The 114,080-nt window shown below is 60.2% G+C and carries 102 protein-coding genes, 7 tRNA genes and 1 pseudogene (2 of these 110 cut by a window edge); 43 read left to right on the forward strand and 67 right to left on the reverse strand.

The genetic code is table 11. The features are described 5' to 3' along the window. The 7 genes from ACSQ2Z_RS11995 to ACSQ2Z_RS12025 form a co-directional block, all read left to right on the forward strand. On the forward strand, positions 1-581 hold the 3' portion of the coding sequence (locus tag ACSQ2Z_RS11995) for a septal ring lytic transglycosylase RlpA family protein (protein ID WP_436081411.1). It extends 451 nt beyond the left edge of the window; 581 of the gene's 1,032 nt are visible here — the last part of the coding sequence; its start codon lies beyond the left edge, outside the window; its stop codon occupies positions 579-581. A gap of 66 nt (positions 582-647) precedes the next feature. Next, the gene (locus ACSQ2Z_RS12000) at positions 648-1,796 is read left to right on the forward strand and encodes a D-alanyl-D-alanine carboxypeptidase family protein (RefSeq protein ID WP_436081412.1); all 1,149 of its coding nucleotides are present in this window, start codon (positions 648-650) and stop codon (positions 1,794-1,796) included. 115 nt (positions 1,797-1,911) lie between these two features. Next, the gene (gene tmk / locus ACSQ2Z_RS12005) at positions 1,912-2,634 is read left to right on the forward strand and encodes a dTMP kinase (protein ID WP_436081413.1); all 723 of its coding nucleotides are present in this window, start codon (positions 1,912-1,914) and stop codon (positions 2,632-2,634) included. Beyond that, positions 2,631-3,674: a DNA polymerase III subunit delta' gene (locus tag ACSQ2Z_RS12010; RefSeq protein ID WP_436081414.1), complete on the forward strand. Its 1,044-nt coding sequence runs from the start codon at positions 2,631-2,633 to the stop codon at positions 3,672-3,674. The genes tmk and ACSQ2Z_RS12010 overlap by 4 nt, the downstream gene beginning before the upstream one ends. Before the next feature lie 119 nt (positions 3,675-3,793). Next, a complete protein-coding gene (gene metG / locus ACSQ2Z_RS12015) occupies positions 3,794-5,344 on the forward strand; it encodes a methionine--tRNA ligase (protein WP_436081415.1) in 1,551 nt (516 codons plus the stop codon). A 10-nt stretch (positions 5,345-5,354) separates the two neighbouring features. Further along, complete coding sequence (locus ACSQ2Z_RS12020) at positions 5,355-6,134, forward strand: TatD family hydrolase (protein ID WP_436081416.1); 780 nt, start codon at positions 5,355-5,357, stop codon at positions 6,132-6,134. Position 6,135: 1 nt separating this feature from the next. Further along, positions 6,136-6,972: an MBL fold metallo-hydrolase gene (locus ACSQ2Z_RS12025; protein ID WP_436081417.1), complete on the forward strand. Its 837-nt coding sequence runs from the start codon at positions 6,136-6,138 to the stop codon at positions 6,970-6,972. On the opposite strand, the gene ACSQ2Z_RS12030 is transcribed toward ACSQ2Z_RS12025, so the two are convergent. Together ACSQ2Z_RS12030 and ACSQ2Z_RS12035 are read right to left on the reverse strand one after the other, a co-directional pair. Further along, positions 6,965-7,918, reverse strand: a complete 954-nt coding sequence (locus tag ACSQ2Z_RS12030) for a phosphoribosylaminoimidazolesuccinocarboxamide synthase (RefSeq protein WP_436081418.1) — start codon at positions 7,916-7,918, stop codon at positions 6,965-6,967. The genes ACSQ2Z_RS12025 and ACSQ2Z_RS12030 overlap by 8 nt on opposite strands. A gap of 174 nt (positions 7,919-8,092) precedes the next feature. Next, a tRNA-Glu gene (locus ACSQ2Z_RS12035) sits at positions 8,093-8,167 on the reverse strand. 263 nt (positions 8,168-8,430) lie between these two features. On the opposite strand from ACSQ2Z_RS12035, the gene ACSQ2Z_RS12040 reads away from it, so the two are divergent. Further along, positions 8,431-9,858: an ISNCY family transposase gene (locus ACSQ2Z_RS12040; RefSeq protein WP_436081419.1), complete on the forward strand. Its 1,428-nt coding sequence runs from the start codon at positions 8,431-8,433 to the stop codon at positions 9,856-9,858. 288 nt (positions 9,859-10,146) lie between these two features. Next, positions 10,147-10,238: pseudogene (locus ACSQ2Z_RS12045) on the forward strand (integrase catalytic region); the annotation flags it as partial. Between the two features lie 195 nt (positions 10,239-10,433). Here ACSQ2Z_RS12045 and ACSQ2Z_RS12050 read toward each other — a convergent pair. Continuing rightward, positions 10,434-10,772, reverse strand: a complete 339-nt coding sequence (locus tag ACSQ2Z_RS12050) for an EF-hand domain-containing protein (RefSeq protein ID WP_436081420.1) — start codon at positions 10,770-10,772, stop codon at positions 10,434-10,436. Between the two features lie 326 nt (positions 10,773-11,098). Here ACSQ2Z_RS12050 and ACSQ2Z_RS12055 point away from each other — a divergent pair, with 326 nt between their 5' ends. Continuing rightward, positions 11,099-11,518 carry a DUF4864 domain-containing protein gene (locus ACSQ2Z_RS12055; RefSeq protein ID WP_436081421.1) on the forward strand — a complete coding sequence of 140 codons (420 nt, stop codon included), beginning with the start codon at positions 11,099-11,101 and terminating at the stop codon, positions 11,516-11,518. 6 nt (positions 11,519-11,524) lie between these two features. On the opposite strand, the gene tgt is transcribed toward ACSQ2Z_RS12055, so the two are convergent. From tgt to coaD, 5 genes are all read right to left on the reverse strand, one after another. Further along, positions 11,525-12,664 carry a tRNA guanosine(34) transglycosylase Tgt gene (gene tgt, locus ACSQ2Z_RS12060; protein ID WP_436081422.1) on the reverse strand — a complete coding sequence of 380 codons (1,140 nt, stop codon included), beginning with the start codon at positions 12,662-12,664 and terminating at the stop codon, positions 11,525-11,527. Then, positions 12,661-13,746, reverse strand: a complete 1,086-nt coding sequence (queA, locus tag ACSQ2Z_RS12065) for a tRNA preQ1(34) S-adenosylmethionine ribosyltransferase-isomerase QueA (protein WP_436081423.1) — start codon at positions 13,744-13,746, stop codon at positions 12,661-12,663. The genes tgt and queA overlap by 4 nt, the downstream gene beginning before the upstream one ends. Positions 13,747-13,824: 78 nt before the next feature. Continuing rightward, the gene (locus tag ACSQ2Z_RS12070) at positions 13,825-14,334 is read right to left on the reverse strand and encodes a peptidylprolyl isomerase (RefSeq protein WP_436081424.1); all 510 of its coding nucleotides are present in this window, start codon (positions 14,332-14,334) and stop codon (positions 13,825-13,827) included. 27 nt (positions 14,335-14,361) lie between these two features. Further along, the gene (locus ACSQ2Z_RS12075) at positions 14,362-14,931 is read right to left on the reverse strand and encodes a peptidylprolyl isomerase (RefSeq protein WP_436081425.1); all 570 of its coding nucleotides are present in this window, start codon (positions 14,929-14,931) and stop codon (positions 14,362-14,364) included. Between the two features lie 31 nt (positions 14,932-14,962). Further along, positions 14,963-15,457 (reverse strand): pantetheine-phosphate adenylyltransferase, encoded by a 495-nt coding sequence (gene coaD, locus ACSQ2Z_RS12080; protein WP_436081426.1) that lies wholly within the window; start codon positions 15,455-15,457, stop codon positions 14,963-14,965. A 353-nt stretch (positions 15,458-15,810) separates the two neighbouring features. Here coaD and ACSQ2Z_RS12085 point away from each other — a divergent pair, with 353 nt between their 5' ends. Further along, positions 15,811-15,951: a hypothetical protein gene (locus ACSQ2Z_RS12085; RefSeq protein ID WP_436081427.1), complete on the forward strand. Its 141-nt coding sequence runs from the start codon at positions 15,811-15,813 to the stop codon at positions 15,949-15,951. Positions 15,952-16,073: 122 nt separating this feature from the next. On the opposite strand, the gene ACSQ2Z_RS12090 is transcribed toward ACSQ2Z_RS12085, so the two are convergent. From ACSQ2Z_RS12090 to gyrA, 5 genes are all read right to left on the reverse strand, one after another. After that, positions 16,074-16,310, reverse strand: a complete 237-nt coding sequence (locus ACSQ2Z_RS12090; RefSeq protein WP_436081428.1) for a hypothetical protein — start codon at positions 16,308-16,310, stop codon at positions 16,074-16,076. A gap of 70 nt (positions 16,311-16,380) precedes the next feature. After that, positions 16,381-17,457: a hypothetical protein gene (locus tag ACSQ2Z_RS12095; RefSeq protein WP_436081429.1), complete on the reverse strand. Its 1,077-nt coding sequence runs from the start codon at positions 17,455-17,457 to the stop codon at positions 16,381-16,383. Continuing rightward, positions 17,457-17,867: a hypothetical protein gene (locus ACSQ2Z_RS12100; protein WP_436081430.1), complete on the reverse strand. Its 411-nt coding sequence runs from the start codon at positions 17,865-17,867 to the stop codon at positions 17,457-17,459. The genes ACSQ2Z_RS12095 and ACSQ2Z_RS12100 overlap by 1 nt, the downstream gene beginning before the upstream one ends. An 11-nt stretch (positions 17,868-17,878) precedes the next feature. Further along, positions 17,879-19,372, reverse strand: a complete 1,494-nt coding sequence (locus tag ACSQ2Z_RS12105) for an FAD-binding oxidoreductase (protein WP_436081431.1) — start codon at positions 19,370-19,372, stop codon at positions 17,879-17,881. Between the two features lie 153 nt (positions 19,373-19,525). Continuing rightward, positions 19,526-22,300: a DNA gyrase subunit A gene (gene gyrA / locus ACSQ2Z_RS12110; RefSeq protein ID WP_436081432.1), complete on the reverse strand. Its 2,775-nt coding sequence runs from the start codon at positions 22,298-22,300 to the stop codon at positions 19,526-19,528. 232 nt (positions 22,301-22,532) lie between these two features. Here gyrA and ACSQ2Z_RS12115 point away from each other — a divergent pair, with 232 nt between their 5' ends. Then, positions 22,533-23,162 carry a MarC family protein gene (locus ACSQ2Z_RS12115; protein ID WP_436081433.1) on the forward strand — a complete coding sequence of 210 codons (630 nt, stop codon included), beginning with the start codon at positions 22,533-22,535 and terminating at the stop codon, positions 23,160-23,162. Positions 23,163-23,171: 9 nt separating this feature from the next. On the opposite strand, the gene ACSQ2Z_RS12120 is transcribed toward ACSQ2Z_RS12115, so the two are convergent. Together ACSQ2Z_RS12120 and ACSQ2Z_RS12125 are read right to left on the reverse strand one after the other, a co-directional pair. Next, complete coding sequence (locus ACSQ2Z_RS12120; protein WP_436081434.1) at positions 23,172-23,429, reverse strand: hypothetical protein; 258 nt, start codon at positions 23,427-23,429, stop codon at positions 23,172-23,174. Positions 23,430-23,499: 70 nt separating this feature from the next. Next, positions 23,500-24,030 carry a single-stranded DNA-binding protein gene (locus ACSQ2Z_RS12125; protein ID WP_436081435.1) on the reverse strand — a complete coding sequence of 177 codons (531 nt, stop codon included), beginning with the start codon at positions 24,028-24,030 and terminating at the stop codon, positions 23,500-23,502. A 268-nt stretch (positions 24,031-24,298) separates the two neighbouring features. Here ACSQ2Z_RS12125 and uvrA point away from each other — a divergent pair, with 268 nt between their 5' ends. Both uvrA and ACSQ2Z_RS12135 read left to right on the forward strand, forming a co-directional pair. Then, complete coding sequence (gene uvrA, locus ACSQ2Z_RS12130; protein WP_436081436.1) at positions 24,299-27,220, forward strand: excinuclease ABC subunit UvrA; 2,922 nt, start codon at positions 24,299-24,301, stop codon at positions 27,218-27,220. A 23-nt stretch (positions 27,221-27,243) separates the two neighbouring features. Beyond that, the gene (locus ACSQ2Z_RS12135; RefSeq protein WP_436081437.1) at positions 27,244-28,047 is read left to right on the forward strand and encodes a DUF72 domain-containing protein; all 804 of its coding nucleotides are present in this window, start codon (positions 27,244-27,246) and stop codon (positions 28,045-28,047) included. Here the strand turns inward: ACSQ2Z_RS12135 and ACSQ2Z_RS12140 are convergent, their stop codons facing one another. Next, positions 28,048-29,526, reverse strand: a complete 1,479-nt coding sequence (locus ACSQ2Z_RS12140) for an NAD(P)H-hydrate dehydratase (protein ID WP_436081438.1) — start codon at positions 29,524-29,526, stop codon at positions 28,048-28,050. A 337-nt stretch (positions 29,527-29,863) separates the two neighbouring features. Between ACSQ2Z_RS12140 and ACSQ2Z_RS12145 the strand changes: the two genes are divergently transcribed. Together ACSQ2Z_RS12145 and glnA are read left to right on the forward strand one after the other, a co-directional pair. Next, positions 29,864-30,202 carry a P-II family nitrogen regulator gene (locus ACSQ2Z_RS12145; RefSeq protein ID WP_018324798.1) on the forward strand — a complete coding sequence of 113 codons (339 nt, stop codon included), beginning with the start codon at positions 29,864-29,866 and terminating at the stop codon, positions 30,200-30,202. A gap of 61 nt (positions 30,203-30,263) precedes the next feature. After that, the gene (glnA, locus tag ACSQ2Z_RS12150) at positions 30,264-31,673 is read left to right on the forward strand and encodes a type I glutamate--ammonia ligase (protein ID WP_436081439.1); all 1,410 of its coding nucleotides are present in this window, start codon (positions 30,264-30,266) and stop codon (positions 31,671-31,673) included. Between the two features lie 97 nt (positions 31,674-31,770). On the opposite strand, the gene ACSQ2Z_RS12155 is transcribed toward glnA, so the two are convergent. Both ACSQ2Z_RS12155 and ACSQ2Z_RS12160 read right to left on the reverse strand, forming a co-directional pair. Further along, positions 31,771-32,805 carry a TAXI family TRAP transporter solute-binding subunit gene (locus tag ACSQ2Z_RS12155; protein ID WP_436081440.1) on the reverse strand — a complete coding sequence of 345 codons (1,035 nt, stop codon included), beginning with the start codon at positions 32,803-32,805 and terminating at the stop codon, positions 31,771-31,773. Positions 32,806-32,854: 49 nt separating this feature from the next. After that, entirely contained in the window at positions 32,855-33,901 is a 1,047-nt protein-coding gene (locus tag ACSQ2Z_RS12160; RefSeq protein ID WP_436081441.1) for a hypothetical protein, read from the reverse strand. Positions 33,902-34,088: 187 nt separating this feature from the next. Between ACSQ2Z_RS12160 and hspQ the strand changes: the two genes are divergently transcribed. Next, positions 34,089-34,418, forward strand: a complete 330-nt coding sequence (gene hspQ, locus ACSQ2Z_RS12165) for a heat shock protein HspQ (RefSeq protein ID WP_436083062.1) — start codon at positions 34,089-34,091, stop codon at positions 34,416-34,418. Positions 34,419-34,498: 80 nt separating this feature from the next. Here the strand turns inward: hspQ and ACSQ2Z_RS12170 are convergent, their stop codons facing one another. Next, a complete protein-coding gene (locus tag ACSQ2Z_RS12170) occupies positions 34,499-35,131 on the reverse strand; it encodes an invasion associated locus B family protein (protein ID WP_436081442.1) in 633 nt (210 codons plus the stop codon). Positions 35,132-35,425: 294 nt separating this feature from the next. Between ACSQ2Z_RS12170 and ACSQ2Z_RS12175 the strand changes: the two genes are divergently transcribed. Next, positions 35,426-37,231, forward strand: coding sequence for an extracellular solute-binding protein (locus ACSQ2Z_RS12175; protein ID WP_436083063.1), 1,806 nt, complete (start codon positions 35,426-35,428; stop codon positions 37,229-37,231). 100 nt (positions 37,232-37,331) lie between these two features. Next, positions 37,332-37,997 (forward strand): DsbA family oxidoreductase, encoded by a 666-nt coding sequence (locus ACSQ2Z_RS12180; protein WP_436081443.1) that lies wholly within the window; start codon positions 37,332-37,334, stop codon positions 37,995-37,997. A 63-nt stretch (positions 37,998-38,060) separates the two neighbouring features. Here the strand turns inward: ACSQ2Z_RS12180 and mfd are convergent, their stop codons facing one another. Together mfd and ACSQ2Z_RS12190 are read right to left on the reverse strand one after the other, a co-directional pair. Further along, entirely contained in the window at positions 38,061-41,570 is a 3,510-nt protein-coding gene (gene mfd, locus ACSQ2Z_RS12185) for a transcription-repair coupling factor (protein ID WP_436081444.1), read from the reverse strand. Beyond that, entirely contained in the window at positions 41,567-41,884 is a 318-nt protein-coding gene (locus tag ACSQ2Z_RS12190; protein ID WP_436081445.1) for a succinate dehydrogenase assembly factor 2, read from the reverse strand. Before ACSQ2Z_RS12190 ends, mfd begins: the two co-directional genes overlap by 4 nt. A 118-nt stretch (positions 41,885-42,002) precedes the next feature. Between ACSQ2Z_RS12190 and recG the strand changes: the two genes are divergently transcribed. Next, a complete protein-coding gene (gene recG / locus ACSQ2Z_RS12195) occupies positions 42,003-44,105 on the forward strand; it encodes an ATP-dependent DNA helicase RecG (protein WP_436081446.1) in 2,103 nt (700 codons plus the stop codon). Here the strand turns inward: recG and ACSQ2Z_RS12200 are convergent. Continuing rightward, on the reverse strand, positions 44,092-44,808 hold the full coding sequence (locus tag ACSQ2Z_RS12200) for a DUF502 domain-containing protein (protein ID WP_436081447.1): 717 nt from the start codon (positions 44,806-44,808) through the stop codon (positions 44,092-44,094). The genes recG and ACSQ2Z_RS12200 overlap by 14 nt on opposite strands. Positions 44,809-45,064: 256 nt before the next feature. Here ACSQ2Z_RS12200 and ACSQ2Z_RS12205 point away from each other — a divergent pair, with 256 nt between their 5' ends. Then, positions 45,065-45,253: a hypothetical protein gene (locus ACSQ2Z_RS12205; RefSeq protein WP_436081448.1), complete on the forward strand. Its 189-nt coding sequence runs from the start codon at positions 45,065-45,067 to the stop codon at positions 45,251-45,253. Here ACSQ2Z_RS12205 and glmS read toward each other — a convergent pair. Together glmS and glmU are read right to left on the reverse strand one after the other, a co-directional pair. Next, positions 45,240-47,066 (reverse strand): glutamine--fructose-6-phosphate transaminase (isomerizing), encoded by a 1,827-nt coding sequence (glmS, locus tag ACSQ2Z_RS12210; RefSeq protein WP_436081449.1) that lies wholly within the window; start codon positions 47,064-47,066, stop codon positions 45,240-45,242. The two genes, ACSQ2Z_RS12205 and glmS, sit on opposite strands and share 14 nt — an antisense overlap. A 157-nt stretch (positions 47,067-47,223) precedes the next feature. Further along, complete coding sequence (gene glmU, locus ACSQ2Z_RS12215; RefSeq protein WP_436081450.1) at positions 47,224-48,579, reverse strand: bifunctional UDP-N-acetylglucosamine diphosphorylase/glucosamine-1-phosphate N-acetyltransferase GlmU; 1,356 nt, start codon at positions 48,577-48,579, stop codon at positions 47,224-47,226. Positions 48,580-48,769: 190 nt separating this feature from the next. Here glmU and ACSQ2Z_RS12220 point away from each other — a divergent pair, with 190 nt between their 5' ends. Further along, positions 48,770-50,518, forward strand: a complete 1,749-nt coding sequence (locus ACSQ2Z_RS12220; RefSeq protein ID WP_436081451.1) for a hypothetical protein — start codon at positions 48,770-48,772, stop codon at positions 50,516-50,518. Positions 50,519-50,521: 3 nt separating this feature from the next. On the opposite strand, the gene ACSQ2Z_RS12225 is transcribed toward ACSQ2Z_RS12220, so the two are convergent. Then, the gene (locus ACSQ2Z_RS12225; RefSeq protein WP_436081452.1) at positions 50,522-52,168 is read right to left on the reverse strand and encodes a Na/Pi cotransporter family protein; all 1,647 of its coding nucleotides are present in this window, start codon (positions 52,166-52,168) and stop codon (positions 50,522-50,524) included. A 382-nt stretch (positions 52,169-52,550) separates the two neighbouring features. On the opposite strand from ACSQ2Z_RS12225, the gene ACSQ2Z_RS12230 reads away from it, so the two are divergent. The 6 genes from ACSQ2Z_RS12230 (at position 52,551) to ACSQ2Z_RS12255 (ending at position 58,254) form a co-directional block, all read left to right on the forward strand. Continuing rightward, a complete protein-coding gene (locus ACSQ2Z_RS12230; protein ID WP_436081453.1) occupies positions 52,551-54,446 on the forward strand; it encodes a SurA N-terminal domain-containing protein in 1,896 nt (631 codons plus the stop codon). 17 nt (positions 54,447-54,463) lie between these two features. After that, complete coding sequence (gene trpD, locus ACSQ2Z_RS12235) at positions 54,464-55,477, forward strand: anthranilate phosphoribosyltransferase (RefSeq protein WP_436081454.1); 1,014 nt, start codon at positions 54,464-54,466, stop codon at positions 55,475-55,477. A gap of 11 nt (positions 55,478-55,488) precedes the next feature. Continuing rightward, positions 55,489-56,304 (forward strand): indole-3-glycerol phosphate synthase TrpC, encoded by an 816-nt coding sequence (gene trpC, locus ACSQ2Z_RS12240; protein ID WP_436081455.1) that lies wholly within the window; start codon positions 55,489-55,491, stop codon positions 56,302-56,304. After that, positions 56,304-56,792: a cyclic pyranopterin monophosphate synthase MoaC gene (moaC, locus tag ACSQ2Z_RS12245; RefSeq protein WP_436081456.1), complete on the forward strand. Its 489-nt coding sequence runs from the start codon at positions 56,304-56,306 to the stop codon at positions 56,790-56,792. Before trpC ends, moaC begins: the two co-directional genes overlap by 1 nt. Beyond that, positions 56,792-58,015 (forward strand): molybdopterin molybdotransferase MoeA, encoded by a 1,224-nt coding sequence (locus tag ACSQ2Z_RS12250; RefSeq protein WP_436081457.1) that lies wholly within the window; start codon positions 56,792-56,794, stop codon positions 58,013-58,015. Before moaC ends, ACSQ2Z_RS12250 begins: the two co-directional genes overlap by 1 nt. Positions 58,016-58,107: 92 nt before the next feature. After that, entirely contained in the window at positions 58,108-58,254 is a 147-nt protein-coding gene (locus ACSQ2Z_RS12255; protein ID WP_436081458.1) for a hypothetical protein, read from the forward strand. A gap of 173 nt (positions 58,255-58,427) precedes the next feature. Here the strand turns inward: ACSQ2Z_RS12255 and ACSQ2Z_RS12260 are convergent, their stop codons facing one another. The 11 genes from ACSQ2Z_RS12260 to pcsA all read right to left on the reverse strand — a co-directional run bounded on the left by ACSQ2Z_RS12260 (position 58,428) and on the right by pcsA (position 70,496). Then, positions 58,428-59,192 (reverse strand): FadR/GntR family transcriptional regulator, encoded by a 765-nt coding sequence (locus ACSQ2Z_RS12260; RefSeq protein ID WP_436081459.1) that lies wholly within the window; start codon positions 59,190-59,192, stop codon positions 58,428-58,430. Between the two features lie 18 nt (positions 59,193-59,210). After that, positions 59,211-60,173: a galactofuranose ABC transporter, permease protein YjfF gene (gene yjfF, locus ACSQ2Z_RS12265; protein ID WP_436081460.1), complete on the reverse strand. Its 963-nt coding sequence runs from the start codon at positions 60,171-60,173 to the stop codon at positions 59,211-59,213. Further along, entirely contained in the window at positions 60,170-61,168 is a 999-nt protein-coding gene (locus ACSQ2Z_RS12270; RefSeq protein WP_436081461.1) for an ABC transporter permease, read from the reverse strand. Before ACSQ2Z_RS12270 ends, yjfF begins: the two co-directional genes overlap by 4 nt. Then, a complete protein-coding gene (ytfR, locus tag ACSQ2Z_RS12275) occupies positions 61,165-62,688 on the reverse strand; it encodes a galactofuranose ABC transporter, ATP-binding protein YtfR (RefSeq protein WP_436081462.1) in 1,524 nt (507 codons plus the stop codon). The genes ACSQ2Z_RS12270 and ytfR overlap by 4 nt, the downstream gene beginning before the upstream one ends. A 218-nt stretch (positions 62,689-62,906) precedes the next feature. Next, complete coding sequence (gene ytfQ / locus ACSQ2Z_RS12280) at positions 62,907-63,869, reverse strand: galactofuranose ABC transporter, galactofuranose-binding protein YtfQ (RefSeq protein ID WP_436081463.1); 963 nt, start codon at positions 63,867-63,869, stop codon at positions 62,907-62,909. A 170-nt stretch (positions 63,870-64,039) separates the two neighbouring features. Next, the gene (locus tag ACSQ2Z_RS12285) at positions 64,040-65,110 is read right to left on the reverse strand and encodes a BMP family ABC transporter substrate-binding protein (RefSeq protein ID WP_436081464.1); all 1,071 of its coding nucleotides are present in this window, start codon (positions 65,108-65,110) and stop codon (positions 64,040-64,042) included. Positions 65,111-65,150: 40 nt separating this feature from the next. Beyond that, positions 65,151-66,071 (reverse strand): ABC transporter permease, encoded by a 921-nt coding sequence (locus tag ACSQ2Z_RS12290; RefSeq protein WP_436081465.1) that lies wholly within the window; start codon positions 66,069-66,071, stop codon positions 65,151-65,153. Further along, a complete protein-coding gene (locus ACSQ2Z_RS12295) occupies positions 66,071-67,165 on the reverse strand; it encodes an ABC transporter permease (RefSeq protein ID WP_436081466.1) in 1,095 nt (364 codons plus the stop codon). Before ACSQ2Z_RS12295 ends, ACSQ2Z_RS12290 begins: the two co-directional genes overlap by 1 nt. Then, positions 67,155-68,741 (reverse strand): ABC transporter ATP-binding protein, encoded by a 1,587-nt coding sequence (locus ACSQ2Z_RS12300; protein WP_436081467.1) that lies wholly within the window; start codon positions 68,739-68,741, stop codon positions 67,155-67,157. Before ACSQ2Z_RS12300 ends, ACSQ2Z_RS12295 begins: the two co-directional genes overlap by 11 nt. A gap of 42 nt (positions 68,742-68,783) precedes the next feature. Beyond that, a complete protein-coding gene (locus ACSQ2Z_RS12305) occupies positions 68,784-69,761 on the reverse strand; it encodes a quinone oxidoreductase family protein (RefSeq protein WP_436081468.1) in 978 nt (325 codons plus the stop codon). Positions 69,762-69,770: 9 nt separating this feature from the next. Continuing rightward, positions 69,771-70,496 carry a phosphatidylcholine synthase gene (gene pcsA / locus ACSQ2Z_RS12310; RefSeq protein ID WP_436081469.1) on the reverse strand — a complete coding sequence of 242 codons (726 nt, stop codon included), beginning with the start codon at positions 70,494-70,496 and terminating at the stop codon, positions 69,771-69,773. Between the two features lie 281 nt (positions 70,497-70,777). Between pcsA and ACSQ2Z_RS12315 the strand changes: the two genes are divergently transcribed. Next, positions 70,778-71,983, forward strand: a complete 1,206-nt coding sequence (locus ACSQ2Z_RS12315; RefSeq protein ID WP_436081470.1) for a UbiH/UbiF family hydroxylase — start codon at positions 70,778-70,780, stop codon at positions 71,981-71,983. Between the two features lie 11 nt (positions 71,984-71,994). On the opposite strand, the gene ACSQ2Z_RS12320 is transcribed toward ACSQ2Z_RS12315, so the two are convergent. Continuing rightward, complete coding sequence (locus tag ACSQ2Z_RS12320) at positions 71,995-72,744, reverse strand: cytochrome c biogenesis CcdA family protein (protein ID WP_436081471.1); 750 nt, start codon at positions 72,742-72,744, stop codon at positions 71,995-71,997. 196 nt (positions 72,745-72,940) lie between these two features. Between ACSQ2Z_RS12320 and ACSQ2Z_RS12325 the strand changes: the two genes are divergently transcribed. Then, positions 72,941-73,016, forward strand: a tRNA-Lys gene (locus ACSQ2Z_RS12325). A 116-nt stretch (positions 73,017-73,132) separates the two neighbouring features. Here ACSQ2Z_RS12325 and ACSQ2Z_RS12330 read toward each other — a convergent pair. The 7 genes from ACSQ2Z_RS12330 to ACSQ2Z_RS12360 all read right to left on the reverse strand — a co-directional run bounded on the left by ACSQ2Z_RS12330 (position 73,133) and on the right by ACSQ2Z_RS12360 (position 77,934). After that, positions 73,133-74,107: a GlxA family transcriptional regulator gene (locus tag ACSQ2Z_RS12330; protein ID WP_436081472.1), complete on the reverse strand. Its 975-nt coding sequence runs from the start codon at positions 74,105-74,107 to the stop codon at positions 73,133-73,135. A 513-nt stretch (positions 74,108-74,620) separates the two neighbouring features. Continuing rightward, positions 74,621-75,694, reverse strand: coding sequence for a D-alanine--D-alanine ligase family protein (locus ACSQ2Z_RS12335; RefSeq protein ID WP_436081473.1), 1,074 nt, complete (start codon positions 75,692-75,694; stop codon positions 74,621-74,623). A gap of 356 nt (positions 75,695-76,050) precedes the next feature. After that, a tRNA-Arg gene (locus ACSQ2Z_RS12340) sits at positions 76,051-76,127 on the reverse strand. A 42-nt stretch (positions 76,128-76,169) separates the two neighbouring features. Continuing rightward, positions 76,170-76,475, reverse strand: a complete 306-nt coding sequence (locus tag ACSQ2Z_RS12345; RefSeq protein WP_436081474.1) for an ETC complex I subunit — start codon at positions 76,473-76,475, stop codon at positions 76,170-76,172. A gap of 231 nt (positions 76,476-76,706) precedes the next feature. Then, positions 76,707-76,783, reverse strand: a tRNA-Pro gene (locus ACSQ2Z_RS12350). 87 nt (positions 76,784-76,870) lie between these two features. Next, the gene (locus ACSQ2Z_RS12355) at positions 76,871-77,356 is read right to left on the reverse strand and encodes a DUF192 domain-containing protein (protein WP_436081475.1); all 486 of its coding nucleotides are present in this window, start codon (positions 77,354-77,356) and stop codon (positions 76,871-76,873) included. After that, positions 77,356-77,934 (reverse strand): cold-shock protein, encoded by a 579-nt coding sequence (locus ACSQ2Z_RS12360; RefSeq protein WP_436081476.1) that lies wholly within the window; start codon positions 77,932-77,934, stop codon positions 77,356-77,358. The genes ACSQ2Z_RS12355 and ACSQ2Z_RS12360 overlap by 1 nt, the downstream gene beginning before the upstream one ends. A gap of 196 nt (positions 77,935-78,130) precedes the next feature. Between ACSQ2Z_RS12360 and ACSQ2Z_RS12365 the strand changes: the two genes are divergently transcribed. The 4 genes from ACSQ2Z_RS12365 to ACSQ2Z_RS12380 all read left to right on the forward strand — a co-directional run bounded on the left by ACSQ2Z_RS12365 (position 78,131) and on the right by ACSQ2Z_RS12380 (position 80,798). Then, positions 78,131-78,571, forward strand: a complete 441-nt coding sequence (locus ACSQ2Z_RS12365) for a VOC family protein (protein ID WP_436081477.1) — start codon at positions 78,131-78,133, stop codon at positions 78,569-78,571. A gap of 492 nt (positions 78,572-79,063) precedes the next feature. Then, positions 79,064-80,323: a D-Ala-D-Ala carboxypeptidase family metallohydrolase gene (locus ACSQ2Z_RS12370; protein ID WP_436081478.1), complete on the forward strand. Its 1,260-nt coding sequence runs from the start codon at positions 79,064-79,066 to the stop codon at positions 80,321-80,323. A gap of 137 nt (positions 80,324-80,460) precedes the next feature. Further along, a tRNA-Glu gene (locus ACSQ2Z_RS12375) sits at positions 80,461-80,535 on the forward strand. A gap of 188 nt (positions 80,536-80,723) precedes the next feature. Then, a tRNA-Glu gene (locus tag ACSQ2Z_RS12380) sits at positions 80,724-80,798 on the forward strand. 34 nt (positions 80,799-80,832) lie between these two features. Here ACSQ2Z_RS12380 and recJ read toward each other — a convergent pair. The 4 genes from recJ to ACSQ2Z_RS12400 form a co-directional block, all read right to left on the reverse strand. Next, complete coding sequence (recJ, locus tag ACSQ2Z_RS12385) at positions 80,833-82,635, reverse strand: single-stranded-DNA-specific exonuclease RecJ (protein ID WP_436081479.1); 1,803 nt, start codon at positions 82,633-82,635, stop codon at positions 80,833-80,835. 123 nt (positions 82,636-82,758) lie between these two features. Then, complete coding sequence (locus ACSQ2Z_RS12390; RefSeq protein ID WP_436081480.1) at positions 82,759-84,081, reverse strand: homoserine dehydrogenase; 1,323 nt, start codon at positions 84,079-84,081, stop codon at positions 82,759-82,761. 82 nt (positions 84,082-84,163) lie between these two features. After that, complete coding sequence (locus ACSQ2Z_RS12395) at positions 84,164-85,381, reverse strand: LL-diaminopimelate aminotransferase (protein WP_436081481.1); 1,218 nt, start codon at positions 85,379-85,381, stop codon at positions 84,164-84,166. A gap of 121 nt (positions 85,382-85,502) precedes the next feature. Next, positions 85,503-85,922: a hypothetical protein gene (locus ACSQ2Z_RS12400; protein ID WP_436081482.1), complete on the reverse strand. Its 420-nt coding sequence runs from the start codon at positions 85,920-85,922 to the stop codon at positions 85,503-85,505. A 90-nt stretch (positions 85,923-86,012) separates the two neighbouring features. On the opposite strand from ACSQ2Z_RS12400, the gene phaC reads away from it, so the two are divergent. Genes phaC through radC form a run of 4 tightly spaced genes read left to right on the forward strand, consistent with a single transcriptional unit; the run spans position 86,013 to position 90,248 of the window. Continuing rightward, positions 86,013-87,866 carry a poly(3-hydroxyalkanoate) polymerase subunit PhaC gene (phaC, locus tag ACSQ2Z_RS12405; RefSeq protein ID WP_436081483.1) on the forward strand — a complete coding sequence of 618 codons (1,854 nt, stop codon included), beginning with the start codon at positions 86,013-86,015 and terminating at the stop codon, positions 87,864-87,866. A 4-nt stretch (positions 87,867-87,870) separates the two neighbouring features. After that, positions 87,871-88,590, forward strand: coding sequence for a DNA/RNA nuclease SfsA (sfsA, locus tag ACSQ2Z_RS12410; RefSeq protein WP_436081484.1), 720 nt, complete (start codon positions 87,871-87,873; stop codon positions 88,588-88,590). Between the two features lie 30 nt (positions 88,591-88,620). After that, positions 88,621-89,460 carry a type I methionyl aminopeptidase gene (map, locus tag ACSQ2Z_RS12415; RefSeq protein ID WP_436081485.1) on the forward strand — a complete coding sequence of 280 codons (840 nt, stop codon included), beginning with the start codon at positions 88,621-88,623 and terminating at the stop codon, positions 89,458-89,460. Then, complete coding sequence (gene radC / locus ACSQ2Z_RS12420; protein WP_436081486.1) at positions 89,457-90,248, forward strand: RadC family protein; 792 nt, start codon at positions 89,457-89,459, stop codon at positions 90,246-90,248. Before map ends, radC begins: the two co-directional genes overlap by 4 nt. A gap of 128 nt (positions 90,249-90,376) precedes the next feature. Here radC and ACSQ2Z_RS12425 read toward each other — a convergent pair whose 3' ends face one another. Beyond that, entirely contained in the window at positions 90,377-91,444 is a 1,068-nt protein-coding gene (locus tag ACSQ2Z_RS12425; RefSeq protein ID WP_436081487.1) for a magnesium and cobalt transport protein CorA, read from the reverse strand. 265 nt (positions 91,445-91,709) lie between these two features. On the opposite strand from ACSQ2Z_RS12425, the gene sthA reads away from it, so the two are divergent. After that, on the forward strand, positions 91,710-93,116 hold the full coding sequence (gene sthA, locus ACSQ2Z_RS12430; RefSeq protein ID WP_436081488.1) for a Si-specific NAD(P)(+) transhydrogenase: 1,407 nt from the start codon (positions 91,710-91,712) through the stop codon (positions 93,114-93,116). 184 nt (positions 93,117-93,300) lie between these two features. On the opposite strand, the gene tig is transcribed toward sthA, so the two are convergent. The 4 genes from tig to ACSQ2Z_RS12450 all read right to left on the reverse strand — a co-directional run bounded on the left by tig (position 93,301) and on the right by ACSQ2Z_RS12450 (position 96,914). Continuing rightward, complete coding sequence (tig, locus tag ACSQ2Z_RS12435) at positions 93,301-94,776, reverse strand: trigger factor (protein WP_436081489.1); 1,476 nt, start codon at positions 94,774-94,776, stop codon at positions 93,301-93,303. 172 nt (positions 94,777-94,948) lie between these two features. Then, positions 94,949-95,033, reverse strand: a tRNA-Leu gene (locus tag ACSQ2Z_RS12440). A 190-nt stretch (positions 95,034-95,223) separates the two neighbouring features. Beyond that, a complete protein-coding gene (locus ACSQ2Z_RS12445) occupies positions 95,224-95,805 on the reverse strand; it encodes a GDYXXLXY domain-containing protein (protein WP_436081490.1) in 582 nt (193 codons plus the stop codon). Beyond that, positions 95,802-96,914, reverse strand: coding sequence for a DUF2157 domain-containing protein (locus ACSQ2Z_RS12450; RefSeq protein WP_436081491.1), 1,113 nt, complete (start codon positions 96,912-96,914; stop codon positions 95,802-95,804). The genes ACSQ2Z_RS12445 and ACSQ2Z_RS12450 overlap by 4 nt, the downstream gene beginning before the upstream one ends. Positions 96,915-97,895: 981 nt before the next feature. Between ACSQ2Z_RS12450 and ACSQ2Z_RS12455 the strand changes: the two genes are divergently transcribed. The 3 genes from ACSQ2Z_RS12455 (at position 97,896) to trmFO (ending at position 100,230) form a co-directional block, all read left to right on the forward strand. Beyond that, entirely contained in the window at positions 97,896-98,039 is a 144-nt protein-coding gene (locus ACSQ2Z_RS12455) for a DUF1127 domain-containing protein (protein ID WP_325465865.1), read from the forward strand. Positions 98,040-98,543: 504 nt separating this feature from the next. Then, positions 98,544-98,687: a DUF1127 domain-containing protein gene (locus ACSQ2Z_RS12460; RefSeq protein ID WP_436081492.1), complete on the forward strand. Its 144-nt coding sequence runs from the start codon at positions 98,544-98,546 to the stop codon at positions 98,685-98,687. A gap of 127 nt (positions 98,688-98,814) precedes the next feature. After that, entirely contained in the window at positions 98,815-100,230 is a 1,416-nt protein-coding gene (gene trmFO / locus ACSQ2Z_RS12465) for a methylenetetrahydrofolate--tRNA-(uracil(54)-C(5))-methyltransferase (FADH(2)-oxidizing) TrmFO (protein ID WP_436081493.1), read from the forward strand. Here the strand turns inward: trmFO and ACSQ2Z_RS12470 are convergent. The 5 genes from ACSQ2Z_RS12470 to yajC form a co-directional block, all read right to left on the reverse strand. Then, entirely contained in the window at positions 100,227-100,667 is a 441-nt protein-coding gene (locus tag ACSQ2Z_RS12470; RefSeq protein WP_436081494.1) for a hypothetical protein, read from the reverse strand. The two genes, trmFO and ACSQ2Z_RS12470, sit on opposite strands and share 4 nt — an antisense overlap. A gap of 126 nt (positions 100,668-100,793) precedes the next feature. Continuing rightward, entirely contained in the window at positions 100,794-101,615 is an 822-nt protein-coding gene (locus tag ACSQ2Z_RS12475; RefSeq protein ID WP_436081495.1) for a phytoene/squalene synthase family protein, read from the reverse strand. Positions 101,616-101,672: 57 nt separating this feature from the next. After that, positions 101,673-102,059: an Mth938-like domain-containing protein gene (locus tag ACSQ2Z_RS12480; protein ID WP_436081496.1), complete on the reverse strand. Its 387-nt coding sequence runs from the start codon at positions 102,057-102,059 to the stop codon at positions 101,673-101,675. A 2-nt stretch (positions 102,060-102,061) separates the two neighbouring features. Then, on the reverse strand, positions 102,062-104,623 hold the full coding sequence (gene secDF, locus ACSQ2Z_RS12485) for a protein translocase subunit SecDF (RefSeq protein ID WP_436081497.1): 2,562 nt from the start codon (positions 104,621-104,623) through the stop codon (positions 102,062-102,064). 59 nt (positions 104,624-104,682) lie between these two features. Beyond that, a complete protein-coding gene (gene yajC / locus ACSQ2Z_RS12490) occupies positions 104,683-105,015 on the reverse strand; it encodes a preprotein translocase subunit YajC (protein ID WP_436081498.1) in 333 nt (110 codons plus the stop codon). A 244-nt stretch (positions 105,016-105,259) separates the two neighbouring features. Here yajC and ACSQ2Z_RS12495 point away from each other — a divergent pair, with 244 nt between their 5' ends. Next, a complete protein-coding gene (locus ACSQ2Z_RS12495; RefSeq protein ID WP_436081499.1) occupies positions 105,260-106,132 on the forward strand; it encodes an ATP-binding protein in 873 nt (290 codons plus the stop codon). A gap of 61 nt (positions 106,133-106,193) precedes the next feature. Here the strand turns inward: ACSQ2Z_RS12495 and ACSQ2Z_RS12500 are convergent, their stop codons facing one another. The 9 genes from ACSQ2Z_RS12500 to scpB form a co-directional block, all read right to left on the reverse strand. Next, positions 106,194-107,738: a peptidoglycan DD-metalloendopeptidase family protein gene (locus ACSQ2Z_RS12500; protein WP_436081500.1), complete on the reverse strand. Its 1,545-nt coding sequence runs from the start codon at positions 107,736-107,738 to the stop codon at positions 106,194-106,196. Between the two features lie 166 nt (positions 107,739-107,904). Then, positions 107,905-108,561: a biotin biosynthesis protein BioC gene (locus tag ACSQ2Z_RS12505; protein WP_436081501.1), complete on the reverse strand. Its 657-nt coding sequence runs from the start codon at positions 108,559-108,561 to the stop codon at positions 107,905-107,907. A 341-nt stretch (positions 108,562-108,902) separates the two neighbouring features. Further along, positions 108,903-109,556: a protein-L-isoaspartate(D-aspartate) O-methyltransferase gene (locus tag ACSQ2Z_RS12510; protein ID WP_436081502.1), complete on the reverse strand. Its 654-nt coding sequence runs from the start codon at positions 109,554-109,556 to the stop codon at positions 108,903-108,905. Beyond that, positions 109,553-110,323, reverse strand: a complete 771-nt coding sequence (gene surE / locus ACSQ2Z_RS12515) for a 5'/3'-nucleotidase SurE (protein ID WP_436081503.1) — start codon at positions 110,321-110,323, stop codon at positions 109,553-109,555. Before surE ends, ACSQ2Z_RS12510 begins: the two co-directional genes overlap by 4 nt. A 25-nt stretch (positions 110,324-110,348) precedes the next feature. After that, complete coding sequence (gene serS / locus ACSQ2Z_RS12520; protein WP_436081504.1) at positions 110,349-111,632, reverse strand: serine--tRNA ligase; 1,284 nt, start codon at positions 111,630-111,632, stop codon at positions 110,349-110,351. A 70-nt stretch (positions 111,633-111,702) separates the two neighbouring features. Then, a complete protein-coding gene (tatC, locus tag ACSQ2Z_RS12525) occupies positions 111,703-112,521 on the reverse strand; it encodes a twin-arginine translocase subunit TatC (protein WP_436081505.1) in 819 nt (272 codons plus the stop codon). Continuing rightward, positions 112,518-113,117 (reverse strand): Sec-independent protein translocase protein TatB, encoded by a 600-nt coding sequence (tatB, locus tag ACSQ2Z_RS12530; protein ID WP_436081506.1) that lies wholly within the window; start codon positions 113,115-113,117, stop codon positions 112,518-112,520. The genes tatC and tatB overlap by 4 nt, the downstream gene beginning before the upstream one ends. Before the next feature lie 71 nt (positions 113,118-113,188). Further along, positions 113,189-113,395 (reverse strand): twin-arginine translocase TatA/TatE family subunit, encoded by a 207-nt coding sequence (locus ACSQ2Z_RS12535; RefSeq protein WP_436081507.1) that lies wholly within the window; start codon positions 113,393-113,395, stop codon positions 113,189-113,191. A 256-nt stretch (positions 113,396-113,651) separates the two neighbouring features. Continuing rightward, positions 113,652-114,080, reverse strand: partial view of an SMC-Scp complex subunit ScpB gene (gene scpB / locus ACSQ2Z_RS12540; protein WP_436081508.1) — the 3' portion only. Its footprint extends 306 nt past the window's final position; only the last 429 of its 735 coding nucleotides appear in the window; the start codon falls outside the window, past its right edge; it ends in the stop codon at positions 113,652-113,654.

The following is a 114,080-nucleotide window of genomic DNA, read 5'->3' on the forward strand; positions in this document are numbered from 1 at the left end:
ACGATCGCGGCCCCTATGAAATGGGCCGGATCATCGACGTGTCGTCCAAGACTGCCGAATTCCTCGACATGAAGCGCAAGGGCAGCGCCAAGGTGCGGGTCCAGTATATCGGCAAGGCGCCGCTCGAGGGCAACGACATGCCCTATCTGATGGCGTCTTATGTGAAGAAGGGTGATCGCACGCCGAGTGCGTTCCCCGAAGGACAGATCGCAACCGGCGTGATGGTCGCCTCGAACGAGCCGTTGCACAAGCAGGCCGGCAGTCTCGGCACGCTGGTAATTCCTTCGAAGTCGAACATCGAAATGGGCGTGCCGGTCACCGCGCTTGCCGAAACCGAAATGCCGCCTGCCTCGTCGCCAGCGCTCGACGCGTTTGTCATGCTGCCGGAAATCGGACCGATCCCGACCGAGCGACCGGAATTCATTCCCCTGCCTGATGGCAACATGGCCTATGCCGCGGCTTACGTCGAAGCACGGGTCAGCACGTCCGAAACGGCTTTCGATGCCATCCTGGTCGACCAGAACCCGCTGACGCCAAATTCCATCCTCGAATATGCAAAACGCCAGAGCGTCCTGCGCTAATCCGAGATGCGGCGATTGATCCCCGGTGGGCCGGCTGCTATGGCCGGAGAGGAACCGGAGTTTGGAATGCGCGCACGGCTGGTCTCAGTCTTCATTTTCGTTGCTCTCCTCATCTGCGCACCCGCGCAGGCCGAGACCTTTGAAACCAAAGCCAAGCAGGCCTATCTGATCGATGCCGAAACCGGTACGGTGCTTTTTGCCAAGGATGAAAATGCGCCGGTGCCGCCGGCATCGCTTGCAAAGCTGATGGCGGCAGAGGTCGTCTTCGATGCCATCCGCAAGAACGCGCTGACGCTCGATACTGAATTTCCAGTCTCGGAACACGCCTGGCGGACCGGTGGCGCACCATCCGGCACCTCGACGATGTTTGCCGCTTTGAAGTCGCGCATCCGCGTTGCCGATCTCCTCCAGGGCGTGACCGTCCAGTTCGCCAATGACGCCTGCATCATCCTGGCAGAAGGGATGATCGGCAGCGAGGACGCCTTTGCCAGTCGCATGACGGAACGGGCCCGTGAACTGGGACTGACCGCCTCGGTTTTCCACAATGCGACGGGACTTCCCGATCCACAGAATAAGGTGACAATGCGCGACATGGCGATGCTCGCCCGGCACATCCACGCTCGTTACCCGGAATTCTTCCACTATTATTCCCAGGCCGAATTCGAGTGGAACAAGATCCTCCAGCGGAACCGCAATCCGCTTGTCGCGGCCAATATCGGTGTCGACGGTTTCGTGACCGGGTTCGCCGAGGGGTTCGGTTACTCGATGGTGGCGACCATGCAGCGAAACGACCGACGTGTCTTTCTTTCCATCGGCGGGCTGGCAAGCGACAAGGAGCGGATCGAGGAGACGCGCCGGGTGCTCGACTGGTCGATGACCGCCTTTGAAAAGAAGCAATTGTTCGCGGCCGGCGAGGCCGTCGGCGAAGCCGCCGTCTATGGCGGAGTGCAATCGCACGTCACTTTGGTCACGCCGGATGCCGTCGATGTCCTCGTCCCCGTCAACAATCCTGAGCGCCTGTCGGCCAAGGTGATCTATCGCTGGCCGCTGCATGTCCCGCTGGAGGCCGGTCGCCACGCAGGCACGTTGAAGATCTGGAACGGCACGCGGCTGTTGCGCGAGGTTCCGGTCGAAACTGCGGCAGCCGTTGGGGAGGGCTCGCTGGCAAGCCGGGCGGCTGACGCGCTGCAGGAACTGTTGTTTTTCTGGCTATGAGGAAATGACGGAATCGACGGTTTCGCCGTCCAGGACAATCCGCTAAACAGAATTTTGCAAGCGCTGCACCCGCAAGGGCAGCCAGATTATAAACACGCCCGTCCTACGCCGGGCGATGGCAGTCATACGGGAATCGAGAGTGTCAGTTGGAAAAGGCCTGTTCGTTACATTCGAAGGCGGCGAGGGGGCTGGGAAGTCCACCCAGATTCGCCTTCTCGCCGATTCCTTGCGTGACCGCGGCTTAATGGTTCTGACCACGCGCGAGCCCGGCGGCTCGCCGGGGGCGGAGGCAGTGCGGCATGTGCTTCTTTCCGGTGCGGCGCAGGAGTTTGGCGTGCGCATGGAAGCGATCCTTTTTGCCGCCGCACGAAGCGATCATGTCGAAGAAATCATTCGGCCGGCGCTTCTGAATGGCACCGTCGTCCTGTGCGACCGATTCATGGACTCTTCGCGCGTCTATCAGGGCGTGACCGGCAACCTGGAACCGTCCTTCATCGAGGCTCTGGAGCGGGTCGCGATCAACGGCGTAACCCCGAATTGCACCATCATCTTCGACCTGCCCGCATCCGTCGGTCTTGACCGTGTAAGGCGCCGCGCCGCGGTGGCGGATGCGCCGGCCGGCGAGGAGGTCGAACTCGACCGGTTCGAGAAGGAAGAACTCGAAACGCATGAAAAGCGCCGTGAGGCCTTCCTTGATATCGCCAGAGCCGACCCCAGGCGCTGCCATGTGGTCGACGCGACAGCGAGCGCCAGCGACATTGCCGCAGCCGTGCTTGCGATTGTCGAGCCGTTGCTGTCCGCGGGCGGCGATGGACCGGAAACGGAAGCGGCGCAATGAGCAGCGATCGATTTGACGTTCTGGACGGCGCAGTACCGCCAGCCGAGAATACCAAGCTCTTCGGTCATGCCGAAGCGGAGCATTTTCTGGCGCAAAGCTACCGGTCGGGAAAGGGGCACCATGCCATCCTCATCGAAGGGCCAGCGGGTATCGGCAAGGCGACGCTTGCCTTCCGCTTCGCCAACCATGTGCTGACCTACCCCGATCCGTCTCTGGCGCCGGCGGAACTCACCGATCCTGATCCAACCTCGATCGTCAGCCGGCAGATCGCGTCAGGCGCGTCGCACAACCTTTTGCATCTGACGCGGCCGATTGATGACAAGACCGGCAAGGTCAAGAGCGCCATCACCGTCGACGAGGTGCGCCGGGCCGGCAAATTCTTCTCGCAGACATCCGGGACCGGCAACTGGCGCATCGTCATCGTCGATCCGGCCGACGACCTCAACCGAAACGCCGCCAATGCGATCCTGAAAATTCTCGAGGAACCGCCAAAGCGCTCGCTGTTCCTGGTGCTGGCGCATGCGCCCGGCAAGCTTTTGCCGACGATCCGTTCGCGCTGCCTGCCACTGCAACTGAAGCCGCTGGCGCCCGACGCTTTGCGCGACGCTATGACCAATCTCGGCCTTGACCTTTCCGGTCCGGACGCACAAAAGGTGCTTGCGGCGGCGGATGGCAGCGTCGCGGAAGCGTTGAAGCTGATCAATTATGGTGGTCTCGATATCATGACCGCCTTCGAGACGATCCTTGCCGGGCAGGGACCGGCGATCCGCAGGGATATGCACAGGCTCGCCGATGTTCTGTCGGCCAAGGATAACGAGACCATTTTCGATTTCTTTTCCGCGCTGGTCAGCGGACATATCATGCGGGTGGCGCGACAGGCGGCTGTTGCCGGCGACCTCGCCCGGGCCGAACGTTTCGCGCGGCTATCGGCGACCATCGCCGAGCGGCTGTCCCTGGCACAGGCCTATAATCTCGATCGCAAGCAGACCGTGCTTTCAATCCTCGACGACATCAAGGCAGAGTCCCTTCCGGCGGCCTGAACTGCCGCTGCGTGTGTGACAGCCGCGGACAGCTTTTCTGAGGGTGCACTGTTTCATCCCGGCATGGGATGCGCTAATAGCCAGACACCAAAAGATTAGACACAGGCCGAAACTCGATCATGACCGACACGTCCCCGTTTTACATCACCACCGCGATTTCCTATCCGAACGGCAAGCCGCATATCGGCCACGCCTACGAGTTGATTGCGACGGATGCGGTGGCCCGCTACCAGCGGCTGGACGGGCGCGACGTGTTTTTCCTGACCGGTACGGACGAACACGGCCAGAAGATGCAGCAGACGGCCCGCAGGCAAGGCATCTCGGCGCAGGAACTGGCCGACTGCAACTCCGCCGAATTCCAGAAAATGGCGGTACTCCTCAATGCCTCCAACGACGATTTCATTCGCACGACCGAGAAGCGTCACCACGAAGCCGTGAAGAACATCTGGATCCGCATGGGCGAGGCGGGCGACCTTTACAAAGACAGCTATTCCGGCTGGTATTCCGTGCGCGACGAGGCCTACTACCAGGAAGGCGAGACCGAACTGCGTGCTGACGGAGTCCGCTACGGGCCTCAAGGGTCGCCGGTCGAGTGGGTGGAAGAGGCGAGCTATTTCTTCAAGCTTTCCGCCTATCAGGAAAAGCTGCTCAAGCACTACGAGGAAAACCCGGACTTCATCGGCCCGGCCGAGCGTCGCAACGAGGTGATTTCCTTCGTGAAATCCGGCCTCAAGGATCTTTCCATGTCGCGCACGACGTTCGACTGGGGTATTCCGGTTCCGAACGATCCAGGCCATGTCATGTATGTCTGGGTCGACGCGCTGACCAACTACATCACTGCGACCGGCTACCTCACCGATCCGGAAGGGCCACGGGCGAAATACTGGCCGGCGGACATCCACATGATCGGCAAGGACATCATTCGCTTTCACGCGGTCTACTGGCCAGCCTTCCTGATGTCGGCCGGCCTGCCTTTGCCGAAGAAGGTCTTTGCGCATGGCTTCCTGCTAAACAAGGGCGAGAAGATGTCGAAGTCGCTCGGCAATGTCGTCGATCCCTTCAATCTGGTCGAGCATTTCGGCCTCGACCAGATCCGCTATTTCTTCCTGCGCGAAGTCTCCTTCGGCCAGGATGGCAGCTACAGCGAGGAGGGGATCGCGACCCGGATCAATTCCGACCTCGCCAACGGCATCGGCAACCTTGCCAGCCGTTCGCTGTCGATGATCGTCAAGAATTGCGACGGGCAGATCCCCGAATGCGGACAGCTGACCGAGGAGGACAAGGCGATGCTGTCATCGGCCGACGCGCTGCATGCCTCGACGCGCGACGACATGAATGCTCTGATGATCCATCGGGCGCTAACCTCGATCATCGCCGTGGTTTCCGAGGCCGACCGCTATTTCGCCGGCCAGGAGCCCTGGGCCCTGAAGAAAACCGATCCCGCGCGTATGGCGACCGTGCTTTACGTCACGGCCGATGTCGTGCGCCAGATTGCCATCCTGCTGCAGCCGTTCATGCCGGAATCGGCCGGGAAGCTGCTCGATCTCGTTGCCGTTCCGGCCGACAAGCGCGATTTCGCGTCTCTTGGCGAAGCGGGACGTCTCGTCGCAGGAACGGCACTGGAAGCGCCGAAGCCGGTATTCCCGCGTTACGTCGCGCCGGAAACGTAAGGACGAGAAAATGCTGATCGACACCCACTGCCATCTGGATTTCCCGGATTTCGAGGCCGAGCGCGACGCGATCGTCGAGCGCGCCCGCGCGGCCGGTGTCAGCCAGATGATCACCATTTCGACGCGGGTGAAGAGGTTCGAGACGATCCTCGGCATCGCGGAAAGCTATGCCAACGTCTTCTGCTCGGTCGGCACCCATCCGCACAATGCCGACGAGGAGTTGGACATCGAGACGGCCGATCTGGTGCGGCTTTCGGCGCATCCCAAGGTCGTGGCGATCGGCGAAGCGGGGCTCGATTATTTCTACGACAACGCGCCGCGCGACGCTCAAGTGACCGGCCTGCGCCGCCATATCGCCGCTGCGCGCGAAACCGGCCTGCCGCTGGTGATCCACAGCCGCTCGGCGGACGAGGACATGGCGGCAATCCTGACGCAGGAAACGGGGAAGGGGGCCTTCCCTTTCCTGTTGCACTGTTTCTCCTCCGGTCCCGATCTGGCCAAAGTCGGCGTTGAACTCGGTGGCTACATTTCCTTCTCCGGTATCCTGACCTTTCCGAAGTCCGAGGAACTGCGCGAGATCGCCAAGACCGTGCCGCACGACCGGATGATCGTCGAGACGGACGCGCCGTATCTGGCGCCGAAACCGTTCCGCGGCAAACGCAACGAACCGGCCTATGTTGCCCATACGGCGCGGGTCCTGGCCGAGACCATCGGCGTTTCACCGGAGGAAATCGCCGCGATTACCACCGAAAACGCCTTCCGCGTTTTCTCGAAGATGCCGAGGCTCTAAGGTGGCGGTGAGGCGGGTCTTCACCATTCTCGGCTGCGGCTCGTCTCCCGGCGTCCCGCGCATCAATGGCGACTGGGGCGCTTGCGACCCGGCCAATCCCAAAAACCGCCGCACACGGGCATCGTTACTTGTCGAGCAGATCGGTCCGGACGGCGGAACAACAACCGTCGTCATCGACACCGGACCGGATTTTCGCGCGCATATGATCGCGGCGAAAGTAAAGAACGTGGATGCTGTGCTCTACAGCCATGCGCATGCCGATCACATTCATGGTATCGATGATCTGCGCGGATACGTCCAATACACAGGCAAACAAATGCCGATCTGGGGCGACGCCGTAACGCTCGCACGCATTCGCGAGGCTTTTCGCTACTGCCTGGAAACGCCGCCCGGCAGCAGCTATCCGCCGATCGTCGAGGCTAGCATCATCGATCCGTCGTTGCCGGCGATCACGATCACCGGCGTCGGTGGCGCGATCGTCTTCCAGCCTCTGCTGCAGCACCACGGCGGCATCGTGTCCCTCGGTTTTCGCATCGGCGATTTTGCCTATTGCAGCGATGTCAGCAATTTCCCCGAGGACACGATCGGCAAGCTTTCGGGGCTCGACACGCTGGTGATCGATACGCTGCAATACAAGTTCCACCCAAGCCATCTGTCGGTCGAACAGTCGCTCGGCTGGATCGAACGCCTTGCGCCGAAACACGCCGTGCTGACCCATATGCATACGCCGCTCGACTACGAGACGCTTATGCGCGAGACGCCGGATCATGTGGAGCCGGCCTATGACGGGATGCGGCTGGAATTCGACGTAACCGATGAAGTCGGCCCGATCAGTTGAAATAGAGTTCCAGGTTACGGCGGATACGATCGAGAACGGTGGTGCCGGAAAGATCGGCTACGAAACGCTGGCCGGTGATCGTTTCGTAGGCTTCGATATAGACCTTCGAGGTCTGTTCGACGAGGTCGGCCGGAATTTCCGGGATCGGGTCCTTGTAGGGATCGCAACGTTCGGTGACCCAGGCGCGCACGAAATCCTTGTCGAAGCTCCTCGGCCGCGCGCCGGTGGCAAAGCTCTCTGCGTAGCTCCCGGCAATCCAGTAGCGGCTGCTGTCAGGCGTGTGGATCTCGTCGGCAAGAACGATACGGCCGTCCTTGTCGGTGCCGAATTCATATTTGGTATCGACGAGAATGAGGCCACGTTCGGCGGCGCGCTCCTGGCCGCGCTGAAACAGCGCCAGCGCGTAGCGGGATACGGTTTCCCATTGTTCCGGCGTCAGCAGTTTCTGCGACAGGATGTCAGCGGCGGAGAGTGGCTCGTCATGGCCGCCGTCAAAGGCCTTGCTGGTCGGCGTGATGATCGGCTGCGGAAGCTTCTCGTTGTCCTTCAGGCCGTCCGGCAGCCGGATGCCGTACATGTCGCGTTCGCCGTTGCGGTATTTGGTCAGGATCGACGTGCTGGTCGTGCCTGCCAGATAACCGCGTACGACAACCTCGACCGGCAGGATATCCAGCCGCGTGCCGATGACGACGTTGGGGTCCGGATAGTCGATGACGTGGTTCGGGCATATATCGGCCGTTTCCTCGAACCAGTAACGCGCCGTCTGCGTCAGCACTTGGCCTTTGAACGGGATCGAGGTCAGGATCACGTCGAAGGCGCTCAGCCGATCCGTTGCAATGATGATCCTGCGGCCATCCGGAAGATCGTAGTTCTCACGAACCTTGCCCTTGTAGCGTCCCGGCAATTCGGAAATGAAAGCGTCTGAAAGAATGCGCAAATCGCTCATCGGGTCCGGTCTTTCGCTGACGGTTGAGATTGCTGTCGCTTAAGCCTTGAGGGCGGCGATGGTCAAGCGGAAGGCCAGAACAATTCGGTATTCCAAATCAAATACCCGTAGGTTCGAAATAATGCCATTTGACGGCCGCGTTGATTAAGTGACTGGATCGTCAATCATTGCTTTTGGTACGCCCAACGGGACTCGAACCCGTGTTACCGCCGTGAGAGGGCGGCGTCCTAACCGCTAGACGATGGGCGCTCGGGGCCATTGGTAGCCGCGTGTTGTCGCACTGCAAGACATTCAGCAACATACAACAAATGAGAAGATTACAAAATGGCCGTCTTAGTTCCATAATGCTGATTATCTGATGCAAAAATGTAGCGGCAGTTTAGAGATGAGACATATGGGCCAGTTAGAGATGCGACAGTCGTCGCCTCTTGGGATACTGGTCAAATGTCAAGGTTTGGAAGGAAGACTGGCGACGTGAAGCGTGGTTGAGACCATGAGCGTTCGGAGTCGTCATGTCTTGTTTGATCACTATGTCGCAGAAAGAATTGCATCGTCTTGAACTGATCCAGCAGGTTCGCGGGCGGAGCCTGACTGTCGTCGAGGCAGCTGCGTTGCTCGGTCTCAGCCGCAGTCAGGTCCACCGGCTGTTGCAAGCCTATGACCTGGCCGGCGCCGATGGTCTCGTCTCGAAGAAGCGCGGCCGTACGAGCAACCGGCGTCACAGCGGGGACTTCCGCAACCTGGTGCTCGACTTGGTGCGTGAGCATTACGTGGATTTCGGACCGACCCTGGCCGCCGAGAAGCTGATCGAACGCCACCGGATTGCCGTCAGCAAGGAGACGCTGCGTCAGTGGATGATGGAAGCCGGCATCTGGGTGGCGCGACGCGAACGCAAGAAGCGGGTTTTCCAGCCGCGCGGCCGGCGCGATTGTTGCGGCGAACTGGTCCAGATCGATGGATCGCATCATTGGTGGTTCGAGAACCGCGGTCCCAAATGCGCCCTGCTCGTCTATATCGACGATGCCACCGGCAAGCTGTTGCAGCTGCGCTTTGCCGGCTCGGAGAACACCTTCGACTATCTGCACGCGACGAAGGCTTACTTGCAGCAATGGGGCAAGCCGATCGCGTTCTACAGCGACAAGCATGGCGTCTTTCGCTCGACTCACGCGTCGGAGAAAGACCGGACGAGCGGCCTGACGCAGTTCGGTCGGGCACTGTATGAGCTCAACATCGACATCATCTGCGCCAATACCCCGCAGGCCAAAGGCCGCGTAGAAAGGGCCAATCAGACGCTGCAGGATCGGCTGGTGAAGGAACTGCGGCTGCGCGGTATCGATACGATCGCGGCGGCCAACGCCTATGCGCCGGAGTTCATGGCGGATTTCAACTTTCGTTTCGGCAAGCCACCACGCAATCCCAAGGACATGCATCGGCCGCTGGCGGATCACGAGAACCTCGATGGCGCCATGTGCCGCAAGGAGGTTCGTAAGCTGTCGAATTCCTTGACGCTGCGCTATGACAAGGTGATGTTCATTCTCGATCCGACAGAGCGCGCAACGGCGCTGGCGGGCAAGAAGGTCGTCGTTTGCGACTATCCCGACGGACGCCTAGAGATCACGGACGGGGAAGCCTCCCTGCCCTACAGAACGTTCGACACCTTACGGTCCGTGCATCGCTCCGAGGTGGTCGAGAACAAACGGCTGGATGACATGCTCTCGATCGTCGCTGAGCTGCAGGCCGGGCGCCAACAACAACGCAGCAAAAGCGGACCGCGCCGCACCGGCCAGACGGACCATATGTTCGGCATTCCCGACGGCAGCCAAAGCAATGGCTACCAAAAGCGCGGCACCAAGCCTGGCAGGAAGACGGATTCTACCAATGATCCCGCCGTCATCGCCCGGCGCGAGCGTGCCCTTGCGCAGTTGAAAGCGGCGGAGTGATCGGGGTGTCAAAGCTAAAGTTTACTTTTTCAGCTGGAGCCATCCGCCACCGCCCGGGCTACGCAACCCCGACCAGCTCCACCCGGGCGGCGGCTCAGTTCTGTGTATCTACAAATATAGAATCTTGCAAAATCAGTAATAACGAATAGGATGAATGTCGCGTTTCTACATTGATTACTTTGTCTCATCTTTAAATAGCTGCCACAAAAAATGTTGCCGGGTGGGTTCAAGGATGAAGTGCGACCTGTGATAGATAACAATGATTTATCGCAAGGAACAGACAACTAAAAGCGCACCTACTCCCAATCGACATGGACGAACGCCGCAAGATCGCGCGTTGGCGGACGTCGGGCAAGAGCGTGACTGTCGTCGCCGCGAAGCAGACAGACTTTCCCCACAGCACAAGCACGCCAAAAGGCGCACGGACCATCTCCTGCACGCCACGACCCGGCTGGCTGCCAGGCTCCGGCTAGCCCGACAGCCGCTGGCTTCTCGTCCAGCAGCATCCGGACAAACTTCGGCGGAACGTGGCCAACGCCATTTTTTTCACGGCCCTCCGCACCTTTCCATGCCGCTCATTGACCTCGCATAAAGGCCTGCATTTCCTCGGTTGTCACCTTGCCGTCCTTGTTGGCGTCGACTTTATCGAATATCCGCTTGTGGATCGTCGTGACCTCCTCGAAGGAGAGTGCCCCGTCTCCATCGACATCCGCGATGGCGAACATGATTGTCATCATGTGACCCCGCATCGGCCCCCCGCGCATTCCGTCCCTCATACCGTGTCTCCCCCCCATCATCGCGCCAGGCATCATCTCAGAGGCGTCAGGCTGCGCATCTTGGCCCTCGGCCGGGGCCGTCTGTCCGAAGGTCACGGTCGTTGTGCTGGCTGAAAAAAGCGTGGCGGCAATGGCCATGCATGCCAATTTTCTCGACGTCATGTGCGTTCTCCTTCTCGGATGTGGGAACCGTTCGGCCCAACAGAGGCATTTGCTACTTTCGTTTTTCGCCGCAATGTCAATAATAGATCAATTGTCCCTGAAATGAACTGGCCGCTTTGCGCTACATCAATCCCCGACTCAAAGACGACGCCCTGAACCAGGGTTGTCACGAACAGTTTGATGTATTAATTTATATATTCTTGATATATCATTGATATATATCATGTATTTTGCATCGAGACTTGCTTGCTGATTTTCAATGGGCAGAAACCATTTCTGCTCATTTGCAAGGAGACGGGGCAATGATCCGGACGTTCAGAGCCTGCGCATGTGCAATCTTGATGATCTCGGTGTCGTTGGTGCGCGCGGCGGAACCGGTCGATACGGTCCAGTCGATCATCCAGAGCCAGATCGAGGCTTTTCTCAACGACGATGCGGAGACGGCCTATTCCTTCGCCTCGCCGCAGATCAAGGGCAAGTTTCCTGACAAGAACATCTTCTTTGACATGGTGAAGCGCGGTTACGCTCCGGTGTACCGACCGGGCAATTTCGCCTTCGGACGCAGCAAGGTCGAGGGCGATATGGTGGTGCAGGAAGTGCTGATCTCAGGTCCGGATGGCAAGGACTGGACGGCGCTGTATTTCCTCGTCAAGCAGCCGGATGGCAGTTACAAGATCAACGGAGTGCAGATATTGCAGCAGGCGCCCGGCCCCGAAATCTAACCAATCTCAGGCGGCCTGCTTGGCTTCCGCCTCGCCGCGTGCCCAGGCCTCCTTCGTCTCGGCCATGAAATCGGCGTAACGCCCCAGTTCGATCGCCTGGCGGATACCGGCCATGAGGTCCTGATAATAGGATAGGTTGTTCCAGGTCAAAAGCATGCCGCCGAGCGACTCGTTCGAGCGCACCAGATGATGCAGATAGGCGCGCGAATAGTCGCGCGACGCCGGGCAGGAAGACTGCTCATCCAGCGGCCGTCTATCTTCAGCGTGGCGGGCATTGCGCATGTTGATGCGGCCGTGACGGGTGAAGGCCAGGCCATGACGGCCGGAACGGGTCGGCATCACGCAATCGAACATGTCGATGCCTCGCGCGACCGATTTCAGAATATCGTCCGGCGTGCCGACGCCCATCAGGTAACGCGGTTTCTCCACCGGCAGGTAGGGGCAGGTCGTGTCGATCATGTCGAGCATCACCGCCTGCGGTTCGCCAACTGCAAGGCCGCCAATCGCATAGCCCTTGAGATCGAGCCCCGACAACGCGTCCGCGGAGCGTTCGCGCAGCGCGGGAATGTCTCCGCCCTGAACGATGCCGAACATCGCCTTGCCGGGCTGATCGCCAAAGGCGGCCTTGCAGCGTGCGGCCCAGCGGAACGACATTTCCATCGCCCGTTCGATATCCTTCGGCTCCGCCGGCAGACGGACGCATTCGTCGAGTTGCATCTGGATGTCGCTGCCCAGAAGGCCCTGAATCTCGATCGAGCGCTCCGGCGACATATGATGCACCGAGCCGTCGACATGGCTCTTGAAAGTCACGCCCTTCTCGTCGAGCTTGCGCAGGCCGGCCAGCGACATGACCTGGAAGCCGCCCGAATCGGTGAGGATCGGGTAAGGCCAGCGGATCAGCTCATGCAGGCCACCGAGCCTGGCGACACGCTCCGCCCCAGGCCGCAGCATCAGATGATAAGTGTTGCCGAGGATGATGTCGGCGCCGAGATCGCGTACCTGGTCGAGATACATCGCCTTGACCGTGCCGGCCGTGCCGACCGGCATGAAGGCCGGCGTGCGAATGTCGCCACGCGGCATCGATACCGTGCCGCGGCGAGCTTTGCCATCGGTGGCGAGCAGATTGAACTGAAATGTCTCGGTCATGGATTATCCCGGAAAAGCAGGCTGGCATCGCCATAGGAATAGAAGCGGTAGCCGTGGTCGATCGCGTGGGCATAGGCGCGCCGCATCGTCTCAAGGCCGCTGAATGCAGAGACGAGCATGAACAGCGTCGATTTCGGCAGGTGGAAATTGGTCATCAGCATATCGACGGCGCGGAAGCGGTAGCCGGGCGTGATGAAGATGCCGGTCGGGCCAGACCATGACCTGATCCCGCCATTCTCCTCGGCCGCGCTCTCAACCAAACGGAGGGAGGTTGTTCCGACGCAGACGATGCGCCCGCCCCTCGCCTTTACCGCATTCAGCCGCTCTGCCACGTCGGCACCGACATGTCCGATCTCCTCGTGCATGACGTGATCATCCGTGTCATCGACCTTCATCGGCAAAAACGTACCCGCGCCCACATGGAGCGTGACGAAGTGGCGCTCGATACCCATGGCATCCAAAGCGGCGAAAAGCCGGTCGGTGAAATGCAAACCTGCGGTTGGGGCTGCGACGGCGCCCTGCTCGCGCGCATAGACCGTCTGGTAATCGGTGCGGTCCTTTTCGTCCTCCGGGCGCTTGGAAGCAATATAGGGCGGCAATGGGATATGACCAACAGCCAGGATCGCTTCATCAAGCGCCGGTCCGCACAGGTCGAAACGCAGCATCACCTCGCCCGCCTCGCCTTTTTCCTCGACGGTTGCATCGAGCGAGCCCATCAGGCAAGTGCTCGAGCCGTGACCGAATTCGATGCGGTCGCCAGGCTTCAAGCGTTTGGCGGGCCTGGCAAAGGCTTTCCAGCAGTCGGGTGCCGCGCGCATGTGCAAGGTTAGCGACACTTCGGTTACGATGCCCCCGCCGCGCCGGCGCAGGCCTTCGAGCTGCGCCGGGATGACCTTCGTATCGTTGAACACCAGTGCGTCGCCGGGGCGCAGGAAGGACGGCAGATCCAAAACGCCGTGATCGGAAAGCGGCTCTTGCCGTTGCGGCCGGACGACGAGCATACGTGCGCTGTCGCGCGGGCTTGCAGGCCTCAGCGCAATGTTTTCCTCGGGGAGATCGAAATCGAACAGGTCGACGCGCATCAACAGTCTTCTTTAAACGGCAAACCCGCCCCGGCGCCCTGTTCGGGCGATCCGGGACGGGTTGTTGATTAGCCCAGATCAGGCGTTGGCGGCAAGTTTCATCGAAACAATGCTGTCGGGATCCTTGACCGGCTCGCCGCGCTTGATGTTGTCGATATTTTCCATGCCGGAGATCACCTGGCCCCAGACCGAATACTGCTTGTTGAGCCAGGGGCTGTCGGCAAAGCAGATGAAGAACTGCGAGTTGGCCGAGTTCGGCATCTGGCTGCGGGCCATGGAGCAGGTACCGCGGACATGGCTCGTATTGGAGAATTCAGCCTTCAGGTCCGGCTTGGAAGAGCCGCCCATGCCGGCGCGAGCCGGGTTGAACTGCTCGCCGCCCTTCTTGCCGAACTGCACGTCGCCGGTCTGCGCCATGAAGTCGTCGATGACGCGGTGGAATACTACGCCATCATAGGCACCTTCGGCGCACAGTTCCTTGATGCGGTTGACGTGGCCCGGCGCCAGGTCCGGCAGAAGCTGGATGACGACCTGCCCCTTGGTGGTTTCCATGATGATGGTGTTTTCCGGATCCTTGATCTCGGTCATGGCATTTCTCCTTGTTGGAACTTAAGTTTACTTGCCGACCTTGACGCTGATCATGCGGTCGGGATCGATGACGGAACCGTTGTTGGCTTCGTCGCCCATCTTGATCTTGTCGACGTTCGCCATGCCTTCGACGACCTGACCGACGACCGTGTACTGGCCGTTCAGGAAGGAGCCGGGTGCGAACATGATGAAGAACTGCGAATTGGCGGAGTTCGGATCCTGGCTGCGGGCCATGCCGACCGTGCCGCGCTCAAAGGGGACCTGCGAAAACTCGGCCTCGACATCCGGCTTGGAGGAACCGCCCATGCCGGCCATATCCGGCTTGAAGTCCTTGTCCATGTTGCCATACTGGACATCGCCGGTCTGGGCCATGAAGCCGGGGATCACGCGGTGGAAGGCGACATTATTGTATTCGCCGGCCTCCGCCAGTTCCTTGATGCGTGCAACGTGCTTTGGCGCGACATCGGGCAAAAGTTCGATCACGACCGGGCCGTCTTTCAGCTGGATCGTGATGTATTCCTTGGCCTGGGCAAGGGCATTGCCGGTCAAGGAAGCAAGAGCAACTGCGCCTGCGAAAGCGAGGTGGAGGATTTTCATGATAGCTCCCGTGAAAATTGATTGGACCGCGTCAGGACTTGCGCTTGGCGCCGAGCGCTTGGTAAACGGCCTTGGGCACAAAGGCGCTGACATCGCCACCCATCGCCGCGATTTGGCGGACCAATGTGGCAGTAATGGGCCGCGATGCCGTTCCGGCCGGTAGAAACAGGGTTTGGATGTCGGGCGCCATCTGCCGGTTCATGCCCGCCATCTGCATTTCATAGTCGAGATCGGTGCCGTCGCGCAGACCGCGAACCAGAAGCGAGGCGCCATGCTGTCGCGCCGCGTCGACCACCAGATTGTCGAAGGAGACGATCGAGATATCGCCGGCTCTCTCGGGAAGAAACTCGCTCAGCGACTGACGGATGAGTTCTGCCCGTTCCTCGAACGAAAACAGCGACGTCTTGCCGGGATGGATACCGATTGCGACGATCACCTTCGGTGCCACGTTCAGCGACTGGACCAACACGTCAAGATGGCCGTTGGTCATGGGATCGAAGGAGCCGGGATAAAAAGCAGTGGTCATCGCGTCTGTTTCCGTTTCGAAGCCTTTTGTCACGGACCGTGGGCAATCGCAAGGGAGCCCTTCGCTGCGGTTGCGTGTTCCCCCGGAAACAGCGGTCGGGCCGAATGAGTTCTAAATGAATGTAACGTTCAAGGCAGAGAGAAGTGAGTATTTGAAGAAACACGAATGGAACTTTTTTGGAGAAGCGCCGTTACTCAAGTGAAAGGATCACGTCCATGGCACTTATTCTACTTCTTTCGATGATCATGTTTTTCGCCATGCTTTTTGCAACTGCAAACGCAATCAGAAGCGAGGTGCGTAACGAACGCGCTGATTTCTTGCGCCACCGTCTCGTAAAATAAGAAAGTTTCGCCATGACGATCACAATGATGCTCCTATCCGCAATCGTCAGTCTTGTGTTCCTCGTCGATTTTGCCCGGACCATTCTCGATCTTCAGCGCGATCGGGTTGCGATGAAGGACAGCAGCCAGAATGCCGGCGGCTTCAGCGTTTGACGAGCCGCCAGACAGTCGAAAGTTTTATCCCCGATAACAGCAGCCACCTCCAGTGTCGCTGAATTGAAAACCGGACGGTTCCCCTGCCAGTCCGGTTTTTCTTTGCCCTGTTTGGGGTTGGATTAGTTCCACCCGCGATAGCTGAGGCAGCCGCTGCTTCTCGCTGGAAAAACCAAAGGAAAGCCTGCCGCGTAGAGGCTGCCGACATAACCCGCCCGGTCGCTGGCAAGGACGGCAAAATAGCTGTTCCATTTCAGGATGGTGATGCCCACCGGCAGCTGCCCGGCGGCAAGGTGGAGATCCGGAAACAGCACCAGCGCGCCAGGCGCTTGTTCGGTCACGCGAAACACTGCCGCCATCGCAACATACCAGAAAAGGACGATGGCAATCGCTGTGGCGACGAACCTGGCAGCCCTAGTAATCGCAGCCCTAATAATCAAAGACGTGTTCCACGCCCGGATCGGCCAAGGGGACGTTTCGCAGCAGGTTCGCCAGTTCGTTTACCTTGAGCGCCACCAACAATCGGCTGCCGTCAAAACCGTCCCGTCGGACGCGGGCAATGACCGTGCTCGGCAGGCCGGTCAGCGGCTGGTCAGGTTTTTCGGTGACGGAGACCATGATATCGTCGTTGCCGGCGATCTCGCGGATCGCGCCGCCTTTCTGCGCGATCGCGACCAGTATCTTGGTGAACAGATCGTAGCGCGGCGTTTGTATTTCGACATCGCCGCCGTTTTCACCGATCACTTTCAGCCCGGGGATATTCGTCAGCTCGCTTGGGTCCAAGCCGCTGACAACGCTGCGGATTTCAAGCTGCGCCGCGCCGGTGGTTCCGGCAACGGCATTGGCAATCATTCCAGCGTAGAGCGTCTTTGCCCACCACTCGGTTCCGAGCGCAAACCGGCGCTCCCAGCCCCGCACGGGATCGGTCTGCGGTGCCTCTTCGAGCTTCCTGATCTGGCTCTCGAACGGATATTTGTACCACGGGGTCTGACGCAAGAATTCGGCGTAGTCCACTGCCATTCCGGCAGCCACCTGATCCTGGGGGGTTTTCTTCTCACCGCGCAGCATCGCCGTCAGGCGGCCGATCGTTTCCTCGTAAGCCGCCTTGAGCGCCATTTCGAGCGTGAAGCTGACGCCGATCGTGTGGATCGTCATGCGCGTCGCGGAATCGGCGCCGCCGTGCGCATCGGCAACCTTCGTCAGAGCGCAAGCCGACGTCCAGAAGCCCTTGACGCTTGAGACATAGTCGAACGCGTATTCATCGCCGGTCTTCAGCGTTTGCGCCAACCCGTCATAGGCATAGACGATGTGCCATTCCGGATAGGTCAGGAAGGTATTGGCTTCGCGCCGGTAAAAGGCCGCATCCTTGATCAGCGGCGTGTAAGGCTCTTCCGTCCTGTCGTCATGACAGAAAGCCTCGATATAGGCGACGGGACTGAGAAGCAGCAGGATCACCAGCAGGACCGCCGCGAGGCTCCACTTGAGGAGGCTCCAAGCCGCACGCATCAGGCCGCCACCTCCTTGCCGAACGCAAGGGCAGAGAACACGGCGAACCCTCCCAGGGCCAGATGTGGCAGGTTGGCGAGAATCTTGAAGCCGAAGGGCAGATCCTGAATGCCATAGTTGATGATGCCGAGGTCAAGATAACCGGAGCCGGTGATCAGGCCGAGCAAGCCGTCGCCAAAGTAGAGAATACCGAAATAGAGAAGAAAGCTGCGCGCCGCCCGGCTTGAAAGCCACGCAGCGATTGCAGCCCAGGCGGCGGACGCGACATGCAGGCTATCATCAAAGATATCGAGAGCGAAAATGCCGAACGCCCTACCCTGATCGTCGGTCAATCCGGGGATGTAGTTTAGCGACGCGGCGCCGAGAAGCGCGATGGCGTAGAAGGCGGCGATGATACGCAGTTTCCCCACAAGGGATCCTTTCATAATCTGGCGAGATAGGCGTCCCACAAATGATTGCGGAAAAGAAGGCCCTTGTCGAATTCGCGCTTGCTCGCTGCAAAGGAAGCGGTGCGCGGATAGGCGCGAACGAACTGATCGACCGACGCATGCGGACGATAAGGCAGATAGTAGGTGCCGCCGATGGCGAGCACCCGTTCGATCAGTTCCTTCGTCATGCGGGCCATGTCCGCCTCCCCCCGCACGGTTTTCTCCTGCGAAAACAGCATGACGGCTGCGATACGTGGCTCGGTCGCGTAGGCCAGCACGCTGTCACGGTCGGTATCGACGTAGCGCAGCGTGACATTCAGCAATTGCTGGAAGGAGGCCGGGATGACCTCGCGACACAGCGCCACGAACTCGGCAAACCGGGACGGTGCCACGAAATACTCGTGGAGGATGTCGGAGCGTAGCGGGTCGAGATCGTCAAGGGTGACGACGGGCTCGTTCATCAAGCTGTTGCGCGTCGATGCCCCGGCAATCGCCGGGCCGAGCGAGGTCTCGGTCCACCAGCGCATATGTTTCATTCCGTCCGAACCGACCTGCCGGCGGAAGACTTCGCGGGAGACGCGGCTGACGAAGCCTGAACCGGTTGCGGCGGGCAGGTCTGACTGGTCAATACCCGGCCGGTAGGTAATCAGCAGGCCGTCCTCGAAGAACCGGTCGAGCGAAACATCCAGGCGACCGTAGGCCATCTGGATTGACGGGTCGGAAACCAGCACCTCGGCAAACCGCCTGCCAAGATCGGCGCCAAAAACGCGTTCGAAACGGGGTTCAAGGCGGCTGTTCGGTACCATGTCGAGTTCGAGCTCGGTGATCACGCCGAAAAGGCCGTAGCCGCCCATGGCATGCCGGAAGAGTTCGGCATTCTCGTTTCGAGAGCATGTCACATGCGTTCCGTCCGAGAGCAGCATCTTCAGCGAACGCACGGTAGAGCCGCAACCGCTGAAGCGCACGGGCCAGCCATGCGCATTGACGCTATAGGTGCTGGCAACGCCGAAATCGTTGTTCGACTGCATCACGGCCGGCGAAAAGCCGATCGCATCAAGCCTCGCAATGACGGTTGACCAGCGCGTACCGGCGGCAACCCGGTAGGTCTTGGATGCCGGGTCGGTTTCCAGCCATTGCTGATCCAAGGTCAACACCGAGCCGTTTTTTGCAAGGCTTTGGCCACCCATGGAATGGCGGGCGGCACTGGCAATGAACGGACGGCCGGCACTTTGCGCCTCGGCCATCAGCGCCCGGATGTTTTCGACCGCCTTACCCCTCGGGTCAGCGGTGACGATCATGTGCTTTGCAACCGGGGTCGGCGACAACTCACTGGCGTCGTTGAGGAGAATGGCCCCGTTATCGGCCTGCCCTTCCGCGGGAAAAACCGGACCTGTGGCGCTTATCGGAGCAAGAAGGGTGCGCCCGGCATAAAGCCCGATGCCCGCGGAGACCCCAGCCAACAGCGCGCGCCGCGTCAATCGCCCCATGAATTCCCCGCCCCTTGCACCGATTACCCATATGGGAATCACGTCGGTAACGGTGCGGCAACAGGATGAATTCGTGGACGAAGAAATGCAATGGCAAAGAAAAACCGGGCGACAGGATCGCCCGGTTTTCATCTTGGCAGTATCGAAGAACCGTTATTCGTTGGTTGCGGCTGGCGGCTCGGCCTCCGGCACCTGCGCGGCGATCTCGTCTTCCTCGTCGGATTCCGGTTCGCTGATGCGCTCGACCGAAACCACCTTCTCGTCCTTGGCCGTCGAGAAGATCGTCACACCCTTGGTTGCGCGGCTGGCGAGGCGGATGCCGCCCACCGGCACGCGGATCAGCTGGCCGCCATCCGACACCAGCATGATCTGGTCGTTGTCTTCGACCGGGAAGGCCGCAACGAGTTCGCCGATTTCGCCCGTTTTCGAGGTGTCCGTGGCGCGGATGCCTTTGCCACCGCGGCCGGAAGTTCGGAAGTCGTAAGTGGACGACCGCTTGCCGAAGCCCTTGACCGAGACCGTCAGCACGAACTGTTCGCGCGACTTCAGTTCCTCGTAACGGGCCTCGTCGAGCTGGCCGTCTTCGGCCACCTCTTCGCCGACCAGTGCGATTTCCTCATCCTCGCCTGTCACTGCCCGGCGTTCAGCCGCGGCGCGCTTCAGATAGGCAGCGCGTTCCCACGGCTCCGCATCGACATGGCCGACGACGGTCATCGAGATGATCCTGTCGTTTTCACCGAGCGAGATGCCTCGGACGCCGATCGAGTTGCGGCCCGTAAAGACACGCACGTCATCGACCGGGAAGCGGATGCACTGGCCGAGAGCCGTCGTCAGAAGGACGTCGTCCCGATCGGTGCAGGTCTCGACGGAGAGGATTTCATCGCCCTCTTCCTCGAGCTTCATGGCGATCTTGCCGTTGCGGTTGACCTGGACGAAATCCGACAGCTTGTTGCGCCGGACCGTTCCGCGGGTGGTCGAGAACATCACGTCGAGGTTTTCCCACGTGCTCTCGTCCTCGGGCAGCGGCATGATCGTCGTGATGCGTTCGCCGGCCTCGAGCGGCAGCATGTTGACCAGCGCCTTGCCGCGCGATTGCGGCGTGCCGATCGGCAGACGCCAGACCTTCTCCTTGTAGACGATGCCACGCGAGGAGAAGAACAGGATCGGTGTGTGCGTGTTGGCGACGAAAAGCCTCGTCACGAAATCCTCGTCGCGTGTCGCCATGCCGGAGCGGCCCTTGCCGCCGCGGCGCTGCGCCCGGTAGGTCGTCAGCGGCACCCGCTTGATATAGCCGAGATGGGACACGGTGATGACCATGTCTTCCTGGGCGATCAGGTCCTCGTCGTCCATGTCCGGACCGCCTTCGACGATCTCGGTGCGGCGCGGCGTGCCGAACTCGTCGCGCACGGCAGCGAGCTCGTCCTTGACGATGGTCATGATACGGATACGCGACGACAGGATGTCGAGATAATCGCTGATCTCAGTGCCGATCTTGTTGAGTTCATCGCCGATTTCGTCACGGCCAAGCGCCGTCAGTCGGGCGAGACGCAGTTCGAGGATCGCCCTCGCCTGCTCTTCCGACAGGTTGTAGGTGAGGTCCTCGTTGATGCGGTGACGCGGATCGTCGATCAACCGGATCAGGCTCTCGACATCGGCTGCCGGCCAGCGGCGCGTCATCAACTGTTCACGGGCCGTCTGCGGGTCCGGCGCCTCCCGGATCAGCTTGATGATCTCGTCGATGTTGGCGACCGCGATGGCGAGACCGACCAACACATGCGCCCGCTCGCGCGCCTTGCGCAGCAGGTACTTCGTGCGCCGGCTGATGACTTCCTCGCGGAAGGCGACGAAAGCGCGCAGCATGTCGAGCAGAGTCATCTGCTCCGGCTTGCCGCCGTTCAACGCCACCATGTTGCAGCCGAAGGAGGTCTGCAGCGGCGTGTAGCGATAGAGCTGGTTGAGGATGACCTCGGCATTGGCGTCGCGCTTCAGTTCGACAACAACGCGGTAGCCCTGACGGTCGGATTCGTCGCGCAGGTCGGAAATACCCTCGATGCGCTTGTCCTTGACCAGTTCGGCCATCTTCTCGATCATCGTCGCCTTGTTCACCTGGTAGGGAACTTCGGTGATGATGATCTGTTCGCGGTCGCCGCGCATCGGCTCGATCGTGGCGCGGCCGCGCATGATGACCGAGCCGCGCCCCGTCTCATAGGCCGAGCGGATGCCGGAACGGCCGAGGATGAAGGCAGCGGTCGGGAAGTCCGGTCCGGGAATGATCTCCATCAGCTGCGGCAGCTCGAGTGCCGGATCGTCGATCAGCGCAATGCAGCCGTTGATGACTTCGACCAGATTGTGCGGCGGGATGTTGGTCGCCATGCCGACGGCGATGCCGCCTGCGCCGTTGACCAGAAGGTTCGGGAACTTGGCCGGAACGACAGCGGGTTCGCTCAACGTGCCGTCGTAGTTGTCGCGGAAATCAACCGTTTCCTTGTCGAGATCGTCGAGCAACGCATGCGCCGCCTTCTGCAACCGGCATTCCGTATAGCGTTCGGCCGCCGGCGGATCGCCGTCGATGGAGCCAAAGTTGCCCTGTCCGTCGATCAGTGGCAGGCGCAACGACCAGGGTTGGGCCATGCGCGCCAGGGCGTCGTAGATCGCCGAGTTGCCGTGCGGATGAAATTTACCCATCACGTCGCCAGTGACGCGGGCGCATTTGACGTATTTCTTGTTCCAGTCGATGCCGAGTTCACTCATCCCGAAAAGGATGCGGCGGTGAACCGGCTTCAGACCATCGCGGACATCGGGAAGAGCGCGGCTGACGATGACGCTCATGGCGTAATCGAGATACGACCGCTGCATTTCCTCCATGATGGAAATAGGCTCGATGCCTGGTGGATTCTTGCCGCCGCCGGGTGTGGTTTGTTCAGTCAATTTCGATCACGATCTTTGTTCAGAATCAGACAGATTTTTATAGCCGAATGCATTGGCGAGCGCCAATTTCGGGGCCGGGTTTTGAACAGCCTTTTAGGCTCTTCGGCGCTATGGATGGCATTTGCAAGGCAAAAGCGACAGAACGGCCTGATACTGCCCTTTCCTTCATCGATCCGGTCGCCTAACAATCCATGAGACGGCATCATAAACAAGGCCGCGACGGGGAAATCGGATGTCACACATCGACCTTCTGATCAATGCGCTGACCACCATCCTGGTCACCATCGATCCGCCCGGCCTGGCGCCGATTTTTCTCAGCCTGACGACGGGCATGAACCGCCAGGAACGGTTCCTTGTGGCACGCCGCGGCACTTTGATCGCCTTCTTCATTCTCTCGGCCTTCGCCCTGTTCGGCAATGGCATCCTGGGGCTGCTCGGCATTTCGATCGGCGCCTTTCGGATCGCCGGCGGCCTCTTACTCTTCTGGATCGCCTTCGAGATGATCTTCGAGAAACGAAACGAGCGGAAGGAAAAGACCGGCGAAGCGGCCATCACCCGCGACCACATCCACAACATCGCGGTGTTTCCGCTGGCACTGCCGCTGATCGCCGGTCCAGGCGCGATCTCTGCGACGATCCTGTTGTCCGGATCGCTTTCCACCACGATCGACCGGGCTCAACTGATCCTTGTGATCGCCTTCTGCCTGGCCATCCTGTTTGCCGCCCTGGTCATCGCCGAACGCATCGACCGCTTCCTCGGGGTCACCGGCCGCGCCATCCTGACCCGGTTGCTCGGCGTCATTCTGGCGGCGCTGGCCGTGCAGTTTGTCGTCGACGGCATAAAGTCGGCCTTGGGACCCTGACAGGCGGACTTATCGGGTCGCCTTCAATATGCGTTTCCACAACGTTCCGCCTAGATAACGGTTGAAGACGACGAAATAGGCAATCATCAATGCAAACAACACAATCGCCGGAAAGCCGCTAAGCTGGAAACCGTTGTCTGTCCGTCCTCCAAGCACCGACGCCACCAGAAACCCGCCAACGAAAAACACCGTCAGCAGGTCCAGGAAAAAGGCCAGGATGATCCGCCATGATGCTGGCGCCGATTTGATGGTCTTTTCTTCACTCATGTCAGCAACTACGCCCGTTGTTTTAGCATCCCGTGAGAACCGCGTGGGGGGAGCATGCCCCCAGGCTTACTCAGAATGGAATATCGTCGTCCATGTCGCGCGAAAAATTTCCGCCGCCGCTGGAGCGGCCCGAAGGTGCCGACGCCGGACGATCGTAGTCATCGCCGTAGTTGCTGGAGCTTGCGCCGCCGGGATTGCCGCCACTGTAATCCGAACCGCCACGGCCTGCCCCTGCACCACCGCCCTCGCCACGCCCGTCGAGCATCGTCAGCGTCGAATTGAAGCCCTGCAGCACCACTTCCGTGGAATAGCGGTCTTGGCCATCCTTGTCCTGCCATTTGCGGGTCTGCAGCGCGCCTTCTATATAAACCTTGGCACCCTTCTTCAGATACTGCTCCGCAATCTTGCAGAGGGGCTCGCTGAAGATCACCACGCGGTGCCATTCGGTCTTTTCCTTGCGCTCGCCGGAATTGCGGTCGCGCCAGGTTTCCGACGTCGCGATGTTCAGGTTGGCGATCGGCCGGCCGTCCTGCGTGCGCCGGATTTCCGGGTCCGCCCCGAGGTTCCCGATCAAAATCACCTTGTTGACACTACCCGCCATCTTGCTTTTCCTGTTATCCCGCCCGGCCTTGCAGCCCGGCCACCAAAATTCTAAGCGCGCATCTTAGCGGCTGCCAGCCCACCATACGCCCCTTTGCACCGCGTCATCCACAAAAGATTTCAAAGTTTGTTCTTTATTTGTTCTAGTAAATTCGTAATATCCTGTCAACCGACTCGGGAAAGCCGGCCTGTTTTTCGCATTGCGTCTCGACATGCGCTATGCCGTACTTAAATAGGAGCTTTCAATTGGACTTACAAAGCTGGACACGATGAGCGAACTCAAGACCATTTCCATCCGCGGGGCGCGCGAGCACAATCTGAAGGGCATTGACCTTGACCTGCCGCGCAACAAGCTGATCGTCATGACCGGCCTCTCCGGATCCGGGAAATCGTCCCTCGCCTTCGACACGATTTACGCGGAGGGCCAGCGCCGCTATGTCGAAAGCCTTTCGGCCTATGCCCGCCAGTTCCTCGAGATGATGCAGAAGCCGGATGTCGACCAGATCGACGGACTATCTCCGGCAATCTCGATCGAGCAGAAGACGACCTCACGCAATCCGCGCTCGACGGTCGGTACGGTCACCGAAATCTACGACTACATGCGCCTCCTGTTTGCCCGCGTCGGCGTGCCCTATTCGCCAGCCACCGGCTTGCCGATCGAAAGCCAGACGGTCAGCCAGATGGTCGACCGTGTCATCGATTTCGGTGAGGGAACACGGCTCTATATATTGGCGCCGATCGTGCGCGGCCGCAAAGGCGAGTATAAGAAAGAGCTCGCCGAACTGATGAAGAAGGGCTTCCAGCGCGTCAAGATCGACGGGCAGTTCTACGAGATCGCCGAGGCACCGACGCTCGACAAGAAATACAAGCACGACATCGACGTCGTCGTCGACCGCGTCGTCGTGCGCCCGGACCTCACGGCGCGCCTGGCCGACAGTCTCGAAACCTGCCTGACGCTTGCCGATGGCCTGGCCATCGCCGAATTCGCCGACAAGCCGCTTCCGCCGGAAGAGACGGCCGCAGGCGGCTCTGCCAACAAATCGCTGAACGAGACGCATGAGCGTGTCCTCTTTTCCGAAAAATTCGCCTGCCCCGTATCCGGATTCACCATTTCGGAAATCGAGCCGCGGCTGTTCTCGTTCAACAATCCCTTCGGCGCCTGCCCGACCTGCGACGGTCTTGGCAGCCAGCAAAAGATCGACGAGGCGCTGATCGTGCCTGAACCCCACCGGACGCTGAAGAACGGCGCCATCGCGCCCTGGGCCAAGTCCTCGTCGCCCTACTACAATCAGACACTCGAGGCCCTCGGCAAGGCGTTTGGCTTCAAGCTGTCAAGCAAATGGAGCGATCTGTCCGACGAAGCCCGGCATGCGATTCTGCAAGGCACCGAGGAAAAGATCAGCTTCCACTATGAGGACGGCGCACGGTCCTACAACACCACCAAGACCTTCGAAGGTATCGTGCCCAATCTGGAGCGGCGCTGGAAGGAGACCGACAGCGCCTGGGCGCGCGAGGAAATCGAACGCTATATGTCGGCCGCCCCATGCCCGGCCTGCAACGGTTTCCGCCTGAAACCGGAAGCGTTGGCGGTCAAGATCGACAAGCTGCATATCGGCGAGGTGACCGACATGTCGATCCGCGTTGCCCGCGACTGGTTCGAGGCTTTGCCGGGCCACATGAATGCCAAGCAGAACGAGATCGCTGTCCGGATTCTGAAGGAAATCCGCGAGCGGCTGCGCTTCCTCAACGATGTCGGCCTGGAATATCTCAGCCTCTCGCGCAATTCCGGCACGCTGTCGGGCGGCGAAAGCCAGCGTATCCGGCTGGCCTCGCAGATCGGATCCGGCTTGACCGGCGTGCTTTACGTGCTCGACGAGCCGTCGATCGGCCTGCATCAGCGCGACAATGCCCGGCTGCTCGAGACGCTCCGGCATCTTCGCGACATCGGCAATACGGTGATCGTCGTCGAGCATGACGAGGATGCGATCCTGACCTCGGACTATGTCGTCGATATCGGACCTGCCGCCGGTATCCACGGCGGCGAGGTCGTCGCGCAAGGCGCGCCATCCGACATCATCGCCAATCCGAACTCGCTTACCGGAAAATATCTTTCCGGCGAGCTTTCGGTCGCCGTGCCGTCCGAACGACGCAAGCTGAAGAAGAAAAAGGAAATCACGATCATCGGCGCCCGCGCCAACAATCTGAAGAACATCACCGCCTCGATCCCGCTCAGCATCTTTACGGCGGTCACCGGCGTATCGGGCGGCGGCAAGTCGACTTTCCTGATCGAGACGCTCTACAAGGCGGCCGCGCGCCGCATCATGGGCGCGCGGGAAAATCCGGCCGAACACGACCGGATCGAGGGTTTCGAGCACATCGACAAGGTGATCGACATCGATCAATCGCCGATCGGCCGCACGCCCCGCTCGAACCCGGCGACCTATACCGGCGCCTTCACCCCGATGCGCGATTGGTTTGCCGGCCTGCCGGAGGCGAAGGCGCGCGGCTACCAGCCCGGCCGTTTCTCCTTCAACGTCAAGGGCGGCCGCTGCGAGGCCTGCCAGGGTGACGGCGTCATCAAGATCGAGATGCACTTCCTGCCGGATGTCTATGTCACCTGCGACGTCTGTCACGGCAAGCGCTACAATCGCGAGACGCTCGACGTGCATTTCAAGGGCAAATCGATCGCCGATGTGCTCGACATGACGGTCGAGGAAGGCGTCGAGTTCTTCGCCGCCGTTCCGGCCGTGCGCGACAAGCTGATCACGCTCAACCAGGTCGGCCTCGGCTACATCAAGGTCGGTCAGCAGGCCAACACGCTCTCAGGCGGCGAGGCGCAGCGCGTCAAGCTTGCCAAGGAGCTGTCGAAGCGCTCGACCGGGCGCACGCTCTACATCCTCGATGAACCGACAACTGGCTTGCATTTCCATGATGTAGCCAAGCTTCTTGAAGTTCTGCATGAACTCGTCAACCAGGGCAATTCAGTCGTCGTCATCGAGCACAATCTGGAAGTCATCAAGACTGCCGACTGGGTGATCGATTTCGGTCCCGAAGGCGGCGACGGCGGCGGCGAGGTCATTGCGGCGGGAACGCCAGAGGACATCGTCAAGGAAAAGCGGTCTCACACCGGCGCCTTCCTGAAGGAACTCTTGGAGAGGCGACCGATCCGCAAGGCGGAAGCGGCGGAGTAAGAGACCACGCGAGGGGAGACAGCATGACAAAATCAGGCACAATCCGCTGCGGTATCGGCGGCTGGACGTTCGATCCGTGGGAGGGGACGTTCTACCCCGATACTCTCTCGAAGAAGAGGCAACTGGAATATGCCAGCCGGCAGTTGAAGGTCATCGAGGTCAACGGCACCTATTACAGCTCGCAGAAGCCGGAAACCTTTGCCAAATGGGCATCGGAGGTTCCGGATGATTTCGTCTTCTCGTTGAAGGCGAGCCGCTTTGCCACCAACAAGAAGGTGCTGGCCGAGGCGGGTGATTCGATCAGCAGATTTCTGGGCCAAGGACTAAGCGAACTCGGTTCGCATCTCGGCCCGATTCTCTGGCAATTCATGCCGACGAAAAAATTCGACGCAGATGACTTCGGTGCCTTCCTCGCGCTGCTGCCTGAGAAGCAGGATGGCTTGGCGCTGCGGCACGTCGTCGAGGTGCGCCATCCGTCCTTCCGCACGCCGGAGTTCATCGCGCTTTTGGCGAAACATAACGTGGCCGTGGTCTGCGCCGATCACGCCGACTACCCGATGATCGCCGATGTCACCTCGGACTTCGTCTATGCGCGTCTGCAGACGGGTAGCGATGATGTCGAGACCTGCTATGACGAAAAGCGGCTTGATCTGTGGGCCGATCGACTGAAGACTTGGGCGTCGGGCGGTATGGTGGATGACCTTGAACTTGGCGATCCCGCGCACAAGCCTGAAAAGAAACCGCGCGATGTCTTTGCGTTCTTCATCACCGAGGGCAAGGTCAACGCGCCGAACGGCGCCCGGGCGCTGCAGAAGCGCGTCGACTGATCAGGCCGGCAGCGGCTCGATTGCCGTAGCGAGATCTTCCGCCGTCAGTCCCTCTCCCGCTTTCGCGCCGGCTCGTCCGTGACGCCAGACACCGGCGGCGGCGGCCTCGAAGGCTGGCACGCCCTGCGCCAGATGCGCGCCGATGATACCGGCGAGTGTGTCTCCCGATCCTGCGGTCGCCAGCCACGGCGGCGCATTGGTGTTGATTGCGGCGTGGCCGTCGGGCGCGGCGATCACCGTGTCTGCGCCCTTGTAGACGACGACGCTATGACTGCGTTTGGCGGCAGCGATGGCGCGGTCGACCTTAGAAAGGGCCTTGTCGGCCTCGATATCTGGAAACAGCCGGGCGAACTCGCCGTCATGCGGAGTCATGACGAGGCGCGTTTCACCTTTGGCGTAGGCCTTGAAAAGCGATGCCGGATCGTCCCTGAAAGCGGTGATGCCATCGGCGTCGAGCACCAGTTTTTGCCCACCAAGCATCAAAGCGTACCGACGCGCCCTCTGCAGATCGCCAAATCCCGGGCCGAGTACGAAGGCGCCAATGCGTTTATCGGCAAGCCAACGCGAGAGGTCGTCTTCGCCCTCGATCTGTTTCAACATCACCGCCGTCAGGTGAGACGCATTGGTATGCACGGCCGCGGCGGGCGAAGCGATCGTTACCAATCCGGCGCCCGCCCTCAATCCGGCAATCGCCGACAGGCGTGCGGCGCCACTCGAAAGCGGGCCGCCCGAAAAAACAGCTAGGTGCCCGCGTTTGAATTTATGCGCGGCAGAATCCAGGGCAAATGCGTGCTCCCGCCAGAGATGCGGGCCGTTTTCGCATAGCATCCCAGAACGCGCGAACAGGGTGCGTTCGGGAATGCCGATGTCGAACACTTCCAGCGTGCCGCAAAGCATCCGCCCGGGCATCAGCAAGTGCCCCGGCTTACGGGCCGCGAACGTGACCGTGTGACGGGCATGGAAACTTGCGCCGAGCACCTGACCGCTGCGGCCATCGACGCCGGAGGGCAGATCAACCGCAATGACCGGAAGGTCAAGCGTCGCCACTGCCCGCATCACACCTGCCGCTTCCGGCGGCACGGTGCGCGAAAGGCCTGCTCCGAACAATGCATCGACGACGACGTCTCCGGCAATCGGACGATATTCCGCAAGCGGCTTCACCGCCGCTCCTGACGCCGCGTAGGCGCGGGCCGCGTCGCCTTTCAAGGCCGCCGGATCGCCCAGGGCATGGACTTCGAGATCGGCGCTGCTGTCGCGCAACGCGGCGGCGGCGATATAGCCATCGCCGCCATTGTTGCCGGGGCCGCAGAGGACAACAAACCGCAAGGCACCGGGATAAAGGCGCAAAGCGGCAGCTGAAACGGATGTTCCAGCGGATGTCATCAGACTGAAACTGTCGATCCCAGAGCGCGCTGCGTCGGCATCAATCGCGGTCATTTCCGCAGGCGTGACGATGGTGTGATTTTTATCGATTGACATCGCATCAAAATGCCCTGCCACAGGGGCACTCGCAAGCTCAAAACGCGGACACCTGATGTCTATTTTTTATGCATTTGCACATATTTAACCCCCAAATGTGACACTTAATAAAGCTCGAAGCACTACGCGACGCCGGCAATCGTTGTTCCCACACAAAAATTCATAAAAAATAGGCAAATGGCGCTGTTTATTCTGAAGAAACGGCTATGATCGTCTCCGTTGGAGGAGTTTTCATCCAAAATGGCATCGCATTTGCCATATCTGGCATGTAAAATGCATATTGAGGGCCAGCGGGCATGAGCCTGCGATAACGGGAGAAGCGGAGAGACATTTTCTCATGAAAAAGATCGAAGCGATCATAAAGCCTTTCAAGCTTGACGAAGTGAAGGAAGCCCTTCAGGAGGTTGGCCTGCAGGGTATCACCGTCACGGAAGCGAAGGGCTTTGGACGCCAGAAGGGCCATACGGAACTTTACCGTGGGGCAGAATACGTTGTTGATTTTCTCCCGAAGGTGAAAGTCGAAGTCGTGCTGGCAGACGAGAACGCGGAGGCCGTAATCGAGGCCATTCGAAACGCCGCCCAGACCGGGCGTATTGGCGATGGAAAGATTTTCGTTTCCAATATCGAAGAGGTCATCCGAATCCGCACCGGTGAGACGGGCATCGACGCCATCTAATCCGCCTGGCCGTTCGGTCCGGGCTACTACCTCGTCATCTCTAGAGAGGGACTTTCAAAACATGACGACTGCAAATGATATCCTCAAGCAAATCAAGGATAACGACGTCAAGTTCGTGGATTTGCGCTTCACAGACCCCAAGGGCAAGCTGCAGCACGTAACGATGGACGTATCCTGTGTTGACGAGGACATGTTCGCCGACGGCGTAATGTTCGACGGCTCGTCGATCGGCGGCTGGAAGGCGATCAACGAGTCTGACATGGTGCTGATGCCGGATCCGGCAACCGTGCACATGGACCCTTTCTTCGCGCAGTCGACGATGGTCATCGTCTGCGACATTCTCGATCCGGTCTCCGGTGAAGCCTACAACCGCGACCCGCGCGGCATCGCCAAGAAGGCAGAGGCCTATCTCAAGGCGTCCGGCATCGGCGATACTGTGTTCGTTGGCCCTGAACCGGAATTCTTCGTCTTCGACGACGTGAAATACAAGGCTGACCCGTACAATACAGGCTTCAAGCTCGATTCCTCCGAACTGCCCTCGAATGACGACACCGATTACGAGACCGGCAACCTTGGCCACCGTCCGCGCGTCAAGGGCGGCTATTTCCCGGTTCCGCCGGTTGACAGCTGCCAGGACATGCGCTCGGAAATGCTGACCGTGATGGCCGAAATGGGTGTCACCGTCGAAAAGCAGCACCACGAAGTGGCCGCCGCCCAGCACGAGCTCGGCGTCAAGTTCGACACGCTGGTGCGCAACGCCGACAAGATCCAGATCTACAAGTACGTCGTGCATCAGGTCGCCAATGCCTATGGCAAGACGGCAACCTTCATGCCGAAGCCGATCTTCGGCGACAACGGCTCGGGCATGCATGTGCATCAGTCGATCTGGAAGGACGGCAAGCCGGCCTTCGCCGGCGACGAATATGCCGGCCTGTCGGAAACCTGCCTCTTTTACATCGGCGGCATCATCAAGCACGCCAAGGCGATCAACGCCTTCACCAACCCGACGACAAACTCCTACAAGCGTTTGGTGCCGGGTTATGAAGCGCCGGTATTGCTCGCCTATTCGGCCCGCAACCGCTCGGCCTCGTGCCGGATTCCGTTCGGTACCGGTCCGAAATCGAAGCGCGTCGAAGTTCGCTTCCCCGACCCGCTGGCAAACCCCTATCTCGGCTTTGCCGCCATGCTGATGGCCGGTCTCGACGGCATCAAGAACAAGATCCATCCGGGCAAGGCCATGGACAAGGATCTCTACGACCTGCCACCGAAGGAACTGAAGAAGATCCCGACTGTCTGCGGCTCGTTGCGCGAAGCGCTGGAAAACCTTGACAAGGACCGCAAGTTCCTCACTGCCGGCGGCGTCTTCGACGACGACCAGATCGATGCCTATATCGAACTGAAGATGGTCGAAGTCATGCGTTTCGAAATGACCCCGCATCCGGTCGAATTCGACATGTACTACTCGGCCTGAAAGCCGGTTCCGGCCCCCCGTGAGAGCGGGTCCGGCTCAAACAGAAGGCCGGTCTCGCGAGAGGCCGGCCTTTTCAATTCCTGTAGTTTGAACAGGGCTATTGTTTTTTCAGGCGCTGCTTCAGGAGGTTGAGATACTCCTCGTTCCCGTCCGGCTGCTGGGTTTCAGCTTCCGGTGCCTTGCATGCCGGCTTGTAGTCGAGCGCCATGCCCGTCTTGACGCAGAGGCCAACCTGCCAGCCGGGCGGCAAGGCGGTCAGATCGACATCTTTCCATTTCGGATGTCCCGTCGCTTGCAGCTTGTCGAGATTGTTGAGAATAAGGCTAGAAAACTCCGACACCGCCTTGCAACTTTCGCGCTGATAGGCGTTTCGCTTGACGTCATAGTCATAGGTCATCATCACAGCCTTGACGGCGATCAGATCGACCGGCTGCTTCTGGAAGGCATAGGTCCCGGCATCGATGCGGGAGGCGGTATAAGTTGCGAGCAGCGGCGCCTCGGTGATCGGCAAAAGATGGAACTTGGCGCCGTCGATCGGATTGTTCTTGAACAGCGCAGCAGGAGCACCCGCGACATAGAAGAAGGCGTCGATCTCGCCAGCCAGCAGTTTCGGCAGAGCCGCATCCGGATTGAGCGGTACACGTTCACCGGTCTTCACCTGCAAAATGTCGAGAATGAGCGAGGACGTGAGGAAAGTGCCACTATCCTTGACGCCGACGGCGACCTTCTTGCCGTCCAAGTCCTTCATATCCTTGATATCGACCCGCGCGAGAACGTGGATTTCCTCGTTGTAGAGCGGGAACATGATGCGCACGCCGCGCGCCGCCTGTTGGACTTCGGGATCGTTTGCCTCGAAGGTTTTCAAGTATTCGAGCACGTCGCTCTGGACGATGCCGAACTGGGTGTTCTTGCGATTTCTGACGCCGACAAAGTTTTCCAGCGAACCGGCGGATTGCTGGACGTTCAGCGTCAGCCCACAACTCTTGCCGAGTGCTGCAACATCGCGCCCGATCTGGATATAGGTGCCCTGTGGGCCGCCGGTCATGATGTTCTTTTCAAACTCGGCCGCCGACGCCGGATTGAATGAAAAAGCCGCAACTATCGCGGCGGCAACAGAGGCCAGTCGAAACACCTTTTTTCCTCTCCCGAAAACCGCTTGCCTTTGGCAAGCGGTGCATATGTCAACAATCGCTTTTGAAAGCACGCACAAGGTTGCGCATCAGGACAAGCGGCACCTTGTCAAAGACGCTTTCCAAAGCATCCGTCACACAGGCGCCAGCGATCAGCTTGTCCTTCAGCTGCCGCGTCTTTTCCTCGTCCAGAAGGCCAAGGCCGCGGGTCGCACCGATGACGTTCTCGACCAGCAGGCTGTCACGTGGCGTCAAAGCGGCGGCGGATTTGGCCTCGACCGTACTCGGCATATCGGTGGCCAATGGTGTATCTGCGGGTTTTCCGGTTGAATCCTTGGCAACAGCTGCGGCGGCGGCTTGATCGGCAAGCTGCTTTTCCAACGCCGCCACTTTTCTGCGCTCCTCGCCGAGGCTTTGCTCCAATGTCTCAATCTGGACATCACGCGCCAGATCAAGCGCGGACTTGAAGGTGGGCGGCGTCTTTTCCACTTCCGCCTGCTTTTGCTCCAGCGCCTTGCGTGCAGCGACAGCGTCGGCCACGGCCCGTTCCACAGCCGAGCGCAGGCTGGTTATCTGCTTGTTCAAGGCCAGCTTGTCGGCGGCAAGACTTTCGGCCTGTTTTTTTGCCCCGTCGGCCTCTGATTTCACGGCGCTCAACTCGGCATTGATTTTGGCGATCGTCGCGGTGAAATCGTCGGCGGCAGACGTCGCCGCCGCCTTTTCCGTCGAAAGCAGTTTTTCGAGCGTGGAAATATCCGCATCGCGCTTGTCAAGCAGCCGATTGAGCTTCGGCACTTCGTTGAGTTTCAGGTCTGCATATTCCTGCTCAAGCTCTCCGGCCCAGTTGCCGGAATTCTTGCGGAATTCGGCCAGATCGCCGGTGGCCTTGTCTCTCTCGGCGGTCACATTACCCAACTGGTCGGCCAGCGAACCTGCCTGTACCTTCAACTCGGCGATTTCCGTCTGCATGGCCTGGCGGGTGAACCAGAAATAGCTGCCGGCGGCGATGAGCACCACACACAAAATGGCCGGCAGCAGCAAGCCGGACGAACTGCCGCTGCGCGTCACCTGGCTGTTTCTGCCCCATTGATTGCTCATGCCCTATCCGCCACGGAAAACTCCCCTTCAAGTGAGGTACGACGAATTTCAGGGGGAGGCAAGCACAGCAGCCTGCACGCCTGTCGCCCCTCCTCGCCTACCACCGACCGGCAATGGGCTCTTGGACCTTACCTATTGATGTTTGTTGAAAAACCACCACATATTCCAGGGAAAGGAACCTATCATGATGAAACAAAGAGACGCAAAATTTCAGATTGGACAGGTTGTTCGCCACCGTGTGTTTCCGTTCCGCGGCGTTATCTTCGACGTTGACCCGGAATACGCTAACACCGAGGAATGGTGGAATGCGATTCCCGCTGAAGTCCGTCCGAGCAAGGATCAGCCGTTTTACCATCTGCTCGCAGAGAATGATGAAGCGGAATATGTGGCCTATGTTTCCGAACAGAACCTCGTTTCGGACGACAGCGGAAGGCCCATGCGCCATTCGCAGGTGAACACTTTCTTCGACCAGCAGGGTGTCGGCCAATATAAGCCGAAGGCTGTCGTTCAGCACTGACGGCAGCCAGCCTCGCTGGATTCGGCCTGAAACAAAAAAGCCCGGACGAAAGTCCGGGCCTTTTTTGTATCGCGTTGCGATCAGTTCTGCTTGGCCGCCTTTTGGGCTTCTTCGAGCTTCTTGCGAGCGTCTTCCGCCTTCTTCTGCATCTCTTCCTGCAGCAGGCGCTGGCGCTCCTGCAGCTTCGACTGCTCGATCGGCTCGCCGTCGAACACGCCGGTAAAGCCATTAAGCGAAATCTTGATCGGGTTCGGCGCGCGCTGGAAGTTGACCGAGGTGAACACGACTTCGCCGCCCTTTTTTAGGTTGGCGAGCACGGCGTCGCTCAGCGGAACTTCTGCGATGCACTTGTCCGGCATGCAGATGGCATAGTCGAGCTTGACACCCTTGCCACCATCGATCTGCATCTGGATGCCCGGCGGGATGAGGCGCGCGGAGGGAACCGAAACCTGCATCACCTTGCGTTCCACCTTGCCGCGAACGCTGATAAGGCCGACGGCGGTGATCAACTGTCCGTTGTTGGCCGACAGGAGGTTCTGCACGATGCAGACATCGTTGTCTTCCTGCTTGGTGCACACCTTGAACCAGCCCTGGGGCGGACGGCCGGCGGCCTGTTCCTGCGCGAAGGACGCGGCAGGCATCGCAGCAACGGCGACAGCGCCGGCAAACGCCGAAAGTGCGGCCTTTTTGGTGAAGTTCGACTTGAAGATCATAACGATATCCGTCTCCTGAATTCCGGTGTCTCTAGCGGTCTCGCGCCGCGCGTCATCTATGGTCAGCCGCCCGCTCTCCTGTTGGGCAAATAAGGCAATTGCATGACCCTCGTCTCCGGCAACACCTGTTACAGTGAGCGGGCACGGATATCCAGTCTTTCCTCGTTTTTTTTACGATCGGCCGTGGGGCGGCGCCAGGTTTTTTAAAGTATCTGGCGGTTGGAAATACCGGTCAACGTGCTAGTTTGCCGTGATTCATACAGTAGACGACAGCAGGAGGCGGGCTTGCGCGCATTGTTCTTAGGGTTGATTTCGCTCATTGCCGCGTTCGGCACAGGCGTCGCGGCAAAGGCAGAACCAGTCCACGGCATCGCCATGCACGGGCAGCCCGCCCTGCCCGCCGACTTCAAGAGTTTCCCCTATGTCAAACCAGACGTGAAAAAGGGCGGCCGTGTGGCCTATGGCGTCGTCGGCACGTTCGACAATCTCAATCCCTTCATCCTGAAGAGCATGCGCACCACTGCACGCGGCATGCTCGACCCGGAATACGGCAATCTCGTCTATGATTCGCTGATGCAGCGTTCCCGCGACGAAGCCTTTTCGCTTTACGGTCTGCTTGCCGAAACCGTCGAGTGGGACGACGATCGTAGCTTCATCCAGTTCAACCTGAATCCGAAAGCCAAATGGGCCGATGGTCAGCCAGTGACGCCAGAAGACGTCATCTTCACCTTCGAACTGTTTCGCGACAAGGGCCGCGTTCCGTTCAGCACGCGGCTGGCGAAGGTCGAAAAAATGGAAAAGGTCGGCGACCGCAGTGTCCGTTTCACTTTCAACGACGACGCCGACCGCGAATTTCCGTTGTTGATCGCCATGACGCCGATCCTGCCGAAGCACGCGACGGATGTGGCAACCTTCGACCAGACGTCGCTCAAATTTCCCCTCGGCTCCGGACCATACCGTGTGGCGGAGGTAAAGCCCGGCGAGCGGATCGTCTACAAACGCAATCCAGACTACTGGGCAAAGGATCTGCCCAGCAAGGTCGGCTTCGACAACTATGACGAAATTTCCGTCGAATATTTTCTCCAGGACAATTCGCTGTTCGAGGCATTCAAGAAGGGTGTAGTCGATATCTATCCGGAAGGTAGCCCGACCAAATGGACGCGCAGCTACAATTTCCCGGCGGTCCAGTCGGGCGACGTGATCAAGGATACGTTCACGCCGAAGACGCCATCCGGCATGCTCGGCTTCGTCTTCAACACCCGCCGGCCGATGTTCGAGAACATCAAGCTGCGTCAGGGGCTGGCCCTCGTCTTCGATTTCGAATGGGTCAACAAGAACCTGTTCGACAACGCCTATACCCGCACGCAGAGCTTCTGGCAGAACTCGACCCTGTCCTATCTCGGCGTCCCGGCGGATGATCGTGAACTCGGCCTGATGGGCGACATCCGCAACCGAATCAATCCGGCCATACTCGACGGGACTTACCGCCTGCCCGTCACCGATGCCTCCGGCCGCGATCGCAATGTGCTTCGAGAAGCCGTAACGCTGCTGCGCGAAGCCGGCTACAGCATCAAGGATGGCAAGATGATCAACGAGAAGGGCGAGCCGCTCGCCTTCGAGATCATGACCCAGAACGAGGGCCAGGAAAAACTGGCGCTTGCCTACCAGCGCTTCCTCGCAGCCCTCGGCATCACCGCGTCGGTCCGTACCGTCGACGATTCGTCGTACCAGCAGCGCAGCCAGTCTTTCGACTATGACGTGATCATCAAGTCGTTCCCGTCGACGCTTTCGCCCGGTATCGAGCAGGTCGGCCGCTGGTCTTCCGAATCACGCGACCGTCAAGGCAGCGAAAACTTCGCCGGTGCCGCAGATAAGGACGTCGACCGGTTAATCAGCAATATCCTCCAAGCCAAGACGACGGAGGATTTCGTCGCCGCCGTTCGGGCTCACGACCGGCTGCTGATCAACAATTCGTATCTCGTGCCACTGTACCATGTCGCCGCGCAATGGGTGGCTCGCCACAAGCGCATCGGCCGCCCGAGCGTGGTGCCGCTTTATGGCTATCAGCTGCCGGTCTGGTGGGACGAAACTGTGCAGTGATGCAGATTTGAGGCCGGTATACTTTTGGTAACGCATTGAAACCGGCAAAGTCCGCGACTATGTCGCAGGCCAATGGTTTGCAACAAGAGGGACTGGCACCATGGATCTTGTAAGTATCGACGTCGTCTCCGACGTCGTCTGCCCCTGGTGCTATCTCGGCAAGGCGCGGCTCGATCAGGCGATCGCCAATGTGGCCGACGATATTCATGTCACGGTGAACTGGCGTCCCTATCAGCTCAATCCCGACCTGCCGCCTGAAGGCGTCGATCACAAGGCGCATCTCGCTGCCAAGCTCGGCGGACAAGCGGCCGTCGATCGCGCGCATCAGATGCTGACGGGGCTTGGTCAGCAGGACGGCATCGCATTTAAGTTCGACGCGGTGAAAATCAGCCCGAACACGCTCGATGCGCACCGGCTGATCCGCTGGGCGCTGACCGAGGGTCCGGAGATGCAGAGCAAGGTTGCCTCGCTGCTGTTCAAGGCAAATTTCGAACAGGGCCGCAATGTCGGCGATCACGCTGTCCTGCTCGATATCGCCGGCGAAGCCGGCCTCGATCGCACCGTCATCGCCGCGCTGCTCGCTTCGGATGCCGACAAGGACGCCGTCGGCGAGGAAATCGAGATGGCGCGCGGCATGGGCGTGACCGGTGTGCCCTGTTTCATCATCGACAGCAGATATGCGGTGATGGGCGCACAATCCGTCGATGTCCTGACCGATGCGCTACGGGATATCGCCAAGATGAAGGACACGGCTCACATCAACTGATCGAGAGACGTTTTGACTGTTTGAAAGCCGCGCAAAACCTTGCGCGGCTTTTTTGCTTGGCGCTCAGGTGCCCTTCGCCAGACCCGCTAACTGCGTCATGACAACGGCTGCACCCGCCAGCCTCTTTTCCGGCGTCGGAAAGTCGCGCTGGAAGAAGATGCTGTGGTCAGGGCGGATCTTCGCCATGATGCCCTGCTTGGCGATATAGGCGACGAGCGCGCCGGGATTGGGGAATTCCCGGTTTCGGAACTGCACCACGACGCCCTTCGGCCCTGCATCGAGTTTTTCGACATTGGCCGTGCGGCAGAGCGACTTGATGTAGACGATCTTCAGTAGGTGCTGAACTTCAAGCGGCAGCGGGCCGAAGCGGTCGATCAGTTCCGCACCGAAGGTGTCAATCTCGGAAAGCTCGGTGATTTCGCCTAGACGGCGGTAGAGGCCAAGGCGCAGATGCAGGTCCGGCACGTAGTCGTCCGGGATCATCACCGGCGTTCCCACGGAAATCTGTGGCGACCAACCGCTGTCGGCAACCTCCTCGTCCCCCTTTAGTTCGGCAACGGCTTCCTCCAGCATCTGCTGGTAGAGCTCGAAGCCGACCTCCTTGATATGGCCCGATTGCTCGTCGCCCAAGAGATTGCCGGCGCCGCGGATATCGAGGTCGTGGCTTGCCAGCTGGAAGCCGGCGCCCAGCGTATCGAGCGACTGCAACACCTTGAGGCGGCGCTCGGCCGTGCCGGTCAGCGTCCGGTTGACCGGCAGCGTAAAGAGAGCAAAGGCACGCACCTTGGAGCGGCCGACGCGGCCTCTCAACTGATAGAGCTGCGCCAGGCCGAACATGTCGGCGCGATGCACGATCAGCGTGTTGGCGGTCGGCACGTCGAGACCGGATTCGACGATCGTGGTCGAGAGCAGCACATCGTAACTGCCTTCGTAGAAGGCGTTCATGACGTCCTCGAGCTCCGTCGCCGGCATCTGGCCGTGGGCGACGGCAACTTTCAACTCCGGCACGTCGGACTTGAGGAAATCATGGATTTCCGAGAGATCGGCAAGACGCGGGCAAACATAGAAGCTTTGGCCACCGCGATAATGTTCGCGCATCAGCGTCTCGCGGATGACCAGCGCATCGAAGGGCGAGATGAATGTGCGCACCGCCATGCGGTCGACCGGCGGCGTGGTGATCAGCGATAGCTCGCGCACGCCTGTCAGCGCCAGTTGCAGCGTGCGCGGGATTGGTGTTGCCGACAGCGTCAGAACATGCACGTCGGATTTCAGCTCTTTCAGCCGCTCCTTGTGCTTGACACCGAAATGCTGCTCCTCGTCGATGATCAAAAGGCCGAGATTGGCGAAGTTGATCGAGGCGCCCAAAAGTGCATGCGTGCCGACGACGATGTCCGTCTTGCCTTCGGCCACTTCCTTCTTGGTCAGCGCCAGTTCCTTCGAACCGACGAGGCGCGAGGCTTGGGCGATGCGCACCGGCAGGCCGCGGAAGCGCTCGTTGAAGGATTTGAAATGCTGGCGAGCAAGCAGCGTCGTCGGCACGACGACGGCCACCTGAACGCCGTTCATCGCGGCCACGAAGGCGGCGCGAAACGCGACTTCGGTCTTCCCGAAGCCAACGTCGCCGCAGACGAGACGGTCCATCGGCCGGCCGGCACCGAGATCCTCGCGCACCGCTTCGATCGAGTTCAGCTGGTCCTCGGTTTCGTCATAGGGGAAGCGGGCGGCAAATTCGTCGTAGAGCCCGTCCGGCGTGGTCAGCGCCGGCGCATGCCGCGTCAGCCGCTCGGCGGCGATGCGGATCAGACCGCCTGCCATGTCGAGCAGGCGTTTCTTGAGCTTCGCCTTGCGCGCCTGCCAGGCAACGCCACCGAGCTTGTCGAGGATCGCGTCAGAGCCTTCCGAGCCGTACCGAGACAAAAGCTCGATATTTTCGACCGGAAGGAACAGTTTCGCGTCGTCGGCATAGACAAGCTCGAGGCAGGCGTGCGGCGCGCCAGCGGCTTCAATGGTACGCAAACCAATGAAGCGGCCGATCCCGTGCTCGGCGTGGACGACGATGCTGCCTTCGTCAAGGCCGGCGACCTCGGCAATGAAATCGGCGCCGCGCTTGCGACGCTTTGAACGGCGCACCATCCGGTCGCCGAGAATATCCTGCTCGCCGATGACGACGAGATTGCCGATCTCGAACCCGCTCTCAAGGCTCAGAACGGCGGAGGCCGCCTCCCCCGGTTTCAGCGCTTTCAATTCCGAAAGCGCCTTCACGGGCTTGATGTTCGCAAGCCCGTGCTCGGCCAGCACCTGCAGCAGACGGTCGAGCGACCCTTCCGACCAGCCTGAAATCAGCACCTTGTCGCCTTTGGCGCGCCGATCGGCGATATACTTGACGGTCTGGTCGAACACGTTGCCCCGCTCGGCGTCGCTCGTCCCTTCGGTCGCATTCTTCGCCCATCGCACGCCCAGCCGCGCATCGACGGTCATAACCTGCCGCGCCTCGCCTTCATGCTCGCTGAATGGCGAGAGGCGAACGGCGTTGCGCGAGATCAGTGCAGCATTGAAGTCTTCAGCACCGAGGTAGAGCAACTCCGGCGGCACCGGCTTGTAGGGTGTGCCCTGCGATATCTGAACCTTTCCCGGCGCAGCGGAGGATTGGCGGGCCTCGTAATAGTCCTTGACCAGCTTGACGCGCTCGGCGGCGGCTTCGCGAGCGACGTGATCGGTGACGATATGAAATCCGGCAAGATAGTCGAACACGGTATCGAGCCGGTCGTAGAACAGCGGCAGCCAATGCTCCATGCCGGCATAGCGCCGACCTTCGGAAACCGCCTGATAGAGCGCATCATCGCGGGTCGCCGCACCGAACATCGACAGGTATTGCTTGCGAAAATGGCTGATCGTCTCGGGCGTCAGCGACACCTCGCTCATCGGGCTGAGATCGAGCGACCGGGCCTGGCCGGTGGTGCGCTGGCTGGCGGGATCGAATGAACGGATCGATTCGAGCGTGTCGCCGAAGAAATCAAGGCGCACCGGTTCGTCGCTGCCGGGAACGAAGACATCAAGGATGCCGCCGCGTACCGCATATTCACCGACCTCGCGAACAGTGGCGACGCGCTCGAAGCCGCTGCGTCCCAGCCGCGCGGCCACATCGTCCATCCGGATCGTGTTGCCGGGCCGGGCCGAAAAGGCGAGGCTCTCGATGACCTCCTGCGGCGCCATCTTCTGACACGCCGCATTGACGGTGACGAGGACGATGGCCGGATGCGGCTTCTTCGCATGCGCGATCAGGCCGCTCAGCGTCGCCAGACGCCGGGCCGAGGTATCGGCGCTGGGCGATACGCGGTCGTAGGGCAGGCAGTCCCATCCGGGCAATGTCAGCACGGGAATGTCCGGCGCGGCAAAGCCGAGCATCTGCTCGAAGTCGGCAATGCGCTGGCCGTCCGACAGGATGTAGGCGACCGGTCCATTGGCGCGGGCAAGCTCGGCAAGGATCAGCGGCTCGACACCGGCCGGCACCGGGCCGATGGTCAGTTCGCGGGTCGCGCGCGCAACTTTATTGGGGTCAAATCCGGCAATCATCGATCGTTTTTATTCCCGTTGGCAGGAAGCTTGTCGAAGTCCGGACGATAGGAAGCAATGCGTTCAAACAACGGGGTCCGGTAGTGTTGCGGCACCGGCCTCTCGCCGATGATCCACTTGACGAGATCGTTGTCCTCTTCCGCCATGATGGTTTCGAGCTCGTCAAGATCCGTATCCGCGAGAGCCTCAAGTTCATTGTCGGCGAACTGACCGAAAACGAGATCCATTTCCCTGATGCCCCGATGCCAGGCACGAAAAAGGATGCGTCTGCGGCGCGGATCAAGATCGGCGCTCGTACGTGTGATGCCCGTCATGAGAAGTCCTTCCTGCCGCCGCGTCGTTGGAAGCCGCGTGTTGCCAGGGCTCTATAAACGCTGAAAAGACGATTGTCAGCCTTGCCAAAGACCTAATCCTCGTTTCAGTCTGGCATGCATGCGCCCGGCCCTTCTCGATCCCCTGTTCGCTCCCCTGAATTCGCTTCCCGGCATCGGCCCGAAAGCGGGCGAGCTTTATGCGCGGCTGCTCGGACGCGAAAGTATCGACGACTGCCGGGTGATAGACCTCGTCTTTCATGCGCCGCATTCGCTGATCGACCGGCGGCACCAGCCTGGCATCGCACGGGCGCCGCAGGGCGCCATCGTCACGATCACCGGCCGGGTCGACCGCCACCAGCCAGCGCCGCCCAGAACCAGCCAGCCCTACCGCATATTCCTGCACGACGACACCGGCGAACTGGCGCTGACCTTCTTCCGGGTCAAGGGAAACTGGCTGGAGAAGGCGCTGCCGGTCGACGAGACCGTAACCGTCAGCGGCAAAATCGACTGGTTCAACGGCCGCCCCTCGATGGTGCATCCGGATTACATGGTGCGAGCGGCGGAAGCGGAAAACCTGCCGCTGGTCGAGCCGATCTATCCGCTGACCGCGGGCCTTTCGGCCCGTATGCTGCGCAAGTCGATCGAGGCGGCCCTTCCGCGTATCCCCGATTTTCCGGAGTGGATCGATGGCGCTCTCCCGGAGAAGCAAAGCTTTGCATCCGCCCGCGACTGCTTTCTCGCCCTTCACGAACCGCGCGACCAAACCGATCTCGACCCGCAGGCGCCCGCCCGCCGCCGGCTTGCCTATGACGAGTTTCTGGCCGGGCAGTTATCCCTGTCGCTCGTCCGCCAAAGGTTGCGCAAGGTCGCGGGTACGCCGGTGCATGCCACGGGGAAACTGAGCAATCCAGTGCGCGACGCCCTGCCCTTTTCGCTGACCGTGAGCCAGGCGACGGCGATCGGTGAGGTCTTGAAGGACATGGCGGGAACGGAGCGGATGCTGCGTCTGCTGCAGGGCGATGTCGGCTCGGGAAAGACCGCGGTGGCGCTTATGTCGATGCTGGCGGCCGTCGAGGCCGGTGGCCAAGCGGTGCTGATGGCACCAACGGAAATCCTTGCCCGGCAACATTTCGCCACGCTCTCGAAAATGGCCGCGCCGGCCGGCGTCACCATCGATGTCCTGACCGGCCGCACCAAGGGGCGTGAGCGCGATGCCATCCTGGAGCGCATCGCCTCGGGCGAAACGCAGCTTGTCATCGGCACGCACGCATTGTTTCAAGAAACGGTCATTTACAAAAACCTGCTGCTCGCGGTCGTCGACGAGCAGCATCGCTTCGGCGTCCACCAACGGCTGCGGCTGACGGCCAAAGGGATTTCGCCGCATATGCTGGTCATGACCGCGACGCCGATCCCACGCACGCTGGTGCTGGCCGCTTTCGGCGACATGGATGTTTCCAAGCTCACGGAGAAGCCGGCGGGTCGCAAGCCGATCCAGACCGTCACCGTCTCGATGGAGCGAACGGGAGAAATCGTCTCGCGACTGCACAAGGCTCTCGGCGAAGGCAAGAGGGCTTATTGGATCTGCCCGCTGGTCGAGGAATCGGACGCCTCCGACCTGATGTCTGTCGACGAGCGCTTCCAGACGCTGAAAAGCCATTTTGGGTCCCAGGTCGGCCTTGTGCATGGCCGCATGAACGGCGCGGAAAAGGACGCGATCATGCTTGCCTTCAAGAATGGCGAGATCCAGCTTCTGGTGGCGACGACCGTCGTCGAAGTCGGGGTCGACGTACCCGATGCGACGATTATGGTGATCGAGCATGCCGAGCGCTTCGGGCTGGCGCAGTTGCACCAGTTGCGCGGTCGCGTCGGACGTGGTGACGAAGCCTCGACCTGCATCCTGCTCTACAAGGCCCCCTTGAGCGAAAACGGCCGGGCGCGGCTGTCGATCCTGCGGGAAACCGAAGACGGCTTTCTGATTGCCGAGGAAGATTTGAAACTACGGGGCGAAGGCGAATTGCTTGGGACGCGTCAATCCGGCACGCCCGGCTTTCGCATTGCCAGCCTCGAGGCGCATGGCGATCTGCTGGAAATCGCCCGCAAGGATGCCGCCTATATCATCGAACGCGACCCGGAACTCACATCGGAACGTGGTGCCGCGTTGCGCACGCTGCTCTATCTCTACCGGCGTGACGAGGCGATCCGCTTTCTCAGAGCCGGCTGAAGAACTTTCCGCGTTTGGTCGCCACCGGCATGGCCTCTCCCGGCGCCGGGACTATCTTTGGCAAGTAGTCGGGCGCCACCAGTCCTCCGGAGAGCAAAAGTTTGGCGGCATCTTCGGGACTCATGTCGAGCGGGACGATCTTTTCGCGGGGCACGAAAATCAGAAATCCGGCCGTCGGCACGGGGGTCGGAGGGAGAAACACGGTCACCATATCGAGACCGCGCTCCCTGAACTTGACGGCGATTTCGCCCTTGGCATCCGTCGCGATGAACACCAGCGACCAGAGACCGGGGCTTGGATATTCGATCAGACCCGCTTTCTTGAAGGAATTCGACTGGTCCTGCAGCACCGTCTGGAATATCTGCTTCAAACCCTTGTAGATCGAGCGCACCAGCGGTGTGCGAACCAGAAGCGACTCGCCGACGCCGACGATACTGCGACCGATCAGGTTGGCGGTGAAGAAACCGACCAGCGTGATCAGCAGCAAGGCCGTCAGCAAGCCGAAACCGGGAACCGGATAGGGCAGGAAATTGTCCGGATTGTAGTCGAACGGCAGATAGGGCTTCACCCAGCTGTCGGCCCAGAGAATGAAGGACCAGGTGATCCACACGGTAATAGCAAGCGGCGCACAGATGATCACCCCGGTCAGGAAATAGTTCCTCAACCGTGTCGCGAAAAATCCACGTGCCTGTTTGTCCGTCATACCGCTCCGTTTATCCGTCTACGCCGCCGTAAAATGCCGCGTTATATGTCACCATGCCGGAGGCCGGAGTCGAGGACAAGGGCTGCGCCAAAAATATTGCGGCGCACAAGCAGCGAATGTGATTTGCGGTCGTTTTGAAATCCGAACGTGCGATAAAGCACCACGACACACCCCGCCGCGGCCTGTCCCTGATGCGAGGACCAAGCCCAAACCATCCCGCCGAACCGTCCGAAAGTTCAATAGGTGAGAAGGCGACATGGCCCTCCACCGCGCCCTGAACCTCGGCGACCAGCGAAATGCTGAGCGCGCCAGCGTCGCGCAGGCGATCGACGATGAAATGCTCGTGCCGTCGCTGTACGGACGATCCTTGAAGGCTTCCCGCGTCAGGGAATGGATCGCTCCGACATCACCCGGATTTTCGGGCCGTAGCATCATTCCACAGTGACCGATTTGGCGAGGTTGCGCGGCTGATCGACGTCGGTGCCCATGAAGACCGCGGTGTGATAGGCAAGCAGCTGGATCGGCAGCGAGAAGATCATCGGAGCGATGACCTCGTCGACATTCGGCAGAACGATCGTGCTCATCGTCTCGAGCCTGGAGGCTGCCGCGCCCTTCTCGTCGGTGATGAAGATTATGCGGCCGCCACGGGCGGCGACCTCCTGCATGTTCGACACCGTTTTTTCGAAGAACCGGTCATAGGGCGCAATGACGATGACCGGCATGTTTTCATCTATCAGGGCGATCGGGCCATGCTTCAGCTCGCCGGCGGGGTAGCCCTCGGCGTGGATATAGGAGATTTCCTTGAGCTTGAGTGCGCCTTCCATGGCCAGCGGATAGCTTGTGCCGCGGCCGAGATAGAGCACGTCCTTGCATTTCGACAGCTCGCGCGACAGGCTCTCCATCGTCGGCTGAATGCTGTTCAGGACCTTGCCCATGATCCGCGGCATTTCGGCAAGGCAGCGTACGAGCACTTTTTCCTCGGCCTCCGACACCGTCCCGCGTGCCCGGCCGGCGCCGATCGCGAGCGCTGCCAGAACGGAAAGCTGGCAGGTGAAGGCCTTGGTCGACGCGACGCCGATTTCCGGCCCCGCCATGATCGGGAAGACCGCATCGGACTCTCGCGCGATCGTCGATTCCATGACGTTGACGACGGCGCCGATCTTCAGGCCATGTTCCTTGCAGTATCTCAACGACGCCAGCGTGTCGGCCGTCTCGCCCGACTGCGAGATGAACAAAGCGGCAGACTGCGGCGACAGCGGGATTTCGCGGTAGCGGAATTCCGAAGCGACATCGATTTCGACCGGCAGGCGAGCGTAACGCTCGAACCAGTATTTGCCGACGAGGCCGGCGAGATAGGCCGTGCCGCAGGCGGAAATGGCAAGGCTCGGAACCTTGGCGAAATCGATCGCCGAAGTCATCGGGTTCACCTTGTTCTCGATGAAGTCGATATAGTGGCCAAGCGCGTGCGAAATCACTTCCGGCTGTTCATAGATTTCCTTTTCCATGAAATGCCGGTGATTGCCTTTGTCGACCATGTAGGCCGCGGCAACCGAGACCTGGCGCGGGCGCGCGACCTGCTTGCCGTCATGGTCGAGGATCTCGATGCCATCGGCCGTGAGAACCGCCCAGTCGCCATCGATGAGATAGGTGATCTCATTCGTGAACGGCGACAGCGCGATCGCGTCGGAACCGAGGAACATTTCCCCCTTGCCGAAACCGACAGCCAGCGGCGGACCGCTGCGCGCGGCCATGATCGTGTCCGGCGCATCCTGGAAGATGACGGCGAGCGCATAGGCGCCGGTGACCCGGCGCAGCATGGTCTGCATTGCCTGCTTCTGGCTCATCCCGTCACGGATCAGCTTGGCAAGCAGTTGCGCCACGACTTCCGTGTCGGTCTGCGTATTGAAGGTCGCGCCGGCATGGGCAAGCTCGTCCTTCAACTCGGAGAAATTCTCGATGATGCCGTTGTGGACGACGGCGACGCCATCGGTGAAATGCGGATGGGCATTGCTTTCGGTCGGCGCGCCGTGCGTCGCCCAGCGCGTGTGCGCAATGCCGGTCTTGCCGGCCAGCGGCTCGGCGCGCAGCTTCGTTTCGAGGTTGACCAGCTTGCCTTCGGCTCGGCGGCGATCGAGAACGCCGTCATGGATCGTTGCGACCCCGGCGGAATCATAGCCGCGATATTCGAGCCGCTTCAGGGCATCGACGAGGCGCTCGGAGACGGGCTGATTTCCAACGATACCGACGATGCCGCACATATCTGTTCTTCTCCGCATTTTTTTCGTGAGACAGGCGCGTTGTATACGCCAGCCAAAATCCATTTTCAGATGTCGCCTTGGTACCGAATTTAGCGAAATGCACAATCGGCCCGAACTCACTTTCGATTTCAGGTTTTAACCGTGGCTCGGCAACCTGTCATTTCTTTCTGGCAGCCTTTTCGGCCTGATAACGCTCGCGCAGGATTTTCGCCCGCCCCGGCTTGATCTCCTGACGCGCGCGCCCGAAAGCAACCGCATCGGCCGGGACATCCTCCGTCACCACACTGCCGGATGCGACCAGCGCGCCGTCGCCGACCGACACCGGTGCAACGAGAGAGGAATTCGAACCTATAAAGACGTTCGCGCCGATGCGGGTGACGTGCTTGTTGACGCCATCATAATTGCAGGTGATCGTGCCCGCGCCGATATTGGTCTTCTCGCCAACGAAGGCGTCGCCGATATAGGTCAGGTGGTTGACCTTGGCGCCGGCGCCGATCTCTGCCTTCTTCACCTCGCAGAAATTGCCAACCTTGGAATCGCGCCCAAGATTGGCGCCAGGACGCAACCGCGCATAAGGACCAACCGTTGCGCCGGCGCTGACATGGGCGCCTTCCAGATGGGAGAAGGCGTGAATGACGGCACCGCTTTCGACGGTGACGCCGGGGCCGAAGACGACGTTCGGTTCGATCGTCACGTCCTGGCCGATCTCAGTGTCGAAGGCGAGGAACACGGTTTCGGGCGCGATCATCGAGACCCCGGAGACCATCAATTCGTGGCGGCGGCGTTTCTGCCAGACCGCCTCGATCAAGGCCAATTCCGCGCGGTTGTTGCAGCCCATCAGTTCCGCTTCGGGCGCCTCTACGGCAATGGCCCTCCCCCCGCCGGCGCGAACGAGCTCGACGATGTCGGTAAGGTAGTACTCGCCCTTGACGTTGGTATTGCCGATCTTGCCAAGCAGTTCCAACGCCTTGTCGCCATTGATCGCCATCAGACCGCCATTGCAATAGGTGATGCGCTTTTCCTCTTCGGACGCATCCTTCTGCTCGCGAATGGCCTGCAGCTCGCCGTTCTCGACGATCAACCTGCCGTAGCCGGTCGGGTCGGCCGTCTGGAAGCCGATGACGACGACGTCACTGCCCTCAGCCAGCGCCTGTCGGGCGGCCATCAGCGGTGCTGCCGTGATCAGCGGTGTGTCGCCGAAGACGACCAGGATGTCGTCATATCCCTTGGCGATCGCCTCCTTGGCCGCCAGAACGGCGTGCCCGGTCCCCAGGCGTTCGGTTTGCAGGAAGGCCGAAATCTCGATATCACTGCGGTTCGCAGCCGACGTGACAGAGTCCGCATCCCGCCCGACCACCAGCGCAACCGACGAAATGCCGGCATCGACAAGCGATTCGACCACATGCGCGATCATTGGCCGGCCGCCGACCGGGTGCAGCACCTTGGACATGGACGATTTCATCCGGGTGCTTTCGCCCGCTGCCAAAATCACCGCCAGGCATGTTCGTGTCATCCCAAATTCTCCCGCTTTCATGGCTTCCCGTTTCGCAGCCGGCACGATTCTGCCCGTTACATAGCAGGAAGATATTGCAAGGAACATAATCCGGGCCGCTACGGTACTGTTAACCGGGATAAAACCCGATGGTGTCATAAGTGCACGACGATCGTGTTTGACGGCTAGATTGCCGGGAATGATACCAACGATGCAGGCTTCATCCGACACAACATTCTCCAGCAAGCGACACGGACTTCGCGCGACACTTGCCCGCCAGCCGCTGATCGTGTTGGCACTGACGGTCACCTGCTTGCCGTTGGCCCTGATCGGAACCCTCGTCATGCCGATCGGCCCGATGTACTGGGACCACTATATCTATCTCGATGCGGCAAACCGGATTTTCGATGGACAGATCCCCTCCATCGACTTCTTTGCCCCGGTCGGCGGGCTCGGCTATTATCTCTTTGCCGGGTGGCTTTACCTGTTTCCAAACGGTCACGCGCTTCTACTATCCAGCTGGTCTATGATGACGGTGACCGTGCCGTTGATGGCGCTGGTTGTCCGGGACGTGCAGAAGCAATCGCCTGCCATCGGCTACGCGTTGCTTCTCCCCTTCCTGTTCTTTTCGCTGCTGCCCTTCAACACAGGGGAATTCTACCCCTATCCCGGTTCGGACGGCTTCGGCATCTATAACCGCCAGATTTGCCAGCTGCTCTATCCGCTCGCGGCGGCTCTGATCTTCGTGCGCGGGTGGCGAATACTGGCAGCGGTCACGGCGCTTGCGATGCTCGCGCTTCTCTTCACCAAGGTGACCGGCGTTGCGGCGGGCACTCTTCTTTGCCTGATGGCGTTTTTCGCCGGGCGCTTGCCGTTGCGCGCCGCACTTATGGCCGCAGTGGTATTTTTCGTGACGATCGGTCTTTTTGAAATCATCACCGGCGCCGTTTCCGCCTATGCGGCTGACATCATGTCTCTGCTCCTTATTAATGACGCCAGCCTCTTGCCGCGTCTGCTGCAGGCGGCGTCGATCAATTTCGGCGTGATCCTCAGCTGCGGCATCCTCGCTTTCGTTTTATTTTTCAACGAATTCGCGGCCTTCCTTGAGAAGATACGGATCTTTGCGGCAAAACCAGGCTTCGCGTCGCTCGGGGCCGTTGCCAACCAGTCATTTTTCTGGCTGACGAGTTTCGTTGCCGCCGGTCTTCTCTTCGAAAGCCAGAATACCGGCAGCCAGGCTTTCATTTTTCTCTGGCCACTGTTGCTCGCGATTCTGCTGGAGAGCTACCGGCGCAGGGGTCCCTCAGTCGCGTTTGCAATGATCGCGGTCGCCGCATTGGGTGCAGCATTGCCGCCAGCGGTCGCCATCGCCCAGAAGGCGGCTCGCACCTGGATCGGCGCCGTCAACACTGTGCCGATCGAAAACCGGAACCTGAAAGGAATCGGCGCCGTCAGTGTGCGCGACATCCTCGATCGGCGGGCGGAACGCCTGCGGGCGAACTATGCCGATTATCGCACAACCTACGAAGCACTGGCCGCCGCCAACGAACTGCCCTCTTTCCTGCTCTACAGCGACCTGGATTTCCAGGTGCTCTGGCTCCAAGCCGCCGATAGAGCCGTCTCGGCGGTCGCCGACTACGAGGCCGCCAACAAGGTCCGGTTCGAGACAATCATGACGATCGATTTCACCAATCCCTTCCCCTGGCTGATGGACCGCCACGCGCCCAAACACATCGCCATCGGCGCCGATCCCTATCGCGCCGTACCGCCGCCGGATCAGCGCATGCGTGACGCCGTCGGCTCGGTCGATCTCGCCCTTTACCCGACCTGCCCGCCGACCGCGGCGCGGCTGAAGCTTTTGAAACTCTACGAGCCGGCCCTTGCCGCCGGTCACCGCCGCATCACGCTGACACCCTGTTTCGACGCCTTCGTGCGCAACGGGCTTGCCGCGCGACCTTGATCCTTATCGCGGCAGCCGCAGCCGGCTCTCCGTCAGAAGCCCGCCCTCGTCGAGAATGGGATGGGCGACGGAAACGATATGCGCGTTGATACGCTTGAGGTCGCGCAGGATATCCAGATGCAGCGAACTCGTCTGCAGGCTATCGGCGCGACCGTCGCGCAGACGCTCCAGATGCCGCTCGGATGAGCGTTTCTCCATATGGCGGACATCGACCTTCACCTCCATCAAATGGCGCGCGAGATCGGCATCGCGGGTGACGAAGATGGTCTGGGCAATACGCAGATTATCGATCGTCAGGTTGAAGAGCGTCGTCAGTTCTTGATACCCCTCCTCCGAAAACTTCAGCCCGTTGTCGATCTTCTTCTTCACCTGCACGGTCAGGCCTTTCTCGACGATATCGCCCATATGCTCAAGGTTGATCGCATAGTCGATAATGACGATGGAACGCCGGCCATGCTCGTCGCTCAAGCCGCCGCGTCCAAGCCGGGAGAGGTAGAGTTTGACCTCCTGTTGCAGCATGTCCACCTGCTTCTCGAGGTTCCCAACATCCTTAAGTTCTTTGAGGTCATTGTGATTAAAGGCGTTCATGGTCGCGATCAGCATGGCCTCTATCAGGTCGCCGACGCGCAACACCTCGCGGGTAGCCCCCGAGAGCGCGATAACCGGCGTCGTGAGCGCGCGGTCATCGAGGTAGAGCGGTCCCGTCTCCGCTTTTGGCTCGTCCGGAATGAGCCGGAGCATGGTGCCCGATAACAGCGACGAGAACGGCCAGGCGGCAATGGCGAGCGCGATGTTGAAAAGCAGGTGGATATCGACCGGCAGTTTTGCCGGAGAAAGAGAAAGCGTCTGAAGGAAGTCCGCGGCGGGGGCGGCAAGCGGCAATGCTATGGCGCAGCCGATGGCGCGAACGGCCAGATTGCCGGCCGTTACACGACGGGCGGATGCCGAGGCGGACAACGTGGCGATGAAGGGCGGGATTGCGCCGCCGAGATTCGCGCCAAGCACAAGTGCGATCGTCAAGCCCGAAGACAGAATGCCAGCGGACGAGAGCGACAGGATCAGGACTACCACTGCCAGGCTCGATGAGGAAATAAAAGCCAGAGCGGCGGCAAAAAGCAGCGCGACGGGCCAGGCCGTGTCGAGCATGGTGAGGAACGCGGCGAGTGCCGGCGATTGCCGCATTGGCTCAGTCGCAAGCCCGAGCAGATGCAACGACAACAGCATCAAACCGATGCCGACAAGTGCCGTTCCGGCTCCCTGCTTGGCGCTTGACCGCCCTGCCCGATACAGCATCACGCCTGCAAGAATAAGCAACGGCGAAAGCCAGTCGACGCCGGTTGCGACGATCCAGGCAGTCACCGCCGTGCCGACATTGGCGCCGAGCAGCACGATCTGGGCCATCCGTGCGCGCACCAGCCCCTTTTCGACGAAGGAAGCAATCATCAGCGCCGTCGCAGTCGAACTCTGCAGTGCGATCGTCGCCACGAAGCCGGCCAGAAACGAGCGCGCCTGCCCACTTGTACCCTGGGCCAGCCCCGTCCTGAGCCTGATACCGAAGGCCCGTGTCGCTCCCTCCTTGACCTGGGAAAGGCCAAAGAGCAGCAGCGCGACTGCTCCGAACAGATTGATCATGACGATGGTGGATTCCATATCGGTACTCCGGCTTTCCCGCCAAGTCTGCTCCGCGACAAGGCGAGTCGGCATACTCTGGTAGATCAATATTAGCAGTTTCAGGCACACGATCACGCGTTCAAAGGCGGATTGTGACAGATATTTTTCAATTGCCGGCTAATAATTCCGACATGAAGGAGCCTTTCAACGGCAGGCTGCGCGAAAGCCATGCGCCGGCCGGAAAGCGATCGATGCGCAGCCGCTAGCGCCGCCGTTGGCCCCACGCCATTTCTCGCTGACCGGAGTTCCGTTTTGCCGTTTTTTTTTGCTTGTTTCGACCCTTCAATTCCGCGCCGGATTGCTCTAAGGAACGAACCGGTAGCCGTCCGGCGGCCTGAATTGCGATGAGGTGTGCAGTCCCATGCTTGAAATCCTGAGAAGAGGCGCCCAGACTTGGGTTGTCAAAGGGCTGATGGCCCTTCTTGTTGTGTCTTTCGGTGTCTGGGGTGTATCCACGTCGCTTGTCACCGGCACGTCCGATGCGGTGGTGTCGGTCGGGGACGTCAAGGTGTCTCCGAGCGATTTCCGCCTCGCCTATGAACGCCAGGTCGCCCAGCTTTCCCGGCAGTTCGGCACCCGGCTGAGCCGCGAGCAGGCCAAAGCATTCGGCGTCGAAGCGCAGGTCTATTCCCAGCTCGTGGCGGGCGCGACCCTCGACCAGCTGTCGAACGACATGAACCTCGGCCTATCGCAAGACCGGCTGGCGACGCTGATCAGCGAAGACCCGGCATTTCGCGGCGTCAACGGCCAGTTCGACCGCCTGACCTTCGCGAGCGTGCTGCGCAACGCCGGACTGCGCGAGAAAGATTACATCAACAATCGCAGCCAGGTTGCCGTGCGCTCGCAGATCGTCGAAGCGCTGTCCGACGGCTATACCCCGCCGAAGGTGCTGGGCGACGCGCTGCGCCAATACCGCAATCAGACACGCACGATCGACTATCTGCTGCTGTCGAATGCCAACATCGATCCGGTCAAGGCTCCATCCGACGAAGTCTTGAAGCCCTGGTTTGAAAGCCACAAGGCAGACTACCGCGCGCCGGAATTCCGCAAGATCAGCTATGTGAAACTGGAACCCTCCGACATCGCCGATCCTGCATCGGTGACCGAAGAAGAAATCCGCGCCGAATACGACAAACGCAAGGACAACTTCCGGACGCCGGAAACACGCACCGTCGAGCAGCTCTCCTTCCCGTCACGCGCAGAAGCTGACGCTGCGGCAGGCAAGCTTGTTGCGGGTACAAGTTTTGACGAACTGATCAAGGCCGCAGGCAAGACCGCCAGCGACGTCCTGCTCGGCGACTTCACCCGCGACCGCATGCCCGACGCCAAGCTCGGCGATGCCGCCTTTGCCGTCAAAGCGGACGGCCAGACCACACCGGTCATCGATGGCGCCTTCGGCCCGGTCATCCTGCGCGTGACCAACATCAAGCCGGAAAGCCTTCGTGGTTTCGACGACGTGAAGGAAGAGCTGCGCAAGGAACTGGCGCTGGCCAACGCCGCCAACGAGATCATGGCCATTCATGACAAGTTCGACGATGCCCGCGTTTCCGGCGCGTCCATGCAGGAGGCGGCCAGCCAGACCAACCTCAAGCTTGTCGTCCTCAACGCCGTCGATGCACGCGGCAATGATGCCGAAGGCGAGGAAATTGCCGGCATTCCCGAAGCGAAGACCCTGCTGAACGAAGCTTTCAAGGCGGACGTCGGGGCGGAAACCCTGCCGGTCAATCTCGGCCGCGACGGTTATGTCTGGTTCGACGTGGAAGAGATCACGCCCGCGCGTGACCGGACGCTCGACGAAGCTCGCGAAAAGGTCGTCGCCGACTGGACGGCGGAACAGCAGCGCAATGCTCTGGCCGCCAAGGCAACTGAACTAAAGAGCCGCGTCGAGAAGGGCGAGACGCTGGCGGCGATTGCCGCCGAGCTTGGCATCGCTGTCGAAAGCAAATCGGGACTGCGTCGTTCCACAGAGGATGCGGCCTTGAGCCCCGCGGCCGTCACTGCCGCCTTCGGCGGCGCAAGCGGTCTCGTTGCCAATGCCGCCGGCATCGGTGGCGAGGGCCAGATCCTGCTCAAGGTCACGGAAGTGGACGACAGCAATCCCGGCGACGCACTCGACAACGACGACCGGCAGATCAACGCCATCGCCCAGGCCAGCGGCGACGACATCCTCGATCAGATGGTCAGCGAGCTTCAGAAGGGTTACGGTGTGACGATCAATCAGCAGCTCGCAGACCTCGCCCTGGCGCAGCAGCGGTAAAACAAAGGAATACCTGCATGCCGGATTTGAAGCCTTTTGTCGCCAAGGCCGCAGCGGGAGAAGCGCTCAACCGCGAGGAAGCACGCGCTGCATTCGAGATCATCATGTCGGGCGAAGCTACGCCTTCGCAGATCGGCGGTTTCCTGATGGCGCTGCGCGTGCGTGGCGAGACGGTGGACGAGATCGTCGGCGCGGTTGGCGCCATGCGGGCACGCATGCTGACTGTAGAGGCCCCGGCCGACGCCATCGATATCGTTGGAACCGGCGGTGACGGTGCCGGGACCTACAATATCTCGACACTGGCGGCCCTGATCGTTGCCGGTGCAGGTGTGCCCGTCGCCAAACATGGCAACCGCGCCCTGAGCTCGAAGTCCGGCACGGCGGACGCGCTGTCGTGCCTCGGTGTCAAACTCGATATCGGCCCCGAGGCCATTTCGCGCTGCATCTCGGAAGCCGGCCTCGGCTTCATGTTCGCACAACAGCATCATTCGGCCATGCGCCATGTCGGCCCTACCCGCGTCGAACTCGGAACGCGGACCATCTTCAATCTGCTTGGGCCCCTGTCGAATCCGGCAGGCGTTACACAGCAGCTTGTTGGCGTCTTTGCGCCACAATGGCTTATTCCGGTCGCCGAAGTGCTTCGCGATCTCGGTTCGAAAAGCGTCTGGGTCGTGCATGGCGAGGGCCTCGACGAAATCACCACGACTGGCGTGACGCAGGTCGCAGCGCTTGAAAACGGTGCTGTCCGCACCTTCGAATTGACGCCTAGTGACTTCGGGCTGGAGACAGTTCTGCTTGCCGATCTCAAGGGCGGCGACGGTGCACATAATGCCGCGGCGCTCAAGGGCGTGCTTGAGGGCGATGCCACGCCTTACCGGGATATTTCGCTTGCCAATGCAGCGGCCTCGCTGGTGATTGCGGGACGCGCGTCGGATCTCGGCGAAGGCATGGCGCTCGCCCGCCAATCACTGACAAGCGGCGCGGCTAAGGCTACGCTGGAACGGCTTATCCGCGTTTCGAACGCGGCGTAAGGAGAAATTCGATGGCCGACATTCTGCAGAAGATCGAGATCTACAAGCGCCAGGAAATCGCTGCGGCTAAAGCCGCCGTCGCCCTTGCCGATCTGAAGGCGATAGCTGCGGATCAGGAAGCGCCGCGGGGTTTCTTCAAGGCCCTCACCGCAAAGCGTGCCCAGGGCTGCTTCGGGCTGATCGCCGAGATCAAGAAGGCAAGCCCCTCCAAAGGCCTCATCCGTGCGGATTTCGACCCGCCCGCTCTTGCGAAGGCCTACGAGGCTGGCGGCGCCGCCTGCCTTTCCGTGCTGACCGACAGTCCCAGCTTCCAGGGCGCGCCAGCGTTTCTGACGTCCGCGCGAAACACCTGTTTGCTTCCGGCGTTGCGCAAAGACTTCATGTTCGACACCTATCAGGTTCATGAAGCCCGCGCCTGGGGTGCCGACTGCATCCTCATCATCATGGCATCGCTCAACGACAGCGATGCACAGAGGCTTGAGGACGAGGCGTTTTCGCTCGGCATGGACGTGCTTGTCGAGGTCCACGACGAAGAGGAACTCGAGCGTGCGTTGAAACTCAGCTCACCGCTCGTCGGCATCAACAATCGCAACCTGAAAACCTTCGAGGTCGATATCGCCCTCTCCGAGAAGCTGGCACCGCTGGTTCCCGCCGACCGGCTGCTGGTCGGTGAAAGTGGCATCTTCACGCATGAGGACTGCACCCGGCTGGCAAAAAGCGGCATCTCCACCTTCCTCGTCGGCGAGAGCCTGATGCGCAAGGACGATGTCGCGGCCGCGACGCGTGCCCTTCTCACCGGTTCTGCCGGCACCCTGGCCGCCGAGTGATGCCGAAGCCCTCCCTTACCCATATCGGTGCCGGCGGCGAGGCCAATATGGTTGACGTCGGCGACAAGGAAGAAACCGTCCGCATCGCCGTTGCCGAGGGATATGTCCGGATGCATCCGGAAACGCTCGACCTCATTCTCAAAGGCAACGCCAAGAAAGGCGATGTGATCGCCACCGCGCGTCTCGCCGGCATCATGGCGGCCAAGCAGACGGCCAATCTCATTCCGCTCTGCCATCCGCTCATGCTCTCCAAGGTCTCCGTGGAAATTACCCCGGACGAAGCCCTGCCAGGCCTGCGGATCGAGACGATGGCCAAACTCACAGGCCGCACCGGCGTCGAAATGGAAGCGCTGACTGCCGCAAGCATCGCCTGCCTGACGATCTACGACATGGCCAAGGCGGCCGATCGGGAGATGGAGATCGGCGGCATCCGGCTTGTGCAGAAATCCGGCGGACGCTCAGGTGATTATGTCCGCAAGGAGGGTTGATGGCTTTGCTACCTGTTTCGGATGCGCTGGGTAGGTTGCTTCGTGGAGCAATGCCGGTCCGGCGTTCTGAAATGATCGGACTGCACGCGGCAGCAGGCCGCGTACTGGCCGAGGATGTTGCCGCAAGGCTGACGCATCCGGCCTTCGACAACTCTGCCATGGACGGTTATGCCGGCCGCCACGAGGACTTTGCCGTCGTCGGCGCAGAGCTGACGGTTATCGGCCAGTCTGCCGCGGGACGCGGCTTCCCGGGGCATGTCGACCCCGGCGAGGTGGTGCGTATTTTTACCGGCGCACCGGTTCCGTCCGGCGCCGACACCGTGCTGATCCAGGAAGACGCGGAGGTTATCGCGGACAAGCGCATCCGCACCACTTTCGATCCCGGAAAGGGCCGCCATATCCGGCCGAAAGGGCAGGATTTTCGCGCCGGTGACCTAGTACTGCGGAAAGGCGACCTGCTGGATGCAGGCCGGCTGACAGTCGCCGCCGGCATGAACCATCCGGAACTTCCGGTTTTCATGCGTCCGAAAGTGGCGATCCTTGCAACCGGTGACGAACTGCTGCCGCCTGGAAGCCTTCCGGGACCGGACCAGATCATCGCTTCCAATACATATGGCGTGGCTGCGATCGCGCGCGACAACGGCGCCGAGGTCATCGATCTCGGGATCGTTCGCGATGACAAGACCGCCATCTCCGCGGCCATCGCCGAGGCGAAAGCCGCCGGTGCTGACGTGCTCGTCACCCTTGGGGGTGCTTCGGTCGGAGATCACGACCTTGTCCAATCGACGCTGGTCGCAAGTGGCATGACGCTCGATTTCTGGCAGATCGCCATGCGTCCCGGTAAGCCGCTGATGGTCGGAACGCTCGATGGCATCACCGTGCTCGGCCTGCCCGGAAACCCGGTCTCGAGCCTCGTCTGCGCCCTACTGTTCCTCGAACCGCTCCTGCGCCATCTCGGCTCCCTGCCCTTTCGCGACCGCAGCGGCAAGGCAAAGACTGTGACCGCGCTTGCCGCCAACGACAAGCGCCAGGACTATGTTCGCGCGCGGCTATTCCGCGGCAGCGACGGAACGCTGAAGGTAGATAGGTTCTCGCGTCAGGATTCCTCGATGATGCAGGTCTTAGCCCAGTCCGATTGCCTGATCATTCGAGCACCGTTTGCGCCGGAAGCGAAAGCCGGAACCATCTGCGATGTCCTGATACTGCGGCAACCGGCTCTCTAACCGCTTCTTGCTCGACTTTCCGGCCTTCCCGAACGCCCGCGTGCGCCTATCTACAGTCGAGTAAAAGACGGTCGCGCATGGAAGGAACCGCCGTGAGTCGCAACGCGCTCTACATGATCATCGGGGGTCTCGCCGTCCTCGTCGTGATCCTCGGGATATATGTTTATGACAAGGAAACCCAGCCGGCCGGCATCGAATTGAAGATCGGCGAAGGTGGCGTTTCGATCCAGGAAAAATAAAACCTTCAAGGTTCTGTCACGAAATCGACAAAGCAATCATTTATTAACCAAAGCAGTCGAATAATTCGTCCAGTTGATCTGACTACGGATGGACTAGCAGGTCATATGCAAGGCGAATTGGGGAAAGGTCGGGTTTGTCCCGGCCTTTTGCTTTTCACGACGGACGCCATGTCCTATCGGCCGGGCGGTGTGGTTTCGGCAAGTTCCCGAAGCGACGCGCGAACGCGGTCCCGCCCGACGCGGATGACATTCTCCATCGCAGCGCGAGCGCCAGCCTCGTCGCGCCGGCTGATCTGCTCGACGATGCGGATATGAGTGCGCGCAACATCGTCGATGAGCTCCCGGCCGGATGCGGGCGAGCTCAACTTGAAGATACCGACGAGTGCTGCCTCGATCAGACTGCCGACGGTGCGCATGAACGGGTTGCCGGAAGCCTCGACCACGGCGAGATGAAAGCGCAGATCGGCCATGGCCAGTGTCTCGGCCGTATGCTCGGGGTCACCCATGGCGACAGCCAACCGCATCATCCCGCTGATTTCCGCCTCCGTGGCATTGGCCGCAGCAAGGGCTGCCGCATGCGGCTCGAACGCCAGCCGGATCTCGCTTAGGTGATAGAGAAATTCCTCGTCGACCCCGCGGTGGAAGTGCCAGGTCAGCACATCGCCATCGAACAGATTCCATTGGTTTTTGGCGGTGACTCGTGTCCCTATCCGGGCACGCGGCACGATCAGGCCTTTTGCTGCCAAGGTCTTCATTGCTTCGCGCAGCACAGTGCGGGAAACCTTGAATCGCATCGCAAGCTCCGGGTCGCCCGGCAGGATGGAACCAACGGGAAACTCTCCGGAGACAATCGCTTTGCCCAGTTCATCCACCACCTGCGCGTGGCTTGTGCGCGTCTTGGCACCGGTAATGACGGTTTCGAGCAGCCCCTTACGCAAGTGTCTCCCTCCTCAGGATTATGTTTTCTTCTGGCGAGACAACAACAGTATGCTCTTTTGCATCAGAATGAACGCAAACAGCAAAGCACCGATCAGAATTTTCGTCCACCAACTCGATAGCGAGCCATCGAAGGTAATATAGGTCTGGATCAGTCCCTGGATCAAAACGCCGACGAGTGTTCCTCCAACAAACCCGGCACCCCCTGTCAGAAGCGTTCCCCCGATGACCACCGCAGCAATCGCGTCCAACTCGACACCGACGGTTGCGAGCGAATAACCTGCTGATGTGTATAGGGAATAAACGATTCCCGAAAGCCCGGCGAGAAAGCCCGACAGGCCATAGATCAGAATCGTCGTTCGCGCGACCGGAACGCCCATCAAAGCCGAGGTTTGACCACCGCCGCCGAGTGCGTAGACGTTGGTGCCGAAGCACGTCCGCTGGGCAATGAGGATGCCGATCGCGAAGACCAGAAGCATCAATCCGCCGATCAAGGTGATCCGGCCGCCGCCCGGCAGTTTGTAGTAGAAGCTCTTCATCGTGCCGTAGAACGGATGCTTGATCGGAATGGAATCGATCGACAGCACGAAGGCCATGCCGCGCGCCAGGAACATGCCAGCGAGCGTGACGATGAAGGCCGGCATTTCCAGATAATGGATAATCGCGCCCATGATCGCGCCGAACAGCGTGGTGACGACAAGGACAAGAACGAAGGCCGCGAGCGGGTGGATGCTGGTGCTCTCCAGCATGACCGCAAGGAAGATGCCGGTGAAGGCGATGACCGAGCCGATCGACAGGTCGATGCCGCCGGACAGGATAACGAAGGTCATGCCGACGGCGGCGATGCCGAGAAAGGCGTTGTCGGTCATGAGGTTGCCGATCACGCGCGTCGAAAGGATGTTCGGATACTGCGCAGCACAGACCGCATAGGAAACGATGAAGATGATGATGGTTGCAATCAGCGGAAGGTATTTCTGGTTCATCGGGAGGATTTTCGGCTGAGGAAGGTCACGCCAGTCTGCACACGTGGCGACTGGATGACCAGGATGATGACAATGATGGCGGCCTTGATGATGAGGTTGAACTCGGGCGGGAAACCGGAGAGAAGGATGCCGGTGTTCACAGCCTGAATGATCATCGCGCCTGCCAGGGAGGCAATGATGCTGAAACGGCCACCGAGCAGAGAAGTGCCCCCCACAACGACTGCGAGGATTGCGTCGAGCTCGAGCCAAAGCCCCGCATTGTTGGCGTCCGCGCCCCTGATGTCGGCGGTCACGATCAGTCCGGCGATGGCCGCGCAGAGGCCCGAAAGCATATAGGCCGCCATCAGCAAAAGTGGTGTCTGGATGCCCGATAGCGTGCTGGCGCGGCGGTTGATGCCAACAGCCTCGATCAACATGCCGAGCGCCGTCCGCCGCACCAGAAGCGTAACTGCGACACCAAATGCCAGCCATATGACGATGGGCATTGGCAGGCCTGCGAAAGCGCCGCTGCCGATGAAGATGAGGCCCGCATCATTGAAGGTAAGGATTGCGCCCTCGGTCACCAGCTGGGCGATGCCGCGTCCGGCGACCATGAGCACAAGCGTGGCGATGATCGGCTGGATGTTGAGAACCGAGACGAGAAAGCCATTCCAGACGCCGCAAGCAAGGCCCGTGCCGATGGCGAGCAATAAGGTAACAATCAGCGGATCACCCCGCACACTGGAGGCGGCGGCGACTGCGCCGCAAATCGCCATGACGGCACCAACGGACAGGTCGATCCCCTTGGTGGCGATGACGACGGTCATGCCGACCGCAAGAAGGGCGACGGGAGCACCGCGGTTGAGAATGTCGATAACGCTGCCGTAGAGTCGGCCATTCTGGATTTCCATCGAAAAGAAACCCGGAAAGACGAGCCAGATCAACAGAAGGATGATTGTCAGGGCGACAAGCTGGGGAAGCAATCGGTGGCCAAGGCGTGATGCACTTTCGATCATGGATGTTCTCCCATGCCGGGTGCGGCGGCGATGGCATTGACGATGTGTTCGGTGGTGATCTCGCTGCCCGTCAGTTCCGCCACATGCGCGCGGTCCCTGAGCACGATGACCCGCGAACTGTAGGCCACAAGTTCCTCAAGTTCCGACGAAATGACGATCAGCGACATGCCTTGCGTGCAGAGTTCGCCGATGAGCCGGATGATTTCGGCGTGGGCGCCGACATCGATGCCGCGCGTCGGTTCATCGAGAATGAGAAATTCCGGGTTGGTTGCCAGCCAGCGCGCCAGGATGGCTTTCTGCTGGTTGCCGCCGGACAGAAGCCTGATCGGCTTTTCGCGGTCGCTGGTGCGGATATCGAGCGCCTTGATGTAGCGATCTGCAAGGGCGCTCTGTTCAGCCGTGGACAGCGGACGTGCCCAGCCTCGCCGCGCCTGCAGCGCAAGGGCGATGTTCTCGCGCACCGACAGTTCGCCGATAATGCCGTCGACTTTGCGGTCCTCGGGGCAGAAGCCGAAACGCGCGGCGATCGCAGCCCGTGGCGATGAAAGGTTGATTGGCCTGCCGCCGACTTCGACCGTGCCGCTATCGGCCTTGTGGACACCGAACAGCAATTCTGCGGTTTCAGTGCGCCCCGAGCCCAACAGGCCGGCGATACCGACGACCTCGCCTTTGCGTACTTCGAGATCGAAAGGCTTGATCGTGCCGGTCTTGCCATAGTTGGAAAAACGAAACTGCACCGGTCCGCTCGATGTTTCGGCTGCCGCCACCGCCTTTTCGGCGGACTGAAGCTCATGGCCGAGCATCATGGTCACAAGCTCCCGGCGCGGCAGAGACGCGGTCTCGCGCGTGCCGACCAGCTGGCCGTTGCGCAACACGGTGATTCGGTCTGAGAGTTCGTAGACCTGTTCGAGGAAATGCGTAATGAAGACGATCCCGAGCCCCCTCGCCTTCAGGTCGCGGACGATGCGAAACAGCATCTCCACTTCCTGCGCATCGAGGCTGGCGGTCGGCTCGTCGAGGATCAGCACCTTGCCGGAGAGATCGACGGCCCGTGCAATCGCCACCACCTGCTGGATCGCCACGGAATAGCTGTCAAGTGCTGCGGAGACGTTGATGTCGATGCCGTATTGCGCCAGCAGCGCATTGGCGCGTTTTTTCATCTCACCGGTCTGGACGAGGCCGAAGCGGCGCGGCTGACGGCCGAGAAAGAGATTTTCGGCGACGCTCAGATTTCCGAGCAGGTTCACCTCCTGGTAAACCGTGCCGATCCCCAGCTTCTGGGCGTCGAGCGTGTCATGCGGATCGATCTCAGTGCCGTCGAGCGTCAACGTGCCGGCATCGCGGCGGTAGGCGCCCGTCATGCATTTGATCAGCGTGGATTTGCCTGCCCCGTTCTCGCCGAGAAGGGCGTGCACTTCACCGCGGGCGAGCGAGAAATTGACTTTATCGAGCGCAATTGCGCCCGGAAAGGTTTTCATGATCCCGGAAGCGGTCAGAATATCGTTGGTATTGTTGTGCATAAAAACCAGCGTCCTAGAGAAACGTAGGTCACCCGTAACTTACGGATTGCCGTAAACTGTGCCACCGTCCCGTTTCAAGAATATCGGGCGGGCGCCAAGCGTCAGGCATCTGCGGCGATCAGCGGCTTTAAAGGCGATTCTACCGGCATCGCGTCCCGGCCAATGCTTCCTGTCCGCAGACAGGAAGCATCACCGTCTCGCGATGACCGGTCAGTCAATCAGTAGCCGAGGCCCTTCTTCTCCTCGTAGACCTTCTGCGGATCGTCTGCCTGGGTATAGAGCTTTGATTCCGTCTGGATCCACTTGGCCGGCTTGGTACCGTCCTTCAGGAAGGCATCGAGCGCATCGAGCGCCGGGCCGGCCATGTTCGGTGTCAGTTCGACCGTCGCATTCGCTTCGCCAGCCGCCATGGCCTGGAAGATATCCGGAACGGCGTCGATCGACACAACGAGGATGTCCTTGCCCGGCTTCAGTCCGGCTTCCTTGATCGCCTGGATCGCACCGACGGCCATGTCGTCATTGTGAGCGTAGAGAGCGCAGATATTCTTGCCGCCGTCTTCCGCCTTCAGGAAGCTTTCCATGACTTCCTTGCCCTTGGTGCGGGTGAAGTCACCGGTCTGGCTGCGGACGATCGTCAGATTGTCGTGGCCCTTCAGCGCTTCCTCGAAACCCTTCTTGCGATCGATTGCCGGGGATGAACCGGTGGTGCCCTGAAGCTCGACGACGTTGCACGGTTTGCCACCAGCGGTGTCGACCAGCCACTTGCCAGCAACATTACCTTCATGCACGAGATCGGACGTGACCGCCGTCAGGTAAAGATCATCGGACGAATCGACCGTGCGGTCGAGCAGGATCACCGGAATTTCCGCATCCTTGGCTTCCGTCAATACTTCGTCCCAGCCGGTCGCCACAACCGGGGCGATCAGGATGGCATTGACGCCCTGCGCGATAAAGGAGCGCAGCGCCTTGATCTGGTTTTCCTGCTTCTGCTGTGCGTCGGCGAATTTCAGGTCGATGCCGCGCTTTTCAGCCTGCTGCTTGGTCAGCGTGGTTTCAGCGGCACGCCAGCCGGATTCCGACCCGATCTGCGAAAAACCGATCGTCAGATCGGCGGCAGAGGCCGAACCGAACATGCAGGCAGCCAGAATCGTGGCACAGCTAAGTGCAGTCTTGATTTTCATGATGTCCTCCCAAAGAAAGCTGCTCCTCAGCAGCGAGGGTAAAAAATCATACTATATGACTTATGTAAACAGGACTTCAGGCAGTTTTTCGGAAATTTTCACCAGCCGGAATCAAAAAGAGGGTAGCCTTGCAGCCACCCTCCCTGATTGCACACGGAATGATGCCGAAATTACTGCGGCAGCTTGTCGTCCACGCCTTCGACGTAGAAATTCATGCCGAGTAGCGTGCCGTCATCAGACGATTCGCCGGCCTTCAGCCATTCCGAACCGTCCTGCTTCTTCAGCGGGCCGGTGAACGGCTTCAGCTCACCGGACCTGATCTTGGCTTCGGTCGCCTCAGCCATCGCCTTCACGTCATCCGGCATGTTGGTGTACGGCGCCATCGTCAGGATGCCGTCCTTCAGGCCGTCCCAGCTCGAGGTGGATTCCCACTTGCCGTCGATGAAGGCCTGCGTGCGCTTGATGTAATAGGCACCCCAGGTATCGACAATTGCGGTCAGCTGCGTTTGCGGGCCTGCCTTGATCATGTCGGAGGCCTGGCCGAAGGCCTTGATGCCGCGCTCGGCGGCAACCTGCATCGGAGCCGTGGTGTCGGTATGCTGGGTGAGCACATCGACGCCCTGGTCGATCAGCGCTTTGGCGGCGTCTGCTTCCTTGCCGGGGTCGAACCAGGTGTTTGCCCAGACGACCTTGATCTTGAAGTCCGGGTTGATGGTGCGAGCGCCCGTGACGAAGGAGTTGATGCCCATCACCACTTCGGGAATGGGGAAGGAAGCGATGTAACCCGCGACGCCCTTCTGCGAGATCTTGGCGGCAATCTGGCCCTGGATATAACGGCCTTCATAGAAGCGGCTGTTATAGGTCGCAAGGTTGGGAGCCGTCTTGTAGCCCGTGGCATGCTCGAACTTCACGTCGGGGAATTTCGCGGCGATCTTGACCGTCGCATCCATGAAGCCGAAGGACGTGGTGAAGATCAGGCCGCAGCCGGAGCGGGCGAGACGCTCGATGGCGCGTTCCGCGTCCGGGCCTTCCGGAACGTTTTCGAGGAACTGCGTCTCGACCTTGTCGCCGAGCGCTTTTTCGAGTTCCTGACGGCCAAGGTCATGGGCCTGCGTCCAGCCGCCATCGGTCTTGGAACCGACATAAACGAAGCAGACCTTTGCCTTGTCCGCGGCGCCAGCCGTGGCGGAAAAGCCGATAGCGGCTGCCGTAGTTGCCAGTGCGAAGAGAATTTTTTTCATTGTGACCCCTGTAGGTTTAGGTTTGCGTTGTTATTCTTGTTTACCGATCAGGCACAAACGGTTTACCGAGTGATGCCGGCGTGTTGATCAGCGTCGTGCGCCGATTGTGCGAGATAAGAATTAGGACGAAAATCGTCGCCAGATAGGGAAGAGCAGAAAGAATCTGCGAGGGAATGCCGATGCCGAACGCCTGGGCGTGCAGCTGGCTGATCGAAACTGCGCCAAAAAGATAGCCGCCGGCAACCACCCGCCACGGCCGCCAGGAGGCAAAGACGACCAAAGCGAGTGCGATCCAGCCGCGCCCGGCCGACATGTTTTCCACCCATTGCGGCGTGTAGACCAAGGACAGCTGGGCTCCCGCCAAGCCTGCACAGGCGCCACCGAACATGACGGCGAGATAGCGCATCCGGATGACGTCGATGCCCAGCGCATGGGCCGACGCGTGGCTGTCGCCGACGGAACGCAGCTTCAGCCCGGCGCGGCTCCTGAACAGGAACCAGTGGACGCCGACGACGATGGCTATCGAAAGGTAGAAGATCAGGTCCTGCTTGAACAGCAGAGGGCCGAGGAACGGGATGTCCGACAGACCCGGAAAGACGATCTGCGGCAGTTTGATACCGGACTGGCCGACATAGGCTTCGCCGATCATGCCGGATATGCCGAGACCAAGTATGGTCAACGCCAGACCTGTCGCAACCTGATTGGCCACAAGCGTTAAAGTCAGGAAACCGAACAACAGTGAGAACAAGGCGCCGGACGCGATGCCGGCGAGAATGCCGACATAGGGGGATCCCGTCATCTGCGTTGCCATGAAGGCGCAAGCCGCGCCCATGATCATCATGCCCTCGACACCCAGGTTGAGCACTCCGGACCGTTCCGTAACGAGTTCGCCGACGGCCGCCAGAACCAGCGGGGTCGCAGCGGTGATGACCGTAAGGAGGATGGCTTCGAAAATACCCATCAATGGGCTCCTTCCGTGGCCGTTCCGGTCAGGTTCGACCAGATGAGCTTGATCTTGTAGCGGATCAGCGTGTCGCAGGAGAGCACGAAGAACAACAGCAGACCCTGGAAGACGCGCGTCACCTTGTCGGACACACCGAGCGACAATTGCGTCGCCTCGCCGCCGAGATAGGTCAGCGCCAGCACAAGGCCGGCGACGACGATGCCGAGCGGGTTAAGCCGTCCGAGGAAGGCGACGATGATGGCGGTGAAGCCGTAGCCTGGCGAAATGACCGGCCGCAACTGCTGGATCGCGCCACTGACCTCCGAGATGCCGGCAAGGCCGGCGAGCGCGCCGGAGAGAAGCATCGAAAACCAGATCATCTTGCGCGACGAGAACCCGGCAAAGCGCCCTGCCCGCTCGGACTGGCCGAGCACGGTGATTTCAAACCCCTTCAGCGTGTAGCGCATCATGAACCAGATGACGACTGCCGCGAGGATGGCAAAGCCGAAGCCCCAATGGGTTCGTCCGGAGGCGACCATCTCGGGCAAGACGGCAACCGGGTCAAAAGTCCGCGTCTCCGGGAAATTCAGACCGCCCGGATTGCGCCAGTGCCCGCGCACCAGCCAGTCCAGAAACAGCTGCGCGACATAAACCAGCATCAGGCTGGTCAGGATTTCGTTGGTGTTGAGATGCGCCTTGAGAAGTGCAGGAATCCCGGCAAACAGCGCGCCGCCCAGCATACCGAGCAGAAGCATCAGCGGCAGCACCAGCGGCGAATGCCATTCATAGAAGACCACCGGCAGGATCGAGCCGGCGATGGCGCCCGCAATGAACTGACCCTCTGCACCGATATTCCAGTTGTTCGACCGGTAGCAGACCGATAGCCCGACGCCGATCAGGATCAACGGTGCCGCCTTGATGGCCAGTTCATGCAGCGACCATACTTCCATCAGCGGTTCGATGAAGAAACTGTAGAGGGCGGTCACCGGGTTCTTGCCGAGCAGCATGAACATGATACCGCCGAAGATCATCGTCAGTGCCAGCGCGATGACGGGCGACAGGATCGAGAACAGCTTGGAGACCTCGGGGCGTCTTTCCAGTTCAATGCGCATGCGCTGTCTCCGCAGTCTCGGTCTTGCCATCCATGCCGCCCATCAGCAGGCCGATCTTTTCACGCGAGAGCTCGGCCGCTGGATAGATATCCGAAAGCCTGCCTTCGCTGATCACGGCGATCTCGGTCGCAACTTCGAAAATCTCATCCAGATCCTGGCTGATGACGAGTACAGCCGAGCCGGATTTGGCCAGATCGACGAGCGCCTGGCGGATGCGGCTCGCAGCGCCTGCATCGACGCCCCAGGTCGGTTGGTTGACGACGAGCACCGTCGGCTGGCGATCGAGTTCGCGACCGACAATGAATTTCTGCAGATTGCCGCCGGATAGCGAGCCGGCGGGCGGATTCTCGCCGCTCTTGCGCACGTCCATGGCTTGCGAGATACGTTTGGTCGCCCTCTTGACCGCATCCTGGCGAATAAGGCCAAGCACGCCGCCGCCGAGAAAAGCCCTGCGGTCGGACTGGTTGCGGGCAAGGACGAGATTGTCGGACAGCGACAGGGCAGAGACCGCCGCATGGCCATGGCGCTCTTCCGGCACGAATCCGGCGCCCATCAACCGGCGGGCATTGATGCCGCGTGTTCCGACGGGTCTGTCGGCGATGCGGACGACATCGTCGCTGCCAGCCGGATATTCCCCGGACAGCGCATCGAACAACTCGCCCTGCCCGTTGCCCGCAACGCCGGCAATCGCCAGGACTTCGCCGGCATGCACCTTGAGACAGATGTTCTTCAGCGAAACAGCAAACGGCGTTCTGGCGGACGCGGAAAGATGACGGGCTTCCAGCTTTACCGCGCCCTTCGCGCTCGTTCCCTCCGCACTAACATGCGCAACATCGCTGCCGACCATCATGCGCGCCAGTGAGGACGGCGTTTCCCTGCGTGGGTCGCAGGCGCCGGTGACCTTGCCGTGCCGCAAGACCGTTGCCCGGTCACAGATGCGTTGAACCTCCTCCAGCCGATGGCTGATATAGAGGACTGATCGACCCTCGGCCTTGAGTTTGTTCAGCGTTTCAAACAGTCGATCCGCCTCCTGCGGCGTCAACACGGAGGTCGGTTCGTCGAGGATGATCAGCTTTGGATTCTGCAGCAGCGCGCGAACGATCTCGATGCGCTGACGCTCGCCGACCGAAAGGTCTGCGACATGCGCATTCGGATCGAGCGGCAGGCCATAGCTGTGCGACAGCGCGGAGGCCTCCTGCGCAATACGGTTCAGCGAGATGCCCGGCGCCATCGACAGTGCGATATTCTCCGCCACCGTCAACGCCTCGAACAGCGAAAAATGCTGGAATACCATGCCGATGCCGAGCTTGCGCGCGGCGCTCGGGCTGGTTATCCGCACCGGCTGTCCCTCCCATATGATCTCGCCGCTGGTCGGCGCCAGAACACCGAACAGCATCTTGACGAGCGTCGATTTTCCCGCGCCGTTCTCACCGAGAAGCGCGTGAATTTCACCCGGTTTGATATCGAGATCGATGCCGCTGCAGGCAGCGAATGTGCCAAACAGTTTCGTCAGTTGGCCAACAGCCAGCAACGGACTGTTGGCGGGTTGTCGCTCAGCCGACACGCCGTCCCTCATTTTCTTTATCTTGCTGCCTTGTCTGCCTTTTTTCGGCTTTTCTCAAGGAATCAGCAATGTTGTTCCACTCGTTTTTCTTGCTTCGAGATCCGCATGCGCCTGGCTCGCGTCGGCAAGCGCATAGGTCTGGTTGATATTGATACGCACTTTGTTGCTTTGCACAACATCAAACAGGGAGTTTGCACACGCCTCCAGAGCGGACCGCGTCGCGACGTAGCTGAACAGCGTCGGCCGCGTTGCAAACAAGGATCCCTTTTGCGCGAGGATGCCGATATTGACGCCTTCGACCGGCCCGGAGGAATTCCCGAAACTGACCCAGAGGCCGCGCGGCTTGATGCAGTCAAGCGACGCCGGGAAGGTGTCGCGACCGACGGAATCATAGACGACATCGACGCCCCTGCCGTTGGTGATCTCCTTGACCCGGGTGACGAAATTATCCGTGCGGTAGTTGATGACGTGGTCATAGCCATGGGCGAGCGCGAGATCGATCTTCTGCTGCGAACCGGCTGTGCCGATCACGGTCGCGCCGAGCGCTTTCGCCCATTGCCCGGCGATCAGGCCGACGCCGCCTGCGGCAGCATGGAACAACAGGGTCGTTTCCGGACCGACCTTGAAGGTCTGGTTGAGCAGATACTGTGCCGTCATTCCCTTCAGCATCATCGCCGCAGCCGTCTCCAGCGTGATATCGTCAGGCACTTTCACGAGCTGGGAAACCTCGACGTTGCGCTCGCTGCTATAGGCACCATCAGAGGAGGCATAGGCGACGCGGTCGCCGACTGCGAACGTGCTCACGCCATCGCCCACCGCCGTGACGATGCCTGCGCCCTCCTTGCCCGGGATGAAGGGAAGGCCTTCGGCGGATTTATAGAGGCCGGTGCGGAAGTAGACATCGATAAAGTTCACGCCGATGGCGACCTGGCGAATTTGAACTTCACCCGGGCCGGGCGGCGTCAGCGTGATCCCCTCGATTTTCAGAACATCCGGGCCGCCAAGCGTGCGCACCATAATGGCCTGTGCCATGAAACCTCCTCAACCCCGCCCGAGACGGGGAAATATCTGCAGGATAAAGCCGATGACATAGAGATATAGGCCGGCGCCAACCACGCCGCCGACGACCCATCCGGGTGTGTCGAAATGCATGAGCAGCGCGTAGATGCCGAGCACGGACCAGATGGCAAAGACGGCAAGATTGAGCGATCGCAACCGCTGGACCCGTACCGGATGAAGGAAATTGATCGGCATGAAGGTCAGGAAGACCGAGACGAAGACCACGACCGAAGCAGCGATCTCGCTGGCGTCGATGACGAACAGCGTGAACACCACCATGTTCCAGACGACGGGAAAGCCGGAGAAGAAATATTCGTCCGTCTTCATGCCCATGTCGGCATAATAGATGGCGCTCGACATGACGATGGCGCCGGCGGCGACGAAGGACCAGGGCTCGCCGATCATGCCGCTCTGATAGAGCGCGAAGGCTGGCAGGAGCACATAGGTGACGTAGTCGATCACGTTGTCGAGAGTATCACCGGACCAGTTCGGCAGCACTTCCTTGACCCGCACTTTGCGGGCGATCGGCCCATCGATGCCATCGACGGCCAGCGCAAGGCCGAGCCACCAGAACATATCGACGAACCGGTGCTCCGCCGCGGCAACAACGCCGAGAAAAGCCAGGAACGAGCCCGATGCGGTGAGGATATGGACGGAAAAGGCACGGATTTCGGCGTAGGGCACGCGCTTGTAATTGAAAAACTTCATCGGCAGCCGCACCCGTCCTTACTCTGCACTTCCCCCGAAGCGCTCTGAACCAGCCAATGCCGACAGCTCACGCTTCTCTGCCCGCCTTGTCGTGCGGTGTTGGCGGTAATATGCACCGTTTCAGTTTGGCTGCCAGCAAAAATCACTTTCCCTTGAAAAAGCATGGGATTCAGCTGTGGACGCATCCCCGGTCGCCTGCGCACTTTCACCCCATTTCCATCGGGAGCAGTGGCGGGTAAGATTGGGGGAATATCGGCAAGTATAAGCAGGAAGCGAACGCCATGGAGCATTTTGAAATCGCGATCGTCGGTGCAGGGCTTACCGGATCGCTCGCCGCCCTCGCCCTAGCCGATTCGGGACGAAGCGTCGTGCTGATCGCCCCGGCGCCTGGACGCGCCGACGGACGGACGACAGCGCTGATGGATCACTCCCTCGATCTTGTCCGGCGACTGGGCCTCTGGGATGCGATCAAACCCTTGGCGGCACCGCTTGCCACCATGCGCATTATCGACGGCACCAACCGGTTGCTGCGGGCACCGACAGTGACCTTTCACGCTGCCGAGGTGGGCCTCGACGCGTTTGGCTACAATATTCCCAATGCGCCCTTCCTCTCGCTCTTGGAAAAGGAGGCAGAAACCCGCCCGTCGCTCACGCGCATCGTCGCCAGTCTGGCACAGATTAAATTCGACACCAAACGGGCGATCCTGACCCTTGACGATGGTCGCTCTGTCACCGCCCATCTCATCGTCGGTGCCGACGGACGAAAATCCAGGGTACGCGAGGCGGCCGGTATCAACGTCCGCAACTGGTCCTATCCGCAAAGCGCCGTGGTGCTCAACTTCGCCCACCAACTGCCGCACCAGAACATCTCGACCGAGTTCCACACGCCGGACGGTCCGTTCACGCAAGTACCGCTACCCGGTCCGCGCTCGAGCCTCGTCTGGGTGCAAAAGCCGGACGACGCCGCCGCAACGCTGGCGCTTTCACCCGAGGAACTGTCGCTCGCTGTTGAACGGCGGATGCAGTCTATCCTGGGAAAAGTGACTGTCGAAGGCACAGCGCAATCCTTTCCGCTCTCCGGCATGGCCGCCAAGGCTTTCGGCAAGGATCGCGCCATTCTGATCGGCGAGGCGGCACATGCCTTCCCGCCGATCGGCGCGCAAGGGCTCAACCTCAGCCTTCGCGATATCGTGGCGGCGGCGTCCCTGCTTTCCGGCCTCGCAACCATCCCAGACGATTTTGGCGCGCGTTATGACCGCCGGCGGCGAGCCGATGTACTGACCCGTACCGTCAGTGTCGATCTGCTCAACCGGTCCCTACTGTCCGATTTCCTGCCGTTGCAGATGCTGCGCGCGGCTGGACTGCAGGCCCTTGCCAGCGTTCCGCTGCTGCGCAATCTGATGATGCACGAGGGGCTGAACCCCGGCAGCGCATTGCAAACGCTGCGCAGTTCACTACGGGAAAAGATCGGCTGGCAGCGCGCCTGAACCGATCTGGCTTAGCCGATTTGCATCAGCACCGGAAAGGTCTCCTGGAACCAGATCGCCATGGAACTGATGAAGCCGAAGACGAAAGCAAGCCCCGCAAGGATCAGGAAAACGCCCATCAGCTTTTCCACCAGGCCAAGATGCCGGCGGAAGCGCGACAGGAACCTCATGAAGGCGCCGGAGAAACCCGCGGCGATCCAGAAGGGGATCGCTAAGCCCAGCGAATAGACCGCCAACAGGATCGCGCCATCGCCGACGGTGTCGCGTGCGGCTGCGACCCCGAGGATCGTGCCAAGCACCGGCCCGATGCAGGGTGTCCAGCCGAAGGCGAAGGCAAGCCCCATGATATAGGCGCCGGACAGCGTCGCCGGCTTGCCGCCACCCTGGAAGCGGGCCTCCCTGCCGAGCAGGCCGATGCGCAAGATACCGAGGAAATGCAGGCCCATGACGATGATGATGATGCCGCCGATGCGCGACAGGATGTCGATATGCTGGCGCAGCACGAGGCCGATGGTCGACGCCCCTGCCCCGAGCGCCACGAAAACAGTGGCAAAGCCGAGCGTGAAGAAAAAGGCCGCGCTGAACACAGCGCGCCGCGTGCCGGCCAGGGCGGCCTCCCTTTCGCGGCCGCGGAATTGATCGACCGAAATGCCCGCCATGTAACAAAGATAAGGCGGCACCAGGGGCAGTACGCAGGGCGAGAGAAAGGACAGCGCCCCTGCCAAGATGGCGGTCCAGATGGAAATATCAGCGATCGACACCCGTTAAGAACTCCAGCCTGCAACATGCTCGTGCCGTCTTAACGCCGATGCCATCACCAAACCAATCACCTTTTGGCGATCTCCTTGCAAATCATCGAATTTACACTTGTCGCCTGTTTTTTGGGTTGACCAAAACAAGCCCGCTGTGCATATGTCCGCCCACTTCCGCCGGGCACGCAACGTCCCGGTTTTAAGGGAGCGCGTAGCTCAGCCGGTAGAGCAACTGACTTTTAATCAGTAGGTCCAGGGTTCGAATCCCTGCGCGCTCACCATTGGATCTTTGTCCGACCCGGAGACATGGGTAACAGCTTGTCCCTAAGACATGGATGACAACCTCGGGCTTTTCAGATCATAGCCACGACGGTGAGGTGCCTTCCGATGCCGCCTGTCATTGACGCCCCTTGCCTTGCCGCAGTTTCAGCGGGCTTTCACCGTACTGGTTCTTGAAGGCGCGGGAGAAGGACGACAGGCTGTCGAAGCCGCAGCGAAGGGCAATGTCGCGGACACTCAGTTCCGTATCGCTGACGAGACGGTGTGCCGCCTGCAGGCGAAGCCGCAGATAATAGGTGCCGGGACTGATGCCGAGCGCCTTGGCGAAACGCGTTTCCAGCTTGCGGCGGGATTGGCCGGCCCGCAAGGCGAGTGCAGCGATCGACAGCGGCCGGTCGAGCGTGCGCTCCATCAGCCGGATGGCACGGGCAAGGTCCGGATCGAGCGTTTCCATGCGGCCAAGCGAGACCAGTGGTTGCGCGTCCGATGCCGCATGCGTTTCATCGTAGACGAAGATGCTCGCCACATCGAGCGCAACGGCCGAGCCGAATCGCTGCCTGATCATGTGCAGCATCATGTCGAAGGTCGGCGACGCCCCACCCGAGGTCCAGAATTTGCCATCCGTGACAAAACGGTCGGCCTTGACCGACACATCGGGAAAAGCCAGAGCGAAATCCTCCAGTTCCTCCCAATGCGCCGTTGCCGAGCGCCCATTGACGAGGCCGGAGCGGGCCAGCAGCCAACATCCCGATTCGATACCGGCGACGACGGAAAAATGCCGTGCGCAGGCTTGAAGGCCGGCGATGAACGCCTTGCCCGCATGGCGCTCGAGATTAAAGCCGCCGATCACCAACAGAAAGTCTCCCACCGCCCCCGCCGAAAACATGCCGTCGACGGCGATCGGGACACCGCAGGTCAGAAGAACCGGCTCACCATCGGGAGAGAGAATTTTCCAGCGGAAAAGCGCTTTGCCGGCCACGCGATTTGCAGCGCGCATCGGATCGAGCACCGAGGCGAGCGACATGATCGATGATTCGGGCAGGATCACGATGACGACGGCAACGCCGTGTTCGGAAAGAACTTTTTGCAGCATGGTCAAAATGTCAAATCTTCTGCGCTGTATGTCAAATAAAACATCGGCGTTCGGGCCATGATGAGGCGGTAAGAGACCTCCCATTCGCAGCGCCGGTCAGCCTGCGAATGTCCAGAAATTCCCCCTATCCGACTTTACCGGACGGGCCGAATGGCAGACATGCCTTCGGTCCGTTTTTTTTATCACGACTTGGGCTGCCGGTTCTTGTCTTTGCCGTGCGCAGTCTTCAGTTTCGCGGCCGGCACCGATTTCGATTTATAGGCACTTTCAAGCTTTCAAACGGCATCGAGCACCGTCAGCCCGACTGTGAGGGCAAAGGCGGCGATCGCCAGCGGCCAAATCCGAGCGCAAGGCCGATCGTCCCAGCCAGCCACAGGCCGGCGCCGATCGTCAGCCCTCCACTTGTTCTTGGGACAGAATGATCGTTCCGGCGGCGGAGGAAGCGATCCCCGCTGTCACAACCTCAACACCCGCAACGGATCGATGAGCACCGGCGCATCGATAAGCCGAGAATCAGACGGCCTGTTTGGCTCTTGCCAGTCCGTGCTCGATCAGCCGGTCAATGAGTTCGGGGTAAGTCGTTCCCGTCGCCGCCATCGCTTTCGGATACATGCTGATATCAGTAAAGCCTGGCATCGTGTTGACTTCATTGATCACGGCGGTCATGTCCGGCCGCACGAAAAAATCGACGCGGGCAAGCCCCTCGCAGCCCAGCGCGATAAATGCTCGTCTCGCCATGCCCTGAAGATGTTGGGCCGTCTGTTCAGGCAGCAAAGCCGGAATGTTGATGGTTGCTCCCTTTTCGTCGAGATACTTTGCTTCATATGTATAGAAGCCGTGCCCCTCGCCTGTCACGATCTCGCCGGGGACGGAAACCACGATCGTTCCGTCGGGCTTCTCAAGAACCGCGCATTCAATCTCGCGAGCCTGGACGAACTCCTCCACGAGGACCTTCGTGTCAAACTTGAAGGCTTCGGCGAGTGCAGCATGAAATTCGCCGGCAGACCGCGCCTTGCCGACACCAACTGACGAGCCTTGTCGCGCGGGCTTGACGAAAATCGGCGACCCCAGCACCTTCGTAACCTCTTCGAACACGGCGTTCTCGCCAGGTCTAACAGTGATCGAACGGGCGACCGGCAGTCCCGCCTCCCGCAAAAGGCGTTTAGCCATGTCCTTGTCGATCGCCGTAGCCGATCCGAGGATACCGCAGCCGACCAGGGGAACACCCGCAATCTGGGCGAGCCCCTGCACAGACCCATCCTCGCCGTACAACCCGTGCAAAACGGGAAACAGGATGTCTATCGCGGCCAACTCTCCGGAACCGACGGGCCCGTCGAAGGCGAGCAGACGACCGCGGCCGCCAGGAAGCAGGCAAACCTTTTTTCCGGCATATTCTACGGGGTCCGGCAGGAGGCCATCAACCAGTTCGATCAACAACCATTGCCCGGCTCGATCAACAAGGATTGGCATGATCTCGTATTTCGCGGCGTCGATTGCTTTGACCACATTGCGAGCGGAAAGAATGGAGACATCGTGCTCGGCGGATTGTCCGCCAAAGAGAACAGCAACTCGCAATTTCAAGGCCATGGCGTTTCCTTTAGAAAGATTGGCATCGACAGGCGGATGCCAAGCTGTAACCGCCCAATTGCAACCAAATTGAGATGTCTTCTGCAGTTTGTGCCGGCCGATAGCTTTTCTCGCAACAGTTCAGCCAAGCCACGGAATATGGTGGGCGGCGAGTTGGAAAGGGAAGTTTGATCAAGAAACCGGCTACTCGGGATTATCGACGATTAAACAGCGCACCGGCCTCCCGGCCTCATGGAACGCCACCGTCGAAGCGCGCGATGAGATCGGACACAAGGTCGAGCTTCCGACACCGTTGCGACATGAAGAATTGTCTTTGGCCAGAAAGATGTCGGACCAAGTCCGTATTATTGAAGTTTTGGCGACCCCTGCAGGGCTCGAACCTGCGACAACCTGCTTAGAAGGCAGGTGCTCTATCCAGCTGAGCTAAGGGGCCGCTTGAAGGAGGCCGTGACCTCCGGAAACTGGCAGCCTGGTGTCAATGAGTCCAGGGCTGGGTGCGGCTGAAGCGGAAATTGTCGCTGTAGGAAACATTCTTGCGCGTCGCTTCCTTCGGCGCGATGACGCGGTAGTCTATGCCGTTGCGTTCAGCATAGGCAATCGCCTGCTCGGCGGTCTCGAAGGTCAGCTTGACCTGCTGGCGGGTGTCGGACGAACTCGTATAGCCCATGATCGGATCGATCGTGCGCGGTTTTTCTTGATCGAACTCAAGAACCCACAAATGCGTCTTGGCTTTGCCCGACTGCATGGCGGTTTTTGCGGGTCGATAGATTTTCGCGAACATGTCTTGAGCAGTCTCCACCTCGCCGGTCACTGCCGCCGGCTGCTGCGCACTGCAATAGCGCAGAATGGATTAAAACGGAATGACTTTCCGGCGATATATCCGCCGATTTTACGGCCTTGGTGGTTTCGCGGCGCAAAGCTGTTCAAACCGCGGCGGACGATGTCAAAAAACGCTTTTTCCCCGGTGAAACAAAGGTTTTAAGGACGCCAACACTGTGGGAGGAGAGTTCGATGGTCGGAGTGGAGAGATTCGAACTCCCGACCCTCTGGTCCCAAACCAGATGCGCTACCAGGCTGCGCTACACTCCGTGATCCATCGATGGCGCGGAGATACACGCTTACCCCTGCCCCTGCAATAGCTAAATTGCGCAATCCAACGCATGCGCGACTGCTGATTTAAGGCTTTGCACCGGATATGCGCTGGCTGTCGACGATGTCTCCGGGAGCGATACCGAGACGGCTGACGGTGCCGGCATTTAATTCGAGAACGAAGGCGACCGGGACATGGGAGGCGATGATGGCTTCGGACAAAGGCACCGCGTTTTCACGCACTGTCTCGACCTTTCCGTCCCTGGCGATGAACAGCATATCGAGTGGAAGATAAGTATTCTTCATCCACATCATCACCTGGCGTGTCTCACCGAAATCGAACAGCATGCCGCGATCTCGTGGCATGTGACGGCGGTTCATCAGGCCCTGCGCGCGCTGATCGCCGTCAACTGCCAGTTCGACGGTAAACCGGTGAACCTTGCCGCGGGCGGTGATGATCTGCAGCGGCGCGGTGTCGAAGGTAACCTCTGCCGCAGAGGCACAAACCGGCACCAGCCATAAAAAAAGCGCCACGAGGGCGCTTCCGGCAAAGCGCGGGAAACGCGCCCGCATCAGTGCGCCCGACCGGCCGGCGCGGGGACGTCCGGATGGATTTCGGCTGCCATCAGACCCTTGTCGCCATCGCCGAAGCGAACCAGAACAGTCTGGCCGGGGCGCAATTCGGTAAGCCCGAAGCGGCGAAGTGTTTCCATATGGATGAAGATATCCTCGGTGCCGTCGCCGCGCGTCAGGAAGCCGAAGCCCTTGGTGCGGTTAAACCACTTGACGAGCACGCGCTCCAGACCGCTGGTCGGCGTCACCTGGACGTGCGTCTTGACCGGCGGCAGTTGCGACGGATGGACCGCCGTCGACTGATCCATCGACAGGATGCGGAAAGCCTGGTAGCCGCGGTCGCGCTTCTGGATCAAGGCAACAACACGGGCGCCCTCCAGAACGGTCTGATAGCCGTCGCGGCGCAGGCAGGTGACATGAACAAGCACGTCCTGCATGCCATTGTCGGGCACGATGAAGCCGAATCCCTTGGCAACGTCGAACCATTTGATCACACCGGTGATTTCGATCAGATCAAGTGCGTCATTGCTGAAGTCTTCATCAGGCGTGACGCCCTTCGGTAAAATCCTGTCCGCCATTGCCTGCCAGCCCCTCGTTTACGCGTCACATTCATTACGGTTAACTGATTCTTGACGGTCAGAATAACATCGTCCCGCCGCGATTGCGCAAGCCCTCGGATGAAATTTGCCGTCGATCAAGAATACCTCTCGAGCCTTGCCTCAGGCTGGCTTGCGGCTAAATATACCTCATCTTCAGCAAAACAGGGACATTACAATGCGTTATCTGCACACGATGGTTCGCGTCAAAGATCTGGACGCGGCACTTCACTTTTATGGCACGCTTTTCGGCCTTGTGGAAATTCGCCGCTACGAAAACGAGAAGGGCCGTTTCACCCTGGTTTTCCTCGCAGCACCCGGCGATCTCGACCATGCGAAGGCGCAATTGTCCCCCTGTCTCGAACTCACCTACAACTGGGATAGCGAAGACTATGCGGGCGGGCGCAACTTCGGTCACCTGGCCTATGAGGTCGATGATATCTACGCGATTTGCCGGCGTTTGATGGACAACGGCGTCACTATCAACCGCCCGCCGCGCGATGGGCATATGGCCTTCGTTCGTTCGCCGGACGGGATCTCGATCGAAATTCTCCAGAAGGGCGAAAACCTGCCGCCGCAGGAGCCATGGCTGTCGATGGGCAATACCGGCGCCTGGTAAGCCCCGCGCAATGAGACCAGGTGATAATCAGGCCCATGAAAATCGCCTGGTTCACTCCGGAACAGTTAGCCACCAGCTTGGTGGAAGCCTCCCACGGAACCGCGTGACAACCACCGCCTGCGTCATCGCAGTTTTACAAACAATAGCGTGTTCACTACTGTGCGCGCGAACGTTAAGGGGAACAGAATGTGAGTCGCCCTCTTAAGGTCGATGCTCATTCTGTTTCGAGTTGAACCGGTCAAACCGCGAGAGCGGCGCGAATGTCCCGACAGGGATCGTGCCGACGGCATGCTGTTTGCGCCTTCAAATGATCGGCCATGGCGGCAACGAGATGTCGCCCGGCCCGCATTGAGTGGGGATCCAACGTTGCGTCATGTTCTGCAAAAGACGGCGACGATTCGCGGTTTGGGCTGCGCTCTTGCCCTGACGGTGTCTGTAATGGCCCTTTCAGGTTGCGTGTCGGCTGCAAAAGAAACAGCGGAAGCGGCACCGGTGGCGGGACAGACGGTATCCGAAACCGCCTCGGCCGAGGCGGAACAAGTGGCGCCCGGTACCTATCAAGACCAACAGGTGGCGGCCGTTGGTGCCAGCACGCAGCAACAGGCCGGAAACCCGGTCGAGGCCAATGCGACGGTTCCAGCCATTGCGGACGGCCAGCCGGCGTCGCTGACGATGCAAAGCACCGGCGTCAAGGCAACCTCCAGCAGCATCTTTGCGGTCCAGGTACCGAATGCGGTCCCTGTCCAGTTGCAAAATGCCGATGCAGGAACAGGCAATGCCCCGCTTCCTGTAGGGCAACAGACCGGCGTCAACCCGACCTCAAATAGCCTTTTCAACAGTGGCCAGCCGGCCGCAAATCCGGCTGCCCTGCCGCTTGAAGGTGCGAGCAATGCCGAGGGTGCGGTTCCGGCAGCGCAGGAGGCGGCAAGCGCCGAGCTTGGCGCGGACGGCGCCGCCCTGCCCGTGGCCGTGCCGATTCCGGCAGGCGACACCATGCAAAACGACGGCAATGCACCTCAGCCGGCGGCGACACAGATCGCGTCAGCCGATCCGGCGGCGGTTGCCGTCGCCACTGTTCCCGAAAAAACCGGCGACGCGCAAAACGATAGCGACAAGCAGGATGCAACACAGAAGCCGCTGACGTTCGCCGCTCTGTTCGCGGCCAAGCGCAAGAACCGGAGTCATTTCAACGACGATCGTTTCGCCAAGACTGCCGCTAAGCGGACGCCTGTCGCCGCCAATAGGCCGCAGCAGCAGATCGCGGCGCTCGGTTTCACTGATTTGCCTGGCGTCCAGACCACTTCGATGTTTGCGACAGTGGACGATTCTCAGCCGGGCCATGACGACGAAAGTGCCGCTGTCGAAGTGGCGGCCCTGCCCGGCTTGGCACGGCTTGCGCCGAACGGCCTTTGGCTGCAGACGGAGAAAGTGGAGACCGGCTGTTTCCGTCCGGAACTGCTGCAGGTTCTGAAGGTCGTCGAGACCCATTACGGCCGCAAGATCATGGTGACATCGGGCCTGCGGGATGTGAACCACAACAGACGGGCCGGCGGCCGCCGGTACTCCCTTCACACTACCTGCCAGGCGGCCGACATCCAGGTGCCCGGCGTCAGTAAGTGGGATCTTGCCAACTATCTGCGGACGATTCCTGGTCGCGGCGGCGTCGGAACGTATTGCCACACGGAATCTGTCCACATCGACACCGGTGAAGCCCGCGACTGGAACTGGCGCTGCCGTCGCAGCAGGACCTGAGGCCAAGCCGCGGTATTGATTGCATAATTTCTATTTTCCCCAAAAACCACAGCGTATGAGGACTTTTTTACAGGAAAATGAAAATTGTCGCTTGCGGTATTCAAAACCCCTGACTATAAGACGCCCACACAACGGCTGCGCCCTTCGTCTATCGGTTAGGACACCAGATTTTCATTCTGGGAAGAGGGGTTCGACTCCCCTAGGGCGTACCATTGTGAAGCTCCCCTAAATGTAGAAATATGCGCGATTCTGGTCAGAACGGCTTGCCAGTGAGCGCTTTCGCGTGACGTAGGCACTCTTTCTTTTGCCGCTGTTTTTACTGCGAAAAATCCTCAAAAAAATCCGATTTAGCGCTTGCAGCATCCAAAGCGTCTGACTATAAGACGCCCACACCACTGATGCGCCCTTCGTCTATCGGTTAGGACACCAGATTTTCATTCTGGGAAGAGGGGTTCGACTCCCCTAGGGCGTACCATGGTTCTCCGATCCGCTCCGCGAGGATGCTCGGCTCAAAGCGCCTTTGCGGCGTCGATAACCCGCAACTGCACACGCCGTGTTCCCTGCCACAGATCCGCTGAGATCGACGCTGCGACGTGGATCGACGTGCCCCGGCCCGACAGCAGGAGATCGCCAAGAGGCGTTTCAAGCGCCCGGAAGGCAATGCCGTCGATACGGGAGCCGTCCTGCCCCTCCAGCGTGATCTTCACATGGTTGACGCCGACCTGCCGCGAATCACGCAGACGGTGAGCCGGCAGGGCAAAGACCGGTTGTGGATGGCCGGCGCCGAACGGGCCTGCCTGCTCAAGCTGGTCGATCAGCGCCAGATTGGCGCCCGCCGCCCCCAATGCGCCGTCGATCTTCAGCGTCTCGGCCGAGACGAGGTCCTTGATGGCGTTCTCCGCTTTCTCGTCGAAGAAATGCCGTAGCTTGCCAAGATTGGCGCGCTCGATCGTCAGTCCGGCAGCCATGGCGTGACCGCCGCCCTTGGCCAAGAGACCGGCATCGACGGCCGCGCGGACGATTCGTCCGATATCGAAACCGCTGATCGACCGACCCGAGCCAGTCCCCTTGCCGTTCGGGTCGAAGGCGATGGCAAAGGCCGGACGGCGGAATTTTTCCTTCAGCCGTGCCGCCAGCAAGCCCACAATGCCCGGATGCCAGTTTTCACGCGCGGTGACGATGATGGAGGCGGCATCACCGTTGCCATATTCCGCCAGGGCCTCGGATTCCGCCTCGGCCAGCATGGCAATTTCCATCGTCTGTCGCTCACGGTTCAATTCGTCGAGCCTTGCTGCGATCTGTTCGGCCGCATTTTCCTCGTCAAGCGTAAGCAAGCGACTACCAAGTGCCGCGTCGCCGATACGCCCGCCGGCATTGATTCGAGGGCCGATCAGGAATCCGAAATGATAAGGCGTCACCGGCCCGCCAAGGCCGGCCTTGCGAAAGAGTGCCGACAGCCCTGGATTCTGCATGTGGCGGGCGGCGACAAGCCCTTTCACGACATAGGCTCTGTTCAAGCCCTTGAGCGGCACGACGTCGCAAACTGTCGCCAAGGCTACCAGATCGAGCAGCGCAAGAAGATCGAAGGAAGCAACCCGCCGGTCTCCGCTTTCACGCAACTGGCGCATGGCGTTGACGAGAACGAGGAACACCACGCCAGCGGCGCAGAGATGCCCCTGCCCCGACAGATCGTCTTCCCGATTCGGGTTGACCAGCGCCAGGCAGGGCGGCAATTGCGCGCCGACCTGGTGATGATCGATCACAATCACATCGATCCTGCGCGCCTCTGCTGCCACCAACGATTCGTGACTGGTCGAACCGCAGTCCACCGTGACGATAAGTTCGGCGCCATTGTCGATCAACTGGTTGATCGCAGCCGGATTGGGGCCGTAGCCTTCGAAAATGCGATCCGGAATGTAGATTTCGGCTTCGACGCCGAAATGGCGCAGGAAACGGAACATCAAGGCGGATGATGCGGCTCCGTCGACGTCGTAATCGCCGAAGATCGCAACCTTTTCACGCTTGTTGACCGCAGCAACGATGCGGGCGGCCGCCTTGCTGCAATCCGTCAGCGTATCGGGATCAGGCATCAGCGAGCGGATCGTCGGTTCGAGAAACGCGACGGCATCGTCCATCGTCACGCCGCGGCCAGCCAGCACGCGGGCAATAAGATCGGAAAAGCCGTGCACCTGACTGATGGCAAGCGCGCGGTTCTGGCCGGCCTGATCGAGCCGCGACACCCAGCGCTGCCCGCTCACCGAATGCTCGACACCAAGAAAAGCCCGCTGGATCGGATCTATCAATTCATTCATCGTTCATCCTTGATTTCGTGACCGTTCGTACCCGTGTTTTGCTGCGTCGGCAAACCGGAAACGACTGCGGCCCCATCCGGGTTACTTCCGGATGGGGCCGCAGAACATGCGTAAACAGGCGTATCAGGCGGCCTTCGGCCGCTCGATGCGGATCACTTGGGGATCGCCGACGAGGTAGCCTTCGCTCTTGATCGAGGCGACGGCCTTGCGCACCGATTGCTCGGTCGTCGCATGAGTTACGAGGATGATCGTCTGCGGTTCGCCGGTCTCGACCGGATGCTTCGAGTGCTGGACGATCGATTCGAGCGAGATGTGATTTTCCGCCATGTGCGTCGCGATTTTCGCGAAGACACCGGTCCGGTCGACCACTTTCAACCGGATGAAATAGCCGCCCTCATGGCTCTGGATCTGCGCGCGCTTGTATGTGAGCAGCGCCGTGACCGGGCGGCCGAAGGCCGGCACGTGCTGGGCGCCCGGGCGGCTCTTGGCGATGTCGGCGATATCGCCAAGCACGGCAGACGCCGTCGCATTGCCGCCGGCGCCGGGTCCGACCATCAGCAGTTCACCGAGAATGTCGGATTCGATCGCCACCGCGTTGGTGACGCCATCGACCTGGGCGATCACCGAATCGAGCGGCACCATGGTCGGATGAACACGTTGCTCGATGCCGCTTTCGGTGCGCTGCGCGACGCCGAGCAGCTTGATGCGGTAGCCGAGATCGGCGGCGGCATGGATATCGTCGATCGAGATATTGGTGATGCCTTCGAGATAGATGTCATTGGCCGCGATTGCGGTGCCGTAGGCAAGGCTCGTCAGGATGGCAAGTTTGTGTGCGGTGTCGTTGCCTTCGATGTCGAAAGCCGGATCCGCTTCCGCATAGCCGAGGCGCTGCGCTTCCTTGAGGCAGGCCTCGAAGGAAAGCCCCTCTTTCTCCATCTTGGTAAGGATGTAGTTGCAGGTACCGTTCATGATGCCATAGATACGGGAAATCGTGTTGCCAGTCAGCGATTCCCGGAGTGCCTTGATCACCGGAATACCGCCAGCGACGGCGGCTTCGTAGTTCAACAGCGCGCCATGCTCTTCGGCAAGACCAGCAAGCTCAATACCGTGCTCGGCGAGCAACGCCTTGTTGGCGGTGACGACGTGAAGTCCACGGGATAGCGCTGCCTTGACAGCGGAATAGGCCGGTTCGCCGGCGCCGCCCATGAGCTCGATGAAAACGTCGATATCGGCCGTCTCAGCCAGCGACAACGCATTGTCATACCAGCGCATGGCGGAAAGATCGACGCCGCGGTCACGATTCCTGTCACGCGCCGTCACGGCAGTGATCTCGATGGCCCGGCCGCATGTCGTCGCCAACTGCTCATGGCGTTCCTGAAGAATACGCACGAGCGAGGCGCCAACGGTTCCCAGCCCCGCAATGCCGATTTTAAGGGCATCTGACATTCACGATTTTCCTAACATGTCGAGTGCGCTCCGCCTCAAACGGCGGAGCGGATTTTTGAGGGGGCCGGGAAAACCCAGCGCCTCAGCGATGAGCATTCAGCGAGATGACGTTGTGCAACGTGTCGTCTGCCGTCGAAAGAAATTTCTTCAGGCTGCGGGCCGCCTGGCGAATCCGGTGTTCGTTCTCGACAAGTGCGATGCGGATATAGTCATCCCCCTGCTCGCCGAAACCGATGCCCGGGGCCACGGCAATGTCAGCCTTTTCCACCAGCAGCTTGGAAAACTCCAGCGAACCGAGATGGCGGAACTTTTCGGGGATCTTTGCCCAGGCGAACATGGTGGCCGCCGGCGGCGGCACGTCCCATCCGGCCTTGCCGAAGCTTTCGACCAGAACATCACGGCGGCGCTTGTAGATATTGCGCACTTCTGCGATGTCCGAGCCGTCGCCGTTCAGCGCATGGGTCGCGGCCACCTGGATCGGCGTGAACGCGCCATAATCGAGATAGGATTTGACCCGCGTCAGTGCGGCGATCAGGCGCTCATTGCCAACGGCAAAGCCCATGCGCCAACCGGGCATCGAAAATGTCTTCGACATCGAGGTGAATTCGACGGTGATATCCATCGCGCCCGGTACCTCAAGAACAGACGGAGGCGGCATGTCGTCGAAATAGATCTCCGAATAAGCAAGGTCCGACAGGATGACGATGTCGTGCTTCTTCGCAAAGGCGACGACTTCCCGGTAGAAATCGAGCGTCGCCACATGCGCCGTCGGGTTCGACGGATAGTTGATGATCAGCGCGATCGGTTTCGGGATCGAATGCCGGATCGCCCGCTCGAGCGGCGGAAAGAACGTGTCGTCTGGCTCTACCGAGATCGAGCGGATCACGCCACCGGTCATCAGGAAGCCGAAGGCATGGATCGGATATGTCGGATTGGGGCAAAGCACAACGTCGCCTGGCGCGGTAATCGCCTGCGCCATGTTGGCGAACCCTTCCTTGGAGCCGAGGGTCGCGACGACCTGCGTGTCCGGGTTCAGCTTGACGCCAAAGCGGCGCGCATAATAGCCGGCCTGTGCCCGGCGCAGACCCGGAATACCCTTAGACGAGGAATAGCGATGCGTGCGCGGGTCCTGCACCACTTCGCACAGCTTATCGACCACGGATTTCGGCGTCGGCAGATCAGGATTGCCCATGCCAAGGTCGATGATGTCGGCTCCACCCGCTCGCGCGCTGGCTTTCAAACGGTTGACCTGTTCGAAAACGTAAGGCGGCAGACGCCGGACTTTGTGAAACTCTTCCATCTCTAACCTCGTCTTGCGCGGTCTCCGTTGCGGGAATCATGCGTGCAAGGAGAAACGCGCGGTGCAATCGGCCCACGCGGCCACGAAACGCTTTGCGTCCAAATCAGCTGAAACGCAAGCGCTAATTCTGTATCTGCTTCAGCGTATCGGCACCATGATTGGCGGCAAGCAGCTGAAGCTCCTTGAGGCGACGCTGATATTCCGCTTCGGATATGTTGCCGGACGTGCGGGCCGAACTCAATGCCGTCAGCCGCGCTTCCTGGGCGGCGGCTTCTTCATTGCTCATTTGAGCGCTTGCCGCGGGGCGCTTGCCTTCGATCACCGGATAGACGTCCGCCGGAATGGGCTTGGCCATGGTCGCGGAATAGATGGACGGCTGCTCATCGACCGTCGCCGAATTGCAGCCGGCAAGAGCAAGCGCAAAACCAACCGCGCCAAAGGCCGTTACCATCCGCATCATCGCTGCTTTTCCCGACTTCTTCATCATGCCCCTGCCCGGTCTGTGCCGCTCGATCTTCGCCTGAAATTGGCTGTCAGCCAAGAGGCCTGTCCAACACGCGCTGGCACTTGTAATCATTTTAAGGCAGAATGTAAAAAGACAAAACAAACAAACATCTGTGGAGGAAACTGGGTGGCAGAAGACAGGAAGACCGAGAACCCCTCCCGCCCCAGCACTGATGGTTTCAGCGGTTTCGACCCGAAGTCCGTCGATCCCTATATCGTCAAGGATCCCGAAGCCTTGGCGATGAACATCGCGCGTGCAGTGGAGCAACTCGGCAAGGCGGCATCCGCCTGGCTTGCACCGCGCGAAAGCGGTGAGAAGACCGATGTGATTGCCGATCCGGTCGTCGACATGGTCAAGACGCTGTCAAAAGTCTCGGAATATTGGCTGTCCGATCCGAGGCGCACGCTGGAAGCCCAGACCTCCCTGATGGGCAGTTTTTTCTCGATGTGGACACGCACGCTGCAAAAAATGAGCGGCGAGGCCGTGACCGACCCGGACGAGGTGCCGCGCGACGACAAGCGGTTCGCCGACGCCGACTGGGTCGCCAATCCCTTCTTCAATTTTATTCGGCAAAGCTATTTCATCACGTCCAACTGGGCGGACCGGATGGTGCGCGATGCCGACGGACTCGACGAACACACCAGGCACAAAGCCTCCTTTTACATGCGGCAGCTTTCAAGCGCCCTCTCGCCAGCCAATTTCGTGACGACGAACCCGCAGCTTTATCGCGAAACGGTGGCGTCGAGCGGCGCCAACCTCGTCAAGGGCATGCAGATGCTCGCCGAGGATATCGTTGCCGGCAAAGGCGATCTCAAACTGCGCCAGACGGATACGAGCAAGTTCGCCGTCGGCGAGAACATTGCCATTACGCCGGGCAAGGTCATTGCCCAGAGCGATGTCTGCCAGGTTCTGCAATATGATGCCTCCACAAAGACGGTGCTGAAGCGCCCGCTGCTGATCTGCCCGCCCTGGATCAACAAGTTCTATGTTCTCGACCTCAATCCGCAAAAGTCCTTCATCAAATGGGCGGTGGATCAGGGACACACCGTCTTTGTGATCTCCTGGGTCAACCCCGACGAGCGCCATGCCAACAAGGATTGGGAATCCTACGCGCGCGAGGGCATCGGCTTTGCGCTCGACACCATCCAGCAGGCGACCGGCGAAGAGGATGTCAACGCGATCGGTTATTGCGTCGGCGGAACCCTGCTTGCCGCGACGCTCGCCTTGCACGCGCAGGAGGGCGACACGCGCATCCGCTCCGCCACACTGTTCACGACACAGGTCGATTTCACCCATGCGGGCGATCTCAAGGTCTTTGCCGATGAGGAGCAGATCACCCAGATGGAGCAACGGATGAAGGAAAACGGCTATCTTGACGGCTCGAAGATGGCCATGGCCTTCAACATGCTGCGCGCGTCGGACCTGATCTGGCCGTATTTCGTCAACAACTACCTGAAAGGACAGGAACCGACCGCCTTCGACCTTCTCTACTGGAACTCCGATTCGACGCGCATGCCGGCGGCGAACCATTCCTTCTATCTGCGCAACTGCTATCTCGAGAACAACCTGACCAAGGGCACGATGGTCCTGGCCGGCAAAAAAATCTCGCTTGGCGACGTGAAAATCCCGATCTACAACCTTGCCGCAAAGGAAGATCATATCGCGCCGGCAAAATCGGTGTTTGTCGGCAGCCAGTTTTTCGGCGGCGACGTCACGTATGTCATGTCCGGATCGGGCCATATTGCCGGCGTCGTCAACCCGCCGGACAAGGGCAAGTACCAGTTCTGGACGGGCGGCCCCGTTACCGGCGATTTCGACGAATGGGTAACGACAGCCAGCGAAACGCCCGGCTCCTGGTGGCCGCATTGGCACGCCTGGATCGAGATGCTCGACAGTGAGCGGGTTCCTGCCCGCAAGACTGGGGGAAGGCTGAACTCGCTGGAAGAAGCGCCCGGCTCCTACGTCCGCGCCCGCGCCTGACTCCATGATCTTCGATCCGCCGCTGGTGCCTGCCGTCCTGATCCAACGCTACAAGCGCTTCCTCTTCGACGCGGTTCTGGAGGACGGTTACGCGATCACCGGCTCCTGCCCCAACACCGGATCGATGCGCGGCCTGACCGCACCTGGATCGCGCATCTGGCTTTCGGAGCATGATAGCCCGACGCGAAAATATCGTCATATGCTGGAGATGGTAGACGTGGGCGGCAGTGTGGTCGGCATCAACACCGGTCTGCCGAACCGGCTGGCGGAGGAAGCGATCCGAGCAGGCCAGATCAGCGATCTGCATCTCTATTCGACCCTGCAGCGCGAGCAGAAATACGGTCGGAACTCCCGCATCGACATGCTTTTGACCGACCCTGAGCGCGGCCGCGCCTATGTCGAGGTCAAGAACGTGCATTTCAGCCGCGCGTCAGGCCTTGCCGAATTTCCGGATAGCCCGACGGCACGTGGCGCGAAACATCTCGAGGAACTTGGCGATATGGTCGAGGCGGGTCATCGCGGCATCATGATCTACGTCATCCAGCGGGATGACTGTGCGACCTTCAGGGTCTGCAATGACCTTGACCCGCTCTATGCCCAGGCCTTCCTGCGGGCGGCACAGCGCGGCGTCGAGGTCTTCGCCGTCAAATGCCGGGTTTCACCGCGTCAAATTGCGCCGGACGGGCTGATCATGATGGACGAACCCGCCTTTGCTGATCTATGACAACGAGGAAAGACAACTGAAAGTATCGTAATGGTCACCTATATCGAGGCAGCGTCTGCGCCCTACAAGAATACCGGCGTCATCCGCCTTTACACGCCCGAGGATTTCGCTGCCATCAAGCGCGCCTGCCAGATAACCGCCCGCTGCCTTGATGAACTGGCAAGCCGCGTCAAGCCGGGTGTGACGACCGACGAGATCGATCGCTTCGTGTTCGAATTCGGCATGGATCACAACGCCCTGCCCGCCACGCTTAATTATCGCGGCTATACCAAATCCTCCTGCACCTCGATCAATCATGTCGTCTGTCATGGCATTCCCAATGAGAAGCCTCTGCGCGAAGGCGATATCGTCAATATCGACGTCACCTATATCGTCGATGGCTGGCATGGCGATTCCAGCCGCATGTATCCGGTCGGCGAGATCAAGCGCGCGGCCGAGCGCCTTCTCGAAGTCACCCACGAATGCCTGATGCGCGGCATTGCCGCGGTGAAGCCCGGCGCGCGCACCGGTGCCATCGGCGAGGCAATCCAGATCTTCGCCGAGGCGGAGCGCTGCTCGGTGGTGCGCGACTTCTGCGGCCACGGTGTCGGCCGGCTGTTTCATGACGCGCCGAACATCCTGCATTACGGCCGGGCGAACGAAGGCCCGGAAATGCGCGAGGGCATGATCTTCACCATCGAGCCGATGATCAATCTCGGCCGCCCGCATGTAAAGGTACTGGCCGACGGCTGGACCGCCGTCACCCGCGACCGGTCTCTCTCCGCCCAATATGAGCATGCGGTGGGCGTCACGGCCGACGGCTGCGAGATCTTCACCCTGTCGCCGGCCGGCCTCGACCGTCCGGGCCTGCCAACACAAGGTTCGCGATGACCAAGCCCCCTTTCTCTCCCGACAGCGATGATTCGCAACCGGCTGACGAAAGGGGCTTTTTCGCAGAACAGCCGCCCAAACGCTCGGGCCTCGGGATGGTGGCCGCCCAGCACGAAGACGTGCACTACCATGGCCATCGCGACCGCCTGAGAACACGCTACAGAGACCATGGCGACACCGCGCTCGCGGACTACGAAATTCTGGAGCTCTTGCTTTTCCGGCTGATCCCGCGCCGCGACACCAAGCCCATCGCCAAAGCCTTGCTCGACCGCTTCGGGACACTGGCCGGTGTCTTCGGTGCCTCCCCGGCCTTGCTGCAGGAGGTGAAGGGCATCGGTGAAGCCGTGGCTTTCGATATAAAACTGATCTCGACCGTCGCTCACCGTACGCTGAAAAGCGAACTCAAGGGCAAGCAGGTTCTCGCCTCCTGGTCATCCGTGATCGAATACTGCCACGCCGCCATGGCGCATGAGACCCGTGAGCAATTTCGTATTCTCTTCCTCGACAAGCGCAATGCATTGATCGCCGACGAAGTGCAGCAGACAGGTACGGTCGACCATACGCCGGTCTATCCCCGGGAAGTGGTCAAGCGTGCGCTGGAACTCTCCGCGACGGCGCTAATCCTTGTCCATAACCATCCTTCAGGCGATCCTACGCCTTCAAGAGCTGACATCGACATGACCAAGATGATCATAGAAACGGCAAAGCCGCTCGGCATCACCGTTCACGATCATATCATCGTCGGCAAGGACGGCCATGCAAGCCTCAAGGGGCTGCGCCTGATCTAAGAATGTTTTACTAAGGCGGCATCATCGGAACCGTGGAATTTCCCTCGCTGTGGACCGATACCTCCTTCAGCGAGCTCCCACAGCCGGGAGCTGCGCCACGCATGCCAAGTCAATCAATCTCACAGATCTCAGAGCCACTTCATTCGCCGGAACATACGGTAGAGCAGGCTGCAGGTGACGACGATTAACCCCAGGATCAGAAAATAACCGTAGCGAAATTTAAGTTCGGGCATTTCATCGAAGTTCATTCCGTAGATACCGGCAATCGCCGTCGGTACGGCCAGAATAGCGGCCCAGGACGCCAGCTTGCGCGAAATTTCCGTCTGCTCGGACTGACCGATCATCAGGCTGGCTTCGAAGGTGAAGGCAAGCACTTCGCGCAAGGTGTCGATATCCTCCTGGACCCGGCGCACGTGGTCTGTGACATCGCGAAACAGCGCGTGCAACGTTGCGTCCATGCCGGGAAGGTCGAGATGTTCGTGGCGCCGGCAGACATCGACCAGCGGCACGACCGCGTTGCGCAGCCGAAGAAGGCTGCGCCGGAGGAAATAAAGCCGCTCGATATCCGTCTTGTGCAGCCGCTCGCGCAGCACCCGCTCCTCCAGCTCCTCGACTTCGGCGTGAATGCCTTCTACGACGGGCATGTAATTGTCCACGATGAAATCGAGGATGGAATAGAGAATGTAGTTCTCGCCGTGCGCCAGTGCGGCCGGGGAAGCCTCGCAGCGCTGTCTGACCTGGTTGTAGGAGGTCGACGGCCCGTGGCGGACGGATACCACGTAACCGTGACCAACAAACAGATGGGTCTCACCGAAGACGATTTCATCTCCGCCCATATGGGCGGTTCGCGCGACCACGAAAATCGACTCGCCGTAAATCTCCAGCTTGGGCCGCTGGTGGGCGTGACCGGCATCCTCGATGGCAAGTTCGTGCAGACCGAATTCAGCCTGCACCTCCCGCAGCAGGGCTTCGTCCGGCTCGTGCAAGCCGATCCACACCACCGCCTTTTCGCGCCCTTTCCAATTATGGGCTTCGTGAATTTCGATATCGCGGATGCGCTGGCCGTGTTCGTAGACGGCGGCAGCAACTACCCCGGGACGGATGCGCGGCTTTGCTGGCGCGGATGGTTCATTTGCGAGCGGCGCCGCCGCTTCGCGCTCAGGCAAACGCTTTTCGTCAGTTTCTTGCCAGGCCATCGCCACATCTCCCCCTTGCAGAAGGTGCTCCGGGCAGGACCGCAGTCGAGTCCTGTTCTCCCGCCTACGCTTCCGTCGCAAATACGCTTTCCAGACTGCTCTTCCCAGGTTGCTCCGGCCAATATAGGCACTTTTCCATAAATAAACATCCGCGAGGCCCAAAGGCTCATAAGGTTTGGTTAAATGGCAAGATTGACGTTATAGATGCTCGCGAGTGAAATCTACCGCAACGCACAATGATTCTCTCCATCACCGGAAACGCGTCATGAACCAGTACGATCTCGTGGTTGTCGGCAGCGGACCTGCAGGGCGCAGGGCCGCCATTCAGGCAGCCAAACTGGGCAAGAAGGTTCTTGTCGTCGAGCAGGGAAAGCGGGTCGGCGGCGTCTCCGTGCACACCGGCACTATTCCCTCCAAGACCCTTCGCGAAACCGCGCTGAACCTGACTGGCTGGCGCGAACGCGGCTTTTACGGGCGCGCCTATCGCGTCAAGCAGGAAATCAGCGCTGACGACCTGCGCCGCCGCCTGTTGATCACGCTCGACCACGAGGTCGAGGTCCTCGAGCACCAGTTCGCCCGCAACCGCGTGCAGCATTTGCGCGGCAAGGCGAGCTTCATCGACCCGCTGACGCTGCAGATCGTCAAGGACGATGGAGAGACCATTCGGGTCTCGGGAACGAGCATTCTACTCGCCGTCGGCACGAAGCCGTTCCGCCCAAGCTACATCCCTTTTGATGGAAAAACCGTGCTTGACAGCGACGAGCTGCTCGAGATCGAGGATCTGCCGCGTTCCCTGGCCGTGATCGGCGCCGGCGTCATCGGCATCGAATATGCGACGATCTTCAGCGCGTTGGACACGCATGTCACCGTAATCGATCCGAAAACAACGATGCTCGACTTTATCGACAGGGAAATTGTCGAGGATTTCACCTATCAGCTGCGCGACCGCAACGTGAAGCTGCATCTGGGCCAGAAGGCGGAAAAGGTGGAGCGGACGGCGGACGGCAAATGTTCGATCACACTCGATAGTGGGCGTGTGATCGGCTGCGAGATGGTCCTCTTTGCCGCAGGTCGAATGGGTGCAACCGACACGCTGAACCTGCCGGCAGCCGGGCTTGAAGCCGATAGCCGCGGCCGGTTGAGCGTCAATCCCGAAACCTTCCAGACATCGGTTCCGAATATCTATGCGGCGGGCGACGTCGTCGGCTTTCCGAGCCTTGCTTCGACCTCCATGGAGCAGGGGCGTATCGCCGCCCGCGTCGCCGTCGGCGCGATCGCCAAGGAACCGCCGAAATTTTTCCCCTACGGCATCTACGCCGTGCCGGAAATTTCCACCTGCGGCCTGACGGAGGAAGAGGTCAAGGAACGCGGCATCGCCTACGAATGCGGCATCGCGCGCTTCCGGGAGACGTCTCGCGGCCACATCATGGGGCTTGATTCCGGCCTGCTGAAGCTGATCTTCTCGCTGAAAACCCGCCGCCTTCTCGGTGTCCACATCGTCGGCGAAGGGGCAACGGAACTCGTCCATATCGGCCAGGCCGTGCTCAACCTGAAGGGAACCGTCGAGTATTTCGTCGAAAACACCTTCAATTATCCGACACTCGCCGAAGCCTACAAAATCGCCGGCCTCGATGCCGGCAATCGGATGGGCGAACTCATTTCGCGGGGATAGACGGCCCTGGCCGCGTCATCTTCCAGCAACGGCACACGGGGCGGAACACAAGCGCGCCGCAAAGCCGCGACAGCGTCTGTCGCCGGGGCCTCGCACAACGACGTGTGCCCATAAATCCCAGCACATAGCAAAAAGGCCGCCCCTTGCGGGACGGCCTCCTCAAATGTCTGAAGAAAAGCGGCAATTATTCGGCGCTGTCGTCAGCAGCCTTCTTCTTGGCCGGAGCCTTCTTCTTCGGCGCAGCAGCGTCTTCGCCTTCGGCAGCTTCAGCCTTGGCTGCGGCTTTCTTCTTCGGAGCGGCCTTCTTCGTTTCCGAAGCGTCTTCCTCGTCGTCGGCCATCAGCTCTTCCTTGCTGACGGTCTTGTCGGTGACCTTCACTTCGGAGAGCAGGTGATCGACGACTTTTTCTTCGAAGATCGGGGCGCGCAACGAAGCGGCAGCACCCGGGGTCTTCTGGAAATAGTCGATGATCTGCTTTTCCTGGCCCGGGAACTGGCGAAGCTGTTCGAACAGCGAGCGCTGCATTTCCTCGTCGCTCACCTGAACGCCGGCCTTTTCGCCGATTTCGGAGAGAACGAGGCCGAGGCGCACGCGGCGTTCAGCGAGCTTGCGGTATTCGGCTCGGGCGTCTTCTTCGGTCGTATCTTCGTCGGCGAAGGTCTTGCCGGCCTGCTCGAGGTCGGTGTTGATCTGACGCCAGATGTTGTCGAACTCGGCATCAACGAGGCGCTGCGGCGTGTCGAACTGGTAGAGTTCGTCCAGCTGGTCGAGGATCTGACGCTTGACCTTCTGGCGGGTCATCGAGCCGTACTGGCTTTCGATCTGGCCACGGACGACTTCCTTCAGCTTGTCGGCCGATTCGAGGCCGAGCTTGGTGGCAAGGTCGTCGTTGATTTCGACTTCGGCAGCAGCGGCAACATCCTTGACGGTGATGTCGAAGGTGGCTTCCTTGCCTGCGAGGTTCGCAGCCGGATATTCAGCCGGGAAGGTTACGGTGATGGTCTTCTCGTCGCCAGCCTTGGCGCCGACGAGTTGCTCTTCGAAGCCCGGGATGAAGCGGTTGGATCCGAGAACCAGTTCGGCGTCCTCGTCCTTGCCACCGTCGAAGGGTTCGCCATCGACCTTGCCGAGGTAATCAATCGTGACGCGGTCGCCGTTTGCGGCCTTGCCCTTCTTGGTTTCGTAGGTGCGGGCGTTTTCAGCGATTTTGAGGATCTGCTCAGTGACTTCGGCCTCGTCGATATCGACGACTTCGCGCGTCACCTTGATGCCGCTCACATCCTTCAGTTCGATCGCCGGAAGGACTTCATAAGCGAGCGTGAATTCGAAATCGGCCTCGGCGTTCAGGATCTTGTCAGCTTCGGCCTCGTTTTCGGTCATCGCGATTTCCGGCTGGGTCGCCGACTTTTCGCCGCGCTCCGACAGGATTTCGGTCGGCTTTTCGCGAACGAGTTCGTTGACCAGTTCTGCCATGATCGACTTGCCGTACATCTTCTTCAGATGCGCGAACGGCACCTTGCCCGGACGGAAGCCGTTGATACGGACCTTGCCCTTGGCGTCTTCGAGGCGCTCGTTCATACGAGCTTCCATGTCCTTGGCCGGAATGACGACCTTGAGTTCGCGCTTCAGCCCTTCAGCGAGCGTTTCGATAACCTGCATGTTCAAACCTTCATTTCACGTTGACAGGGCTCTGTCGGTGTTCTTCTAAACGAGCACTTGAGCCGATCCATTTGCCGGGAGTGGCTTTACGCAAATCAATCACCGTTTTGCAAGCAAAATGGCGCCGTCTTCTCGATCGACGCCAAGGACCAGCCTTGGACGTCCCTTATTCTGGTGCGGGTAGAGAGACTTGAACTCCCACGCCTTTCGGCACCAGAACCTAAATCTGGCGTGTCTACCAATTTCACCATACCCGCGTTCAGAAAACCGCAGCGCCTGCTCACATCGGCACAGAAGAAATCGCGGAAAAAGCCGCAACACATTCTGCGCCGGGTTCAGGGCGTTCCCGAGCGCGGCGTCTCTATATCACCCGTTTGCAACGGATCAAAGGAAAAATGCGGTTGCTGTCGTGTTCTTGTCACTTGGCGAAAAACGCTAGTGTAAAGATCAGTAGAGCGGCTCTTCGTAAAGCGGTCTTCCATCGATCGAGATCAAGCGGACCTGCATGCGGCCATCACCGGAGACGCTCGCGGTCACGGCAAGGGCGCTGGCATTGCGCGCCTCCTCCAGCACCCTGCCCTCGCCTTCGGGCACATAATAACGCTCGATGCCGTATTCGACATTCAACGAGGATGGCGGACTATCCGGCGTCGGATAGAAATAGAATGGAGCACTGCGCGCGATGACGCTGCCGTCTTTCGGCGCGAGCGGACCGAAGGAGGCCTGCGACACACCCCAGAAGCCGTCCAGTTGCTTCTCCAGCCGCACTGAGACCTGCGCATCGGTCGCCTCCGTCGGAAAGCCGCCGGTGATCTTTTCAGCGGGAATGCTCGATATATCGTAGGCGAGAATGACATAATCACCGCGCAACAGATCGCGTGGATCGACCGGCACGGTCTTCAACACGACATCGACACCGTTACGCAGGATCGAGGCACGGCTTTCGATCATGTAGCCGAGGAAAGCTGTCTGCAGCAATGCCACCACGATGGCTGCGATAAGCGGACGAAGGGTCGGATTGCCACTCATATCGATGCACCCTCCGTTGCTGTTTTCGCCCCGAGCCGCTTCTCCAGGTGGATCACCAGCCAGGCGATCAGGCCGACAACGACGCCGGAAATCAGGAAGAAACCGGATGTGCCGAGGATGCTGCCCAGCGTTTCGAAGGCCAAATAGAGCGTTTCGGCGGCAAAGACCGCGTAGCCGAGGAAACGGACGGCGCCGTTCAACCGGCCGGCAATAGTGATGCCGCCCAATGCGACGCCGAGCGTCGTCGCGCCGATCGCGACCTCCTGGCCAAGGCCGTCTACCTCCGTGTGCAAGGCAGCGAGCCCCAGAACCGTCAGCGCAAAGCTATAGAAAGCAGGCGCGGCCCCGGCATCCTGGGTAATGCGATAGAGGGGAGACGCCGCCAGGCTGACGCTCAGGAACGCCAACAGGCCAACACCGAAAAGAGCAGCGGCGAGCCAGATTTCCGGCAGTTCGAGATAGAGCCAGCCGAGCCATGCCAGGGCGAGCAAATAGGCGAGATGCCGGGCCGCACCGGCATTGGTATAGCGGACCAGTGCGATCACGACGACGATCAGCCCCGGAATGAAATAGATATAGCCGTTGCCCTCGAGGCTGGCGTCATTGTCCATCAGCAACTGGCCGAACACGGCCCAGGCTAGAAAGCCTGAGATCACCGACAGAGCCGCTGAACGGAAGGCAAATGCGGCGACACAGGCGGCCGCGAACCAGACCAGCAGCGCGTCAGCCGCATCGCCCGACAGATGATACATTTGCCCGACCAGCGCGATCGCACCGCCGAACGTCATGGTTCCCAGAACGAGAAGGGCGGCACCCACGCTGCGCCAGCCGCGCCCCAGGCACAAAGCAGCGGACAGATAGAAGGTCCAGATAAAGGCGACGATACCGCAGACGCGGACAAGGCGGGGGATCGCCTCCCAATTGGCCGCGACCAGAAGAAGGATGGCCGCCGACAGAAGGACTGCCGCTAGGATCAGGAGGACCCGGCCCGCACTGAAAACCGTCTCGCGCGAATCATATTCGGCAAGCATCGCCTTTGCCGTCTCCGCGCTGAGCATTCGCTTCGCGACCCAGATGTTGAAGTCCTTCTCGATCCGTCCCCGGTACATGGCCTGCCCTCCTTGCATTGCGCGTCGCCCGCTACACATACCATAGGCATCGACAAATCATAGTTGAGCAATCCGGCGCTTTCCGCGAGCCGACAGGACGGCTAGAAACGGCCAATCATCGTTAACGGGACGTAAAGATTTTCGTGCAAATCTTAAATCTACAAACAGGCGCCAGGGCGATCGCAGGGGCCTTGCAAAATCCGCATACCATCCATGATGATATTGCACTGCACAAATCGCCCCCGCCTTCCTATATTGAACTCAAGAAGACGGAACGAGATCAGCGAAAGCGATCGGGGCCGTCAGCGGCAAGACCAGCCGCTTCCGCTTTAAGAGGTGGAAAAGGTCAGCGGGCCGAAAAGGCTCGCATCATAGAATTCGGAATGGCGCACTCCTCCTCCCAGCGCCGCTCCGATCCGATGGGCAACACTCCTCCTCCCAAGTTGCCCGTCACCGTAAATGACGCCCGCTGGACCTCCTCCCCCAGCGGGCGTTATTCGTTTCAAGAAACAAAAAATCTATACATTTCAAAGCCGAAATATTCGCCGGTGCCGCAGCGACGGGCTAGTCATGCGCGTGCAACAAAGGCGCCATTCTCCAACAAGCCTACTTGTTGCCGACAGTCCGATTTATCGTGAGGACAACTTCGGGGCAGCGCACTCCTCCTCCCAGCGCCCCCTCGACGGGATCGGCAATACTCCTCCTCCCCAGTTGCCGATCAGAATAAGCAACGCCCGCCGGACCTCCTCCCCCAGCGGGCGTTGTTTTTACTTGCCCCTCCTCCTGATCATCCTTCAGCATTCACGCGCTCGCCCAGAATTTGGTCAAACTATGGCCATCCCAGCCGCGAGGATTGCAGCAAGCGCATGGGTGCGATGCAGCATTGTCTCTGTAATTTCAGGGGTTGGCAGCCTATGTTCCAACCATCAGATGAGGGCCAGCAGATGGTGCTGGCAAGGAACCTTGGAAAGGACCAGCATCATGAACATTACTCGCTCGTTCAACAATTGGCGCAAGTACCGTCAGACCTGCAACGAACTCGGCCGCATGAGCGACCGCGAACTGAACGACCTCGGCATCGGCCGCGGCGACATCCAGTACGTTGCCCGCCAGGCAGTCAAGTAATTCTCGCAGCCGGCCGGCTTTTCCGGCCTGATGCGCAGCTGGCAAACGCCCTCCGGTTCGATCCGGCGGGCGTTTTTTTTTGCCTGAATTTCGCCTCGCCCCATCATAGGCTCGACTGGGCACCCGCAGATGTTCGGCACACGGCGACTGTATGCCGCTGCAGCGCAGCATTTGTCGCATGCCCATTTTCCTGACATTGGATGTAACCAAGTTTCGGCCACCGGGCAGTTGGCGACGCAGCGACACCCCGTGCATCCGCATCGCAAAAAAACATCCAAAAAAACAAACCGTTAATTGAAGGCCTATTGCAATGCTGGGTGCCATTAACCTTTGGCTTCTTTTTCAGCACGCACCAAAAATGCTCAGAGAACCAGCAATGCAGTGCACAAATGCATAGCAGATGCATTTTCTTTGCACTCCACCTTTTCCCGCGAAAAGCGTACATAGATAGCAACGAAGCAGGCAAATCACTGCACTGCTCATTTGCTTCTCAAGGAAAAGATCATGAACCCGATTCGTATCGCACAAAGCTGGATCAACTACCGTCGCACCGTTGCCGAACTCGGTAACCTGTCCAACCACGCCCTGTCGGACATCGGTATCACCCGCTTTGACATTCGCAACATCGCTTCGCGTTCCTTCCGCTAATCGGACAGGACATGTCGAGGGACTAAAAACGGCACCACGGGTGCCGTTTTTGATTCCGGGGTTTCGCTGACGCGTTGGTATGCAGAACAGGTTCCCTTCGAGCCCACCTTGCTCTAAATAACAGCGCATGACAGACATATCTTCCTACTCCCCCATTCATATCATCGGCGGCGGCCTCGCCGGTTCGGAGGCCGCGTGGCAAGTTGCCGAGGCTGGCATCCCGGTTGTTCTTCACGAGATGCGCGGCGTGCGCGGCACGGACGCTCACAAGACCGATAGCCTGGCCGAACTGGTTTGCTCCAACTCCTTCCGCTCGGACGACGCCACCAGCAATGCCGTCGGGGTGCTGCATGCTGAAATGCGCCTTGCCGGATCGCTGATCATGTCGGCTGCCGACAAACACCAGGTTCCGGCCGGCGGCGCCCTCGCCGTTGACCGCGACGGCTTCTCGCATGCAGTAACGCAAGCGATCGAAAGTCATCCGCTGATCACCGTGGCGCGCGAGGAAGTCGCCGGCCTGCCGCCGAAGGAATGGGATCTCGCGATCATCGCTACCGGCCCCTTGACGGCGCCGTCTCTCGCCAGCGCCATCCAGGCCGAAACCGGAGCCGATGCGCTCGCCTTCTTCGATGCCATCGCCCCGATCATCCATACCGACAGCATCAACATGGACGTCTGCTGGTTCCAGTCGCGCTACGACAAGGTCGGACCGGGCGGAACAGGCAAGGACTACATCAACTGCCCGATGACCGAGGAGCAGTACAACGCCTTCGTCGATGCGCTGGTCGCCGGCGACAAGACCGGCTTCAAGGAATGGGAAGGCACGCCCTATTTCGACGGCTGCCTGCCGATCGAGGTGATGGCCGAGCGCGGCCGCGAAACGCTCCGGCACGGCCCAATGAAGCCGATGGGCCTCACCAACGCCCACAATCCCACCGTGAAACCCTATGCGGTGGTCCAGCTGCGCCAGGACAATGCACTCGGCACGCTCTACAACATGGTCGGCTTCCAGACGAAGTTGAAATATGGCGCACAGGCCGAAGTCATCCGGATGATTCCGGGCCTCGAGAACGCGGAGTTCGCCCGCCTCGGCGGCCTGCACCGCAACACCTACATCAATTCGCCGGTGCTGCTCGATCCATCGCTGACATTGAAGTCGCGGCCGGGACTGCGATTTGCGGGCCAGATCACCGGTTGTGAAGGCTATGTCGAAAGCGCCAGCATCGGCCTTCTAGCCGGGCGCTTTGCTGCCGCCGAACGCAAGGGTGAGCCGCTGCCGCTGCCGCCTGTGACGACAGCCTTCGGCTCGCTGCTCAATCACATCACCGGCGGTCATATTGTTTCTGATGATGAGCCGGGCAAACGCTCATTCCAGCCCATGAACATCAATTTCGGCCTGTTCCCGCTGCTCGAGCCGGGCGCAATCACCAAACCCGAAGGCGTCAAACGTTTCCGGGGCAAGGACAAGACAGTGATGAAGAAGCAGCTTATTGCCGCTCGCGCGCTTGAACACTGCGCGGCCTGGCTTGGGAACCACGGCTAATTTGCCGGAACAGCCCGGAACTCAGACTGCGAATTGAAGCTACCGAGCAGCCAAAGCGACACCTCGGCCGCCACGTCGGCGCTGGAAAACTCGTAAACGCCGTCGAGAGAGGCGGAGTCGAAGAAATGCACCGTCAGGCCGCGGCCGCTCTGTGCATTGCTGACATTGACTTTGCCCGGTTCGATGAGGTGACAAACGAAATGTGCACCGTGCGAGGCCATGAAACCGGCCTTGCCGTCATGCAGGCGGACGAAATAGGCCTTCTCATCTGCCGTCGCGTGAATGGCCCGGATGGCTTCGTCGGGAAAGGCCCGACCGAAATCGAGAATGGCCGATCCCGTATCCGGCTCCTGCCTGTCCCTGTCGGCGCGCTCCTTCATCCGCATGTAGAAGATACCTGCGAGCACAGTGCAGAGGATGACGATCGGCCAGACCATTGTGCCGGTTCCTTTTCGTGCCAATTGCGACAATAACACGGTCGCGACCCTAGAAGACGAAGCTTGCGCCAATGTGCCCGCCGGATTCGAAAAACAGCATTTACGAATATAAACTGGCGCCGCGGCTCACCACTGGCCGCTACGCGCTGCTTTCCACATCCACCATTGCCGGCGCCATTGGGACGGCACGATCGAATATTCGAAAAGTTTCGAGCCTGCCCGCTCGGCGCGGTCGAAAACCGGTTCGGCCAGCGCCAGCGGGATGAAGGCAAACCGGTTTGCCGCGGAAATCTCTTTTGCGTCCGCACGCGCCTTGGCGAGGTGGTCACGGCCTAGACCGGAAAACGCCCGGATCGCCCGGGTTACAGCGTCCTCATCCGTACCGGCCAGGAAAGCATCGTGATCCAGCCCTGTGGCAGCCAGCAGTTCCGCTGGGAAATAAACCTGGCCGCGCCGCCGGTGCAATGGCAAAAGCAGCAGCAATCCCGCGATCGTCTGCGCTACACCCGCATGGCCTGCCGCAGATGCCGATTGCTGGGAATGGGCAGGATCGAGAATGAGGCTCGCGAGTTGGATCAACGCCGAGGCAGTCTCGCCCGCATAGCCCTCAAGCGAGGAACGGCTTTCCATCGGATCGTCGTAGAGATCGAAGATGCGGGCATCGATCATGTCTTGCAGCACGGGAACCGGCAGTTGGTAAGCCTGGACGCACGTAAGCAGCGCTTCGGCCAGGGGATTACCCTCGCCGCTCGCGCCGCCAGGATCGCCAAGAACGTCACGCCACCACTGAAGACGGATTTCTCCCGGCAGCGCCTCGCGGGCGACGTCCCGGACGCGGGCGATCTCCGCGTAGAAGGCATAGAGAGCCGACAGCGGGCCGCGCTTGTTCGGCGGCGACAGCAGGCAGGCAAGGTAACGATCGCGGTCGCTGTCGCGCAGCGCCGTCATGCTGAAATCGTAGGCAGCCGCGGAGGCCGGACTTGAATTTTCGGAAGATATCATCGGTCAGACGGCAATGAAGACGGCGGCGACGGCGCGCGATTCGGCAAGCATGATATTGTAGGTTCGCACGGCAGCCCCCGTGCTCATCGGGTCAGATGAGATCCCATGTTCCTTGAAGCGCGCCTTCAACTCTTTTGGCAGCGGTCGGATGTCCTTGCCCGTTCCGACGAGCAGCACATCGATATCGGCTGCCTCATCGAAAACGCGTTGGAAGTTCTCGACCGTCAGCGGATCACCTTTCGCCATGTGCCAACCATAAATGCCAGAGGGCAGCATTAGCAGCGAACCGCGATGTGACATGTCGGCGAAGCGGAAGCCGCCATTGCCATAGCTATCAATCGGCGCACGACCGGGAAAATGTGCGTCGCGAATTTCTATAGGTCTGCGCATGACTATTGCGCTCCTTTGGCCGGATGCATGCCGGTGCCACCGGTCTTTTCGGCATCACCGCCCGGTGCGCCGTGTCTCAGCCTGAAGAGAATGAGGACGGGGCCGGCGACATAGATCGAGGAGAACGTGCCGATAGCCACGCCGAAAAGCATGACGAAGGCGAAGGGCTGGATTGCCTCGCCGCCGAAAATCGATAGCGCCGCCAACGCCAGCATGGTGGTCGCACCTGTCAGGACTGTTCGCGACAAGGTCTGGTTGATCGAGGTGTCGATCAGGAGCGGCAACGGCATGCGCGGATAACGCTTCAGGTTCTCGCGGACCCGGTCGTAGACGACCACCGTGTCGTTCAGCGAATAGCCGACAATGGTCAGAAGCGCCGCAATGCTCGTCAGGTTGAATTCCATGCCCGTGACGACGAAGAGCCCGATGGTCAAAAGCACGTCGTGCAGCGTCGCGACGATCGCCCCGGCGGCAAACTGCCATTCGAAGCGGACCCAGATGTAGAGAAGAACCGCCAGAAGCGAGGCGAGGACGCCGATCGTTGCCGCTTTCGTCAGATCACCCGAGACCGAGGGGCCGACGACTTCGACACGGCGGAATTCATAGGCGTCTTCAAGCTCGCCCCGGACAAGGATCACCGATGTCTGCTCGGCATTCTCGCCGCCCTCGCGAGAGTGGACGCGAACGACCACATCCTGCGGCGAGCCGAACGGTTTGACCGTGATCTCGCCGAGATTGAGCTCATCCAGTCGCGCGTGAATATCCTCGATATCCGCATTGCCCGCGCGCGCCTTCAATTCGATCACCGAACCACCGGCAAAGTCGATGCCGAGATTGATGCCCATCGCGCCAAACAGAAGCATGCTGATGACAGACAGCAATGCCGTCAGCGAAAAGACGTAGTTTCGGATTGCCATGAACCGGAACGCTGCGCCGTCGAACACACCGGTGCGAATGCCGTCCGGCAGTTGCGTCGGCTGGCGCCGGTGCAGCCATACGTCCAGGATAACACGCGTCAGGGTGAAGGCGGTGAAGAGGGTTGTGACGATACCGATCGCAAGCGTAACGGCAAAACCGCGAACCGGACCGGCTCCGAGGAAAAGCAGGATGATGGCGGCGATCAGCGTGGTAATATTGGCGTCGACGATGGCGGCGAATGCACGCGAGAAGCCGAAATCCAGGGCCTCGCGCAACGTTTTGCCGTGGCGAACCTCTTCCCGGATGCGCTCGTAGATCAACACGTTGGAATCGACCGCCATACCGATCGTCAGCACGATCCCGGCAATGCCGGGAAGCGTGAGCGCTAATCCGGTCGCCGATAGCACAGCAACAATCATGACGACGTTGAAAGCCACGGCCAGGCTCGCGACCGCGCCGAAGAAGCCATAGAAACCCAGCATGAAGAGAATGACGAGAACCGCGCCGATCGCGCCAGCTGCCAGGATGGAATGGATCGATTCCGCGCCGCGCCCCGCGCCGATCGAACGCTCCTCGACGACGGTCAACGGGCTCGGCAAAGCGCCGGCGCGCAGAAGCAACGCCAGATCGTCGGCGCCCTCCGGGCTCATTTCGGCCGACAACTGTACGGTGCCGTCGGTAATCGCCTTGCGCACCAGCGGGGTGGCGATCACCGCCCCATCGAGCACCACGGCAAGCGTCGTGCCAGCGGTATCCGCCGTCGCCTTCGCAAGCCGGGCCGCGCCATCGGGGCCGAGACGCAGGTTGACGACTGGATTGCCGGACTGGGCGTTGATCGCCGATTTGGCGTCGACAATGTCCTGATTGGCAATGATGGGCTGCTTACGGACAAGGTATCCGATCGGCGGGTCGTCTGCGGAGTAGAGAATTTCCGAATTGAATGGCGGCTGGCCGTTGACGGCGTCCTGAACCGCCATCGACATGTCGATGCTTCGGAACGAGAGAGAACCCGCCTGGCTCAGGATATATTTGACCTGTTCCGGATCATAGCGGCCGGGAATCTGGACAATAATGCGATCGGCACCTTGTCTATGGATTTTCGGCTGCTGGGCGCCTAGATCCGCCAATCGCCGATGCAGGACGGCAATGGCTGCGTCGGCTGTAGCGGAGATACGGTGGTCGATGCCTTCGTCGGAAATGATGGCGCTCATGGAACCGTCGGGCGAGCCATCGATGGCCACCTCGCTGACCGCATCCTTCGCAACGCCGCCGATCCTTACCGGATCCATCAGCGCATTGAGGGCCGTTCGCGCCGCTTCAAGCTGAGCGGGGTTGCGAAGGCGTAGCTGAAGATCCTGGCCCGTGCCCGAAAGGCCGGAATAGGCGATACCCGCGGACCGAAGGCGCACCCCGATCGCGTCGATGACCGCCTTGAGGCGCGTCTTCACCACATCTTCCCGCTCGACCTTCAGGGTGATCTGCGACCCGCCCTGGAGGTCGAGACCGAGCATCAGCTGCTTTTTTGGAACCCAGCCTGGAAGTTCCTCCAGTGTCGCGTCCGCAACCGCGTTCGGCAAGGCCGCCACGATGCTGAGCAGCACGACAAGCCAGACGATGATGGTTTTCCAGCGGGAAAAATACGGCATGAAGCTCTCGAAGATATGTCGTTACAAGGTGACCAGTCTGATCCGGCCTCCCTGCCAGCTTACTCCTTGACGGGCTCGCCCTTCACGCGGACTTCGGATACACCACTGCGTACCACACGAATCTTCACGCCGTCAGCAATTTCAACTTCGAGTTCGCTGTCGTCGATGACCTTCGTCACCTTGCCGACGATGCCGCCGGTGATGATCTGGTCGCCGCGACGAATGTTCTTCAGGAGTTCCTCGCGGCGCTTCATGTTTGCGCGCTGCGGGCGGATGATCAGGAAATACATTACAACGAAGATCAGCAGGAACGGCAGAATCTGCACGAGACCACCGGTAATGTCAGGACCTGCGCCGGGTGCCGTCTGGGCGAATGCCTCGGTAATGAACATCAATCACTCCTTGAATGTGGTTTTGCGGGCGGATCGCCCATGCTTCGGATCGCCGGAATATAAGAATAGCCGATACGAATGCAACCGCAGGCCAGACCGGCTTCTCGCTTCAGCCTCATACAGGAAATCAGCCGGAGGAGAAGCTCTTTCTAGTGGATTTCACGCCTTTTACCGTAACAGTAGCCATGCTACCGGACAGTTGGTCCAACGACACAATCTGGTGTCACGTTTCAGGGGCTCTTCGATGCAGGATACGAAAATCAACCTTCTGATCACCGAAATGCAAAAGCTTTCGGCAGCCATCGAGCGGATTGCGGGTCCAGCACCTGCCGTCAACGACTGGGATATGGCGGAGTGCTTCGTCTGGGGGCCTCAACGGCTGCATCTCCAGCCCGTCAGCAAGCCGAACCGGGTCGATCTCACGCTGATCCGCGGCGTCGATCATGTCCGCGATATCCTGTTCGATAACACGATGAGATTTGCAGAAGGGTTTCCGGCGAACAACGTGCTGCTATGGGGCGCCCGAGGGATGGGCAAGTCTTCGCTCGTCAAGGCTGTTCATGCAAGCGTGGCGCGGGATGCCGGCATTCGCCTGAAGCTGGTCGAGGTGCATCGCGAAGATATCTCGACGCTACCGATCTTGATGGAGATCCTCAAATCGGCGCCGGTTCCGGTCATCGTGTTTTGCGACGACCTTTCCTTCGACCACGACGACACGTCCTACAAATCGTTGAAAGCGGTGCTGGACGGCGGCATCGAGGGCCGTCCCGCCAATGTGCTGCTCTATGCAACATCCAATCGTCGGCATCTCCTGCCGCGCGATATGATGGAAAACGAGCAGTCGACCGCGATCAACCCGTCGGAGGCCGTCGAGGAAAAGGTTTCCTTGTCCGATCGTTTCGGTCTTTGGCTTGGTTTCTACAAATGCAGCCAGGAAGACTATCTGGAGATGATCGACAGCTATGCAGCGTATTTCGGTCTGGAGAGCGATCCTGCGAAGCTGCGCTCCGAGGCGCTGGAATGGAGCACCACGCGCGGCGCCCGTTCCGGCCGCGTCGCCTGGCAGTTCATCCAGGATCTGGCCGGCCGCTTGAAGAGAAAGATCGATCTGGTCTGAGGGCAAAAAAAGCCCCGTAGCGGGGCTTTTCTTTTGCTGATTTGTCTGGCAGGCGAAGCGACTATTCCAGGAAAGTGGCCGGGTTGACGGCGCTGGCGTTCTTGCGCACCTCGAAGTGCACCTGCGGCTGGGTTGCCGTGCCGCTCATGCCGGACGCCGCCAGCGTCTGGCCGCGCTGGATCTTCTGGCCGCGCTGCACCTTCAGTTCCGACGCATTGCCGTAAACTGTAACAGTGCCGTCGTCGTGTCGCACCAGGACGGCGTTGCCCAGTTCCTTGAGGCTGCTGCCGGAGTAGATGACCACGCCGTTTTCCGCCGCCTTGATCGGAGTGCCTTCCGGAACCGAGATATTGATGCCATCGTTACGGTTGCCTTCGACATTGGCACCATAGCCGGCGATGACCTGACCGCGAACCGGCCAGCGGTACTTGCTGATACCCGTTCCCTTCGGCGAGGAATCAGAGCCGTCATCCTTGGACGCGACTTCCGTGACAGATTCCTTGGCGACCGGCGGTGTGTACTGCGCAGGCTTTGCCTCGTCGGCCTTGGCGAGCTTTGCGTCTGGCTTGGCATCGAGCTTCTTGCCGGGGACCGAGGCGGTAACCACCTGGTCCGGAGCCGATGTGCTGGCACCCGGAACCTTCAAGGTCTGGCCGATGCGGATCGCCGCCGTAGTCAAGCCATTCGCCTTGCGCAGTTCCTCGACGGAGACGCCGTTCGTCTTGGCAATCCGGTTCAGGGAATCGCCCGCCTTGACGGTGTAGGTTCCGCCCTTGCCGCCTTCGCCTGCCACCGGCTGCTTGCCTGCCGCCATATCGGTGCGGTTCGTGCCCTTTTCGCGTGATTGAGCCTGCCCCGGGAGAATTGCAACATCGCGACTGTCAGGCTGCAGCGGGATATTCTTCTGCTTATCGATATCGAGACTTGCAGCGGCATCCGAAGCAGCCGCTTTCGCCGCACTTCCGGCAACGCCGAAGGTCGGGATCAGAATGCGCTGACCTGGTTCCGCATCCGACGAGGACTTCAGGCCATTCGCCTTCAGAATCTCTTTTTCCGGAACGCCAAACCGCTTGGACAATGTCGCGATGGTATCGCCCTGACGCAGAAGCACCGCCGGAGCATTCGCCGTCGACCAACCGCCCTTCGCAGTACTGGTGGTGATCGGATCAGCCTTGACCTTCTGCTCGGCCTTCGCGGTTTCGCGGACAGCCGGGAAAGGCTGGGCCAGCGACGTATCGCGCGCTTTCGCAGCCGGATCGGCGAGTGCGACACGCTGAACATTGATCGGCGTCGACGCTTCCCTGGCGCGGGAAACCGGTGTCGTTGCGGTATTGACCGGATCCGGGAACGGCTGGTTCATGGCCTGATCACGACTGTCGCCTGCGACCGCTGGCATAACGGCCATACCGCCGCCCTGGACGTCGCTGCGCGGGATCGGAACATTGCTGCTTGAAATCGAATTCGTCGTGAAATTATCGGACTTGGAGAAGAGCCCTCCAAAACGGGTTGCATCCGAGCTGCAACCCGTTGCGGCACTTGCCAGCAACACCGCCGCAACAAGGCGAACGGCGGACTTTCCTGCACTCGACGAAACTCTAATACGCATGACGCTTACCCACTTGGAACACAACTCAGTGTAGGGTGATTAAAGCGCATTAGAGTTACCGCGCGGTTAAAACCGGCGGCTTGGACGATGGTTTTTGATGAATTGATAACCATGATCGGCGGCGGCCACCGAAGACATCGGGTGCTGGCGGCCAATCTGGCAGACTTTAAAAGTTTTCCTGGTAGAACTTCTCGATCTCGGAAACAGCGCCGCGGGTCTGCGAGACATCCTCGTAGCTGATCGTGCCGGTATCCCAGCCGAACATGTCGCCCGTGATCATGCCGCCTGCGCCGTTCGATGTTGCCAACTCGGATTGAGCCTTGTCGGTGTCGAGCAGCACACTGACAAGCGTTTGAAAGCTCGCATCGCCATCGATGCCACTCTCGTCGCTATATTCCACCGACCGTGCTCCGGCGATCGCCGCGTCGCGCGTGCCGAAATAACGAAGGCTGTTCTGATCCTCCGGACGAAGATTGTCGTAATACTCGATGAAGGCGCGGTAATAGGCCTTGTGATCGCCGGTTTCGCTGTATTTTCCGAAGGCCTGATATTCGCGCGCGGCGAGCTGTGGTGAAAGCTTGTTGCTCCACTCGTCCTTCGTCAGGGCCGGGTATTTTTCCTGCACACGCTTCGTGCGGCCGAGAAACAGCAGTGCCTCTGCGGAGAGCGAAACACGCGAAGACGGATCGTAACCGCCGGTCAGCGACGAGACCGCGTTGCCCTCTTCGCGGTTGCCCGAAGTCCCCTGCGCCGCGGCGCGGCCGGCAAGATTGCTCAGGCCATCGCCTGTGCCTGCCGAGGTCAATCTGTTTGCGATCTGCATCTGCCGTCTCCTGCGTTGTGACGCCTGAAATGGAACTGACAAACACGCATCAAGTCCGGGTCAGCTCAAAGGTATGACTTTTTGTGCGCAGATTTCGGTTAGGCTCCCAAACTTGCGCGAGGCTGACCATTGTTAATAAAAAATTAACAGCCTGATTTTGCAATGATAAATTAGCGTGGCGTGAAAAGCGCGCTTTCGCCCCATGCTGCAGTGCAGCAACAAATGATGGAATCAGCGAGTGCCGAGCGCGGCCAGCATCACAGTGAGAAGCGCGGCGCCGCAGCCGAGATCAAGGATGCGGCAAGGCTTTGCGCTTTACGACAGCCTTAGCCCTATGGCTCCTAGAGAAAAGAAGCGAGTTGCGGAACGATCGGAAGATAAGGCGCTTCAAACAGATCCTCGCGGTCGAACCGGCTGCCTGTGCGGGTCAACCGGACGATCCGGCATTCGGTTTCGCTCATCATGATCGGTACGATGAGAACGCCACCGGAGACGAGGTGATCGGAAAAGACGCGCGGCAGACTGGAGAACGCGGCGGTGACCAGAATGCGATCGAAGGTGCCCTCCCCGGCAGGCCCAATGCTGCCATCCCCCTGGCGAACGATGACATTGCGGATACCGGCCTTTTCCAGATTCTTCTGGGCGCCGGTGACGAGCGTCTTGTAGCGATCGATGGTCAATACCCGCTCCGCAATCCGGCCCATCACCCCGGCGGTGAAGCCGCTGCCGGTGCCAACTTCCAGAATGCGTTGCCCAGGCTTGAGGTTGAGGTGGTGAAGGAGCCGGACAGCAAAGTCGAAGCCTTCCATGAAGGAACCGCAGTCGAGTGGCACCAGCCGCGAAGAATAGGCGTTGTCCTGAAACTGAGGCGGCACAAACAGCGTGCGCGGCGTCTGCTCGACGGCGTTGAGCAATTCCTTGTTGGAAATCCCCTCCGCACGCAGGCGCAGCACCAGGGCTGCGAAGCCTTCCTGCTCAACGACACGCGGGCTCAATCGGCGTCTCCGTCGAGCAATGCACGCGCAACACGGTCCTGCGCAGTATAATCCGTCAGATCGAGCTTCAGCGGCGTCACCGATATCTTGTGCTCGCGAATGGCATGAATATCCGTTCCCGCCCGGAAGTCGCCGAAGCGCTCGCCGAACCGAAGCCAGAAATAAGGGTGGCCGCGGCCATCGGAGCGCTCGTCGATCGTCAGGCCGAAATCGAGCTTGCCCTGCGACGTGACCTCGGTACCGGTGATTGCGGTTGCGGCGCAGTTCGGGAAATTGAGATTAAGGAATGTGCCGTCCGGCAGGTCGAGTTGCATCAGCTTTCGCAAAAGATCAGGCGCATGGGATTCGACCACATCCCAGGGAACGAGCCCGCCGTCTGCATGACGATAGGCCTGGCTGAGGGCAAAGGACCGAATGCCCTGAAGCGTGCCTTCGATTGCACCGGCAATCGTGCCGGAATACGTCACGTCATCCGCCATGTTGGCACCGACATTGACGCCCGAAAGGATGAGGTCCGGTTTGAAATCCAGCACCTTGCGCACAGCCATGATGACGCAATCGGTCGGCGTGCCGCGAAGCGCGAAGTGCTTTTCGGATACCTGCCGCAGACGCAAGGGCTCCGACAGCGTCAGCGAATGGGCAAGACCGCTCTGATCCGTTTCCGGCGCGACGATCCAGACATCGTCAGAGATCGTCCGGGCAATCCGTTCGAGAACGGCGAGGCCCTCGGCGTGAATGCCATCGTCATTTGTCAGCAGAATTCGCATCTCTACCCCTGCCGCAGGACGCGGCTCAACCGGCCTTTTCGATCTTGGTCAGGCCGCCCATATAAGGCAACAATACGTTCGGGATGGTTACCGATCCGTCTTCATTCAGATAGTTTTCGATGACGGCGATAAGTGCACGGCCGACGGCCGTGCCTGAGCCGTTCAGCGTGTGGACGAATTTCAGCGCCTTGTCGTCCTTCGTCCGGTAGCGTGTATTCATGCGCCGCGCCTGGAAATCGCCGCAGACCGAGCACGAAGAGATTTCGCGATAGGTATCCTGCCCCGGCAGCCAGACTTCAAGGTCATAGGTCTTGCGTGCGCCAAAGCCCATGTCGCCGGTGCAGAGCGTCATCACGCGGTAATGCAGCTCAAGGCGCTTCAGCACCTCTTCCGCACAGGCGGTCATGCGCTCATGTTCGTCGATCGAGCTGTCCGCATCGGTGATCGACACGAGCTCCACCTTGTTGAACTGGTGCTGGCGCAGCATGCCGCGCGTGTCCCGGCCGGCCGAACCCGCTTCCGAGCGGAAGCAGGGCGTCAGAGCAGTAAACCGAAGCGGCAGCGCGTCGGCATCGAGGATCTGCTCGCGCACCATGTTGGTCAGCGGCACTTCGGCAGTGGGGATCAGCCAGCGACCGTCGGTTGTCTTGAACAGGTCTTCGGCAAATTTCGGAAGCTGGCCGGTACCGTACATCGCATCGTCGCGCGTCATCAGCGGTGGCTGGACTTCCAGATAATCATGCTCGCTCGTATGCAGGTCGAGCATGAACTGGCCGAGCGCCCGCTCGAGCCGCGCCAGTTGGCCCTTGACGATGGTGAAGCGCGAACCGGCGATCTTGGCCGCGCCTTCAAAATCGAGCCAGCCGAGTGCTTCGCCGATTTCAAAATGTTCTTTCGGCTCGTGATTCCAGCCCGGCTTCTGGCCGTGGCTGCGCTTTACGACGTTTCCGCTCTCGTCGCTGCCGACCGGCACGTCGTCGAGCGGAATATTCGGAATGCGCGAAAGGGCGTCGGCAAGCTCGGCATCCGTCTGACGGCTCTCTTCTTCGAGCGCCGGCATGGTGGTCTTCAGTTCGGCCACTTCGGCCTTCAACTGCTCGGCAAGTTCGCCATTCTTCTGCGCCATTGCCGCACCGATTTCCTTGGAGGCGGCGTTTCGGCGCGACTGCATGTCCTGCAGCGACTGAACGAGGGAGCGGCGCTTTTCATCGAGCAAAATCAGCGCAGCCGACAGGGGCTCGGCCCCGCGCTTTTCAAGCGCCGCGTCGAGCGCTTCCGCATTGTCCCTAATCCATTTGATATCAAGCATGTTCGTTCAGGTCCTGATCGGTCGTGTCGAAAGCGGGACCCGAACGCCGTGCGCTGACACGAAGCCCGTGTCAGCCGGCGTTTTCCTTCGCCTCGGCATCCTCGCGCGCTTGCGCGTCGCGTGTCCGTTGCCGCTCGACGAGTCGGGCCGTATAGATCGAAATCTCGTAGAGAAGGATGGCCGGGAGAGCAAGGCCGATCTGGGAAACCGGGTCCGGTGGGGTCAGAATTGCGGCTGCAATGAAAGCGATGACGATCGCATATTTGCGCTTTTCCTTCAGCCCCTGCGAGGTAACGAACCCGACACGCGCCAGCAACGTCGTGATCACAGGCAGTTGGAACACGAGGCCAAACGCGAAGATCAGCGACATGATCAGGCTCAGATATTCCGAAACCTTCGGCAAAAGCTGGATCGACACCTGCCCCTCGCCGCCATGCTGTTCCATGGCCAGGAAGAACCACATCACCATCGGCGTGAAAAAGAAATAGACGAGCGCTCCGCCCATCAGAAACAGGACCGGCGAGGCGATCAAGAACGGCAGGAAGGCCGCCCGCTCGTTCTTGTAGAGGCCGGGAGCGACGAACTTGTAGACCTGCGAGGCGATGACGGGAAAGGAGATCACCAGGGCGCTAAACATCGCGACCTTGATCTGCGTGAAGAAAAACTCCTGCGGGGCCGTGTAGATCAGCTCAACATTGCGATGATCAAGCCCCGCCCATTGAACCGCCCATTTGAATGGCTGAACGAGGACATCGAACAAGACTTTGGCGAAATAGAAGCAGACGAGGAACGCCGCGAAAAAAGCGCCGACCGCCCAGATCAGCCGCGAACGCAGCTCGATCAGATGCTCCATCAGCGGCTGGGGCTTGTCTTCGATATCGCCGCTCATGCGTCACCTTTTTTCTTGGTCTTCTTCGGCGCAGCCTTGGCAGATTCCGGCTTTACGCCCGCAGCAACTTCGCCCTTGACCTTCTTCGCGGGAGCCGCGACAGCGGCTCCAACCGCAGCCGCCTTCGGCTTGGAAACACGCTTTGCCTTCGGTTCTTGAGCTGAAGCACGGTCCACTTGCTTGGCCGTCGAGATAGCTCCATCAGCGGCAACAGGGTCTGCTTTCGCCTGTTCCTGCGGAACGACCGCTTCAGCGGGCGCCACTGCCGCCGGTTCCGGCGTCTTCGTCTCCACAGTCGTCGCCTTCTGCAGATCGGCCTTGATTTCGTTGCCCATCTGGCGAAGCGGGTTCATCGCCTCGCGCAGGCTATGCGCCGGATTGAGCTTCTGTGCGTCGCTCAGCGTCTTGCGCACATCGTCGAGGTCGGCCTCCTTCAGCGCTTCATCGAACTGCTGGCGGAAATCATTCGCCATGCCGCGCATCTTCGTCATCATCTTGCCGAACGTGCGCAGCATCGGCGGCAGGTCCTTCGGACCCACCACGATGATCAGAACGACGGCGATAACGACGAGTTCGGTCCAGCCGACATCAAGCATTCTCAAGGACTCCACAACACCGAAAGGCGGCAAGGCCTGCCGTCACGGCCAGGCCCCGACCAAATGCATGATCAGCGGACTTCGTCGGATTTGTGTTCGACCGTCTTGGCATCGACGCCCTTGTCGGCCGCAGCCGTGTCGTCTTCGGTCATACCCTTCTTGAAGCTCTTGATGCCCTTGGCAACGTCGCCCATCAGTTCCGGGATCTTGCCGCGGCCAAACAGCAGCAGGATTACGACCAGAACGATCAGCCAATGCCAGATACTAAAGGAACCCATATCCTTAACTCCCTTGAAGCCTGTGCCCCGATTTAAGATGTCCAACCATCTTTTTCAAACGGCATATATCCGCTCGTTAACGGAAAGCAGCACGCCACGCAATGCTTACACTAAGAGTTCGGCAGAGATACGCCCATCCGCCAGATTATCAGCTTATTCGAGCGCAGCCGCCGGTGGAACCGGGAATCGGACGCGACCATTGCGCACACGGACAAGGGCTGACGGACAAGGTGAACCGCGTTCAAGACGCTGGCTTTTATTCTTCGTCCCCGCCGCTCGGCGCCAAAAGGCCAAGCTCCTCAAGATCAAGCTGCGTTATGGGATCCTCGTCGTCGCCAATTCCGTCCTCGCCAAGGGGAACCGGAATCTGGAAGCCCGAGGGGATGCGGCCGGAGAGAAGGCCCGCGCCCTTCAATTCTTCGAGACCGGGCAGGTCGCGCAGTTCCTCGAGGCCGAAATGGTCGAGAAAATCCCGGGTCGTGCCGAAGGTCACCGGCCGGCCTGGCGTGCGACGGCGGCCCCGGAACCGGATCCAGCCCGCTTCCATCAGTACGTCCAGCGTCCCCTTCGACGTCTGCACGCCGCGGATATCCTCGATCTCGGCACGGGTCACCGGTTGGTGGTAGGCGATGATCGCCAGCACTTCGAGGGCCGCCCGTGACAGTTTGCGCACCTCGTTCTCATC

The sequence above is a fragment of the Pararhizobium sp. LjRoot235 genome, assembly GCF_964254145.1.
In the GTDB taxonomy this organism is placed as follows: Bacteria; Pseudomonadota; Alphaproteobacteria; order Rhizobiales; family Rhizobiaceae; genus Pararhizobium.

Coding starts and splice junctions, on each gene's coding strand:
- ACSQ2Z_RS12160 (WP_436081441.1), bottom strand. CDS start 33,901: ATGAGCAATCAATGGGGCAGAAACAGCCAGGTGACGCGCAGCGGCAGT.
- ACSQ2Z_RS12345 (WP_436081474.1), bottom strand. CDS start 76,475: ATGTTCGCGAAAATCTATCGACCCGCAAAAACCGCCATGCAGTCGGGC.
- sthA (WP_436081488.1), top strand. CDS start 91,710: ATGAACCAGTACGATCTCGTGGTTGTCGGCAGCGGACCTGCAGGGCGC.
- ACSQ2Z_RS12050 (WP_436081420.1), bottom strand. CDS start 10,772: ATGGCCATTGCCGCCACGCTTTTTTCAGCCAGCACAACGACCGTGACC.
- ACSQ2Z_RS12020 (WP_436081416.1), top strand. CDS start 5,355: ATGCTGATCGACACCCACTGCCATCTGGATTTCCCGGATTTCGAGGCC.
- ACSQ2Z_RS12090 (WP_436081428.1), bottom strand. CDS start 16,310: ATGGCGGCAGTGTTTCGCGTGACCGAACAAGCGCCTGGCGCGCTGGTG.
- ACSQ2Z_RS12250 (WP_436081457.1), top strand. CDS start 56,792: ATGGCTTTGCTACCTGTTTCGGATGCGCTGGGTAGGTTGCTTCGTGGA.
- ACSQ2Z_RS12360 (WP_436081476.1), bottom strand. CDS start 77,934: ATGGCGGACAGGATTTTACCGAAGGGCGTCACGCCTGATGAAGACTTC.
- ACSQ2Z_RS12330 (WP_436081472.1), bottom strand. CDS start 74,107: ATGCTGCAAAAAGTTCTTTCCGAACACGGCGTTGCCGTCGTCATCGTG.
- glnA (WP_436081439.1), top strand. CDS start 30,264: ATGACGACTGCAAATGATATCCTCAAGCAAATCAAGGATAACGACGTC.
- ACSQ2Z_RS12285 (WP_436081464.1), bottom strand. CDS start 65,110: ATGAAAAAAATTCTCTTCGCACTGGCAACTACGGCAGCCGCTATCGGC.
- ACSQ2Z_RS12425 (WP_436081487.1), bottom strand. CDS start 91,444: ATGGCCTGGCAAGAAACTGACGAAAAGCGTTTGCCTGAGCGCGAAGCG.
- ACSQ2Z_RS12105 (WP_436081431.1), bottom strand. CDS start 19,372: ATGGGGCGATTGACGCGGCGCGCGCTGTTGGCTGGGGTCTCCGCGGGC.
- tatC (WP_436081505.1), bottom strand. CDS start 112,521: ATGAGCGGCGATATCGAAGACAAGCCCCAGCCGCTGATGGAGCATCTG.
- ACSQ2Z_RS12095 (WP_436081429.1), bottom strand. CDS start 17,457: ATGCGTGCGGCTTGGAGCCTCCTCAAGTGGAGCCTCGCGGCGGTCCTG.
- ACSQ2Z_RS12365 (WP_436081477.1), top strand. CDS start 78,131: ATGCGTTATCTGCACACGATGGTTCGCGTCAAAGATCTGGACGCGGCA.
- ACSQ2Z_RS12205 (WP_436081448.1), top strand. CDS start 45,065: ATGGCCCTCCACCGCGCCCTGAACCTCGGCGACCAGCGAAATGCTGAG.
- ACSQ2Z_RS12395 (WP_436081481.1), bottom strand. CDS start 85,381: ATGGAAGAGTTTCACAAAGTCCGGCGTCTGCCGCCTTACGTTTTCGAA.
- ACSQ2Z_RS12355 (WP_436081475.1), bottom strand. CDS start 77,356: ATGCGGGCGCGTTTCCCGCGCTTTGCCGGAAGCGCCCTCGTGGCGCTT.
- ACSQ2Z_RS12315 (WP_436081470.1), top strand. CDS start 70,778: ATGGAGCATTTTGAAATCGCGATCGTCGGTGCAGGGCTTACCGGATCG.
- ACSQ2Z_RS12040 (WP_436081419.1), top strand. CDS start 8,431: ATGTCTTGTTTGATCACTATGTCGCAGAAAGAATTGCATCGTCTTGAA.
- ACSQ2Z_RS12270 (WP_436081461.1), bottom strand. CDS start 61,168: ATGATCGAAAGTGCATCACGCCTTGGCCACCGATTGCTTCCCCAGCTT.
- ACSQ2Z_RS12230 (WP_436081453.1), top strand. CDS start 52,551: ATGCTTGAAATCCTGAGAAGAGGCGCCCAGACTTGGGTTGTCAAAGGG.
- ACSQ2Z_RS12170 (WP_436081442.1), bottom strand. CDS start 35,131: ATGATCTTCAAGTCGAACTTCACCAAAAAGGCCGCACTTTCGGCGTTT.
- trpD (WP_436081454.1), top strand. CDS start 54,464: ATGCCGGATTTGAAGCCTTTTGTCGCCAAGGCCGCAGCGGGAGAAGCG.
- serS (WP_436081504.1), bottom strand. CDS start 111,632: ATGCTTGATATCAAATGGATTAGGGACAATGCGGAAGCGCTCGACGCG.
- surE (WP_436081503.1), bottom strand. CDS start 110,323: ATGCGAATTCTGCTGACAAATGACGATGGCATTCACGCCGAGGGCCTC.
- map (WP_436081485.1), top strand. CDS start 88,621: ATGGTCACCTATATCGAGGCAGCGTCTGCGCCCTACAAGAATACCGGC.
- ACSQ2Z_RS12000 (WP_436081412.1), top strand. CDS start 648: ATGCGCGCACGGCTGGTCTCAGTCTTCATTTTCGTTGCTCTCCTCATC.
- ACSQ2Z_RS12450 (WP_436081491.1), bottom strand. CDS start 96,914: ATGTACCGGGGACGGATCGAGAAGGACTTCAACATCTGGGTCGCGAAG.
- tgt (WP_436081422.1), bottom strand. CDS start 12,664: ATGACCGAGACATTTCAGTTCAATCTGCTCGCCACCGATGGCAAAGCT.
- ACSQ2Z_RS12460 (WP_436081492.1), top strand. CDS start 98,544: ATGAACCCGATTCGTATCGCACAAAGCTGGATCAACTACCGTCGCACC.
- glmU (WP_436081450.1), bottom strand. CDS start 48,579: ATGACACGAACATGCCTGGCGGTGATTTTGGCAGCGGGCGAAAGCACC.
- ACSQ2Z_RS12115 (WP_436081433.1), top strand. CDS start 22,533: ATGTCACACATCGACCTTCTGATCAATGCGCTGACCACCATCCTGGTC.
- trpC (WP_436081455.1), top strand. CDS start 55,489: ATGGCCGACATTCTGCAGAAGATCGAGATCTACAAGCGCCAGGAAATC.
- ACSQ2Z_RS12535 (WP_436081507.1), bottom strand. CDS start 113,395: ATGGGTTCCTTTAGTATCTGGCATTGGCTGATCGTTCTGGTCGTAATC.
- ACSQ2Z_RS12030 (WP_436081418.1), bottom strand. CDS start 7,918: ATGAGCGATTTGCGCATTCTTTCAGACGCTTTCATTTCCGAATTGCCG.
- mfd (WP_436081444.1), bottom strand. CDS start 41,570: ATGATTGCCGGATTTGACCCCAATAAAGTTGCGCGCGCGACCCGCGAA.
- pcsA (WP_436081469.1), bottom strand. CDS start 70,496: ATGAAGTTTTTCAATTACAAGCGCGTGCCCTACGCCGAAATCCGTGCC.
- trmFO (WP_436081493.1), top strand. CDS start 98,815: ATGACAGACATATCTTCCTACTCCCCCATTCATATCATCGGCGGCGGC.
- ACSQ2Z_RS12140 (WP_436081438.1), bottom strand. CDS start 29,526: ATGTCAATCGATAAAAATCACACCATCGTCACGCCTGCGGAAATGACC.
- ACSQ2Z_RS12190 (WP_436081445.1), bottom strand. CDS start 41,884: ATGACGGGCATCACACGTACGAGCGCCGATCTTGATCCGCGCCGCAGA.
- ACSQ2Z_RS12200 (WP_436081447.1), bottom strand. CDS start 44,808: ATGACGGACAAACAGGCACGTGGATTTTTCGCGACACGGTTGAGGAAC.
- ACSQ2Z_RS12290 (WP_436081465.1), bottom strand. CDS start 66,071: ATGGGTATTTTCGAAGCCATCCTCCTTACGGTCATCACCGCTGCGACC.
- sfsA (WP_436081484.1), top strand. CDS start 87,871: ATGATCTTCGATCCGCCGCTGGTGCCTGCCGTCCTGATCCAACGCTAC.
- ACSQ2Z_RS12070 (WP_436081424.1), bottom strand. CDS start 14,334: ATGACCGAGATCAAGGATCCGGAAAACACCATCATCATGGAAACCACC.
- tmk (WP_436081413.1), top strand. CDS start 1,912: ATGGCAGTCATACGGGAATCGAGAGTGTCAGTTGGAAAAGGCCTGTTC.
- ytfQ (WP_436081463.1), bottom strand. CDS start 63,869: ATGAAAATCAAGACTGCACTTAGCTGTGCCACGATTCTGGCTGCCTGC.
- yjfF (WP_436081460.1), bottom strand. CDS start 60,173: ATGAACCAGAAATACCTTCCGCTGATTGCAACCATCATCATCTTCATC.
- ytfR (WP_436081462.1), bottom strand. CDS start 62,688: ATGCACAACAATACCAACGATATTCTGACCGCTTCCGGGATCATGAAA.
- secDF (WP_436081497.1), bottom strand. CDS start 104,623: ATGCCGTATTTTTCCCGCTGGAAAACCATCATCGTCTGGCTTGTCGTG.
- tatB (WP_436081506.1), bottom strand. CDS start 113,117: ATGCTTGATGTCGGCTGGACCGAACTCGTCGTTATCGCCGTCGTTCTG.
- ACSQ2Z_RS12085 (WP_436081427.1), top strand. CDS start 15,811: ATGACGATCACAATGATGCTCCTATCCGCAATCGTCAGTCTTGTGTTC.
- ACSQ2Z_RS12305 (WP_436081468.1), bottom strand. CDS start 69,761: ATGGCACAGGCCATTATGGTGCGCACGCTTGGCGGCCCGGATGTTCTG.
- glmS (WP_436081449.1), bottom strand. CDS start 47,066: ATGTGCGGCATCGTCGGTATCGTTGGAAATCAGCCCGTCTCCGAGCGC.
- ACSQ2Z_RS12120 (WP_436081434.1), bottom strand. CDS start 23,429: ATGAGTGAAGAAAAGACCATCAAATCGGCGCCAGCATCATGGCGGATC.
- yajC (WP_436081498.1), bottom strand. CDS start 105,015: ATGTTCATTACCGAGGCATTCGCCCAGACGGCACCCGGCGCAGGTCCT.
- ACSQ2Z_RS12010 (WP_436081414.1), top strand. CDS start 2,631: ATGAGCAGCGATCGATTTGACGTTCTGGACGGCGCAGTACCGCCAGCC.
- ACSQ2Z_RS12390 (WP_436081480.1), bottom strand. CDS start 84,081: ATGTCAGATGCCCTTAAAATCGGCATTGCGGGGCTGGGAACCGTTGGC.
- ACSQ2Z_RS12480 (WP_436081496.1), bottom strand. CDS start 102,059: ATGCGCAGACCTATAGAAATTCGCGACGCACATTTTCCCGGTCGTGCG.
- recJ (WP_436081479.1), bottom strand. CDS start 82,635: ATGAATGAATTGATAGATCCGATCCAGCGGGCTTTTCTTGGTGTCGAG.
- moaC (WP_436081456.1), top strand. CDS start 56,304: ATGCCGAAGCCCTCCCTTACCCATATCGGTGCCGGCGGCGAGGCCAAT.
- uvrA (WP_436081436.1), top strand. CDS start 24,299: ATGAGCGAACTCAAGACCATTTCCATCCGCGGGGCGCGCGAGCACAAT.
- ACSQ2Z_RS12500 (WP_436081500.1), bottom strand. CDS start 107,738: ATGCGTATTAGAGTTTCGTCGAGTGCAGGAAAGTCCGCCGTTCGCCTT.
- ACSQ2Z_RS12125 (WP_436081435.1), bottom strand. CDS start 24,030: ATGGCGGGTAGTGTCAACAAGGTGATTTTGATCGGGAACCTCGGGGCG.
- ACSQ2Z_RS12495 (WP_436081499.1), top strand. CDS start 105,260: ATGCAGGATACGAAAATCAACCTTCTGATCACCGAAATGCAAAAGCTT.
- ACSQ2Z_RS12505 (WP_436081501.1), bottom strand. CDS start 108,561: ATGCAGATCGCAAACAGATTGACCTCGGCAGGCACAGGCGATGGCCTG.
- ACSQ2Z_RS12225 (WP_436081452.1), bottom strand. CDS start 52,168: ATGGAATCCACCATCGTCATGATCAATCTGTTCGGAGCAGTCGCGCTG.
- ACSQ2Z_RS12455 (WP_325465865.1), top strand. CDS start 97,896: ATGAACATTACTCGCTCGTTCAACAATTGGCGCAAGTACCGTCAGACC.
- queA (WP_436081423.1), bottom strand. CDS start 13,746: ATGCGCGTCGACCTGTTCGATTTCGATCTCCCCGAGGAAAACATTGCG.
- ACSQ2Z_RS12145 (WP_018324798.1), top strand. CDS start 29,864: ATGAAAAAGATCGAAGCGATCATAAAGCCTTTCAAGCTTGACGAAGTG.
- tig (WP_436081489.1), bottom strand. CDS start 94,776: ATGCAGGTTATCGAAACGCTCGCTGAAGGGCTGAAGCGCGAACTCAAG.
- metG (WP_436081415.1), top strand. CDS start 3,794: ATGACCGACACGTCCCCGTTTTACATCACCACCGCGATTTCCTATCCG.
- ACSQ2Z_RS12300 (WP_436081467.1), bottom strand. CDS start 68,741: ATGAGGGACGGCGTGTCGGCTGAGCGACAACCCGCCAACAGTCCGTTG.
- ACSQ2Z_RS12075 (WP_436081425.1), bottom strand. CDS start 14,931: ATGAAAATCCTCCACCTCGCTTTCGCAGGCGCAGTTGCTCTTGCTTCC.
- ACSQ2Z_RS12220 (WP_436081451.1), top strand. CDS start 48,770: ATGCAGGCTTCATCCGACACAACATTCTCCAGCAAGCGACACGGACTT.
- ACSQ2Z_RS12295 (WP_436081466.1), bottom strand. CDS start 67,165: ATGCGCATTGAACTGGAAAGACGCCCCGAGGTCTCCAAGCTGTTCTCG.
- ACSQ2Z_RS12180 (WP_436081443.1), top strand. CDS start 37,332: ATGGATCTTGTAAGTATCGACGTCGTCTCCGACGTCGTCTGCCCCTGG.
- hspQ (WP_436083062.1), top strand. CDS start 34,089: ATGAAACAAAGAGACGCAAAATTTCAGATTGGACAGGTTGTTCGCCAC.
- recG (WP_436081446.1), top strand. CDS start 42,003: ATGCGCCCGGCCCTTCTCGATCCCCTGTTCGCTCCCCTGAATTCGCTT.
- ACSQ2Z_RS12470 (WP_436081494.1), bottom strand. CDS start 100,667: ATGGTCTGGCCGATCGTCATCCTCTGCACTGTGCTCGCAGGTATCTTC.
- ACSQ2Z_RS12135 (WP_436081437.1), top strand. CDS start 27,244: ATGACAAAATCAGGCACAATCCGCTGCGGTATCGGCGGCTGGACGTTC.
- ACSQ2Z_RS12445 (WP_436081490.1), bottom strand. CDS start 95,805: ATGAGTGGCAATCCGACCCTTCGTCCGCTTATCGCAGCCATCGTGGTG.
- ACSQ2Z_RS12335 (WP_436081473.1), bottom strand. CDS start 75,694: ATGGCCTTGAAATTGCGAGTTGCTGTTCTCTTTGGCGGACAATCCGCC.
- coaD (WP_436081426.1), bottom strand. CDS start 15,457: ATGACCACTGCTTTTTATCCCGGCTCCTTCGATCCCATGACCAACGGC.
- ACSQ2Z_RS12475 (WP_436081495.1), bottom strand. CDS start 101,615: ATGACGGCGCTGCGCGACAGCGACCGCGATCGTTACCTTGCCTGCCTG.
- ACSQ2Z_RS12055 (WP_436081421.1), top strand. CDS start 11,099: ATGATCCGGACGTTCAGAGCCTGCGCATGTGCAATCTTGATGATCTCG.
- radC (WP_436081486.1), top strand. CDS start 89,457: ATGACCAAGCCCCCTTTCTCTCCCGACAGCGATGATTCGCAACCGGCT.